Origin of the sequence: Nonomuraea sp. B10E15 (genome assembly GCF_039871615.1) — a bacterium.
Taxonomy (GTDB): domain Bacteria; phylum Actinomycetota; class Actinomycetes; order Streptosporangiales; family Streptosporangiaceae; genus Nonomuraea.
Map to the genome: position 1 here is coordinate 1 of NZ_JBDPMB010000030.1, position 98,324 is coordinate 98,324.

Annotated in this window: 79 protein-coding genes and 3 pseudogenes; 49 read left to right on the forward strand and 33 right to left on the reverse strand. The window is 67.9% G+C overall.

All coding sequences use genetic code 11. The annotated features are described in order from the left end of the window. Window positions 1-425 precede the first annotated feature (425 nt). From ABGB14_RS44760 to ABGB14_RS44820, 13 genes and pseudogenes are all read left to right on the forward strand, one after another. Window positions 426-944: pseudogene (locus tag ABGB14_RS44760) on the forward strand (transposase); the annotation flags it as partial. 78 nt (window positions 945-1,022) lie between these two features. Then, a pseudogene (locus ABGB14_RS44765) lies at window positions 1,023-1,616 on the forward strand (PadR family transcriptional regulator); the annotation flags it as partial. Between the two features lie 182 nt (window positions 1,617-1,798). Beyond that, the gene (locus tag ABGB14_RS44770) at window positions 1,799-2,797 is read left to right on the forward strand and encodes an asparaginase (RefSeq protein WP_347649977.1); all 999 of its coding nucleotides are present in this window, start codon (window positions 1,799-1,801) and stop codon (window positions 2,795-2,797) included. Window positions 2,798-2,808: 11 nt separating this feature from the next. Beyond that, window positions 2,809-3,330 (forward strand): (2Fe-2S)-binding protein, encoded by a 522-nt coding sequence (locus tag ABGB14_RS44775; RefSeq protein WP_347649978.1) that lies wholly within the window; start codon window positions 2,809-2,811, stop codon window positions 3,328-3,330. Continuing rightward, window positions 3,330-4,193, forward strand: coding sequence for a xanthine dehydrogenase family protein subunit M (locus ABGB14_RS44780; protein ID WP_347649979.1), 864 nt, complete (start codon window positions 3,330-3,332; stop codon window positions 4,191-4,193). Before ABGB14_RS44775 ends, ABGB14_RS44780 begins: the two co-directional genes overlap by 1 nt. Beyond that, window positions 4,190-6,418: a xanthine dehydrogenase family protein molybdopterin-binding subunit gene (locus tag ABGB14_RS44785; protein WP_347649980.1), complete on the forward strand. Its 2,229-nt coding sequence runs from the start codon at window positions 4,190-4,192 to the stop codon at window positions 6,416-6,418. Before ABGB14_RS44780 ends, ABGB14_RS44785 begins: the two co-directional genes overlap by 4 nt. Window positions 6,419-6,465: 47 nt before the next feature. Next, window positions 6,466-7,395 carry an MBL fold metallo-hydrolase gene (locus ABGB14_RS44790; protein WP_347649981.1) on the forward strand — a complete coding sequence of 310 codons (930 nt, stop codon included), beginning with the start codon at window positions 6,466-6,468 and terminating at the stop codon, window positions 7,393-7,395. A gap of 6 nt (window positions 7,396-7,401) precedes the next feature. Then, window positions 7,402-8,085, forward strand: a complete 684-nt coding sequence (locus tag ABGB14_RS44795) for an SRPBCC family protein (protein ID WP_347649982.1) — start codon at window positions 7,402-7,404, stop codon at window positions 8,083-8,085. Between the two features lie 31 nt (window positions 8,086-8,116). Further along, window positions 8,117-9,211, forward strand: coding sequence for a mandelate racemase/muconate lactonizing enzyme family protein (locus ABGB14_RS44800; RefSeq protein WP_347649983.1), 1,095 nt, complete (start codon window positions 8,117-8,119; stop codon window positions 9,209-9,211). Continuing rightward, window positions 9,211-10,563, forward strand: a complete 1,353-nt coding sequence (locus ABGB14_RS44805; protein ID WP_347649984.1) for an amidohydrolase family protein — start codon at window positions 9,211-9,213, stop codon at window positions 10,561-10,563. Before ABGB14_RS44800 ends, ABGB14_RS44805 begins: the two co-directional genes overlap by 1 nt. A 436-nt stretch (window positions 10,564-10,999) precedes the next feature. Beyond that, window positions 11,000-12,271: an MFS transporter gene (locus ABGB14_RS44810; RefSeq protein WP_347649985.1), complete on the forward strand. Its 1,272-nt coding sequence runs from the start codon at window positions 11,000-11,002 to the stop codon at window positions 12,269-12,271. Between the two features lie 131 nt (window positions 12,272-12,402). Beyond that, a complete protein-coding gene (locus ABGB14_RS44815) occupies window positions 12,403-13,026 on the forward strand; it encodes a PadR family transcriptional regulator (protein WP_347649986.1) in 624 nt (207 codons plus the stop codon). Between the two features lie 195 nt (window positions 13,027-13,221). Continuing rightward, entirely contained in the window at window positions 13,222-16,515 is a 3,294-nt protein-coding gene (locus tag ABGB14_RS44820) for a BTAD domain-containing putative transcriptional regulator (protein WP_347649987.1), read from the forward strand. A gap of 24 nt (window positions 16,516-16,539) precedes the next feature. On the opposite strand, the gene ABGB14_RS44825 is transcribed toward ABGB14_RS44820, so the two are convergent. Next, window positions 16,540-17,499: an ATP-binding protein gene (locus tag ABGB14_RS44825; RefSeq protein WP_347650051.1), complete on the reverse strand. Its 960-nt coding sequence runs from the start codon at window positions 17,497-17,499 to the stop codon at window positions 16,540-16,542. 93 nt (window positions 17,500-17,592) lie between these two features. On the opposite strand from ABGB14_RS44825, the pseudogene ABGB14_RS44830 reads away from it, so the two are divergent. From ABGB14_RS44830 to ABGB14_RS44860, 7 genes and pseudogenes are all read left to right on the forward strand, one after another. Further along, window positions 17,593-17,865, forward strand: a pseudogene (locus ABGB14_RS44830) (ATP-binding protein); the annotation flags it as partial. A gap of 342 nt (window positions 17,866-18,207) precedes the next feature. Then, a complete protein-coding gene (locus tag ABGB14_RS44835; RefSeq protein ID WP_347650052.1) occupies window positions 18,208-19,479 on the forward strand; it encodes an aspartate aminotransferase family protein in 1,272 nt (423 codons plus the stop codon). Between the two features lie 331 nt (window positions 19,480-19,810). Beyond that, window positions 19,811-20,758, forward strand: a complete 948-nt coding sequence (locus tag ABGB14_RS44840) for an NADP-dependent oxidoreductase (RefSeq protein WP_347649988.1) — start codon at window positions 19,811-19,813, stop codon at window positions 20,756-20,758. 280 nt (window positions 20,759-21,038) lie between these two features. Continuing rightward, window positions 21,039-21,221: a helix-turn-helix transcriptional regulator gene (locus tag ABGB14_RS44845; protein WP_347649989.1), complete on the forward strand. Its 183-nt coding sequence runs from the start codon at window positions 21,039-21,041 to the stop codon at window positions 21,219-21,221. Window positions 21,222-21,327: 106 nt separating this feature from the next. Continuing rightward, entirely contained in the window at window positions 21,328-21,951 is a 624-nt protein-coding gene (locus ABGB14_RS44850) for a TetR/AcrR family transcriptional regulator (RefSeq protein ID WP_347649990.1), read from the forward strand. Next, window positions 21,951-23,432, forward strand: a complete 1,482-nt coding sequence (locus ABGB14_RS44855) for an FAD-dependent monooxygenase (RefSeq protein ID WP_347649991.1) — start codon at window positions 21,951-21,953, stop codon at window positions 23,430-23,432. The genes ABGB14_RS44850 and ABGB14_RS44855 overlap by 1 nt, the downstream gene beginning before the upstream one ends. Continuing rightward, the gene (locus ABGB14_RS44860) at window positions 23,429-24,397 is read left to right on the forward strand and encodes a zinc-binding dehydrogenase (protein WP_347649992.1); all 969 of its coding nucleotides are present in this window, start codon (window positions 23,429-23,431) and stop codon (window positions 24,395-24,397) included. Before ABGB14_RS44855 ends, ABGB14_RS44860 begins: the two co-directional genes overlap by 4 nt. 23 nt (window positions 24,398-24,420) lie before the next feature. Here the strand turns inward: ABGB14_RS44860 and ABGB14_RS44865 are convergent, their stop codons facing one another. Genes ABGB14_RS44865 through ABGB14_RS44880 form a run of 4 tightly spaced genes read right to left on the reverse strand, consistent with a single transcriptional unit; the run spans window position 24,421 to window position 27,742 of the window. Further along, on the reverse strand, window positions 24,421-25,305 hold the full coding sequence (locus ABGB14_RS44865) for a LysR family transcriptional regulator (protein ID WP_347649993.1): 885 nt from the start codon (window positions 25,303-25,305) through the stop codon (window positions 24,421-24,423). Then, on the reverse strand, window positions 25,305-25,427 hold the full coding sequence (locus ABGB14_RS44870) for a hypothetical protein (protein WP_347649994.1): 123 nt from the start codon (window positions 25,425-25,427) through the stop codon (window positions 25,305-25,307). Before ABGB14_RS44870 ends, ABGB14_RS44865 begins: the two co-directional genes overlap by 1 nt. 15 nt (window positions 25,428-25,442) lie before the next feature. Then, window positions 25,443-27,092: an FAD-dependent monooxygenase gene (locus ABGB14_RS44875; protein WP_347649995.1), complete on the reverse strand. Its 1,650-nt coding sequence runs from the start codon at window positions 27,090-27,092 to the stop codon at window positions 25,443-25,445. Continuing rightward, the gene (locus ABGB14_RS44880; RefSeq protein WP_347649996.1) at window positions 27,089-27,742 is read right to left on the reverse strand and encodes a TetR/AcrR family transcriptional regulator; all 654 of its coding nucleotides are present in this window, start codon (window positions 27,740-27,742) and stop codon (window positions 27,089-27,091) included. Before ABGB14_RS44880 ends, ABGB14_RS44875 begins: the two co-directional genes overlap by 4 nt. Before the next feature lie 830 nt (window positions 27,743-28,572). Between ABGB14_RS44880 and ABGB14_RS44885 the strand changes: the two genes are divergently transcribed. From ABGB14_RS44885 to ABGB14_RS44895, 3 genes are all read left to right on the forward strand, one after another. Further along, the gene (locus ABGB14_RS44885; protein ID WP_347649997.1) at window positions 28,573-32,544 is read left to right on the forward strand and encodes a LamG-like jellyroll fold domain-containing protein; all 3,972 of its coding nucleotides are present in this window, start codon (window positions 28,573-28,575) and stop codon (window positions 32,542-32,544) included. Window positions 32,545-34,823: 2,279 nt separating this feature from the next. Continuing rightward, a complete protein-coding gene (locus ABGB14_RS44890) occupies window positions 34,824-39,299 on the forward strand; it encodes a polymorphic toxin-type HINT domain-containing protein (protein ID WP_347650053.1) in 4,476 nt (1,491 codons plus the stop codon). Window positions 39,300-39,323: 24 nt separating this feature from the next. Next, window positions 39,324-39,641 (forward strand): hypothetical protein, encoded by a 318-nt coding sequence (locus ABGB14_RS44895; protein WP_347649998.1) that lies wholly within the window; start codon window positions 39,324-39,326, stop codon window positions 39,639-39,641. A 1,163-nt stretch (window positions 39,642-40,804) separates the two neighbouring features. Here ABGB14_RS44895 and ABGB14_RS44900 read toward each other — a convergent pair. Continuing rightward, window positions 40,805-41,086, reverse strand: coding sequence for a hypothetical protein (locus ABGB14_RS44900; RefSeq protein ID WP_347649999.1), 282 nt, complete (start codon window positions 41,084-41,086; stop codon window positions 40,805-40,807). Window positions 41,087-41,547: 461 nt separating this feature from the next. On the opposite strand from ABGB14_RS44900, the gene ABGB14_RS44905 reads away from it, so the two are divergent. The 4 genes from ABGB14_RS44905 (at window position 41,548) to ABGB14_RS44920 (ending at window position 46,220) form a co-directional block, all read left to right on the forward strand. Continuing rightward, window positions 41,548-42,147 carry a TetR family transcriptional regulator gene (locus ABGB14_RS44905; protein ID WP_347650000.1) on the forward strand — a complete coding sequence of 200 codons (600 nt, stop codon included), beginning with the start codon at window positions 41,548-41,550 and terminating at the stop codon, window positions 42,145-42,147. A 961-nt stretch (window positions 42,148-43,108) separates the two neighbouring features. Beyond that, window positions 43,109-44,746, forward strand: coding sequence for an FAD-dependent monooxygenase (locus ABGB14_RS44910; protein WP_347650001.1), 1,638 nt, complete (start codon window positions 43,109-43,111; stop codon window positions 44,744-44,746). Window positions 44,747-44,995: 249 nt separating this feature from the next. Continuing rightward, complete coding sequence (locus ABGB14_RS44915) at window positions 44,996-45,469, forward strand: isoprenylcysteine carboxylmethyltransferase family protein (protein WP_347650002.1); 474 nt, start codon at window positions 44,996-44,998, stop codon at window positions 45,467-45,469. Window positions 45,470-45,758: 289 nt separating this feature from the next. Further along, window positions 45,759-46,220 carry an ester cyclase gene (locus ABGB14_RS44920; RefSeq protein ID WP_347650003.1) on the forward strand — a complete coding sequence of 154 codons (462 nt, stop codon included), beginning with the start codon at window positions 45,759-45,761 and terminating at the stop codon, window positions 46,218-46,220. 97 nt (window positions 46,221-46,317) lie between these two features. On the opposite strand, the gene ABGB14_RS44925 is transcribed toward ABGB14_RS44920, so the two are convergent. After that, on the reverse strand, window positions 46,318-47,106 hold the full coding sequence (locus tag ABGB14_RS44925) for an SDR family NAD(P)-dependent oxidoreductase (RefSeq protein WP_347650004.1): 789 nt from the start codon (window positions 47,104-47,106) through the stop codon (window positions 46,318-46,320). Window positions 47,107-47,403: 297 nt separating this feature from the next. Here ABGB14_RS44925 and ABGB14_RS44930 point away from each other — a divergent pair, with 297 nt between their 5' ends. Next, window positions 47,404-48,060, forward strand: coding sequence for a hypothetical protein (locus ABGB14_RS44930; protein WP_347650005.1), 657 nt, complete (start codon window positions 47,404-47,406; stop codon window positions 48,058-48,060). On the opposite strand, the gene ABGB14_RS44935 is transcribed toward ABGB14_RS44930, so the two are convergent. Further along, window positions 48,002-48,499: a hypothetical protein gene (locus ABGB14_RS44935; RefSeq protein WP_347650006.1), complete on the reverse strand. Its 498-nt coding sequence runs from the start codon at window positions 48,497-48,499 to the stop codon at window positions 48,002-48,004. The genes ABGB14_RS44930 and ABGB14_RS44935 overlap by 59 nt on opposite strands. Before the next feature lie 174 nt (window positions 48,500-48,673). Here ABGB14_RS44935 and ABGB14_RS44940 point away from each other — a divergent pair, with 174 nt between their 5' ends. Continuing rightward, window positions 48,674-49,198, forward strand: coding sequence for a TetR/AcrR family transcriptional regulator (locus ABGB14_RS44940; protein WP_347650007.1), 525 nt, complete (start codon window positions 48,674-48,676; stop codon window positions 49,196-49,198). A gap of 398 nt (window positions 49,199-49,596) precedes the next feature. On the opposite strand, the gene ABGB14_RS44945 is transcribed toward ABGB14_RS44940, so the two are convergent. From ABGB14_RS44945 to ABGB14_RS44960, 4 genes are all read right to left on the reverse strand, one after another. Next, window positions 49,597-50,181: a TetR family transcriptional regulator gene (locus ABGB14_RS44945; RefSeq protein ID WP_347650008.1), complete on the reverse strand. Its 585-nt coding sequence runs from the start codon at window positions 50,179-50,181 to the stop codon at window positions 49,597-49,599. Further along, a complete protein-coding gene (locus tag ABGB14_RS44950; protein ID WP_347650009.1) occupies window positions 50,165-51,550 on the reverse strand; it encodes a hypothetical protein in 1,386 nt (461 codons plus the stop codon). Before ABGB14_RS44950 ends, ABGB14_RS44945 begins: the two co-directional genes overlap by 17 nt. A gap of 216 nt (window positions 51,551-51,766) precedes the next feature. Further along, window positions 51,767-51,922, reverse strand: coding sequence for a hypothetical protein (locus ABGB14_RS44955; RefSeq protein ID WP_347650010.1), 156 nt, complete (start codon window positions 51,920-51,922; stop codon window positions 51,767-51,769). Further along, entirely contained in the window at window positions 51,919-52,761 is an 843-nt protein-coding gene (locus ABGB14_RS44960; RefSeq protein ID WP_347650011.1) for an NAD(P)H-binding protein, read from the reverse strand. The genes ABGB14_RS44955 and ABGB14_RS44960 overlap by 4 nt, the downstream gene beginning before the upstream one ends. 358 nt (window positions 52,762-53,119) lie before the next feature. On the opposite strand from ABGB14_RS44960, the gene ABGB14_RS44965 reads away from it, so the two are divergent. Further along, window positions 53,120-53,263: a hypothetical protein gene (locus tag ABGB14_RS44965; protein WP_347650012.1), complete on the forward strand. Its 144-nt coding sequence runs from the start codon at window positions 53,120-53,122 to the stop codon at window positions 53,261-53,263. Window positions 53,264-53,371: 108 nt separating this feature from the next. On the opposite strand, the gene ABGB14_RS44970 is transcribed toward ABGB14_RS44965, so the two are convergent. From ABGB14_RS44970 to ABGB14_RS44980, 3 genes are read right to left on the reverse strand one after another with little or no spacing between them, the layout of a single operon-like run. Continuing rightward, window positions 53,372-53,527 (reverse strand): hypothetical protein, encoded by a 156-nt coding sequence (locus ABGB14_RS44970; RefSeq protein WP_347650013.1) that lies wholly within the window; start codon window positions 53,525-53,527, stop codon window positions 53,372-53,374. A gap of 38 nt (window positions 53,528-53,565) precedes the next feature. Continuing rightward, window positions 53,566-54,237 carry a winged helix-turn-helix transcriptional regulator gene (locus ABGB14_RS44975; protein WP_347650014.1) on the reverse strand — a complete coding sequence of 224 codons (672 nt, stop codon included), beginning with the start codon at window positions 54,235-54,237 and terminating at the stop codon, window positions 53,566-53,568. Window positions 54,238-54,253: 16 nt separating this feature from the next. Beyond that, window positions 54,254-54,943, reverse strand: a complete 690-nt coding sequence (locus ABGB14_RS44980; RefSeq protein WP_347650015.1) for an alpha/beta fold hydrolase — start codon at window positions 54,941-54,943, stop codon at window positions 54,254-54,256. A gap of 172 nt (window positions 54,944-55,115) precedes the next feature. Between ABGB14_RS44980 and ABGB14_RS44985 the strand changes: the two genes are divergently transcribed. Next, on the forward strand, window positions 55,116-55,580 hold the full coding sequence (locus ABGB14_RS44985) for an ester cyclase (protein WP_347650016.1): 465 nt from the start codon (window positions 55,116-55,118) through the stop codon (window positions 55,578-55,580). On the opposite strand, the gene ABGB14_RS44990 is transcribed toward ABGB14_RS44985, so the two are convergent. Beyond that, the gene (locus ABGB14_RS44990; RefSeq protein WP_347650017.1) at window positions 55,554-58,295 is read right to left on the reverse strand and encodes an AAA family ATPase; all 2,742 of its coding nucleotides are present in this window, start codon (window positions 58,293-58,295) and stop codon (window positions 55,554-55,556) included. The two genes, ABGB14_RS44985 and ABGB14_RS44990, sit on opposite strands and share 27 nt — an antisense overlap. 669 nt (window positions 58,296-58,964) lie before the next feature. Between ABGB14_RS44990 and ABGB14_RS44995 the strand changes: the two genes are divergently transcribed. Next, entirely contained in the window at window positions 58,965-60,134 is a 1,170-nt protein-coding gene (locus tag ABGB14_RS44995; RefSeq protein ID WP_347650018.1) for an FAD-dependent oxidoreductase, read from the forward strand. A gap of 527 nt (window positions 60,135-60,661) precedes the next feature. Beyond that, window positions 60,662-62,767: a molybdopterin-dependent oxidoreductase gene (locus ABGB14_RS45000; RefSeq protein WP_347650019.1), complete on the forward strand. Its 2,106-nt coding sequence runs from the start codon at window positions 60,662-60,664 to the stop codon at window positions 62,765-62,767. Window positions 62,768-62,925: 158 nt separating this feature from the next. On the opposite strand, the gene ABGB14_RS45005 is transcribed toward ABGB14_RS45000, so the two are convergent. After that, window positions 62,926-63,522, reverse strand: coding sequence for a hypothetical protein (locus ABGB14_RS45005; protein WP_347650020.1), 597 nt, complete (start codon window positions 63,520-63,522; stop codon window positions 62,926-62,928). An 894-nt stretch (window positions 63,523-64,416) separates the two neighbouring features. Next, window positions 64,417-64,998, reverse strand: a complete 582-nt coding sequence (locus ABGB14_RS45010) for a hypothetical protein (protein WP_347650021.1) — start codon at window positions 64,996-64,998, stop codon at window positions 64,417-64,419. A gap of 258 nt (window positions 64,999-65,256) precedes the next feature. Between ABGB14_RS45010 and ABGB14_RS45015 the strand changes: the two genes are divergently transcribed. The 3 genes from ABGB14_RS45015 to ABGB14_RS45025 all read left to right on the forward strand — a co-directional run bounded on the left by ABGB14_RS45015 (window position 65,257) and on the right by ABGB14_RS45025 (window position 68,011). Continuing rightward, window positions 65,257-66,789 (forward strand): MFS transporter, encoded by a 1,533-nt coding sequence (locus ABGB14_RS45015; protein ID WP_347650022.1) that lies wholly within the window; start codon window positions 65,257-65,259, stop codon window positions 66,787-66,789. 28 nt (window positions 66,790-66,817) lie between these two features. Next, window positions 66,818-67,399 carry a TetR family transcriptional regulator gene (locus ABGB14_RS45020; protein WP_347650023.1) on the forward strand — a complete coding sequence of 194 codons (582 nt, stop codon included), beginning with the start codon at window positions 66,818-66,820 and terminating at the stop codon, window positions 67,397-67,399. A 153-nt stretch (window positions 67,400-67,552) separates the two neighbouring features. Further along, complete coding sequence (locus ABGB14_RS45025) at window positions 67,553-68,011, forward strand: MarR family transcriptional regulator (RefSeq protein WP_347650024.1); 459 nt, start codon at window positions 67,553-67,555, stop codon at window positions 68,009-68,011. An 86-nt stretch (window positions 68,012-68,097) separates the two neighbouring features. Here the strand turns inward: ABGB14_RS45025 and ABGB14_RS45030 are convergent, their stop codons facing one another. The 7 genes from ABGB14_RS45030 to ABGB14_RS45060 all read right to left on the reverse strand — a co-directional run bounded on the left by ABGB14_RS45030 (window position 68,098) and on the right by ABGB14_RS45060 (window position 73,422). Next, window positions 68,098-68,613: an NUDIX domain-containing protein gene (locus ABGB14_RS45030; protein ID WP_347650025.1), complete on the reverse strand. Its 516-nt coding sequence runs from the start codon at window positions 68,611-68,613 to the stop codon at window positions 68,098-68,100. Then, complete coding sequence (locus tag ABGB14_RS45035; protein WP_347650026.1) at window positions 68,613-69,119, reverse strand: RidA family protein; 507 nt, start codon at window positions 69,117-69,119, stop codon at window positions 68,613-68,615. Before ABGB14_RS45035 ends, ABGB14_RS45030 begins: the two co-directional genes overlap by 1 nt. After that, window positions 69,113-70,255, reverse strand: coding sequence for a PLP-dependent transferase (locus ABGB14_RS45040; protein WP_347650027.1), 1,143 nt, complete (start codon window positions 70,253-70,255; stop codon window positions 69,113-69,115). Before ABGB14_RS45040 ends, ABGB14_RS45035 begins: the two co-directional genes overlap by 7 nt. Window positions 70,256-70,537: 282 nt before the next feature. Beyond that, window positions 70,538-71,368, reverse strand: coding sequence for a HAMP domain-containing sensor histidine kinase (locus tag ABGB14_RS45045; protein ID WP_347650028.1), 831 nt, complete (start codon window positions 71,366-71,368; stop codon window positions 70,538-70,540). 37 nt (window positions 71,369-71,405) lie between these two features. Beyond that, window positions 71,406-71,831 carry an ATP-binding protein gene (locus tag ABGB14_RS45050; protein ID WP_347650029.1) on the reverse strand — a complete coding sequence of 142 codons (426 nt, stop codon included), beginning with the start codon at window positions 71,829-71,831 and terminating at the stop codon, window positions 71,406-71,408. Between the two features lie 372 nt (window positions 71,832-72,203). Continuing rightward, window positions 72,204-72,749, reverse strand: coding sequence for an Lrp/AsnC family transcriptional regulator (locus tag ABGB14_RS45055; protein WP_347650030.1), 546 nt, complete (start codon window positions 72,747-72,749; stop codon window positions 72,204-72,206). Between the two features lie 91 nt (window positions 72,750-72,840). Beyond that, window positions 72,841-73,422: an XRE family transcriptional regulator gene (locus ABGB14_RS45060; RefSeq protein ID WP_347650054.1), complete on the reverse strand. Its 582-nt coding sequence runs from the start codon at window positions 73,420-73,422 to the stop codon at window positions 72,841-72,843. A gap of 73 nt (window positions 73,423-73,495) precedes the next feature. On the opposite strand from ABGB14_RS45060, the gene ABGB14_RS45065 reads away from it, so the two are divergent. From ABGB14_RS45065 to ABGB14_RS45085, 5 genes are all read left to right on the forward strand, one after another. Continuing rightward, window positions 73,496-74,710: a PLP-dependent transferase gene (locus tag ABGB14_RS45065; RefSeq protein ID WP_347650031.1), complete on the forward strand. Its 1,215-nt coding sequence runs from the start codon at window positions 73,496-73,498 to the stop codon at window positions 74,708-74,710. Between the two features lie 217 nt (window positions 74,711-74,927). Further along, the gene (locus ABGB14_RS45070; RefSeq protein WP_347650032.1) at window positions 74,928-76,112 is read left to right on the forward strand and encodes an MFS transporter; all 1,185 of its coding nucleotides are present in this window, start codon (window positions 74,928-74,930) and stop codon (window positions 76,110-76,112) included. A 3-nt stretch (window positions 76,113-76,115) separates the two neighbouring features. Beyond that, entirely contained in the window at window positions 76,116-76,520 is a 405-nt protein-coding gene (locus tag ABGB14_RS45075; RefSeq protein WP_347650033.1) for a Rid family hydrolase, read from the forward strand. A gap of 145 nt (window positions 76,521-76,665) precedes the next feature. Next, window positions 76,666-77,145 (forward strand): Rrf2 family transcriptional regulator, encoded by a 480-nt coding sequence (locus tag ABGB14_RS45080; RefSeq protein ID WP_347650055.1) that lies wholly within the window; start codon window positions 76,666-76,668, stop codon window positions 77,143-77,145. Window positions 77,146-77,354: 209 nt separating this feature from the next. After that, a complete protein-coding gene (locus ABGB14_RS45085) occupies window positions 77,355-78,308 on the forward strand; it encodes a DJ-1/PfpI family protein (protein WP_347650034.1) in 954 nt (317 codons plus the stop codon). A gap of 156 nt (window positions 78,309-78,464) precedes the next feature. Here ABGB14_RS45085 and ABGB14_RS45090 read toward each other — a convergent pair whose 3' ends face one another. Continuing rightward, entirely contained in the window at window positions 78,465-79,484 is a 1,020-nt protein-coding gene (locus ABGB14_RS45090; RefSeq protein ID WP_347650035.1) for a lipase, read from the reverse strand. Window positions 79,485-80,156: 672 nt separating this feature from the next. Between ABGB14_RS45090 and ABGB14_RS45095 the strand changes: the two genes are divergently transcribed. After that, complete coding sequence (locus ABGB14_RS45095; protein ID WP_347650036.1) at window positions 80,157-81,143, forward strand: hypothetical protein; 987 nt, start codon at window positions 80,157-80,159, stop codon at window positions 81,141-81,143. Between the two features lie 117 nt (window positions 81,144-81,260). On the opposite strand, the gene ABGB14_RS45100 is transcribed toward ABGB14_RS45095, so the two are convergent. The 4 genes from ABGB14_RS45100 to ABGB14_RS45115 form a co-directional block, all read right to left on the reverse strand. Then, a complete protein-coding gene (locus tag ABGB14_RS45100) occupies window positions 81,261-84,101 on the reverse strand; it encodes a BTAD domain-containing putative transcriptional regulator (protein WP_347650037.1) in 2,841 nt (946 codons plus the stop codon). Window positions 84,102-84,196: 95 nt separating this feature from the next. Beyond that, complete coding sequence (locus ABGB14_RS45105) at window positions 84,197-84,712, reverse strand: GNAT family N-acetyltransferase (protein ID WP_347650038.1); 516 nt, start codon at window positions 84,710-84,712, stop codon at window positions 84,197-84,199. A gap of 497 nt (window positions 84,713-85,209) precedes the next feature. Continuing rightward, window positions 85,210-86,658, reverse strand: a complete 1,449-nt coding sequence (locus ABGB14_RS45110) for a DHA2 family efflux MFS transporter permease subunit (RefSeq protein ID WP_347650039.1) — start codon at window positions 86,656-86,658, stop codon at window positions 85,210-85,212. Further along, a complete protein-coding gene (locus ABGB14_RS45115) occupies window positions 86,655-87,236 on the reverse strand; it encodes an NAD(P)H-dependent oxidoreductase (RefSeq protein ID WP_347650040.1) in 582 nt (193 codons plus the stop codon). The genes ABGB14_RS45110 and ABGB14_RS45115 overlap by 4 nt, the downstream gene beginning before the upstream one ends. A 68-nt stretch (window positions 87,237-87,304) precedes the next feature. Here ABGB14_RS45115 and ABGB14_RS45120 point away from each other — a divergent pair, with 68 nt between their 5' ends. After that, window positions 87,305-87,910, forward strand: a complete 606-nt coding sequence (locus ABGB14_RS45120; RefSeq protein ID WP_347650041.1) for a TetR/AcrR family transcriptional regulator — start codon at window positions 87,305-87,307, stop codon at window positions 87,908-87,910. A 260-nt stretch (window positions 87,911-88,170) separates the two neighbouring features. Here the strand turns inward: ABGB14_RS45120 and ABGB14_RS45125 are convergent, their stop codons facing one another. The 3 genes from ABGB14_RS45125 to ABGB14_RS45135 form a co-directional block, all read right to left on the reverse strand. Beyond that, window positions 88,171-88,959, reverse strand: a complete 789-nt coding sequence (locus tag ABGB14_RS45125; RefSeq protein ID WP_347650042.1) for an NAD(P)H-binding protein — start codon at window positions 88,957-88,959, stop codon at window positions 88,171-88,173. Between the two features lie 66 nt (window positions 88,960-89,025). Further along, on the reverse strand, window positions 89,026-89,397 hold the full coding sequence (locus tag ABGB14_RS45130; RefSeq protein ID WP_347650043.1) for a hypothetical protein: 372 nt from the start codon (window positions 89,395-89,397) through the stop codon (window positions 89,026-89,028). Between the two features lie 9 nt (window positions 89,398-89,406). Next, the gene (locus ABGB14_RS45135; RefSeq protein ID WP_347650044.1) at window positions 89,407-90,174 is read right to left on the reverse strand and encodes an SDR family oxidoreductase; all 768 of its coding nucleotides are present in this window, start codon (window positions 90,172-90,174) and stop codon (window positions 89,407-89,409) included. 101 nt (window positions 90,175-90,275) lie between these two features. Between ABGB14_RS45135 and ABGB14_RS45140 the strand changes: the two genes are divergently transcribed. The 6 genes from ABGB14_RS45140 (at window position 90,276) to ABGB14_RS45165 (ending at window position 98,039) form a co-directional block, all read left to right on the forward strand. Continuing rightward, window positions 90,276-91,115, forward strand: a complete 840-nt coding sequence (locus ABGB14_RS45140; RefSeq protein ID WP_347650045.1) for a helix-turn-helix transcriptional regulator — start codon at window positions 90,276-90,278, stop codon at window positions 91,113-91,115. A gap of 206 nt (window positions 91,116-91,321) precedes the next feature. Then, window positions 91,322-91,447 carry a hypothetical protein gene (locus ABGB14_RS45145; RefSeq protein ID WP_347650046.1) on the forward strand — a complete coding sequence of 42 codons (126 nt, stop codon included), beginning with the start codon at window positions 91,322-91,324 and terminating at the stop codon, window positions 91,445-91,447. Between the two features lie 250 nt (window positions 91,448-91,697). Further along, entirely contained in the window at window positions 91,698-92,039 is a 342-nt protein-coding gene (locus ABGB14_RS45150) for a hypothetical protein (protein ID WP_347650047.1), read from the forward strand. 402 nt (window positions 92,040-92,441) lie between these two features. Continuing rightward, the gene (locus ABGB14_RS45155; protein ID WP_347650048.1) at window positions 92,442-93,716 is read left to right on the forward strand and encodes an MFS transporter; all 1,275 of its coding nucleotides are present in this window, start codon (window positions 92,442-92,444) and stop codon (window positions 93,714-93,716) included. A gap of 498 nt (window positions 93,717-94,214) precedes the next feature. Next, the gene (locus ABGB14_RS45160) at window positions 94,215-94,541 is read left to right on the forward strand and encodes a hypothetical protein (protein WP_347650049.1); all 327 of its coding nucleotides are present in this window, start codon (window positions 94,215-94,217) and stop codon (window positions 94,539-94,541) included. 657 nt (window positions 94,542-95,198) lie between these two features. Beyond that, complete coding sequence (locus ABGB14_RS45165) at window positions 95,199-98,039, forward strand: hypothetical protein (protein ID WP_347650050.1); 2,841 nt, start codon at window positions 95,199-95,201, stop codon at window positions 98,037-98,039. Window positions 98,040-98,324 lie beyond the last annotated feature (285 nt).

The window sequence follows — 98,324 nt, forward strand, 5'->3', positions numbered from 1 at the left end:
AGGGCGGTCACGACACCCCCTGCCGACTCTACGGCGTGCGTGAGCAGGCTCACGGCCTTGCCGCCTGCGGGCACCTCGAGGCGCACGGTGATGGAGTACGACACACTGGGGACGGTCGCCACGTCAAACGCTCCTTCGGCCCATCCGACCGGCTCCGGTCTCGCCTTGACGGCCATGGGTGTATAAATTTACGTAAAGTTATACATTAACGCTTCGGCCGGCCACTCGGCCAGGAGGCTTTCAAGGTCGACTGAAAGGTTGTTCGTGCGCGACGTGCTGCCACAGCGCAAACGATGCTTGGGTTTGGGTGCAGGTTCGGGTTGGCGACCGTGGTGAGTACCTTTCGCGGCGCACCCTGGTCGCTGGGTGCGGCGACGGCGACGGAGGTCTGCGCGCCCCTTGGACTGTGATTCATTCGGGGATTGATCGTTAGTTCGTTCAAGGATGGGTTCCTTCGACGGCTTGTGCCAGATGAGTTGTGGGAGTTGTTCCAGCGGGTGGTCCCGCCGGCGCGCCCGCAAGGTGGCGGGCGTCGGCGGGTCGACGATCGGGTGATCCCGGCGGCAAGCGTGTACGTGGCCACCACCGGGTGCGCCTGGTGCGCGATCGACTCCGTCAGCGTGCGGGCGATGAAAGGAGGGTTTGACGGGTCCGGATCCTGTCGATCGCGGCAAGAAGGGGTCGAAGATCCACCTCATCGCCGAGCGGACCGGTCTGCCCCTGGCCGTCGCGATCAGCGCCGCCAACGTCCACGACAGCCTGGCGCTGGAACCGCTGGTGCGATCGATCCCGCTCGTTCGCTCCCGATGTGGCCCGCGACGCCGTCGACCGGGCGAACGTCACGGCGACAAGGGCTACGACCACCCCCATCTGCGGACCTTCCCGCGCGGGCGGGGCGTCGTCCCATCGCCCGCCGCGGTATCGAGTTCAGCCAACTCTTAGGTGGTAGAGAACCCCTGCACACATCATCCACAGATCTACGGAGGCTTCTCATGTCGCTCCGGCACGCCCTGCTGTCCATCCTCACCGTGGAGTCGATGACCGGCTACGACCTGGTGAAATACTTTGACGGCAGCAACGCCTTCGTGTGGAGCGCCCCGCCTAGCCAGATCTATCCCGAGCTGAGGCGGATGGAGCGGGAAGGGCTGGTGCGGGCTCAGGTAGTTCCACGCGGCGACAGGGCCGAGAAACGCGTCTATTCCATCAGTGGTGCCGGCGCCGAAGAGTTGCAGGGCTGGATCGCCATGCTGACGTTGTACCAAGGGGAGCGGGATCCTCACAGGTTGCGGGCGGCGCACTTCGAGATGGCTACCTATGCGGCCGCGCGTCGCCAGCTCCGCGAGCACCTCAAGCATTACTCTCAGGCGCTGCGCGAATGGGAGCAGATGATCGAGGATATCGAGTTCCGCCGGGTGTCCCTGCTGCGAGGGCGGCTGATGGCGCGACCGGCGGCGGAACACGAGGCGATCGTGGCCTTCAGGCAGTTCGCCTTCCGCGGGAAGGCGGCCAGGGCGCGCATGGAGATTGCCTGGGCCGAAGAAGGGCTCGCGTTGCTGGACGAGCTGGAGCGCAAGCACATACAGCTCGCGGAGGAGCGCCCGCCCACCGGGCGCTGAAGGCGGCCTCCCAAGGGTGCGCGGCGGGTCCGGTGGGCCAGGACCTCACCCGCTCTGACCAGTCGGTACGACCAGCTCTGTGCGGGTAGGCAATCGATGTGGAGCGATTCCCGCCAGAAGGGTCTTCCCATTTATGTATCAGTATACGTAAGATGAGATCTAAGTAGCTCTGGGAGGAACGTATGACCGGGAGTGATCGGCGCATTCGGGTGCTGGCACTGGGTGGCACCATCGCCATGGCGGCCACAGGCGCCCGCGGCGGCGTCGTCCCCGTACTGGACGCGGACGCACTCGTCGCCGCAGTACCTGGACTGCCGACGCTGGGCCACATCGAGGCCGAGAGCTTCGCCCGGGTGCCCGGCGCCCATCTGGGCCTCGCCGATCTCGTCAGGCTCAGTCGCAGGATCGCGGATGCGATCAAGGACGGCGTCGATGGCGTCGTCGTGACTCAGGGCACCGACACCATCGAGGAGAGCGCCATGGCGCTCGACCTGCTCCTTGATGTCGACCATCCGGTCGTCGTGACCGGGGCCATGCGTGATCCCGCTCAGCCGGGCGCGGACGGCCCCGCGAACCTGCGCAACGCGGTCCTCATCGCGGCCAGCGACAAGGCCCGGGGCCTGGGCGTGCTCGTGACGATGAACGACGAGATCCACGCGGCGAGGTTTGTCCGCAAGGCGCACACCAGTCGACCGTCCGCCTTCACGTCGGCCAGTGCGGGAGTGCTGGGCTGGACGGCTGAAGAGCGGGTCCGGATCCCGCTGCGGCCCACCCGGCGGGTTCACGTGGACCTATCGGACGCACGAGAGCCCGCCGCGGTCGCGGCGGTGACCGCGACGCTCGGCGACGACGGGCGGCTGGTGCGCTTGCTGCCCGATCTCGGCTACGAGGGCGTGGTCGTGAGCGGGTTCGGCGTGGGACACGTGCCGGCGCGGATGGTCGACGACTTGACCGCCGTCGCGCGAGAGGTGCCGGTTGTCCTCGCCTCACGCGCAGGAGCCGGGGAGACATTCTCGGGCACCTACGGCTTTCCGGGCTCGGAACGAGACCTGCTGGCCAACGGTGTCATTCCGGCAGGAGCGCTCACCCCGCCTCAGGCGCGTGTCCTGCTGTCGCTCGCGCTGAGCGCGGGCTGGCCCGCCGCGCGCATCGCCGAAGCCTACGACGTCCTGTCGGGATGAGGGAAGCAGACATGTCAGACGTTGACCACCGCCCGAGCGGCGGCTGGCTCGAAGCCGAAGAGAGCGTGTGGATCCGGCTCGTCGTCAACGACCGGGAACTGCCGGTCAAGGCACCGCCCCGCTGCACGCTTGCCGACGCACTGCGCGACAACAACCTCAAGGGCACCCGGCTCGGCTGTGAGCAGGGCTCCTGCGGCGCCTGCACCGTCTTGCTCGACGACCAGCCCGTCAGATCCTGCCTGATGCTGGCTGTGCAGGCCGAGGGCGGCCGGGTCGAGACCGTCGAGGGGCTCGCGCAGGGTGCGGAGCTGCACGCGTTGCAGCGGGCCTTTCACGAGTACGGCGCGTTGCAGTGCGGGTTCTGCACCTCAGGATTCCTCATGCTCGCCGCCGGGCTGCTACGCGAAGAGCCGGACGCCGGCCCAGAGAGGATCCGCGAGGTCCTGTCAGCCAACCTGTGCCGCTGCACCGGTGGCGTGCCCATCCTGCGGGCCGTCCTGGCCGCGCAGCGGGAACTGGGCGGTGAGCGCTGATGAAACCACCGCCTTTCGCTTACCACAGGGCGTCGTCATTGGACGAGGCGCTGAGCCTGGCGGAAGAGGCCGGCGAGGACGCCAAGTTCATCGCCGGAGGTCAGAGTCTGATGCCGCTGCTGGCCCTGCGCATGTCGCGGCCGAGCCATCTCGTGGACATCAACCGGCTGCCCGGCCTCGGCGGCGTACGCATTGAGGACGGCGGTCTTCGGGTCGGCGCCCTTGTCCGCCACGCCACCCTCGAACGTTGCCCCGAACTGGACGGCCCTTGGCGCGCACTACGTGAGGCGGCCGGCCTCATCGGCCACTATCCGATCCGGCTGCGCGGGACGTTCGGCGGAAGCCTCGCGCATGCCGACCCGTCGTCCGAGTTGCCCGTGGTCAGCACCGCGCTGCGAGCCACCCTCGTCGCGCGCTCGCTGTCGGGGGAGCGGGAGATCCCGGTCTCCGAGCTCTTCGCCGGCCCGCTCATGACGGTACTCGAACAGGGCGAGTTGCTGGTAGAAGCCCGGTTCCCGGCTCCGGACCCGCAGACGCGCAGCGTCTTCGAAGAGTTCAGCCCGCGGGCCGGGGATTTCGCCTTCGCCTCCGCCGCCGTCGTTCTGGCCACCGACGGTGATGGCCGGGTGCGGCATGCACGCATCGCGCTTGGCGGAGTCGCCGCGGTCCCCGTGCGTGCGCGCGAAGCCGAAGTGGCACTCGAAGGCAAGGCCCTTACCGGCGGCGTGGCGATGGAGGCCGCCAGGATCGCCGCCGCGAGCTGTGACCCGTCGGGCGACGCGCACGCCAGTCCCGCTTATCGCAAGGAACTCGTCGCCGTGCTCGTCGAACGAGCGCTGACGCGGCTGAGGGAGGAACGATGACATCCACCTATATAGGCGTCAGCGTCGAGAGGGACGACGTGGCCTTCTTGATCGGTTCCGCCTGCTACGTCGCCGACATCGACCGAGAAGGCCAGCTCTACGCGAGAATCGTCCGTAGCCCCGTCGCGCACGCCCGCATCCTTGGTGTGGACGTGACCGAGGCCCTCGACCAGCCTGGCGTCGTGGCGGTGATCACGGCGGCCGACGTGCCGGACACCCGAATCCCGATCCGGCTCCCCATGGCCGAGACGCAGTACACGCACCTGTTCCTGCAGCCGCCGCTGGCCCGCGACGTGGTGCGCTATGTGGGTGAGCCGATCGCGGTCGTCGTGGCGAGCGATCCCTACCTCGCCGAGGACGCCGCCGAGCTGGTCGACGTCGACCTCGACGAACTCGACGTCGTGGGCGACGTCCTGTCCGCCGCTTCGGAGGGAACGCCGATCCTCCACGCCTCAGCCGGGACCAACATCGTCACCACTGTCCCGTTGAGCCACGGCGACGTGGCGGCGGCCTTCGCCCGCGCTGACGTCGTGATCAGGGACCGGCTGAGGATGCACCGGCACACCGCCGTTCCGATGGAGACACGCGGCCTGCTCGCCGAGGTCGATCCCGGGACCGGCGTGCTCACTCTGTGGGGCGCGGCCAAGGTGAAGCACTTCACCCGCCGGGCGCTCAGCGACATGCTGGGCATCGGGCCCGAACGCATCCGCCTCGTGGAGAACCACGTCGGTGGCGGGTTCGGCGTGCGCGGCGAGCCGTACCCGGAGGACTTCCTCGTGGCGTTCCTGGCGCTACGGCTCGGCCGCCCCATCAAGTGGATCGAGGACCGCGCCGAGCACTTCGTCGCCACCAACCACGCCCGCGAGCAGGAGCACGACCTGGAGATCGCGGCCACGGCCGACGGGCGGCTGCTGGCCTTCCGTGACCGCGCCTGGTGTGACCAGGGCGCCTACGTACGTTCACAGGGCATCCTGCCGGCGCTGCTACCCGCCCTCCACCTGCCGGGCCCTTACCGGTGGGAGGCCTTCTCCGTCGAGGCCAACGGTGTCCTTACCAATCGCACACCCGTCGGCACCTATCGCGGTCCAGGTATGACGGAGGCAACGTTCGTCCGCGAGCGCTTGCTCGACAGGCTCGCCCACGAGCTCCAGCTCGACCCCGCCGAGCTGCGACGGCGCAACCTGATCGGCCCCGGCGACCTGCCGCACAACTTCGAGCCCACGTCCATCACCTACGAGAGCGGAGACTTCCCGGCAGGCTTCGAACACCTCCTCGACCACGTGGGTTACGACGGCTTGCGAAAGCAGCGTGAGGAACTGCGAGCGAGCGGCGAACACGCCGGCATCGGGTTCGCCGCCTACACCGAGATCGGCGCCATCGGACCCTTCGAGGAAGCCAGGATCGTGCCGAGCCCGGACGGGCGGTTCGTCGCCCATGTCGGTGTCGCCTCGCTCGGTCAGGGCGTGGAGACCGTGCTCGCCCAGATCGCCGCCGAGAAGCTGGGCACCTCGGTAGACGCCGTATCCATCGATCACCACGACACCCAGGAACTGGCCGACGGCTTCGGTGCGTTCGCCAGCCGTTCGACGACCCTGGCGGGGAACGCCGTCGCGCTGGCCGCAGAGGACCTTCGCGCCAAGGCCGCCGCCAGGCTCGACGTGCCCGTCGAAGAGGTCGACTTCATCCAGGGGCAGGCCAGGTCGCGCTCCGGCCGCCAAGTCCCGCTCGCCGAACTGGGGGAGGGCCGGGGCCGCTTCGACAAGCCTCATCCCAGTTTCTCCTTCGGCGCCGCCCTGTCGCTCGTCACCATCGACTCAGGGACGGGTCAGGTGCGGGTGCTGCGTCACGTGGTCCTCCACGACGTCGGACGTGCCGTCAACCCGGAGCTACTGCACCGACAACTGGCAGGCGCCGCCTCACAAGGCATCGGTGCGGCGCTGCTGGAGGAACTGCTGTACGACGAGTACGGCCAACCTCAGTCCACCATCATGTCCGACTACCGCATGCCCACCGTCGAGGAACTGCCCGACATCGAGGTCATCGTGGAGGAGCGCCCGACTACGACCAACCCCCTCGGTGTCAAGGGCGGAGGGGAGTCGGGAATGGTCGGCACCCCCGCCGCGATCGCCAACGCCGTCGCCGACGCGCTCGGCTCCAAAGGCGCCCGGGTGTGGCGCCTCCCTCTCACACCCGACCGTATCCGAGAACTGCTTCGTCACAACTGACTGAGGAGATTGCTGTGTACTGCTGGCCAGCGCCCGTTGTTCCCGAGATGACCGAGCGTCAGAAGGGGTTCTTCGCGCCCAACTTGAGTCCCGTCGGGCTCGAGTTGATCCCGACAGAGTTGGCCAAGGGCGTTTACGGCCTGATGGCCAACCGGCTGCCCAAGGACAACAACGGTTTGATCATCGGAAGCAAGGCCGCTCTTGTCGTGGACGCGGGCATTACGCCCGGCGTCGGAAAGTACCTCCAAGAGGTCGTCAAGAAGATCACCGACAAGCCGGTCCGGTATCTCGCAAACACGACCTTCCACGGTGATCACACCTTCGGCAACGTCGCCTTTCCCGATGACGTCGCCATCATCTCCTCACGGCTCAACAAGGCGTCGATGACCGACCTGGAGCAGGAGAAGGAACTGCGCGGCGAGAGCATGTACGGCGACCCCGGCATGGAGGAGGTCGTCACCTGGCGGGAGCCGGACATCGTCTTCGACCGGTTCTGCGAGATCGACCTTGGCGGGCGGGTCGTGCACCTGTGGCACTTCGGCACCGGCAACGGCTCGGGCGACACGCTGGTCCACGTTCCTGACGCGCGGGTGGTGTGGGCCGGGAACTTCCTGCGGCACGCGGGGATGCCGCCGATGCTGCTCGCCGGAGATCCCATCGGCTACACCCGTTCGATTCGCGCTATGAAGGCCACATTGGAGCTCGATCGTTTCGTCCCCGGCCATGGCCCGCTCAGCGACGCTGAACCGTCCGTCAGCTGGATGCTGGCCTATCTTGAGAACATTGCCGCCAGCGTCGACCGCTACCGAGCCGAGGGCATGGAGCTTGACGCGATGATGGACGCGATCGAGCTCAAGAACCCGATGACCCTTCCGCCGGACGTCCCCGGCGCCGATCGCTTCCCCGCGCTGATGGACTCCCTGCATCGACTGAACGTCCTGTTGACCTACAGGTACCTTCAGGCGACCGGCAGGTGAACCAGTATGCACATCGAGAACAGCTTCACCGTTCCGCTGACCGTCGACCAGGCGTGGAGCACGCTGCTCGACCTCAGCCAGGTAGCCGAATGCATGCCGGGAGCGGTGCTCGACTCAAGCGAAGGTGATGTCTTCGCCGGACGGGTCAAGGTCAAGGTGGGGCCCGTGAGCCTCACTTACAAAGGGCAGGCCGAGATCACCCAGCGGGACGAGGCGTCACACGTGGCAGTGCTGGTCGCCAAGGGACGCGACGCCCGAGGTAACGGCACGGCCGGCGCCAACGTCACCATGCGGCTGGCCGATGACGGCGGGCACACGCGGGTGGACCTGCTCACCGAGCTGGACATCACCGGACGCCCCGCACAGATGGGGCGTGGGGTCATGACCGAGGTCAGCAACAGGCTCATCAATCAGTTCGCTGAGAGCCTCGCGGGAAAGCTGGCCGCCGAGCGCGCCACTGGAGCGGCCACACCGCCCACGCAGGGCGCCCCGGCAGGGTCAACATCCGACCTCACGTCGGGAAATGCCTCGGGGCCCGCCGCAGCTGCGCCGCGTCACGCCGCGTCCGCGCGGCCCGCGACCCGCCCGCCCGCAGAGATCAACGTACTCAGCCTGGCGGGTCGGTCGGCCTTGCACCGCATGTGGGAGGGGTTCACCAGGATTCTCGGCCGCCTGCTGGGCCGCCGCTGATCGATACCGACATCATTCACACAGGAGCATCATGCCTACCGGCACCCGTATCACCGAAGTCCTCACGGACTTCCTGTCGATCCCCCTCGAGCGGCCTCTGGTCACAGCGGCCTTTCCCATTCCAGCCATCGACACTGCGCTGGTGCGGGTGCGCACCAGCGACGGCCACACCGGCGTGGCCTGGAGTTTCGCCTTCGGGCGAGGAAAGGTCGCGGCACTGCTCGGGCTGATCGACGATCTGGCCGACCTCGTGGTCGGCGCCGACGCGCTGGCGACGGAGCAGCTCTGGGCTCGCATGTCCAAGGCGGTAGGCTTCGTCGGCCGGCACGGCCTGGCTGCGCTGGCCATGTCCGCCATCGACACCGCCTGCTGGGATCTCAAGGGCCAAGCGACCGGGCAGCCCGTACACCGGCTGCTCGGGGGCTTCCGCGACAGCGTCGAGGTCTACGCCAGCCAGGGGCTGTGGCTGGACCGATCGCGCGACGAGCTCGCCAAGGAGGCCCGCGATCTGGTCGACCGTGGCTTCCACGCGGTCAAGATGCGCGCGGGGCTGGCCGATGAGAACGAGGATGTGGCCCGCGTCGCCCTCGTTCGCGAAGCCATAGGCCCCGACGTGAAATTGATGGTCGACGCCAACCAGGCCTGGGACCTTAAACAGACCCTGCGCATGGCGGCACGGTTCGCAATCTACGATCTTTTCTGGCTCGAGGAACCTATGCCGTACACGCAGGTCGAGGCGTATGCCGAGGCCCGCCAGGCATTGGACATGCCGTTGTGCACGGGTGAGTCCAACTATCTCAAGGGAGAGCTGCTGACCCTCGCCGGGCAGCGGGGCGCCGACTACGTCATGCCCGACCTCATGCGCATGGGCGGCATGACCGAGCTGGTCAAAGTTGCCCACCTGTGCGAGGGCTTCGAGGTGCCGGTGACTCCGCATCTGTTCATGGAGCACTGCCTGCACTTCGCGGCGGGGCTGCCGAACGTCGTCTGGCAGGAGTACCAGCCCTGGTGGCAGCCCATCATGGAGGAACCTCTCCAGGTGATCGACGGCCGTGTCGAACTCACGGACACGCCCGGCTTCGGCATCGTGCTGTCGAAGGAAGCCGTGGAAAGGTATCGAGTCTGATGGCCGACGTCGATCTGCTCATCACCGGCGGCATGGTGGTGAGCTCGCAAGGCCGCCGCCCGGCCCACGTCGCCGTGTGCGATGGACGCGTCCTGACGCTGGATGGGGCACATCTGTCGGCAGTCCGCAGGATCGACGCCACCGGGCTGCTCCTGTTGCCCGGGGGGGTCGACACGCACGTGCACCTCATGGACCCCGGCAGCACCGACCGGGAGGATTTTCCCAGCGGGACCAGGGCCGCTGCAGTGTCCGGTGTCACCACGATCATCGAACACTCGCACGGCACACCCGTACGCACGGTGGATGACCTTCAGGCGAAAAACACCTACCTCCAAGGACGGTCCAACGTCGACTTCGGGCTGGCAGCGCACGCCTGGCCGGGCGAGACCGGCGCCGTCGCCGCGCTCCGGCAGGCCGGGGCCGCCTTCTTCAAGGTGTTCACGTGCACGACGCACGGGATCCCCGGCCACGACGCGGCCGCCCTGCAAGCGCATCTGCTTGCCTCGGCAGAGGCAGGCGCCGTCAGCCTCATCCACTGTGAGGACGAGTCGCTGACCTCCGCCGCCGAAGCCTTGCTGCGCGTGGCGGGGCGTGACGACCCCGGCGTCATCCCCGAATGGCGCAACCGGGACGCCGAGGTGCTGGCGGCTGCAGTCACCGCGCTGCTGGTCAGGCGTACGGGCGCGCGAGCCGTGGTGGCACACGTCAGCCATCCCGAGGTGGCCGGCTATCTCGCGGCGGAACGCGCCCGCGGTGCGCGCCTGCACGCCGAGACCTGCCCGCAGTACCTGCTGCTGCGTGAGGACGAGGTGCACGTGCGTGGAGCGTTCCGCAAGTTCACGCCGCCCGCTCGGGCCAGGCACGACGCGGATGAGGCCGTGTTGTGGGCGTTGTTGCGCGACGGCGGCCTCACCCACGTCTCCTCCGACCACGCGCCGTCCACCGCCGAGCAGAAGACCTCGGGCAACATCTGGGACGTGCACTTCGGCCTGCCCGGGCTGGACAGCACGATGGCGCTGATGCTGAGCGCCGCGGCGCGCGGGATGCTCGCCTACGAGGACGTCGCCAGGCTGTACAGCGAGGTTCCCGCGCGCATCTATGGCCTCTGGCCGCGCAAGGGGCGCCTCTCTTCGGGGGCCGACGCCGACATTGTGCTCGTCGACCCCACGGCGCGTTGGAAACTGCAGAACGAGAACGTGTTCTCCAAAGCAGGCTGGACGCCATACGACGGCATGGAGATGACCGGACGGGTTGTCGCCACGTATTTGCGCGGCGATCTGATCAGCGAGCACGGCGAGCCGGCCGACCAGCGGACCGGTCGGCTCGTCGCTCCCGGCGGCACGGCCGGCTGACGACGCTTGGGGACGGTGATACGGCTGGGCGTGCGCTGAAGGGGCACGCCCAGCCGGTGCCTCTCCACTCTCACCGCCCCGTGACCGGTCAAGAGGGAGTTCCAGCCTGGCGTTCGCCGCCCCGCCGCGGCCCAGGTCGGTGCGGATTGCCTCGTGCGAGGCGTCCCGGCCCGAGCAGGACATCGACATTCCGGGCACGCGCTTCTGGTACCCGACGCCACGATCGCGCCGACGGTGTCCCTTCCTGAGGCGTCCCGCATCCCGCGGGCCGAATGGCCTGCCTCGTCACGGACGCTGAGGAACACGACAGCACCGGAGCCTCCGAGCACAGCCGCTGGAGCCCGGTGCACGGGTGCACGGCCCTGGCCGTGGAGCCGGACGGTTCCTTCACGCCATCGCCGGCCCCGCACGGCCGGTCTTCCCCATTGAGGAGCACGTGGTCTCGTATCGGAGCCTGTTCGCGATTCGCGAATTTCGTTATCTCTATGCCGGGCTGAGCCTGTCCTACATCGGCGACAAGTTCGCTTCCCTAGCCGTCGCCGTGCTGGTCTTCGACCGCACCGGCTCGGGGCTGCTCACCGGCGTCGCGCAGGCATCCGCGTTCCTTCCCGCGCTCGTCGCAGGTCCGCTGTTCGGCGCCCTCGCCGACCGCTTGCCACGCAGGCGCGTCCTCATCGTGTGCGACATGGCGCGCGCCTTCCTGGTCATGGCATTGCTGGTCCCCGGGGCACCGATGTGGCTGCTGATCGTGCTGCTCTATACCGGCAGCCTGTTCACCCCGCCGTTCGTCGCTGCCCGCGCCGCCCTCATCCCGGAAATCCTCGACGGAGCCGCGTCCATCGCCGGAAACGGCCTGAACAGGATCACCTATCAGCTCTGCCAGGTGGCGGCCTACGGAGCCGGGGGGATGCTCGTCGCCGCAACCGGGCACGAGAGGGCACTCGTCATCAACGCCGCGACGTTCGCCATCTCCGCAGCGCTCACCGCCATCGGAGTACGTTCGCGCCCGCGGGCGCTCCCGCGTGATAGCGCCCGCTCAGTGCTCGGTGACGCGCGCGAGGGCATGCGCTACGTCTTCGCCGATCCGTGGTTGCGCGCCTGCCTGCTGCTGGTGTGGTCGGTCTCCATGTTCGCGCACGCACCAGAGGCGATCGCCCACCCCTACGCCACGCACCTCGGTGCGGAAGCACCTGCGGCGGGACTGCTTCTCTCGGCGACCGCTCTAGGTTTCGCCCTAGGTACGGCGTTCCTCACGCGTCTCGTGCCATCGCTGGTCCTGGACCGTCTCATAGTCCCGTTCGCGGTACTGGCGGGGGGCGCGATGGTGCCCTTGATTCTGAGCCCGCCGCTCCTGGTCGTGCTGGTGTCGCTCTTCGTCTCTGGAGTGGGATGTTCGTTCTCCGCGCCGCTGCTCGCGATGTTCGCACGGCGGGTCGACCTGGAATATCGCGGCAGGGCCGTGGGCGTGGCGATCGCCGGACTCACTGGAGGGCAGGGGATCGGATTTCTCCTCGCGGGGGCCCTGTTCGCCTTGGATGTTGACCCGGCACGAACGTCAGCCGTCTGCGGCGCCGCCGCACTGGTCGCCGCGATCACCGCCGGATTCGCCGTAAGTCGTGCCTCCCGGTGCGTCGCACCCGGATCCAGGCCGGTGGGGTCCAGCCGCAGTCGGCCCGACCGGCGGCGCCGCGGAGCACACCGGCGATGAGACGGACGCGGCAAGAGCACCAGGATCAGCGCGGCCTGTTCCGGCGCCTGTGCGGTCGCTCCATGCCCTGAGAACGGCGCGGCGTCAGGTAGGTTCACCGGTAAGTATCCAGATACTGACAAGGACCACTCATGTCACTTCGGCATGCTCTGCTGGCCACCCTTACCGCGGAGCCGATGACGGGCTACAACTTGATCAAATACTTCGACGGCAGCGTCGCTTTCGTCTGGAATGCCCCACACAGTCAGATCTATCCGGAGCTACGCAGGATGGAGCGCGACGGCCTTGTGGAGGTGCAGGTGGTGCCCCGTGGCGAGCGGGCCGAGAAGCGCATCTACTCGATCACCGAGGCCGGCTTCCAGGAACTGCGGAACTGGCTGACCACTCTGGCTCCCTACCAGGGAGAGCGCGACCCCTATCGATTGCGTGCCGCGCACTTCGAGATGGCATCATACGATTCCGCCAGGCGCCAGTTGCGGGAGCACATCAAGCACTATGAGCGAGCGCTGGGCGAATGGGAGCAGATGATCGAGGACATCGAGTCCCGGCGGGTCTCCCTCCTCCGGCAGCGGCTGGCGCAGCGTCCCGATGCCGAGCACGAGGGCATCGTCGCGTTCCGCCGGTTCGCGTTCCGGGGAGAGGCGGCGAAGGCCCGCATGGAAATCGCCTGGGGAGAGGAAGGATTGGCACTGCTGGACGAGCTCGAGAGAAAGGGCGTTCCGCTCTGGGGTGAGCAGGACATCGCCAGCATCTGAGCAGACGAAAGCCCGAAGCGCGCCTCCTCCAGGGCGGTTGGCTTGCGTCCGAACGCGTTGAAGCGGGAGCGGCGCGCACGACCCCTCCCCGGTTGAGCGCTGTCTGTCGAGACGTGCACGCGCGGGCATGAGCGACTGTGCGCCCGTCGCCATGCCCACACTGTTCGCTGCCGATAGGGGCTATAAGCTGGGACTATGCGCTTTGGAGTGCTGGGCCAGGTGCAGGTGTGGACGGCTGGTGGCGAGCCGGTGCCGGTGCCGGAGACCAAGGTGCGCGCTTTGCTGGCCGATCTGCTCGCTCATCAGAAGCGGTTGTTGTCGATCGACCAGCTGATCGACGATCTATGGGGAGACGAGCTGCCGGCCAACCCCACCAGCGCTCTGCAGTTGAAGGTTTCCCGGCTCCGGCACGCCTTGGAGCAGGCCGAGGCGGGTGGGGGCGAGCTGGTGGTATCTGAGCCGCCTGGATACCTGCTGAAGGGTACCTCGGACGCCGACACGTTCATCGAGCTGACCTCTGAGGCGCAGGGCATCAAGGATCCTCGCGCCAGGGTCGCCATGTTGGCCGAGGCGCTGGACCTGTGGCGAGGGCCCGCGTTCGCCGATTTCGCCGACGAGGACTTCGCCCGCCGGGCGGCTCACCGGTTGGAGGAACAGCGTCTGGCTGCATTGGAGGAGCAGGCCGAGGCTCGGCTGGAGCTGGGCGAGCACACGCTGCTGGCCGCCGAGCTGAGCGATCTGGTGGAGCGTCATCCAGTCCGGGAACGGTTGCGTGCCCTGCAGATGCGCGCCCTTTACCGCGCGGGGCGGCAGAGTGACGCACTGGAGGGCTATGCCCAGCTCCGCGAACACCTGGCCGAAGAGCTGGGTTTGGATCCCTCCCCGGAGCTGGTCGCACTGCATCAGGCGATCCTGGAGCAGGATCCGGCTCTGAGCCCGCCATCTCAGACGGACTCGCCGGCTCGGCCATGGACCAACCTGCCAGCTTCGCTGACCGGCTTGGTGGGCAGAGAAAGGGCGGTCGACGAGGTCCGCTCGCTTATGGGAAACAGGCGGCTGGTGACACTGACCGGTCCCGGCGGGGTGGGTAAGACCCGGTTGGCTCTCGAGATTGCCGGTCGATCGATCGGGCGCTATCCCGACGGGGTGTGGCTTGTCGAGCTGGCGGGGCATTTCCGGGACGCCACGTCACCAGAAGTAACCATGGTGGCCCATAGGGTTGCGGCGATCACCGGTGTCCGTGACGACATGCTGTCGGATCGGGGCCCTGTTTCGTCGTGTGATCTACTTGCCGGTGCGTTGCGCACCAAGCGGCTGTTGCTGATCTTGGACAACTGCGAGCACATCGTGGACCCGGTGGCAAGGCTGGTCGAGCAGCTGATCAGAGCGGGCTCCGAGCTGCGGTTCCTAGCTACCAGCCGCGAACCGCTCGCGTTGACGGGTGAGACGGTCTGGCCCGTGCCGCCACTGACGCTACCCGACCCGTCCACCGACCAGTGCCCAGCCGTCTTGGCGCAGAATTCCGCCGTACAACTGTTCATCGAACGCGTCACCGCCGCGATGCCCAGCTTCACCCTCGACGCAGGCAACTCACCGCATGTCGCCCAACTGTGCCGACGACTGGACGGCATCCCGCTCGCCCTGGAACTGGCTGCGACCCGCACGCCGGCAATCGGTGTGCGGGAACTCGTCAGCCGTCTCGACGACCGGTTCCGGCTGCTTGCCACAGGCCGCCGAGACGCGCCGGAACGCCAGCAGACTCTGCGAGCGCTGATCGACTGGAGCTGGGACCTGCTCACCGAGCCCGAACGGGTCGTGCTGCGCCGACTGGCCATTCACGCCGGTGGCTGCACTCTCACCGCCGCCGAAAGAACCTGCTCCGGTGCTGGGATAGACCACGGGAACGTCGTGGAGATACTGGCTCGCCTCATCGATCGCTCACTGATCATGATGGCCGATACGCCGAACGGTCCCCGATATCGGCTCCTGGAAACGGTCGAAGGCTACTGCCTTCAGCGCCTGCGCGAAGCAGGTGAGTTCGGTGACGTACGGCGACGCTTCCACCGCTACTACCTTTCGCTAGCTCAGAGCGCTGAGCCGCACCTACGCGGCCACGAACAGCGCGAATGGCTGGGCTGCCTGGACCGCGAAACCGCCAACTTGCATAGTGCGCTTGACGGCATGGTGCGCCAGGGAGACGCCGCCGGATCACTCGAACTGGTCAGCGCATTGGTGTGGTACTGGTTCCTGCGTGGACGGCTCAACCATGCCCGTGACTGGCTGGATCGAGCGCTGACTGCGGACGGTGAAGCGCCGACCCATCTGCGAGCCACCGTCAGAGTCTGGCGGGAGTGCATCGAGCTCCTGACCGAGGGGAACGTCGGCCACGAGGCGCGTGTCCGGGCGGCCGAGCAGGCGTTCGAGGAGATCGAGAACCCGCGAGAGAAAGCCCGTGCCCAGTGGTTCCTTGGCCACGCCTTGTACACCGGCATCAGTGACCTGCCCACAAGCGCAGACCTCGTGAGGCGGGCTCTGGCGACCTTCAGCCAGATCGACGATCGCTGGGGAACAGCAGCTGCGCTGAGCACCGCGACACACCATGCCATGGTGCACGGCGATCTCAGAGCGATCGAAGAGTATGGCGAGCAGAGCTCTCAGCTGTTCAGCGAGCTCGGCGACCGCTGGGGGCAGCTGCAGATCGTTGGCCCGCTCGCTTACCACGCCGAGGCTCTGGGCGACTACGAGCGCGCCACGCGGCTGCACAGTGAGGGGCGGCGCATAGCAGAGAATCTGGAGTTGTGGTCCGACGTCTCTGATCGGATCATGCATCTCGGCCGTATCGCTCTATTGAGGCGTGACTTCGTGCAATCGCGCGACCGGCACGAACGAGCCAGAAGCGTGGCCATCGAGCACCGCTACGAGCGCGGGGAGTACCACTACGAGGTCGGCCTGGCCCTCATCGAGCGGAGGGAAGGCCAACTGGAGCTCGCCGAAGAGCGATTGCATCGCCTGCTTCAACGGCAGCAGAACGCAGCCTCGGTGCAAGGTCGCGCGCTGCTCCTGGCCGAACTCGGTTTCATCGCCGAGCAACGCGGTGACGGTGAGACGGCCTTGTCCCGCCACCTCCAGGGTCTCGTGGCCGCTCGTGCAACCGATAACCTCCGAGCTATCGCCCTCGCTCTGGAGGGCCTGGCCGGCGCCCATACCCTGCTCGGCCGTTGTGACGAGACCGCCCGGCTCTTGGGAACAGCTGATGCGGCGAGACGCTCGGCCGGAGTGCCGCTGCCCCCCGCAGAACGCGCCGACGTCGACCGGAGCACCGCACGGGCGCTGGCGGTGTTGGGGGAGGGTGCCTTCGCCGCCGAGTTCCGGCGAGGGGCGTGCCTGGACCTCGACGTGGTGCTTTCCGCCTTCGACGGCGGTCGGCTCTCCGACGGCCTTGCTGCGGCTGGTCGGCGCAGGCGCCGTGACCTATCGGGCACGACCTAGTGCTCTGACCGCAGCCACATGTCCTCAGCGACCTCTGGCTGGCCGGGCCGCCTGCGCGGGTATCCGGAATACGAAGCATGCGCCGCCGAGGGCCGAATTTTCGACTCCGAGTGTTCCACCGTGTGCGAGGGCGATGTTGCGGGCGATTGCCAGGCCGAGTCCAGTTCCGCCGCGGTCGCGGCTACGCGCGGGGTCCAGCCGGACAAACGGCTCGAAGATACGTTCGCGATCGGCTGGCGGGACGCTCGGTCCATCGTCCGCGACGGCCACTACAACCATGCCGCCGTCTCTGCGTACTTGGACCTGGACCGTACGCTTGGCGTGCCGCTGAGCGTTGTCGAGCAGGTTCGTCAACACGCGATTGACATGGGTACGGACGGCGATGACCATCACCTGGTGCCCCAGCCGCAGGTCGATGTCGCCTGGACGCCGGGATACCTCGCTCCGTGCCAGCTCGGCCACGTCCACTGCCTCCCGCTCTGAGGGCACGTTCATCCCCACCCTGGTCAGCAGAAGCAGATCAGTGATGATCGCTTCGAGTCTGCCGACGTCCCGCAGCGCATGGTCAAGCAATTCGGGCAGGTTGGTCTGATCCATGTGGAGCTGGGCCTCCTCCAACTGTGCCCTGAGCCCAGCCAACGGGGTGCGCATCTCATGCGAGGCGTCCGTCGCGAACTGCCTGGTCCGCTCGAACGCGCAGCCATGGTCGCATCCCCCGCGCGGCTCAGTATCGCCCATTCGGTCCGTCGTCGAATACGTCACGGAGCCTGGGGCATGAGCCGAGCTCAGCGGTCGCGAGGCGATGCCGACTGCTGTCGCAGTGGTCGCGGCCTCCTGTGCGTGGTGTCTGTCCATCTCGTGATCCCCCACCTCTCGGCATTTCTCAATCTGCCGGACGGGTCCGTCACTCCGCTGTCGGCTCACTGTCGCCACAGCTCGGCTGACAGGCATCGACAGCAAACCGACAAGCCGGAGTACCAGCATGGGCGATGTAAGGAAACATCGATCAGACTTGCGTAAGGAGGCGATCCCGATGGGACCCTCACTACGAACGCCACGTACGCTTTTCACGCCCGTCCAGAGGAACTCGCGTGCGTACGGCGCTTCGCGCGCCAGGCGGTGGCCGGTCACCCATGCGCCGATGACGTCGTTCTCATGGTTTCGGAGCTGGCCGCCAACGCGATCGAGCACTCCGGGAGCCGGTGCCGGGGCCGGTTCATCGTGCAGGTGACCCACCTCGACGACGCAGTACGCGTCGAAGTGCACGACGCCGGCGGCCCGGATGAGCCCCGGCTGCGCCGCGCCCATCCGGATCCCACCAGGGGGCGTGGTCTGTTCCTCGTCGACAGCCTCGCGCGTGGTCGGGGCGTCGACCGCCGCGAGCGGGCACGGGTGTGTGGTGCGAGATCCACTGCTCCTGCACGGGATGGGCAGGCGGAGACCGGGCTGTGGCCTGATGATCCGGGCCCTTCGTTCTACGACCTCCCGCACGGGCTGGCCGGCTATGGCCAGATCGGCCGATGGGCGCATGGCGTCGACGAACCGGAGCGCATCCGCCGTCGCGGATGGGGCGCGATGGCAAGCGTGCCTCACTGGATGGCCTACACAGCCGCAATGCTTCGGGTTTTTCCCCGCATACTGCTCGAAAACATCCGCTGGACCAGGGGATTCACGCCAGGGCACGATCGTCACATGTCGCATCTGATCCGCTATTCAGGAGAGTTCTCGCCAGACGTGATCGCCCGCGCCTCTGGCTCATGGTTGGAGACGGTGGACGGCCGGCGTCTGCTCGACTTCACCTCAGGGCAGATCTGCGCCACCATCGGGCACAATCATCCGCGCATCGCCGAGGCGATCCGGCGCTCGCTCGAGACCGCGATCCATCTGAACTCCCGGTTCCTGTCGCCTCCCGTGCTGGACCTCGCGGAGCGGCTTGCCGCCCTGCTGCCGCCGGGCCTGGACCGCTCGATGTTCGTCAGCACCGGGGGAGAGGCGAACGAGGCTGCCGTGCGGATCGCCAAGCTGGTCAGTGGCGGCTTCGAGGTGGTCGCGCTGACGAGGAGCTGGCACGGAATGACGGCTGGCAGCCAGTCGTTGACCTTCTCCGCGGGTCGGCGTGGCCATGGTCCGACCGTTCCGGGGGTCTTCACGATCCCGGCTCCATACGCGTATCGGTGCCCGATCCGGCACTGCGCGGGAACATGTGACGCAACCTGCATGGAGGTCGGATTCGAGCTGTTCGACCAGCAGACCACCGGGTCACGCGCCGCCGTGATCGCAGAGCCCGTCCTGTCGTCGGGGGGAGTCCTGGTGCCGCCGCCGGGTTACCTGAACCGGTTGCATGAGCTGGCCCGCGAGCGCGACATGTTGTTCATTCTGGACGAGGCGCAGACCGGGTTCGGCCGTCTCGGCGCAATGTTCGGCACAGAGCTCTTCGGCGTCGTGCCTGACATCGTGACACTGTCAAAGACGCTCGGCGGCGGTCTCCCGATCGGAGCGGTCACCACTACGGCCGCCATCGAGCAGGCCGCCTACGACCGGGGACTGATGTACTACACCTCGCACCAGTCCGATCCGCTCCCGGCGGCTGCCGCCCTCGCCGTGCTCGACCTGGTCATCGAGGACGACCTGGCTGCCCGCGCCGCGAGGCAAGGCGAGCGGCTGGGCGGCCATCTGCGAGACCTGCACGAGCGCCACGAGATCATCGGCGAGGTACGCGGACTCGGTCTCCTGTGGGGCATGGAGCTCGTCGAGGATCGGGAGACCAAGAAGCCGGCGGTCGAGATGGGTGACGCCCTGACTGACGCCTGCCGGAACTGCGGCCTGTCGCTCAACATCACTAAGGGGCGGGCCGCCAAATCCACCGCCTGCCTGCGCATCGCCCCTCCGCTGACGGTGACCGACGACGAGATCGACGCGGCCGCCGAGATCCTGGACGACGCCCTGACCACGCTGACCGGTTGAACCTCAGCCGGACAGCGTGCCGGGCGTCTCCCAGAAGCGCGCAGCCGACCAGCCCGCGCTGACCGCCGGCGATGCACGGCCCTCGACGAGCAAGTCCATCTCACCATCAGTGTGCTCCTCCATTTGAGTTCATGCTTGCCCGAGAGCATGTCCACGTGAGTATGAGGGCTACTGTGGCGGCTGAGCTGAGGAGCCCGAGACCGCGATGAAGCGCGCCGGTTCGTCCGCCGAATCCGTCTGGGCATGGCGATGCGACAAGCCTGGTCGTCTTACAGATGTGCGAGTGTGGACGGCTTCCCTAGCGTCGGATCGCCGACCAGGAGAGGTAGAGATGAGAGCGATCACGCAACGGCAGTGGGGCGGCCCGGAGACCCTCGAACTCGCAGCGGTTTCCATTCCACAGCCCACACCCACAGAGGTGCTGGTAAAGGTCGTGGCGGCGGGTGTGAACCCGGTGGACTTCTACACGAGGATGGGGGTCGCCTACAACAAGGTGCTGAGCCTTCCGTTCATCAACGGCTGGGACGTGGCCGGGATCGTGACCGAGGTGGGATATGGCGTCACCAGGTTCAGCCCCGGCGACCGCGTGTTCGGGATGCCGTGGTTCCCGCGCCAGGCAGGCGCCTACGCCGAATATCTGACGGCGCCCTCGCGGCACCTGGCCCTGATGCCCGAGGGCATGTCGTTCGCCGAGGCGGCCGCGCTGCCGCTGGCTGGATTGACGGCGTGGCAGTGCCTTGTCGACGTCGCGCGAGTAGGCCAGGGGCAACGAGTGCTCGTGTCGGCGGCCGCGGGTGGCGTCGGCCATCTGGCGGTCCAGGTGGCCAAGGCCCGCGGTGCTCACGTCATCGCCACGGCCAGCGCGCCCAAGCACGAATTCGTGCTGGGGCTCGGCGCCGACGAAGCCATCGACTACACCGCCACTGACGTGGCCGCGGCCGTACGAGAAGTGGACGTGGTCTTGCAGATGTTCGGTGGCGAGCACGCCCTGCGAGCGCTGGAGTGCCTGCGCCCCGGTGGGATCATGGTGAACGCGCAGGGGGCGTGGACCCCGAAGATGCACGAAAGGGCCGATGAACTCGCCGTGCGTGCCACAAGCTTCCTGGTCGAGCCCGACCCCTTCGGTCTGGAGCGCCTGGCGGATCTGTACCGGCAGGGGCGCCTCGTCGTGCACATTTCCGAGGAGTTCCCGCTCGCCGAGGCCGCGGCCGCGCACGAGTTGGTCGCGAAAGGGCGCACGTCGGGCAAGGTCGTGTTGACCGTGTCCGAGTCCGAGTGAGCGGCCTGGTCATTTGGCGGATTCAGGTGGCGGGCACGGCGGCCATCCCGTGCGGAAACGAGAACGAGGAAGAATGTCGTGAACGACCCATTTCCCGACACGATGATCGAACAGGTCACCCTGGTCGACTGTTCACGGTTCCGCCTGAGGAAGCGGAGCGCTTCCTGGAGCAATGGAAACCTCGCGCCAGGCTGATGTCCCGGCAGCCGGGGGATCATCCACGCCTCATGTACCGGGCGATGGTTGACGACGTGGAGTTGTGTTTCGTCAACGTGGCCGAATGGGAGAGCAGATCGTCCGGTTGGCGGCGAACGGCATGAGCAACAGGGAGATCGCCGCGCGGCTGTTCACCCGCCCGAGAACCGTCGGATACCACCTTCACAAGGCCGTTCCGGATCTTCGGGTCGCCTCCCGCGGTGAACTGGCCAGACTGGCACTCGGACCACGCTCGTTTCCACCATAGGCCGCAAATCTGTCGTTTGACCAGTCATGACCGCGCCGCTTGCTGGCACGTTTATCCATGGGTAACATCCGAACCGTTCCGTTCGGTTCGGTTGAGGGGAGGTCCCATGAAAGTCCAAGCCCGGGACGACGCAAAAGTGTCGCAGATCCGGCAGGCGGCCAAAATCTTGTTCCTGCGGCATGGGTTCGCGGCCGTGAGCACGGCGGCGCTCGCCAAGGAAGCGGGCGTCTCCAAGGAGACCCTGTACTCCCGCTATCCGAGTAAGGAGGCGGTTCTCGCCGACGTGCTCGAACATCTCATTGCAGCGGGGAAGCTGGGCACCAGCGCGCCTGTCTTGCCCAGGACGCGGAGCGAGCTCGACGGCGCGCTGCGGGCTCTGGCCCGCGAGTTGGGCGGCGAGCTCATGGAGCGCGAGTACATCGAGCTGGCGCGGATCGTGATCGCCGAGACGCCACGGCTGCCCCATGTGGGAGAGATCTTTCGCCGCTCGGTGCCGGAACGAGCGTTCCAGCTCACCATCGAGCTGCTCACGGCCGGTAAGAAGGCACGGCTTATTCGCGACGTCGACATGGTGGCCGCAGCTCGTATGTTCGTCGGTCCGCTGGTGGTGCATGCGCTGACGAACGTGCTGCTCGTCGCGCCTCAGACGGCTGGGGACGCTCCGGTCCCACCGCTTGAGGTGGACGCACATGTCGACCTGTTCCTCGCCGCGGTTCTGAAGGAGGAGTGATGAGTAGCTCGGAAGTCCTGATCGTCGGTGCGGGGCCGACCGGCCTCGCCCTGGCAGTCGAACTGGCCAGGCGAGACGTCCACGTCCGTATCGTGGACGTGGCATCCGCTCCCACCAGCCAGACGCGGGCGCTTGGCGTCCAGCCGAGGACCCTGGAGTTGTTCGAGCGATTGGGCTTGGCGGCAGAAGCCGTCGCGGAGGGCGTGCCCGTCACGGAGTTCAGGCTCTTCAGCGAGAACAAGCAGTTCCTGGATCTCAGCCTGAGCAGGCTGGACACGCCGCACCCGTACTTGCTGATGTTGCCGCAGCCGGCAGTGGAGGAACTGCTCGGCGCCCGGCTCAAGGACTATGGCGTCCTGGTCGAACGCGGCGTCGAGTTGACCATGCTGTCCCAGCAGCCTGGAGAAGTCGAGGCTGTGCTGCGGCATCTCGACGGTACGGTCGAGCGGGTGCGCGTGCCGTGGCTCATCGGCTGTGATGGCGCCCACAGCACGGTACGGCATCAGTTGGGCGTGCCCTTTGTCGGAGGCGCGTTCGAGGAGAACTTCGCCGTGGCGGACGGGCGCGTGGAGTGGCCGCTGCCGTACGACGTGTTCTATTCCTTCCTCTACAAGGGAAACTTCGTTGCCTACTTCCCCATGCCCGGCGGCCTGCACCGCATCACGATCGCCTACCCGCCCGGCCGGGCGCCCGCCGGTGAGGTGTCCTTCGACGAGGTGCGGGAGGCCGTGGCCATGTGCTCGCCACCCGGCACCCGCCTGGCGACGATTGTGGAATCCGGCCGTTTCCGGATCAACCAGCGTAAGGTCGCGCGGCACTCCGTCGATCGTGTCTTCCTCGCGGGCGATGCCGCCCACGTTCACTCGGTGGTCGGCGGGCAGGGCATGAACACCGGTATCCAGGACGCGTTCAACCTCGGCTGGAAGCTCGCCGCGGTCGTTCAGGGCAGGGCACGCCGCGAACTTCTGGACAGCTACGCTGCAGAGCGCTCGCCCGTCGCGCATCGGCTGGTAAAGGGGACGCGCCGCGCGACGCGGATGACGCTGCTGCGCAACCCGATGGCGACCGCGGCGCGCCGCAACATCGCGCCGCATGTCACCGCCCGGCCGGCAGTGCAGCGAATCCTCTCGCGGGCGCTGACCCAGCTCGACGTCTCCTACCGCGACGGGACAGGAGGTAGCAACGACGACCGGCTCGCGGTGGGCGACCGCTTCCCCGACATCGGGCTCCTGCACCCTTCCAAGCACACGCTGCTGGTGCCCGGAGCCGAGCCGCCAGCGCTGCGCGACACGCTCGGTGACCTCGCGGACCTCATCGACGTCCGGCAGGTGCCGGACGGGCGGATCCGTGTCCGGTACGGAATGGACGGCGGCGGGTTGGTCCTCGTCCGCCCCGATGGCTACCTCGCCCTGCTCGGTGGCGACGTTCGCGAACTGAGCAGCTATCTCGACACCACTTACGGTCCACGGAGGAACATATGAAGGCGATCCGCATGCACGCCGTCGGCGGTCCCGAAGTACTGCGCCTGGACGACGTCGACGTGCCCTCGCCAGGCCCGAACCAGGTCCTGGTGAAGGTGGCGGCCGCCGGCATCGCCTACGGCGACGTCATGAAACGCCAGGGCGGCTTCGGCCAGGAACTGCCGCTCCCCGCGGGGCTCGGGCTCCAGGTGGCGGGCACGGTCGCGGCGCTCGGCCGGGAGGTCAGCGCGCCTGAGCCGGGGTCGCGGGTGATGGCCTGGGTCGATCATGGTTATGCCGAGTACGCGCTCGCCGCCGCCCCGGCCGTGGTTCCGCTGCCGGACACCGTCGACTTCCAGAGCGCCGCGACGCTGCCGGTACAGGGTGTGACGGCGTACCAGACCTTGCACGACGCCGGCCGCCTGCGGCAGGGAGAGTCCGTGCTCGTGCACGCCGGGGCGGGAGGTGTGGGCAGCATCGCCGTGCAGCTCGCCCGGCTGCTGGGGGCCGCCGTCGTCATCGGTACGGCGAGCAGGCAAGGGAAGCTCGACCACATCCGGGCTCTGGGCGCCATCGCCGTCGACTACACCGGCGACGACTGGCCGAGTCAGATCATGGAAGCCACTCGGGGGCGAGGCGTGGACCTCGTGCTGGACTCGATCGGCGGCAGCGTGGCCGCTCGAAGTCTGGAGTGCCTCGCGCCATTCGGCCGGATGGTGAGCTTCGGGGCGGCGGGCGGCTCTCCTGCTGAGGTTTCCAGTATGTCCCTGATGCATGGGAATCTGTCACTCGTCGGCTATGCCCTTCCTGGACAGATGCAGCGACAGGACCGCGTCTCGGCCGCCGTCGGGAAGCTGTTGGAGCAGGTCGCCGCAGGCCGCCTCAAGGTCGCGATCGGGCAGACGTTCCCCTTGGAGCGGGCCGATCAGGCCCATCGCGCCATCGGCGAGCGGACCACGACGGGGATGACGGTGCTGATGCCCTGAGCGGGCCGTCCTTCGTGAGCCGGTCAACGAGCCGACCCGGCGGCGGCGCGTAGTGCCGCACGGACGGCGGCCAGAGCGGGGCGGGCAAGACCGTCGTCCCTGACGACGGTGAAGATTCTGCGGCCGACCCCGATGTCGAGGGTTTCCACGGAGCCCTCGCGTTCCGGGCGCGCCAGATCGGGCAGCAGCGTTACGGCCTGGCCGGCGCCCACCAGCGCGAGCAGGACGAGGAGATCGGTCGCGCGGTGTTTGATGTCCGCGTGAAAGCCGCCCTTGGCCGCGCACACGTCTTGGATCAGCCGTTCGTGGCTGGTGCCGCGGTGGCCGCCGGCCCACTGGGCTCCCGCCACGTCGGCCAGCTGCCTGGCTGGATGACCGCGGGGGAGTACGAGGCGGACGCTTTCAGCGTACAGGTCCTCGACGGTCAGCCCGCGCAGCCGCCGTAGGGGGCGGCCGTCGTAGTCGTCGCAGATCGCCAGGTCCGCCTCGCGGCGCAACAGCGCGTCGAGCGCCTGGTCCGACTCCAGTTCGGTGATCTCCCCGCGCAGCGCCTGATGATCGCGCGCCAGCGCGGCCAGCGCCGGGGCCGCCAGATGGACAGCGGCGGTCTGGAAAGCCGCGATCCGCACCACCCCGGCGACGGCCCCGGCTGCGGATGCCATCTCGGCCTCCGCCCGCTCCACGTGGGCCAGCAGCACGTCCGCGTGCCGGGCGAGCACGTGTCCGGCCTCGGTGAGCCGAAGCCGGCGTCCGTCCCGTTCGAGCAGCGTCACTCCGGCCTCGATCTGCAGCTCGCTGAGCTGGTGCGAAACTGTCGATGGGCTGTACGACAGCGCCTCCGCGACGGCGGCGATCGTGCCGCGCCGCCGAAACTCCCGCAGGAGCCGCAACCGATGGAGATCCAGCATCACGTCAGCTTGGCACACGCGACTCCGCTGCCGATCTGCCGGTCGTGGCCGTCGCTCCGGGCCGGGCGGGCGCCGAGCGAGGGCGCCAGCATCATCCCGGCACCGGCCACGATGCACGCCATCTGACCTGCCGGGGTTCAGGCGGAGGCCAACTCCGCCTCGGCCGGCCTCAGCCAGGAGCCGAGCAGGGGCGGCAGGCTGCCCGGGTCGCTGGTGCGGAAGGCGAGGTAGCCGTCCGGCCTGATGAGGAAGACGTCACCCGGTTTGGCCCCGAACCGGTGCAGCAGCTCGCGCCTGGCGTCCAGGAGCGTCGGGACCTCGCCCGAGCCGGGCAGGCCCTCGCCCAGCACCATGAAGCAGCGCAGGGAGCCGGCATAACGGTCCTGCAACCGCGACAGCTCGGCCAGCATGGCCGTCCTCATCGTCTCGGAGGTGTAGGAGGAGGCGTATCCGACGAGCAGATAGCCGGACTCACGCAGCAGGTCGTACAGGCGGACGCCCGGGCCACCGCCGTCGGCGAGGTCGAGGTCCGGCACCCGGTCGCCGGCGTTGATCGCGCCCCTCGCCGGCCTCGGCAGGCGCTGTGCCTTCGACAACGTGGTGTGCCGGTAGTTCACCCCGGTCTGGGTCACCCGGCCGCTCATCAGGTTCTGCACCGGGATCGTGGCCAGGGCCAGGCCCAGCATCTTGCTGCTGACCTTGCGGTACACCGCCGAGCGCGCCTGGTTGATGAACAGCCGGAACAGCATGTCCGACAGCTTACGGGTGCGCTCGCCGATGGTGTGCCGCTCGTCGTTGTAACTGTCGAGCAGCGACTCCGGGGCCCTGCCCCGGCAGACGTAGGCGAGTTTCCAGGCCAGGTTGAAGGCGTCCTGGATGCCGGTGTTCATGCCCTGCGCGGCCACCGGGATGTACAGGTGGGCCGCGTCACCGGCGAAGAAGATCCGGCGGTCCCGGTAGGAGGGGAGCAGCCGGTCCTGGGCGCGGAACCGGGTGATCCACTTCGGCTCCCTGATGCGCAGCGGGTAGGGGACGATCGCGTCCACGGTCTCTTGCACGTCGGCCAGCTCCAGCGGCTCACGATGCGAGATGCCCATCTTGGTCAGGTCGAAGGCGATGACCCGGACGTACTCGTTCTGGAAGGGCAGCAAGGCGAGGCCGCCGCGCTCGTTGGTGTGCAGGCTGACGAACCCGCGCGGCAGGTCGCCCTCGACCAGCACGTCGGCGATGAGCGCGGTGCCGTCGAACAGGGTGCTGTGCTTGGTCGTGCCGTACGCGCCGCTGAGCACGCTGTGCGAGCCGCTGCAGTCGATCAGGTAGCGGGCGCGCAGAGTGCTCTGTTCCCCCGCCGGGCCGGTCACCGTGGCGAACACCGCGTCGCGCTCCTGGGCGGCGGACACGAGCCTCGCCTCGCGGGTGACGCTACCGCCGAGCTCGTGGAGCCGCGCGGTCAGCGTCCGCTCGGTCTCCTCCTGCGACAGCGTGAGCATGAACGGGTAGCGGCTCCCGGAGTGGTACATCTCCACCATCGCGGGTGTGCGGTCGTCGGCGCCGAAGTTGAAGCCGGGCGCCAGATACCCGTCGCGGACGATCGCGTCGCTGAGCCCGTGCAGGTGCAGCAGTTCCAGAGAGCGGGCCTGCAACACCAGGGCTCGCGAATACCGCGCGGGCTCGTCCCGCTCGTCGATCAGCACGCATTCGACGCCGTGCCGCAGTAGCTCGATCGCCGCGGTCAGCCCGGTGGGCCCCGCGCCCACCACGAGCACCTGGGTGTCGTGAACGGTCATGAACCTTCCTCCTTGGTCAGAGTGCAGGTGAGAAAGAAGCCGACATGCGTCTCCACGAGGCGTTCGGCCGTTGCGATGTCGTCGGCGGTGGCGTCGGGGCGCAGGTGCATGAACCAGATGACATCCAGGGGCGCCATCAGCTCCCACACCAGGTGCTCGGCGGGCAGGTCCGCCCGCAGTAGACCGGCGGCCTGCCACGCCTCGAACGGCTGGGCGAGCCGGTGCCTGGCCACCTCGATCGCCTCAACCAGCCCGCGGGCTCCTCCGTGCCCCGCCCCGTTCCGCAGGACGACGCCGGCGAAGCGCCGCCCCCACGGGCTGGACCACACCTCGAGGAGCTGGCCGGCCAGGGCACGGACGGCCGGGCCCGGCTCCATCGCGGCCAGCGCGTCCAGGTCCGGGCACAACGCCTCTAGCAGGGGTGGCCCGAACCGCTCGAACAGGGCGGCGTACATCGCGTCCTTATTCGCGAAGTGGAAGTAGATCGCGCTGCCGTGGACGCCGGCCCGCCCGGCGATCTCCCGCACGCTCGTCGCGGCGTAGCCCTTGACGGCGAACAGCTCCAGCGCCGCGTCGAGCAGGAGCCGGCGCGTGTCTTGCTCCTCGCCCTTACGCGGACGCCCGGGGCGTCGCTTTGTCTCCATCGACATGGCCCCAGCAAATCCGACAACCGCTGAATTTGTTATCCGTCACATGACCAGTCCGCCGGCAGACCTCGCCGGCGTGCCCTGGCCGCGCCCACGAACGGGGCCCCAGTCGGCGCTGCGACCCGAACTCCGACACGACTTGCGCCCGCCCTGGCGCGACCGATGACGAGGCTGACTCGAAAGACCAGCAGCGGTCTCCGTCATCAGACGCATCTCCTTGATCGTTAGATCCGCCGTCAATGAGACACTCCCGCAGCCGGGGTGTATTTTCCATTCCGACCGCGGGTCCAACTACGCAAGTGTGGAGTTCGGGCGGAATCTGGCCCGGTACGGGATCCGTCGATCCGCGGGGCGTGCCCGGGTGTGCTGGGATAGCGCGCTGGCGGAAACGTTCTTCGGTGCGTTGCAGAATGAGTGGCTCAACGGGATGGCATTCTCGAGGCACCTCACCACCGAATGCTGAACGCCTTTGCGACGGTCACCGTCGGCTCTTGGCGCTTCCTCTCCCAGTAAAAGCAAATCCGTCATCCGAGCGGCCTTCCGCACGACCCCACGGGCGACCGGTCCGGCTCACCGGCGGACTGCGACTGGTCATATGACAGATGTGCTGGTTCGATGTGCCACTCATCTTTGGCCATGTGAAGACTTATTCTTGGCGCTTAGGTCTGGCGACATCGTTGGTGGCGGCGACGTTCGCCGCCGGAGCCAATGGGTCGCCAAGCACTTCAGCGGTAGCAGCGGTCGCGCCGCCGACAGCCGCCCCGGCCGAGAGCGGGGCGCTGGCAGAAGAGCAGGCGCTGGCGCAGGCCAGGAGCACACGCAAGCCGGTTGAGGTGGTTCCGCTGCGGGGGGAGAGCAGCGAGGTCTTCGCCACCCCCGACGGCAGGCTGGAGGCCCGCGAGCACCTGCGGCCGGTGCGGGCGCGGGTGGACGGCCAGTGGCGTCCGGTCGACATTACGCTGGCCAAGAGCGGCGACGGCACGGTGGCGCCGAAGGCGGCCACGGTCGGCCTGCGGTTCTCCGGTGGCGGCGACGTACCGATGGTCCGGATGAGCAAGGCCGGCCGTGAACTGGCGCTCTCCTGGCCGGGCAAGCTGCCCGAGCCTCGGCTGGAGGAGGCCACCGCCGTCTACCCTGACGTGCTGCCCGGGGTGGATCTTCGGCTGGGCGCTCAGGTGGACGGGTTCACCCAGTTGCTGGTGGTCAAGACGCCCGACGCAGCCCGGCGAGTCGGCGAGTTCAGGCTCACGATGGCCACCTCAGGTATGAGCGTGCGGAAGACCGACGCCGGCGGGCTCGCGGCTGTGGACGGTGCGGCGGGAGGCACAGTTTTCGAGGCCGCGCCCCCGGTCATGTGGGACTCGAAGAAAGATGCGAACCATGCCCGGGCGGCCGACGACAAGGGGGCGAACCGAGCACACGTCGGCGTCGACCTGGCGAGCGGCGGGCGTGAACTCGTGCTGAAGCCGGACACGAACCTGCTCACCGGGGCGGACACGGTTTACCCGGTGTTCATCGACCCGCAGTGGTACACACCGAAGGCGACCGCGTGGACGATGGCCTCGAAGTACTGGGCGTCAAGCCCACAGTGGAAATTCAATGGGGATCACGACGCGGGCATGGGGTATTGCGGCTGGGAGTACTGCAATCCCTACGACGTCAAGCGGCTGTTCTACCGCATGCCCGTCTCCAGGTTCGCGGGCACCACGGTGCTGTCGGCGGAGTTCGTCGTGCCCAACACGTGGTCGGCCTCCTGTACCGCCATGCCCGTGCAACTCTGGCGCACCAAAGGCATTTCCGAGTCCACGACCTGGAATACCCAGAAAGCGTCCGGATTCTGGATTGACTACTTGAGGACGGAGACGTTCGCTTACGGCTACGACGGCTGCGCCGCCAGGGATGCCGAGTTCGACGTGAAATCGGTGGTGCAACAGGCCGCCGATGGCAAGTGGGCCACGATCACGTTCGGTCTGCGAGCACCTGCTGTCGACGAGAGCGACAGGTACAGCTGGAAGCGCTTCTCTGACGACGCCTACTTGCGGGTCCGCTACAACCGTCCGCCGGCACAGCCTCGGATGTCGCAGCTGACCATGCAGTACGGCGGGGTCTGCAAGCAGCCGGGCGACGCGCCGTGGGTGCGGTCGTTGGGTGTGATCTACGCCAACAACATCACCGATCCCGACGGCGACAACGTGTCGGTGCAGTTCCAGGCCGCGTGGGACGGCGGCATGTGGCAGCCGGCCCGTTCTGCCATGAAGCGGTCGGGGTCGGACTTCTCCATCCAGTTGTCGTCGTCGATCCCGGAGGACAAGGCGGTTCGCTGGTATGTGCGCGTCTACGACGGCGCTCAGTACTCGGCGTGGTCCCACGCGGGAGACCCGACGGCCTGCTACTTCCGCTGGGACACCGACGCTCCGAAGCCGCCGGCCATTTCCTCCGGCGACTACCCGGTGCAGGACCCTGAGGATCCGAACGATCCCTGGTACGACGGGATGGGCAAGTACGGCTCGTTCGTCATCGGGGGCAACGACACCCAGACGACCAAGTACTGGTACGGCATCAACGTTGATCCCTCGTCCGACAACACGGTCACGACGACGAGCGGGGCCGCCCGCACCCTCACCTTCCTGCCGCCACGGGCTGGCGTGAACACCTTGTGGGTTCAGTCGTTCGACGCGGCCGGCAACCGCTCCGCGCCCACCGGGTACCGGTTCCGGGTCAAGGCGGGGCAGCCGGAACGGGCTACTTGGCAGTTCGATGAGAACGCGGGTCAGACGCAGGCGCAGGGCTCCACCCCGCCGCGTCCCCTCACCCTCGCCGGCGGAACCGTCCTCGGCGCGGAGGGCGCGATCGGCACGGCGCTGGCCCTCAACGGCACCGACGCCCACGCCGCCACCGACCTGTCCGTGGTGGACACAACGCAGAGTTTCTCGGTCTCGGCCTGGGTGAAGTTGGACACGCTGCCCGGCCATCCTGCGGTCGTGGCCGCACAGCTCGGCAACGAAACGGCGGGCTACGAGTTGTCCTACTCCAACCTGGACGACCGCTGGGTGTTCGCCAGTTACGCCGCGGACAAGGCCGGGGCAGGCACGGTGCGTGCGATGCCGAGCACCGCCGGCGGAGTCCGGGTGGGTACGTGGACGCATCTGATGGGCTCCTTCGACGCGTCCCTCAACCAGCTGCGGTTGTATGTGGATGGCGTCCTTGCCGGATCGACGGCGCACGACATCGGCTGGAACGCCGCTCGTGGCGTGCGGCTCGGGGCGGGCGCCACCAAGGGCGTGGCGAGGGATTTCTTGCCCGGCTCCCTCGACCAGGTGGAGATCTTCGACCGCGCCCTGGCGGACGGCGAGGTGGCCAAGCTCTCCGCCAAGGAGCCGGTGACCGGAGGGAACCGGCCGGCGAGCGCGGTCTTCCCCCTCGACGAACCGGCGGGCGCGACCGAAGTGATCGGGCATGCTCAGGTGATGCCCGCGGTCTTCCGCGGCGGCGCGTCGGCCGGAGCCGTGGGCGTGCGCGGCAAGGCACTGTCGCTCGACGGGACGGACGACCACGCGGTGGTCAGCACGCCGCACATCAACACCTTCCGCAGCTTCGCCGTGTCGGTCTGGGCGCGACTGGAGGCCAAGCCCGGTCACTCGGCCGTGCTGCTCACCCAGCAAGGCCAGTATCGCAGCGGGGTGGAGCTCTTCTACTCCGCGCACCTGGACCGGTGGGTGCTCAACCAGCACAAGTCCGACGCCCCGGATGCCGGGCAGGTCCTGGCCGTGCAGTCCACGGGCGGCCTGCCGCAGGCGGGCGAGTGGGCGCATCTGGTCGGCGTGCACGACACGGTGGCCGACACGCTGACCCTGTACGTGAACGGCGTGAAGGCGGGCCAGGTCACGCTGGACAGCCCGTGGTACGCGGCGGGCGCGTTCCAGGTCGGCGCCGGCCTGTACAGCGGCGTCCCCGGCAACTTCTTCCCCGGTCAGATCGACGACATCCGCCTGTTCGACCGGGTGCTCTCCGCCGACGAGGTCAAGCAGCTGTTCAAACAGCGGCCGGTGGTCGCCGCCCGCTGGCTCTTCACCGAGTCATCGGGTACACCGCCAGTCACGCCGGACGCCTCGTCGTCCGGCAACGCGATGACCCTGTACGGCGGGGCGCAGGTGGGGCCGGGCGGGATCGACGGCACGGTGACGCTGGACGGCGTCGACGACTACGCCGTCACCGCGAAGAGCCCCTTGGACACTGGAACCAGCTTCACGATCAGCGCGTGGGCTCAGACGGCGGCTGTCCCGGACCGGCAGGTGACGCTGCTCAGTGTCCCGTCCACCCAGCAGAGCGCGCTGGCCGTGAGATACGTGCCCAGTTCCGATCCGACCAAGGATCCGGGCCGCTGGCGCATCGTCACGGCCGACAAGGACACCGCCGACGCGACCCTCACCACCATCGACAACGGCCTGTTCTTCAGCGCGACGGAATGGAACCACGTGGCCCTGGTCTACGACGCGTTCGCCGACGAGTTGATGCTCTACGTGAACGGAGGGCTGCAGGACGCCGTCTGCGCCGACGACGGCGGGGAGGACAGCGCAGGCTGCGTCGACCTGGCCTCCTGGAAGGAGAACGTGATGACGTTCAAGTCGGCCCAGCCCATGCAGCTCGGCCGGGTCAAGACCGGGTCATCCACTTGGGGGGAGCACTGGCCCGGCGCGGTGTCCGACGTGTGGGCCTTCCACGGCGCACTCACCGATTTGCAGATCGATCACCTGTCCATCGGCGCGTCGGGCCTGCCGACCGAAGTCCCCGGGGGAATCGGATGAGGCCTTTCTCACTTTTCAGACGGGCTGCGGCGGCGATGTCGGTGGTCGTGGTGGCGTGCCTGATCCAGGGCGCGGCGCTGCCGTCCGGCGAACAACGTTCGGCCGAGCCCGAACGGAACAGGCCGGTGGCGGGCAAGGTCTTACGGGCCAAGCCGCGGCCGGTGACCAAGGAGCCGGCCACGCCGCGGGAAAGACCGCGAAGCGCCTGGCCGCGGGCGAAGAAGGCGGTGGTCACGCTGCCTGCGGCAGGGGCCAAGGCCGCGGTTGCCGCGGCGGGGACACCGCTGACGCTCACCATGAAAGGTACGGCCGCCGTCGGCGAGGTCGAGGCCGGAGTCCTTTCCCGTAAGGCGGCGTTGAAGGCCGGCGCCGACGGCCCGATGTTCACGTTACGGTCGACGACCGGAGCGGAGGGGTCGGTGGGCGCCAGTCTGGACTACTCGAGCTTCGCCGGCCTGTACGGCGGGGCGTACGCCTCCAGGATGACGCTGGTCGAACTGCCCGCGTGTGCGCTGACCACGCCCGGTGTGCCGGAATGCCGTACCGCGACGCCGCTGAAGACGGTCAACGACGCCGAGCGTCGGACCCTGGCAGTGGATGAGGTGAAGCTGCGTGCCGGCACGCCCACCGTGCTGGCGGCGGTGGCGGGGACATCGAGCGCTTTGGGTGACTACAAGGCGACGTCGCTGTCGCCGTCGTCGGCGTGGCAGGTCAACCTGAACACCGGTGATTTCGCCTGGTCATACGACATCCCGGTGCCCGAGGTGCCAGGGGGCCTGGTGCCGGGGGTGGAGCTGGGGTACTCCTCCGGCGCAGTGGACGGCCGCACTGCCACCACCAACAACCAGTCCTCCTGGATCGGGGACGGGTTCGACCTGTGGCCGGGCTACATCGAGCGCAGTTATAGGTCGTGCGCGGACGAGGGCGTGGAGAACTCCGACGGGATGAAGCCCGGCGACCTGTGCTGGGCTTACGACAACGCGTTCGTCTCCTTCAACGGCAAGGGCGGCGAGCTCGTCCCAGCCGGCGAGAACACCTGGAAGTTCCGGGCGGACGACGGCAGCAAGATCGAGCGGATCGAGGGCAGTGGCGACGACGTCCGGGGAAACGGGGCCAGGCAGGACGAATACTGGCTGATCACCGCTCCCAACGGGGTGAAGTACTACTTCGGTTACAACCGGCTGCCGGGATGGAGCTCGGACGAGGAGACCACCGACTCGGCGTGGACGGTGCCGGTGTTCGGTGACGACGCCAACGATGACTGCCACGGCGACACCTTCGCCGAGTCGTGGTGCCAGCAGGCGTGGCGGTGGAACCTGGACTACGTCGTGGATCCGCGCGGCAACGCGATCGCCTATTTCTACGACAAGGAGACCAACTCCTACGGCCGCAACCTGAAGCCCGCCGACGACACCCGCTATGTGCGCGGAGGCACGCTGGATCGGATCGAGTACGGCCTGAAGAGCGAGGCGATGTACACCACGGCCGCCCTGGCCAAGGTGGACTTCACGAGCGGTGAACGGTGCCTGCCGAACGAGTTGACCACGTGTGCGTCGATCGAAACCGACGCGGCCTACTGGTACGACACCCCCTGGGACCTGAACTGTGACGAAGGCGAGGACTGCGACGAGGGAAGGTTGTCGCCGTCGTTCTTCACCCGTAAGCGGCTGACCTCCATCACGACGTACGCCGGCGGCAGCAAGGTCGACTCCTTCCAACTGGGGCACCGGTGGGGCCAGGCGGATGTCGACTACCAGTTGCTGCTGGATTCGATCCGGCGGACCGGTCATACCGCGAGCACGGCGATCACCCTGCCGGAGGTCTCGCTGGCGTACACGCAGCTGGCCAACCGGCTGGACAAGACCGGTGACGGGTACGCGCCCTTCATCAAGAGCCGGCTGTCGTCGGTGGCCGATGAGTACGGCGGTCAGATCGGCGCGGAGTACTCCGCGCCGGCGTGCGCGTGGGATAAGTTACCGACTCCGCACGCCAACACAACCCGGTGTTTCCCGCAGTTCTTCGGCGGAAGCGTCAGCGACCCTCCCACCCAGCAGTGGTTCAACAAGTACGTGGTCACCGCCGTCACCGCGACCGACCGCACCGGCGGCGCACCGGACCAGGTGCTCAGGTACGACTACCTGGATGGCGCGGCCTGGCACTACGACGACGACAACGGGCTGACCGAGGAGAAGCACAAGACCTGGTCGCAGTGGCGCGGCTATCAGCACGTGCAGGTACTCACCGCGGCATCGCGGACCGATACCTACTTCCTGCGCGGGATGCACGGCGACAAGGCCGCACCCGATGGTGACGCGACGAAATCCGTCAGCGTGTCGCTGGGCGACGGTGAAGGGGACCCGATCGTCGACCACGAGGCGCTGGCCGGAGCCATCTACAAGACCGTCGAATTCTCCGGTCCGGGCGGCGACGTGCTGACCAAGTCGGTGACCAGGCCATGGCGGCACCAGACAGCGGCAGCGACACGGCCGTGGGGAGCGATCACCGCGAACCTGACCGGCGCCGCTCAGAGCAGGACGTGGACCTCGCTGGACGACGGAGCAGGCGTCAAGTGGCGCACCACCACCACCAAGAACACCTACGAGATCGTAGCGGGGCGGATCATCACCATCGACGACCTCGGTGACGACGCGACGGCCGCAGACGACAAGTGCACCCGCACCACCTACGCCACCAACAACGTCGGCGGGAACCTCACGCTGCCCGCGCGGGTGGAGGTCGTGGCCAAGACGTGTGCCACCACCCCCGCACGGCCGGGTGACGTGATCACTGATGTGCGCACCGCCTATGACGGTGGCGCCTACGGAGCGGCTCCCACGACTGGGTCGCCGACCGCGACGGCCACGTTGAAGGAATACGACGGAAGCACTGCCGTCTACCTGGAGTCCGGATCCACCTACGACTCCTACGGGCGGGTGGTGACCAGCACCGATCTGACCGCGACCGTCAAGGTCACCGCGGATGGAACGATCACCAGGACCGCCCGCGCGGACGGTCGTACCACCACCACGCAGCGCGCCCCGGCGACGGGGTTCGTCACCACGACGAAGGTGACCGGTCCGCCGGCCAAACCCGGTGACCCGGCCACCGCGCAGACGGCCACCACCACCCACGACGCCACCCGCGGGCAGGTGCTGTCGATGACGGACACCAACACCAAGGTCACTAACCTGGCCTACGACGCCCTCGGGCGGCTGACCAGGGTCTGGCTGCCTGACCGGCTCTCCGGACAGACCCCCTCCTACGCGTTCAACTACCGGATCACTGGAAACGACCCGGTCGCGGTCGGCTCCACCTCGACCGGCCTCAACGGCACCATCCAGACGTCCTACACCCTGTACGACGGGCTGCTGCGGCCGCGGCAGGTGCAGGAACCGGGTCCGGACGGTGGCCGGCTGATCACGGACACGTTCTACAACGAGCGGGGTCTCGAGGCGATCGAGTTCACCTCCTACTTCGCCACGGGCTCCCCTGCAACCGGGCTGTTCCAGCCGGACGACGCGCTCAGCGTGGAGACGCAGATCCACCACAGCTACGACGGGCTGGGCCGGGAGACCAAGACCGAGCTTGTCGCGGGCAACAGCACCGGCGGCAAGCCGGTGAGCACGACCACCACGATCTACGGCGGTGACCGGGTGACGGTCATCCCTCCTGTCGGCGGCACGGCCACCACGACGGTCGCCGACGCCCGCGGCCAGACCGTGGAGTTGCATCAGCATCATCAGCGCAGCGCGGCTTCGGCCGCTGATATCACCACCTTTACCTACAGCCCGGCCGGGAAGCTGAAGACGATCACTGATCCAGACGGGAACGACTGGGCTTTCGAATACGACTTCCAGGGCCGCCAGGTGGCGGCCGAGGACCCCGACAGAGGCCGCAGTACCAGCGACTACGGCGACAGAGGCCAGCTCACCTCGACCCAGGACGCTCGCGGAGCCGTCCTCCAGTACGTCTACGACGGGCTCGGACGCAAGACCGAAGTGCGCGACACGGCCGGCGCGGTGCTGGCTTCGTGGGAGTACGACACGATCACCGGGGCAAAGGGACAACTGGCCAAATCCATCCGGCATGTGGACGGACAGGCCTACGTGCAGCGGGTGGACACCTACGACCGGCTGTACCGGGTGACCTCCTCCAGTGTGGTCATCCCCGACGTCGAGGGCGCGCTTAAGGGCACCTACACCTTCAAGACCTCCTATGAGGACGCCGGAATGGTCAAGGGCCTCGGGCTTCCGGCAGCAGGGGCACTCCCAGCGGCCACCGTGGCCTTCGCCTATCAGGACAAGACGCTGTGGCCGACGGTCGTCAACGGGTTGGGCGTCACGGCCACCACCGGCTACTTCCACACGGGCGACCGCAGCGAGATCGTGATGTCCCGCGCGGGAGGCAAGGCCACCACCGTGGGTTATAGCTATGAGTGGGGCACCCAGCGGCTGGCAGTCAACAGCGTGGACACCCAGGACGTGCCCGGCACCGACAGGAGCGCAACCTACCGCTACGACGAGGCCGGCAACATCGTCTCGGTGGCGGACGTCTCCCGCGACGGCACCGACACCCAGTGTTTCGCCTACGACTATCTGCGCCGCCTCACCGACGCATGGACCCCGGCCGTCTGCACCGCCACCCCCTCGGGTGCCGCGTTGACGGGGCCGGGCGCCTACTGGCACTCCTACACCTACGACAAGGTGGGCAACCGCCGCACCGAAACCCAGCACGACCCGTCAGGCGACGTCGCCAAGAACATCGCGCGCACCTACGCCTACCCCGATCCCGGAGACGTCCGGCCGCACGCCCTGACCTCGGTCACCACCAAGGGGCCGGCCGGCACGACTACCGACACCTACAACTACGACGACGCCGGCAACACCACCAACCGCCCCGGCCAGGTCCTGGAATGGGACGTGGAAGGCCACCTGGCGAAGGTGACCGAAGGCAGCAAGGTCACGGAGTACCTCTACGACGCCGAAGGCAACCGTCTGATCGGCCGTACACCCACCGACACCACCCTCTACCTGGGTGGCACCGAACTCGTCCTGGCCAAGGATGCCTCCACCCCCAAGGCCACCCGCTACCTGGATCTGGGCGGCGGTCACCAGGCGGTGCAGCAGGACGACGGATCGGTGACGTTCACCATCGCCGATCATCTGGGCACCGGGCAGATCGCGATCGAGGCGGCTACACAGAAGCTCACCCAGCGCCGGATGCTCCCCTTCGGCGGTCCCCGAGGCGCCCAGATCACCGGCTGGCCGGGCACCAGGGGCTTCGTCGGCGGCATCGACGACACCCAGACGACAGGGCTGACCCACCTGGGGGCCCGCGAGTATGACCCGTCCACCGGCCGCTTCATCAGCGTCGACCCCATCCTGGACGTCCAGAACCCGCAGCAATACCAGGGATACGCCTACTCCGGTAATAATCCGATCACCTTCAGCGACCCGACCGGCCTGCTGTTCGACTTCGGATCGTGGTTTGATCGCGTGGTCAAGGGCGCGGCGAGCGCGGCTCGTTCAACCGCCACCACGATCGCCAACCAGAGCGGCTATGTTCCCGGCGGCCGAAAGCCGCACGTCGATCAGGTCAGCGTCCAGGACGCGACCGTCATCGAAGGCGTCCGTATACCCACCAATACGGAACTCGTCTCCATGGCCCCTCATCTTTATGAGGAGGATACTCCAGAATGGGCCAACCAGCGGCTATGGGCCCGTAGGCAGTGCGTGACGTCAGAGCGGGACGGAGGGCTAGGCGGCTCCAGCTTCTGCAGCGTAGTCCTGCACATGCGATGGAACGAGATGCCCCGACCTCAGCACGACCACAACCACTCCCTGTTGAAGGGGCTTGTAAAGGCAATTTGGCCGGTAGATGACATCGCGAGTTGCAAGAATGGGAAAGGGAAAGGCTGCTTAGGGACCCTTGTTTCCATTTCCCCCTGGGGCAAGCTCGCCAAAAGGCTTAAGGTCCTTAAAGGCGGCAAGAAGGCCACGGGTGCAAGATCGGCGACGAACTGCGTCAACAGCTTCGCCCCCGACACCCCCGTCTTGATGGCCGACGGCACCCGCGAGGACATCGAGGACATCGAGGTCGGCGACAAGGTCCTCGCCACCGATCCCGAGACGGGCAAGACAAGCACCGAGAAGGTCACGGCGCTGCACCGCAACCACGACACCGAGCTGGCCGACATCACCATCAGAAATTCTGACGGAAAAGCCCTCTCGATCCGCACCACCCAGCACCACCCGTTCTGGAGCGCCACCTCCAAGAAGTGGGTCGACGCCGCCGACCTACGCGTGGGAGACGCCCTCCGGACACCACGCGGCGACCACGTGAAGATCACCGCCGTACGCGTCTTCGACGGCGCGCGCTACATGCACAACCTGACAGTCGACGACCTTCACACATACTATGTGCTGGCGGGCGAGACATCGGTCCTTGTCCACAACACAGCGCCATGCGATAAGGCCCTCGCCACCGTCTGGACATCTCCCAACAGAAGCCTTGCCGACAGCTTCGCGTATCACTACGAGAAACATGGCAGGCCTCTTGGAAAGACGGAAGAAGAATATCATGCCGATGCCAAGGCATGGCTTGAATCAAATCCCGCCAGAGCGAGAATGAATTCGCGACTGGTAGAGCTGGCCGATGGAACGAGGGCGGCCAAGTATACGAGCCCGAACGGAGGTCCAGGAGGAATCGTCCAGAATGGCAAGCTGGTCAGCTTCTGGTATGATGCTAATCATTAGGAAGGGTTCGGGAAGATGGACTTCATGGATTCCTACAGCCTGTGGAAACAGCTCATGCGCCCCCCAAAGGGAGTGGATGAAGAAACCATAGACCTTAGAACCGACCTGCTGGTATCAGATGAGTATCTGTTGTCGGTGGCAAATCTGGTGGACCACGGAACCTTTGCTCCCCCAATGGTCGACGTATTGTCCTATCTGGACAAGATCATGCTCCATGCAGAGAGAATGATCGCGACGGGTGGTCGCGAGGTTCGGGAATCCGCACGCAACTTGCATGCATATGCAGCGCTTTCCCGACAGTTGTACCAGCAATATCTTGAAGTCGGCTCTCAGGAGAAATGACGATCCCTTGCAGTGGTATTCAGTCACTGCTGAGGACTGAGGCGGCCCCACGGACTTTCCCGTGGGGCCGCCTGCACGTACGGACCCTCGGTGTCGTACTCTGCCATGTTGTCGACGCCGAATCTCGGGTCCGCCTGACAGATTCGGCGGCGGATGAGGTGGTTTATCTTGGGTCCATTCGAGATTGGTCATCTTCGTCAGTCGCAGACGATTCTGGCCGCTCGCCGAGCAGGACCACTCCTGGTGAGACAGCGGCCCATACCGGCGATGGCGGCCCAGCGGATGATCGCTTCGGCGACCTTTGGGTCCCGTTCGCAGTCGCGGGTCGGACGGCGACAAGCGGTCAGCCAGACAAGTGTCTCTTCCACCGCCCAACGTCGCGCGATGACGCTGAGCCCTCGCTGATCAGCGGGCTTACGGACGATCTCCCACGTGGTGCGCAGGGTGTCGCGGACTCAGTTCACCAGCCGACCGGGGAGCCTCTGATCGGCAAACACGTGCCGGATTGGAGTGGTCGGGTACGCCGACAGCAGCGCGGTCTTGGCACCGTCGCGGCCCTGCCAGTTCGCAGCGGAGGACTGCCAGCCGGGCGTACCGTGGGTCACGGCCGATGAGGCATACGGCATGGAGTTCACGTTCCGGCACTTCCTAGAAGCGCCACCTCAGCTATGTGGTCGCGGTGCCCAAGCACCAGTGGATCGGAAAGGGGTGGGGCGGGCAGATCCATGCCAGCACCGCGACCGCCCGGGCCCCGCCTGAGGCATGGAAGCGCCGCTCGGCCGGTAACGGCGCCGCCCACGCGGTCTTTGAGGGCCAGGCCGCCGAGCTTGGCCAGGTGTCGGCGGAGCGAGTCGGCGAATCGCTTTGGGTGTAGCTCTTCCTCAGTGGTGCGACACGAAGTCGCGCATATCGAGCGAACTCGCAGATTGGAGGCCGGCTATGCCGGGTGCGTAGTCCCTGATCAGTGTTCGAGATCGGTCCCCGCCCCGACGTGCGTCCACGGGTCCTGCTCGCTGGGGGTGCGAAGCTCGGGGGAGACGCCCAAGGGCCCCTGGAAGAGGCGGCAAGCGGCGTAGTCGTGGCGGTCCGGGCACAGTGGTTTGAACCCGTCCGGGTTTGATGGACAGCAGGAGCCCCCATCAATGCCGGACGGGTTCACATCTCTACACGCGGGCGACCTTGGCGATCGCCACCTCCCCGGTCACGGTGCCCAGCTCCTCGACCTGAAAGTCGGCCAGCGCCTGGCGGATGCGCTCCGCGCCCGCACCGGCACGGCGAGCGTGCTCCTCGGTCTCGAACAGCGTGACGGTGACCACCGTCCCATCGTCGGCGGCGATGGCGTAGTAGGCGGCGATGCCCTCGGGCACCCTCACTTCCGCCGAACCGTCCTCGCCCGAAAGCTGGCTGGCGAACTGGGTCTCGACCCGGTGCATCAGGTCCTCCATGGTGCCGGCACCCCTGCTGTACCTGCGAATCAAGGCATTCACGAAATAAGTCCCCATCTATTGACCTACAAGTCCTCGTACGAGGATATACCAACCGCTGCTGGAAAGTCATCAACAGGAGACATGCGCGCGACGGCCAGGTGCCACGGGCACGATGTTCCGATGACGTACCCACGAAGTCCGAGGACCGGTTGCCCGATAGATGTGCGCTTCGCACGACAATGCAGGGAGCGCGACGTCTGTCAATGGCCAGGTGTGTGTCGCCGATGCGCCCAGGCCGTCTGGGGCGCCTCGGAAGACGAGGTTGGGGACGGGCGAGGCCGATAGCGTTGTCCAGGCGCGCCGCCGAGCCGTACGGCGATCAGCTCGGCTGCCAGCTCCCGTCATTCGCGATGAAGTCCTTATTGGGGGACTTTTTGGCCACAGCAAGGGGATATACGATAGATCTCGAGGAGGAGACCATGCGTAAGACGGGACGCCGCCCCGGGACATCGACCACCAGGCAGGAGATCGTGGCCGCCGCTGCCGGCTCGTTCAGCTCCAGCGGCTACGACGGCACAAGCGTACGGCAGGTCGCCGCCGACGCCGGCGTCGACCCCGCACTCGTACGCAGGTTCTTCGGCGGCAAGGACCAGCTGTTCAGCGCGGTCGTCGCGGAGGTGTTCCAGCCGGACCGCACGATCGTCATGCTGCTTGACGGTCCGCGCTCCAGCCTGGGGCGCCGGCTGCTCGGCTACGCCTTCGACCTGCTGGGGGACGTCGACTCCCCCGGCCCGCTGCTCGGCGTCATCCGCTCGGCCGCCACCAACGAGCACGCCGCCTCCCAGGTCAGGGACTTCCTGGCCGCCGACCTGCTCGTCAAGCTCATCCGGGCCCTGGGCATGGACCACCCCGACCTGCGCGCGACGCTCACGGCCAGCCAGCTCGTCGGGCTGGCGATCACCCGGTACGCCGTACGGGCCGAGGCACTGGTCACCGCTGATCCCGACGAGCTCGCCGATTGGGTCGCGCCGACGTTGCAGCGCTATCTCACCGGGCGAGCGCCCAGGCGCTCAATCTGAAGCTACTGGCACGCGCCATGAGTACCCGGGGCAGCGTCCCAGCCAGCGCGACACTTCGGCGAAACTGAAAGAACATGCCGGTTAGCCACGTGCCAGGGTTCGCTTCCTGCGCATCTGGCCTGGTCATGCCGGCCGCCACGACGGTGCGGAGGCGCGGGCCAGCCGACGGCACATCACGTCGGTCATCGCCCAGTGCACCCGTGATTCGGGAGCTGGGCGGCACAGCCGCGCCAGCCCTGGGCCATGGCGGTCGCGGAGCGCTGCCGTGCCCTGCTCGCCAAAGGACGGCGACGCCGAGGCGCACTACGCGCGTGCGGTAACACTGCACCGGCACGGTGGCCGCCCCTTCGAGCGAGCCAGGACCCCTAACCGCGCGTGCACCAGTCGCGGAGGCGCGCGGTAACGGCGCCGGCGGGGAGCCGGAGCGCCCTTGGTGGGGCGCCAGCGGCGCTTCCACGGTCGCCGTGAGCATCCCGACACGCGCCGGATCCATCATGTGACGGATCATGTTTGCAGAAACGACGCCGCGATCCCACGCGTTCAAGAGGATGCGCCTTCCGCCGTGTCAGCATTCCCCCTCACATCAGATACTGAACTCCCAGCCATGACCGGTCAGCCGGCAGATGTGGCATGTCAGACCGGCCGACCAACCCTGGCCATGTCAAGGTGCTTCCGCCTGCCGCGCGGGCACGGCAGATCGTGACGCGTTCGTCGTTTCTCCATGGCCCCGAACCTTTGTCACCGCACGTGATTCTGCGTGGCCGCCGGTTGCCTGATCCGCGACATCACCCGGTCCTGCAGTACTACCTCACCGGCGAGCTCGGCGTCGAGGCCTGAGTTCCCGCCCCATCCCGCACGCAGGCGCTGTCGTAACCAGTCATGTGAACAACTGTAGGCCAACACTTGTTGGCCTACAGTTGTTGGCATAAAGTCCGTAGCAGACAGAGCGAAGGAGCGCACGGTGGCCAACGTCGAAGAGGGGATGTGCGAGGTTCTCGTCGTCGGTGCCGGACCGGTCGGTCTCATGGCAGCCGGAGAGCTGGCGCACCGTGGCGTCGCCGTAAGGGTGATCGACCGCGAACGTACGCGGGACTCGTTGTCCAAAGCCCTCGTGGTGCACGCCAGAACGCTGGAGATCATGGATCTCGCCGGGCTCGCCGACGAGTTCGTCAAACGCGGCTATCCGGCGCCCGGACTGGATGTGAGCCTGCAGCGCACCGGCAAACCCGTGTCCGTGAACATGCGTCACCTGGACACGCGGTTCCCCTACATGCTGGTGCTCCCGCAACGCCAGACCGAGGAGATCCTCGCCGGGCGCCTGGAGGATCTCGACGTCCCGATCGAGCGTGGCGTGGAACTCGTCGACCTCTCCCCAGGGCAGGACCACGTGGTGGCGACGCTGCGCGGCGAGGACGGGCGCGAGGAACCGGTGCGGGCCCGGTATCTGGTCGGCGCCGACGGCTCGCACAGCAGCGTTCGTCGGCTGGTCAACCTGCCCTTCGACGGTCGACAACTTGACAGCCTGGTCCTCATCGGCGACGTCAAGGCCGACGTGGACCTCGTACGGTCGCGGATCACGAACCTGACCTCCTCTCGGGGGTTCGTCTCGCTCCTGCCCTTCCTGGGGGAGTATGTCCGCGTTTTCGCCGTGGATTTCGAGCGCCAGAACCACGCCCGCGACGACGTCCTCACGCTGGAAGAACTGCAGGACACCGTGAACGCCATCGCGGGCAGAACGATCGAGCTGCGCGACCCCATGTGGCTCACCCGATATGTGGCGCCCAGCCGGCAGGTGCGGACGATCCGCGCCGGCCGGGTGTTCCTCGCAGGAGACGCCACGCACGCGCACAGCCCGGCTGCGGGCCAAGGCATGAACATGGGCCTCCAGGACGCCGCCAACCTGGGCTGGAAACTCGCGATGGTGCTGCGCGGCCAGGCTCCGGCAAGCCTCCTGGACACCTTCGACAGCGAACGCCATCCGGTACACACCAGCGTGCGCCACGGGACCGATCAGATGTTCCGCCTCTTCACGCTCACCAACCCGGTTCTGCGGCTGGCGCGGAGCATCGTCACCCGGACAGTGGTCAGGCGAGCGCCGGTGCAACGTCGCCTGGCGGGCCGCCTGTCCGGGCTCGCCATGGACTACCGTCATGCCCACAAAGGTGCGGGCGAGGGCAGGATGCGCTCCGGGGACCGCATCCCCGACGTCGACCTGTGGACCGCGCACCGCCCCTCGACCCGGCTGTACGAGGTGCTGCGCGACCCGGGCTACGGGTTGTTCGTCTACGCAGAAGCAGATCATCTCGTCGCGGACCGCGGGCGGATCACGGCTCTCTTCGCCGCCGTGGCCGGTACCTACGGCGTCGCCGTGCGGCCGCACCTCGTGATCGACGAAGGGGTGGTCGATCCCGCCGAGATGGGCGCCCCCGTCTTCGTGGACGTCGCAAGCCAGTTCGCCCGCAAGCTCGGCGCCCGGCACGGCAGCGTCCTGCTCATACGGCCCGACGGCTACCTCGCCGCCCACGACAGAAGCTTCGACATCCGAGCGGTCGCAGCATGGTGCCGGAGCCGGCTGGTCGCCGCCGGTCAGGAGGCGTAACCGAGGAAGTGGTCGTGGAGCATGCGGCCGACCTGCGGGTCGCCTCTCTCGAAGGCGTCGACGATCGGCTCGTGGTCGGCCGCGTTCTCGTGCAAGCGCATCCCGAAAAGCCGGGCGCCGTCGGCAAGCGGAGCACTTCTCCGAACGGTCCCGTCGTTGACCAGCGGCGTTCCCGGGGATAATCTCATCATATGGTGAATTAATGGGGAGGCGGTCATGCGCAGATCGACAGCGGCCACGGTGAGCGCGGTGTTCTTCGCGGTGGGCCCCGGCCTGTTTGTTGTGCTGATCCCCTGGTGGATATCGCGCTGGCAGCTGCGCGAGCCCTTCCCGGCATGGGCGATGGTGCCGCTCAGGGGCGTGGGAGTGGTGCTCCTGAGTGCCGGGCTCGTCATCCTTGCTCAGGCATTCGTCCGGTTCGTGGTCGAGGGATTCGGTACGCCGATCCCCGCAGCGCCTCCGGATCGGCTCGTCGTCGGCGGCCTGTACAGGTATGTGCGCAACCCGATGTACGTGGGGCTCTTCGCGGCCGTTGTCGGTCAGGCCATGGCGTTCGGGAACGGTTGGCTCCTGGTGTACGCGGCCGGTATGGCGATCCCGGTGGTGCTCTTCGTCCGTTTCTACGAGGAGCGAAAACTCCGCCGACGTTTCGGCGCTGACTACGAGAAGTACTGCGCGACCGTGCCCGGGTGGTGGCCGCGGCTCCGCCCATACCGCCCCTGACTCCGAGTGCGCCGCCAGCGTTCCGCGCACCCGACATCGGCACCGTTACTTCGACGAGATGATCAAGCACGTGGATCGTGAGTTCGCGGACCGCATTCCGGAGGAAGCGGCAGCGTGCTGTATGCCGTGGCCAACGCGGGAGAGGGGACTGCATGACGGTCACCCTCTTCCCTGACGCCGAGGCGGCGGCCAGGGCCGAGGTGACCGGTCGAGTGGCAGATGCGTCGCCCGCCCCGGCTTCCTACGGTTTATTCGTCGACGTACAACGAGAAGCGAAAAGGGGGCGGCCATGACGCCGAAAGAGGTGGTGCGGGCGCATTCCACCGCGAAGACCAGCGGTGACGTGCCCGGTTGCCTGGAGCGGTGCCACGAGGACGTCGTGTTCGAGACCGTCGCCTTCCAGTCGGCCTCGCACGGCAAGCGGGAGGCCCAGCAGCAGTTCACCGCGTTCCTGGGGGCGTTTCCCGACTACGCGGTGCAGATGGACGAGTTCGTGGAGATCGACGACCTGGTGATGGCGGTGGGCACGATCACCGGGACGATGCGCGGCCCGCTGGCTGGCATCGAGCCCACCGGCGCCGCGTTCGAGCTGCCGTATGTGTGCCTTTGGTACGTCCGCGACGAGCTGATCGCCACAGAACGCTTCTTCTACGACTTCAACCAGATGTGGGAACAGCTCGGCGTGCCCACGGACGACGCCGCGGCCCGATTCGCCGCCTGGCGCGATCGAGCGAACGCCACGGTGAGCTGACTCTGGTCTCCGCGGCCCGTACATCCGACGCGGACGCTGGCTGTACCCGGTTTTGAGGGATTCGCCGGGTGCAGCCGGGTTTTCGTTGGAGGTCGCGTTACTGGCCGAACATCTGGCCCGGACCAAACATAAGGCCCCGGTCGAACATTGAGTTCAGCGTGCCGAACATCCCTTCCGGGTCGGCCTTAAGCTGCTGGGAGAGACCCACGAGGATCTCTTCGGCGCCCGCTTCGAGGCCGGCGATGGTCTCGGCCACGAATTCGGCGACCCGCATGCCGCCGTGCGTGGCGGTGAGGTCGTCCCGCAGGTCGCTGCCGAGTTCGGTGTCCACCGCTGGTGGTGCGACCTCTACTACCCGGATTCCGAGTTTCTTCAGCTGCTCGCGCATAGAGATCGTCAGGGAGTGTATGGCGGCCTTGGTGGCGCTGTAGAAGGCGACCGTGACCAGCGGTGCAAACGCCAGTGCCGACGTGATGTTGACGACGGTGGCACCCGGCTTCCCGGCCAGCTGCCCGGCGAGCAGTGAAGTGAGGTGGGTGGGTGCGATCACGTTGACGTCGGTCTCCGCCCGCAGCCGCGCTGGGTCGATCGGCCGGGAAACGTCGGACCCCAGCTGGATCCCGGCGTTGTTGACCACCATGTCAAGGCTCGGGAACTCCTTTGCCAGCTGGTCGGCCAACTGCTGCCGCTGGCCGTCGAGGGCCAGATCACACTGATGTACGGCTATGCCCGGATGCCGCTCGCGCAGCTCCGTCAGCCGATCCGTGCGCCGGCCGCAGACGACCACGGTGTTGCCACGCCGGTCGAGTTCCTCGGCCAGTGCCCGCCCGATGCCGCTGGTGCCGCCGGTGATCAGAACCGTTCTTCCCCGCAATTCCGTCCTCATGATGCTCAACGAAACGCCGCCGGCTCAGTGTGGCGCATCTGTCATCCGACGGGAGCCGCCCAGGCTCTGGTGATGATGGGGGCGCTGATCGTCTGCACAGCGCTGTGGGCGCTGGCGCAAGCCTCGTCGGCGGTCAGCCATCGGTGAGTCCGAGCGCAGGTGGGGCGACCGCGGCTGAATCGGTCGGTTGACCGGTCCGTCGAATGGCGTTTATATCCTCATGCAATGACTTGAAAGTCGCTAGACGGGGACATAGCATCGCCGGGCAAGTAATGCCGAGACGGAAAGGACGATGACATGGCAAAGCTGCCCAGTGGTCCGCTGGCCGACGTGGACGCCGAGTTCGAGCGGATGGCTTTGGAGACGGGCGGTGCCACGTTCGGCCTGTCGGGCACGAGCGCGCGGGAGAAGCTGCTCCAGGTCACCGCGCACGACATCTGCCTGGCCAACGTCGGGCTCGCGTTCAAGATGCACATCCAGGCGATGAACATGCACGGCGTCTCCTATGGCGACATGCTCGCGCTGATCCGCTTCGTGGCCCCGTACGCCGGCTATCCGGCTGCGGCCAGCTCGCTGGAGGCATTGCGGCGATACGGCGCCGAGCTGGGGCTCAAGGTCGCCGCCGACGTCGACCCGGAACGGAGCGGCGAGGAGCGGGCCGAAGCCGTGGTGCCGGTGGCCGACCAGTGGCTGGGGGAGTTTCTCGCCTCTCGCCTCGGCCGGGCCTGGACCGAGGATCGGCTGTCCGCGCGCGAGCGCGCGTTCGTCGCGCTGACCGCGCATGTCACGCTCGGCGAGCTGGGCCCGTCGTTCCGCCGGCACGTCAAGCTGGCGCTGGCCGCCGCGAGCGTGGACGAGGTCCGCGACGCGGTGCGCTTCACCGGTGAGATGGGCGTCACCAGGGCAGTCGCCGCGCTGGAGGCTCTGGAAGCCGTCCTCGCCGCTCAGGGCTGACGGCCGGGCGCTGGGTCGCTCCGGGGTGATGGCCCGGGCGCCGGGCGGGAGCCTCGGTTCCCGCCCGAGCCGACGCCGGCCTAGCGGCTCGGTGGCTGCCGGCTTGGGCCCGACCGGTGAGATAGCGCTGCAGGGTCGGGGCGACCCAGCCGGCGAGCTGGTCGGGGCCGGCGGCGACGAGGAGCTCGGCGCGTACGGCGTAGCCGAGCAGGCTGGTGACGTAGGTGAGCAGTCGTCGGCCGAGGGTGCCGCGCGGGCCGTCCAGCAGGGTGACGACCGCGCGGTCCGTTGGGAACACCTCGGCGACGACCGCGCTGAACAGCTGCTCCATGCCGCCGAAGAACCGGCGCACCAGCGCCGGGTTCGCACCCCCGTCCGCGGCGGCCACGATCTCCTGCCTGGTAGTGGATGACCCCTGTCCACGTCCAGTCTTACGCATTGCCTGCCTCCTCGGTCGCCATGATGTCCCGTTCCTGAGACTTAAGAGTCATCAGTAAGAGACTTAATCGAGTGACGAGGAGACCCGATAGAGGGCCTCTATTCCATGACTGACGACTTTCGCCGAAAGCCGCGCCGCCGAGGCGAGGAACTTCACATCTCCATTATCCAGGCGGTGCTCGCCGAACTGGCCGAACACGGGTACGCGCGACTCACCGTCGAAGGTGTCGCGGTGCGCGCGCGGACCGGGAAGGCGTCGATCTACCGGCGCTGGCCTGCGCGCGCGGACCTGGTGCGCGAGGCGATCGCGTTCGTGCTGGACTCCGCCATCGAGCCGCCGGACACCGGCGGCTTCCGCGATGACGTGCTGCGGCTCTGCCTCGACGTGGCCGAACTGCTGGCCGGCGTGACGGGTGAGGTGATGCGTGGCCTGGTTGGCGACGGGCGCCGTGATCTCGACCGCACGGACGAGGTGCGCCGGCTCGTCCTGGGCCTGGGCATGAACGCGATGCGCGACGTCACCGGCCGGGCCGTCGCGCGCGGCGAGATCGGCAGCGAGTCGATCACGCCGAACCGGCTCAGCGCCGGACCGACACTGATCTACGCCCACTTCCTGTTCGGCGCCAAAGCCCCGGCCGAGGAACTGGTCACCCAGCTCGTGGACGAGGTCATAATCCCGCTCTTCCGAGCGGGGTCGTGAGCGCGCCGGTCAGGACTCGCCCGCCGGGTCGAGCGTCACCGGCACGCCGTTGAGCACGGGGGTGCCGCCGAGCCTGTCGATGATCATCGGGTCGGTCAGATCATTGGCGCACGCGCCGCCGCGTCCGCGCCGTGCTCGTCCCTGATCTCGGCGGGTCGGTCCGCGACCAGATCCAGCGCCTCATCCTAGGAGATCTCCGCCCAGCCGGAGGACGTGCGCCGCACCGGGCTCCTGAGCCGGTCCCGATCGTTGCGGACATCCTGCCCGGCTGACTGTGTCCGGCGCGTTGTCGTTTGCGCCGTCGACCTCTCCGGGGCTTTCCAAGGGCATGGTGGAAACGCGACATGCCCGCAGGCTCGCAGGAGGGCCCGGAGCGTCTAACCCGCCACACGACCGGTTCACGCTCGCAACTGGGCGAGCGCGGCGTCCAGTACGGCCGGGGCGTCCAGCTCCGGATCGTCCGCCCAGTCGAGCCAGACGGACAGCAGGATGCCGAACACCGCGCCCGCGGCGGCTCTGACCCGGGCGTCGTCCGGCGGACGGGCGAGCCGGGAGGCGACGAGATCGGTGAGGGTCTGCTTGGTCCTGGTGACGTTGGCGAGGCTGGCCGCCCACAGCGCGGGGACGCTGAGCACCAGGGCCTGCCGTTCCCGCTTGGCGGTCACGTCGGCGTCGGTCAGGTCGGTGAACATCGCGCGAAAGGCGTTGCGCAGCGCCTGAACCGGCCCGAGCTCCGCCGGTTGCGCCGCCATGGCCGTGGTGAGGAGGGCGTCGTAGTCGTCGAGGATGACCAGGGATTCCTTGGTCGGGAAGTAGCGGAACACGGTCCGGTGCGAGACGTCGGCCGCCTCGGCGATCTGCTCGACGCTGGTCGCGTCGTAGCCCTGCTCACTGAACAGGCGCAGCGCGTGCCGCTGGATGGACGCCCGGGTGTCCGCCTTCTTGCGCTCGCGTAGTCCGGGGCGATCAGGGTCTGGCGTCATGGGGATCCTTCAGCGGGACGACCGTGCGGTATTTGCCGCCGTGGGACTGCTCCGGCGGTTCCGCGGTACGTTCCAGGATGACATGATCGAGGCCGTGCTCGGCGAGCAGGCCGGCGATCCCGTCGCGCACCTCGCGCCACACCGTGCCGGGGTCCGCTCCCGGCGTGACGCGCAGCCGTACACGCAGGGTCGTGGGCTTTGTCTGGACGATCTGATAGAGCTGGACCCCCGGCGTGCGGTCGACCAGCGTGTTGAGCATCAGCGGCGCGATCACCGCGGAGCCGCCGCCGGCCCCGCTCCCGAAAGTGAGCACGTTGGCCACGCGTCCTCGCACGCGCAGGGCGGGCAGCGGGTTGCCGCACGGGCACGGGTCCGGCCGCTGCAGCACGCTGTCGCCGAGGTCGTAGCGCAGGATCGGCTGCACCCGGTTGGCGAGGTTGGTCACCAGGACGGTGTGCGACTGCTCGCCGGGAGGGGTTGGTGAGTAGTCGGCTTCGACCGGTTCGGCCAGGACCCAGTTTCCGTTGACGTGATACCAGCCGTGCGCGCAGCCCTCGGTGAGGAAGGGGCACTCGCTGGCACCGTAAGTGTCGCGCACCTTGGCGCCGAACGCGCGGCCCAGCAGCGCGTAGTCGTCCTCGGTCAGGGTTTCGCCGGCCGGCTCCACCAGGACCGGCGCGACGCGCAGCCGGCCAGCCTCCTGCTCCGCGGCGAGCATACGCAGCACGCTGCCGTATCCCAGCAGCAGGGCAGGACGGAACGCGTTGAGCTCGGCGACCAGCTCGGCCAGCGGGGCGTGCACGGAGAACAGCCGGATCGCCTTGCGCTGCAGCCGGTGCGCGCGCATGCGGGCGGCGCCGGCGGAGACCATGAAATGCCCGTTCCGCGCGGCCACGATGGCCATCCGCCCGCCGCCGGCCAGGATGCGGGTGATGTCGCGGGCGTTGAGCCAGGAGCCCATCATCCGGGCGCTCATGGCGTAGTTGACCGCGATGTCTCTCTCGTCCTTGACGAAGATCGCCGGATTTCCGGTAGTCCCCGACGTGGTCACCACCAGGTAGCGGCCGAGGAAGCGGGCGCCGATCAGCTCGGGATCCGCCACGAAGGCGCGAGCGCGCTCCAGTGTCACCTCTCGGTCACTGGCCCACCGGTCGTAGTCGGCCATCAGCGCCTTCTTGTCGGTGACCGGCAGTGCAGCCGGGTCGTCGACTCCGTCCGGCAGCCCTCGGTAGAGGTCGCGGTAGTAGGGCGAGTGGGCGCGGGCGTGGGCGACGCTCTCGCGCAGCCGCCGCCGCTGGACCGCGACCCACGCGCGATTCCTTCTGGTACGGCCGGCGTCGAGCAGCAGCCGTGGCATGGTCTCCATCATACCGCTATTATGTCACATCGATGTCAAATGTCATTTGAATGACTGTTTTTGCTCTCGCCCGAGTTGCGACTGGAGGAGCGAGGCGACCCACTCGCCGCCAGCCTGGTGACTGGCCACATCGAGCCTGCTCCAGGCGTTCCCCGGCCGCCCGCAGGGCGCGCGTGTGCATGTCAACGCCCAGACCGCAGCCGTTGATCTGGCTGGCGCGTACGTTGATCATCTCCAGCGTGGTTCGAGGCACCCCCGGCGGGCCTGGTCGAGCAGCGGTTCGAGGGTGCCCCCGCCGACGAGGATGTGGTCGCGGGTCGGCAGCAGATTGCCGACATGGAGGCGGGTGCTGTGTCTACCACTGGCCTCGGGGAGCTCGGTCATGAGGTCACTGTGGGAGCGAATGCCGCCCGATGCCGGGAGACCCATTCGGCATAGGTGGACGCACGCCGTCCGGTGACCTCCTCGACCGTGGGCAGTGTCGCAGCGGGCTCGCCGACTCTTGCCGCGAGCCCGTCGAGGAGTTCGTCGGCGGCCGGCGCCGGCATGCCGTGCTGGACCATCTGCTGCCTGACCGTGTCCCGGGGCAGTTCCTCGAACCGGATCAGCCGGCCGATCGTTTCCCCGATGATCCGCACCCGGTCGAGGTGGGTGAGCGACTGCGGTCCCGTGACGGTGTACGTATCGCCGACGCGCTCCTTGAGAAAGGCGTGGACGGCGACCGCGGCGATGTCGCCCGGGTCGACAGGGGCCAGCGCGGCCTCGCCGTACGCGCCGCGAACGACTCCGCCGACGGCGATCTGGGGCGCCCAGGCGAGATCGTTGGTCATGAACGCGTCCGGCCGCACGAAGGTCCAGGGCAGCCCGGAGGAGGCCACGGCCTGCTCGGCGCGCAGGTGCTGTTCGCCGATCCAGCCGCGCGAGGGAAAGCCGGCAGCGGCGGAGGACAGCAGGACGACGTGCCGCAGCCCTGCCTGCCGCCCCGCGCGGAGAAAGCCGGCGATCGCGTCGAAGACGGGGAACAGGAATACCCGCTCGATCCCGGCCAGCGCGGCGGGCAGGGTTTCCGGCTGGCTCAGGTCGCCCCGCACGATCTCGGCCTCGCCAGGAAGCGAGTGCTCGCCCGGGGCGCGGGTGAGGACGCGGACCTGCTCGCCCGCGTCAAGCAACTGGCGGACGATATTGGCGCCGACATTGCCGGTGCCGCCGGTGACAAGGATCATGGGTCGGGTCTCCTTCGCGTTCGTCGGTCATCCTGCCTCCGGACGCTACGAGCGCGCGGCCCGCACACGAATCCGTCACACGACCGGCTCACGCCATGGGGCGGTTACAGCAAACAGTCATTTGCATACGTTCGTTTACATCCAGGATTACCTGTGCTACTCGGCGTCTCACGGCGGAGAACAGGACGAGATGTCCGACCTGATGAGACACCTTCTCAATCGCGAGATCAGGGAACGACCGGCTGGATACTTCGGCCCGAACCGCGGCCCCGCCGGTCCTGAGCTTCCGCTATCTCGCCAACACGGCCTACCACGGCGACCACACGTTCGGGAACATCTCCTTCCCTGACGACGTAGCGTGATCACGTCACGGAGCGCCCGCGACAAGATGGACGATCTCGCGTACGGAAAGGAAATGCGCTCGAACAACATGTACGGCGCCGAGGCCGAGTGCGACTCCTTCGCAACCTGGAGGCTCCCGGACATCGTCTTCGAGTCCTAGGCCGAGATCGACCTCGGCGGCCAGATCGTCGAGTTGTACCGTTCATCGCCTCGTTCTCGCCGCGGTTCCATGGCTCCAGCGCGGCCGACCTCCTGACGCGGACGCGCGTCAGGTCCAGGGACGGATCGTCCGCCGCGTCGGCGCCGACCGCTCCTCGAAGCGCACCACCGGCGCCGCCGACCGGATCATCGACGGCACCGGCCTGCTCGCCGTGCCCGGCCTGATCAACGCCCACCAGCACCTGTTCCAGGCGTCGCTGCGCACCCTTGAACAATCCGCATGCAGGACCACAGGGCAGGCGGTCAACCGTTGCGTGGCACAGGTGAGGGCTGGCGGAACAGGCGGGGGAGCTTGCGCAGCAGCCAGGGGGCGCCGACGGTCGTGGCGGTGCCGGCGCTCAGGGCGTCGGCGAGCGTGGTGTGGCCTTCGGCGATCGAGAGGAAGGTGGCGCCGTCGATGGTGACGGTGGCGTCCGGGGCCTGTGCGGGCGTGTGGACCATGTCGACGGTGCCGTCGTGGACGCGGGCGTGAAAGGTCTCCTCGTCGATGCGGAACTCGATGACGGCGCGCAGGCCGGCGGCGGCGTCCGGGCTGAAGCAGGCTTGCAGTCCGAGCATCGCCCATCCGGAGCGGAAGGTCTCCGCCGGCCGCCGGTTGTCCATTGCCCACTTCATCCCCCAGCGGGCCATGGCGAGGACCGTGGGGCCGAGTTCCCGCCCGGCCTCGGTGAGGTCGTAGGCGGGCGTGCGAGCGGGCGGCGGAAGCGTGGTCCTACGGATGAGGCCCTCGCCTTCGAGGTGCTTCAGCCGGGCGGCCAGCAGGCCCGTGCCGAGCCCGGGCAGGTTGGCCAGCAGATCCCTGAAGCGTTTGGGGCCGGTGAGCAGCTCGCGCACCAGGAGGAGGGTCCAACGCTCGCCGATCAGGTCAAGGGTGCGCGCGGTCGCGCAGTACTGGTTGTAGGTCCGCTGCTCCACTTCGTCATTCTAGTCTTCACGCTTCCGTTTCTTGAAGCGTCACCGCGTCGAGCAGCAGCCGGGCCAGTGGTTCGGGGTGGGTGACCATGATGTCGTGCGGGCCGTCGCAGGCGACCGTGCGATATCCGATCGCCCTGGCCAGGGCTTCGAACGCCTGGGACGGCGGGCGGCAGCAGACGGCCGTGCCGCTGATCGTGTCGACCGCGCCGGTGAGCCGGCTGGGTTCGCTGAAGGACCGCAGCGCCTGGGGCCGCAGGCGCGTGGACAGCCAGCGGGCGTCCTCCTCGCCGGTGACGCCGTAGCGGGCCGGCGCGGGGGCGGGGATCACGGGTCCGCCCTCGTGCGGCCGGGCCGCGCCACGCAGCGCGGCGACGAACGGCTCGGGTGCCAGGTCGAACAGACTGGCGCCGTCCGGGCCCGCCCAGCCGTCCACCAGGATGATGTGCCGCACGCGCCGCGGCCGCTGGTCGGCGGCCTGCCGTACCACGAGGCCCGCGTAGCTGTGCCCGACGAGGACCAGGTCCGACGCCGCCCGAGCGGCCTGGTCGAGCACGGCGACGATCTGCTCGGCGTGCTCTGCCAGTCCGGCGTCGGGGTCGAGGTCCGGCGTGATCGTGTGGTGGCCCGCTTCGTGCAGGTACGGGACGAGCCGGTCCCAGGCCGAGGGGTCGTGCCAGGAACCGTGTACGAGAACGAAGGTGGTCATTCGCATGTCCTTTTGGTGAGGAGTTTAACTAAGCACTTCCTGTTATTGAAGCATGAGAATTCACTTCTGAAAGCCTCTTGTGGAGGGTCAGGTCATGTGACGGATGCAGGGGAAGTACGAGTCGCCTTAAGTTCTCCGCAGAACCCACGACAACTCGACGAACGAGGTTGCCATGCGAAGAGGGTCGCAGCCGGATGAGGTGGTCCGCGGCTACGCCGCCGCGCAGAGCGCGGGCGACCTGGTCGCCGTGGTGAACGCCTGCCATCCGGACGTGGTCCGGGAGTCGATCCCGTTCGGGCTGCTGTCGCGCGGTCGGCACCGGGTGCGGGAAGCGGTCGCCGCGCTGCTCCGCACCTTTCCCGACTACGACCTGCGGCTCGGCGAGTTGCGCCTGAAGGAGAAGCTGGTCGTGGGGATGGGGCTGATCAGCGCGACCATGGAGGCGCCGCTGGCGGGCCTGCCGGCCACCGGCCGCCGGTTCACGCTGTCGTTCGCGAGTCTCTGGAAGGTGCACGACGGGTTGATCCATCGCGAACTGCTCTTCTTCGACCTGAATCACATGTGCGAGCAGCTCGGCCTGAGCACCTGCGAGCTGGCCGCGCATCTTCGCTCATGGCGTCTCGGCCTCCGGGGATAGCGCGAGCTGCGCCAGCTCGCCCCGGCTCGCAACCTGGAGCTTGGGAAAGGCCTTGTGCAGGTGGTAGCCGATGGTCCGCGGGCTCAGGAACAGCTGGGCCGCGATCTCCCTGTTGCTCATGCCCGAGGCCGCCAGCCGGACGATCTGCAGCTCCTGGGCGGTGAGCTGGTCGATCAGGCCGGTGGGCGCGTTCGCTGCCAGGTGTCGCTTGCCGGCGGCGCGCAGCTCGCCCTGCGTCCGATCGGCCCAGGGGCGCGCCTCGAGCCGCTGGAAGATCTCCAGGGCCGACTCGAGCGGTTGCCGGGACTCGAGCTTGCGGCGGTTCCTGCGCAGCCATTCGCCGTACAGCAGTTCGGTGCGCGCCCGTTCAAGCGGCCGGCCGCTCTGCTGGTGGAGCCGCACCGCCTGCTCGAAGTGGTCGCCCGCCTCCTCCGCCGGAGCCAGCAGCGCTCGACATCGAAGGGCCACGGCCCAGGCCCAGGGCTGCCCGGTCGCCGTCGCGGACGCCTGCACGCGCGCCGCGGCGGCACGAGCGAGGTCGGTTCGGTCCAGCCGGACCGCGGCCTCCACCACGTCCTGGGTGCGGTGCAGGACCATCATCGTGCGCGCCGCGGGGGAGTGCCGGTCGAACTCCAGTGCCCGGCGGATGATCGCCTCGTGTCTGCCGCCCGCGAGATCGAGCAGGTTGAGCGCGGCGCAACGCATGCCGCTGGTCGCCCCGTCGGTCACGTCCGCGATCTCGGCGGCGTGGGCCTGGCAGCGCTCCTCGTCACCCTGGGCCGCCGCCACGTAGGTCATGATGCCGGTCAGCAGGGCCTGGTGATGGTGCTGGCCGATGTCCCTGGCGATGCGGTAGCCCTCCTGCGCGCTGGACAGAGAGTCGCGATACCGGCCCATGAACATCTGCGCGCGGGCCAGCAGGACGAGCGCCATCGGCAACACGCCAACCGCACCTGACGTGCGTGACTCGCGTTCAATGGCCACGGCCCGGTGGTAGGCGGCGGTGTCGTCGCCGATGAGGAGGTCCCAGAGGGCCAGGGCAGCGCGGCGGTGGAGATCGGCCGGCCGGTCCGACCGGGCCAGCCCTTCGATCACCTCGCGCATGGACGACAGCGCGACGGGCGGCTCCTCGGCGGCCATCCGGCCGAGTCCGGAGGCAGCCCGCAGCAGCGGGTGCGCCCGCCGGATTCCGGTGGCACGGGTAGCAGTGCGGGTGACCGCGGCGAAGTCGCAGGCCAGCCAGGCGGCGGTGATCGCGTCGAAGTACATCTCGGCGGCCAGGTCGTCCACACCCTGCTCGCGGACCGCGTCCGCGGCGCCGGCGAGAGTGGTGTGCGCGGTGTCGAGGTCGCCTTGGGCGGTGGCTACGGCGGCGCGGACCTGCGCCAGCCGGGCTGACTCGAGTGGCTCGCTCAGGTCGGGCGCCGCCCGGTCGGCGAGCGCTCCGGCGCGGTGATACTGGCCCAGCTCGGCGGCGGAGCGCGCGGCGGCGGCCAGACGCCGGCCGCGCTCGGCCGGGTCGGGCGTGAGCTGGGCGGCCCGCTCGTAGGCGGCGGAAGCGCCGGCGTGGCCGCCCTTGCCCTCGGCCTGTTCCGCGCCGCGTTCCAGCGCTGCGGCCACGGCCTCGTCTGACCCGGTGGTGGCCAGGGCCAGATGCCAGGCCATCCGGCCGATTGCGTCCGGATGGCCGTCCAGCGACTTGGCCAGCGCGCGGTGTGCCGCCTGCCGGGCCGCGGCTGGCGCGTGCTGGTAGGCCGCGGTTCTGACCAGCGGGTGGCGGAAGACGATCCGGCCGTCGGCGATCCGGACGAGCCCGGCGGCCTCGGCGGGCTCGGCGTCGTACAGGCTGCCGCCGAGGTGCTTGATCGCGTCGAGCACCAGGTCAAGGGTGCCGTCGTCGCAGGCCGCGACCAGCAGCAGCGTTCTGGCATCGGCAGGCAGTGCGGCGATGCGCTCGTGGAAGCCGCGCAGGATCCGGCTGGGCACCGGGCTCATGCCGACGGCGTGCAGTGGCACCTCGCCGGACCGTTGTGCGCCGGTCAGCGTGGCGGGCAGCTCGATCAGCGCCAGCGGGTTGCCCTGGGCCTCCGTGAGCAGGCCGCGGCGCACCTCCGGTGCGAGATCCGGGGCGTGTGAGTCGAGCAACTGTTCCGCCGCGGTGGCTTCGAGCGCGCGGAGCCGGAGCTCGCGCACCCCGGGAGCATCGAACAGCCCCTCGTCGTCGCGCGCGGCGAAGACCAGCACCACGCCCTCGGCGTCCAGCCGGCGCGCGGCGAACAGCAGCGCCTCCGCGGACGCCTGGTCGAGCCAGTGAGCGTCGTCGATCAGGCAGACCAGCGGGCGCTCGTCCGCGGTGTTGGCGAGGAGGGTCAGCACCGCCAATCCGACCAGGAACCGGTCGCTGGCGGCGAATCGCTCCAGACCGAGAGCACCGCGCAGCGCGCGTGCCTGCTCCGTCGGTAGCGCGTCGATCCCGTCGAGCACCGAGTGCAGCAGCAGGTGCAATCCGGCGAAGGGCAGCTCCATCTCCGGCTGGATGCCGGCCCCGCGCAGCACCAGCATCCGATCGCCGGCCAGCACCGCCGCCTGGTCGAGCAGGGCGGACTTGCCCACCCCTGTCGCACCCCGCACGATGAGCGCACCGCTCAGGCCGTTGCCCGCGTCGCCGAGCAGTCGCGTGATCACGGTCTGCTCCTCACCTCGTCCGTAGAGCATCGCCGTCCGCCTCCGTCGGTTCGTCCTCAAGTCTTCGCATGGAGACTCGAAAGTCTCCTCCATGAGACATAATGCGCGAGCCGCGACTCGGGAGGAACGGCGGGGTGCCGTATGGAGGGATCGCGCCGTACACCCGGTCATCTGCCGGATTCGGCCAGGCGCCCCGGGGTCCCAGCGTGCTCATCACACCTGCACCAGAAGGACCCGCCCGAGCCGCATGGAGACCCGCTGACGATCGCAAGAGACCGGCGCCGGGGCCCGTCGACGACGCGGGCGAGGATCGTTGACGCGGCTCGACGCACGGCTACGACCTGGTGCCGATGCGTTCGATCGCCCGTGCGGCGGGGGTCGACAGCCGGATGATGAGCTACCACTTCCGAGGTGGCCGGCGGACCGGTTCCTGCGCCTCCTCGACGATCCGGCCACGGCCGAACTGCTTGCCGTACTGGCGCGCAGCCCTGCCACCCCCGTGGCGGTCGGTCTTGGTGGGGGAGTGGCACCTGCTGCCGGCCGGGCAACTGGCCGCCGGGGACCGCGGCGAGGTGGTCGACCAGGTCGGCCCGGCGCTCCAGCGCTACCTGTGTCCTTGGCCAGCTCGGCGGTCGGCGACTCGTCGCCTGGTCAAATGGCGGATTCGCGCTCCGGGGCCGTGGCATAACGTGAGACGGCGTGACGAAGAAGATTACCGTAATCGGTGGCGGCCTGGCTGGCTTGACCGCGGCCATCACCTGCGCGGAGGCGGGCGCCGACGTGACTCTGCACGAGGCGCACCGCACGTTGGGCGGACGAGGCCGCGCCACGCCCGCGCCATACGTCGCCCACGAGGGCGCGCACGTCTTCTACGCCGACGGCCCGCACTGGAACTGGATGGTCGAGCGTGGACTGACCGGCCCGCTCGGCCGGCCACCCGTGCGCGACGCCGCCAAGATCTCGTTCCTGGTGGACGGTCGGCTGCGCCGGCTGCCGCCCGCGGGCTTCGTCCGGATGATGTTCCTGGACCGGAGCCGGGTGGCGCCCGTCGACGTGGACTTCTTCACCTGGGCTTCCAGCCGGTACGGCGAGCGGATCGCGCGCGTCGCGGCCAACGCCATCAGCGTGGTCACCTTCGACGCCGACACCGGACGGCTGTCGGCGGCCTTCGTGTGGAACCTGCTCCGCCGCGTCTTCGCACCCGGGCCACCCGCGGTCCGCTGGGCGATCGGCGGTTGGCAGGCGGTCATCGACCGGATGGCCGCCCGCGCACACGAGCTGGGCGTGCGCATCGAACTCGGCTCCCGGGTCACCGAACTGCCCGGCGAGCTGACGATCGTCGCGACCGAGCTGGCGTCGGCCCGGCAGTTGCTCGGCGACGACACGCTGCACTGGGAGTGCGGCGAGTGCGTGATGTTCGACCTGGCGGTACGCAGCAGCCGGCGCGACCGGTTCATCTGCTGGGACCTCGACGCCGGCGGCTTCCACGAGAGCTACTCCATGCAGGACCCCACGATCGCGCCCGCGAGCGAATCGCTCTTTCAAATCGACCTGCCGGTTCGCGTTGGGGAGGGCAAGGCGGCCGCGCGGGAGCGGGTGCAGGCGTTCGCCGACCAAACCGTGCCCGGCTGGCGCGATCGGGTGACCTGGCAGCGCGTCGGCACGGCCAAAGGGCGGACGGGCGCGCTGGACCTGCCCGGGCGCACCTGGCGCGACCGCCCCGCGATCGATCGGGGCGACGGCGTGTTCCTGGCCGGCGACATGGTCGCGGCCCCCGGGATGCGCGGTGAGATCTCCGTCAACAGCGCGATCCGCGCCTCCGAGTCTGCTTTGACCGCGCTGCACCTGGATCTACCGCGCACGGCCTGATCTGCCGTACACGAGGATTCAGCGGGCATTGCGCGAGTTGATGTCCCTTTTGCTCTCCCCGCCGCCCCGCGCCCGGCGGCCACCTGTGAAAGACGCGTGGATGACGAGCCGCATGGCAGATTCCGCGCCCGCCACCGCCCGGTTAGCGTTTCGCCCCGGATGTGGATGACCTGAGGAGTGGGAATGCGCGCGATCCGGCAGCGGGACCGGAGCGGGACCGAGCCGTTCGAGCTGGTCGATCTGCCGGTGCCGAAGCCGGCGCCGACCGAGGTGATGTTCAGACCCGATCACCAGAGGAAGCATGAGAGAACAGTTCGTCTTCGCCCTGCCGGCCGCTGCGGACATCTCTGTCGTGGAGGCCGGAGGGGGCGCGGCACAGGCGGGCCCGTCTTCGCCGAAGACGCAATGCGGCTCTCCGCGGTTGGGCCCGCCGTCGATCCTGTCGCCTTTCGGCCTGCCGCTTACGGTGGGCAGGCGGCTGGGCAGCACAGCGTCTCCACCGACGTGGCAGCGGTAGGTTCCAGGACATGGCGGCAAGGATGACGGCAAGCGAGCGGCACAGCGTGTGCAACCTGTGCGAAGCGGTCTGTGGCCTGCGGGTACGGGTCCAGGGCGAGCACGTGGTGTCGATCAAAGGGCTGGAGGAGGACCCACTCTCCCATGGGCACATCTGCCCCAAGGGCGTAGCACTGGCCGACCTGCACCATGATCCCGATCGCCTGCGGCGTCCGGTCCGCAGGGTCGGCGACGAATGGCACGAGGTCGGCTGGGACGAGGCGTTCGATTTGGTCGCCGGCGAGCTGTCGCGTATCAGAGCCGAACATGGGCCCGACGCCGTGGGCGCGTACCTGGGCAATCCGGTCACTCACAGCCTCGGCGCGATGACCCATGCACCGGCGTTCGTCGACCTGCTGCGTACCAGCAACAAATACTCTGCCGGCTCGGCGGACACCTGGCCGGCCCAGTTGGTAGCGCTGCTGATGTACGGTCACCAGTGGTTGCTCCCGATTCCCGACGTGGACCGCACCCACTACCTGCTCGTGTTCGGCGCCAACCCGATCGCCTCCAACGGAAGCCTCATGACCGCGCCTGGCTTCCCGCGCAGGCTGCGTGAGATGCGCGGACGCGGCGGCAAGCTCGTGGTGTTCGATCCGCGCAGGACCGAGACCGCCAAGGTCGCCGACGAGCACCACTTCATCAGGCCAAGCGCTGACGCGGCTGTCCTGCTGGCGATGGTCAACGTGGTTCTGGAGGAGGGCCTGGCCACCCTGCCGGCTTACGCAGACGGTCTCGACGAGGTACGGCGGGGCATCGCCGACCTCACCCCGGCCCTGGCGGCGCGATGGTCAGGGGTCGACGAAGCCGTGATCAGGCGGGTGGCCCGAGAGTTCGCCATGGCGAAGTCTGCCACGTGCTACTCGAGAACGGGTCTAAGCACCCAGCGGTACGGCGCGCTCGCCCACTGGGCGGTTCAGCTGCTCAATATCGTCACCGGCAACCTGGACCGGCCAGGCGGCCTGATGTTCACCAGGCCGGCGGTGGACGGTATCGACAGCGGCACGCTCGCACCCGGACATGTCGGCTCGCACCGATCGCGTGTGCGTGGGCTGCCTGACTTCAGCGGCGAGTTCACCGTCGCCACGCTGGCCGACGAGATCGAGACGCCCGGCCCCGGCCAGATCCGGGCCTTGCTGACCGTGGCGGGCAACCCGGTGTTGTCCTCACCTGGCGGTCATCGGCTGAACCACGCGCTGGCGGGGCTGGAGTTCATGGCGGCGATCGACTTCTACGTCAACGAGACCACCAGGCATGCCCACGTCATCCTCCCACCGACCGGGCATTTTGAGCGCGACCACTATGACGTGCTCTTCAACGCGCTGGCTGTGCGCAATACCGCGCGCTTCAGCCCCGCGCTGTTCCCCCGCTCCGCTGACGCAAGGCACGAGTGGGAGATCTTCCAGGAACTGGCCAGGCGATATCGACCGCGCGGCACGATGAAGGAGCGGCTGATGCTTTCGCTCAGCCCCAACCGCATGATCGACCTCGGACTGCGGCTCGGGCCGTACCGGCTTTCACTGCGCAAGCTGCGCCGCAACCCGGCAGGGATCGATCTCGGTTCGCTACGTCCCGCGCTGCCCGAACGGCTACACACCCCGGACAAGCGCATCGACCTGGCGCCACGCGAGCTGCTCGACGACCTGCCGCGACTGCGCGACTCCGCGCCAGAGGACGGCGAGTTGCTGCTCATCGGCCGGCGCCATCTGCGGGACAACAACTCTTGGATGCACAACAGCGGGCGCCTGATCAAGGGAGCACCTCGGCATCATCTGCTGGTCAACCCCGCAGATCTGGCCGTGTTCGGGTTGAACGACGGCGACACGGCATACGTACGGTCGCGCTCCGGTCGGGTGATGGTCGAGGTCAAGGCCACTGATGAGGTGATGCGCGGCGTGGTCAGTCTGCCGCACGGCTACGGTCACCAGCGTCCGGGCACCCGGATGGCCATCGCCTCCGCAGTACCCGGCGCCAGCGCCAACGACGTCACCGACCCCGGGGTGCTCGACGACGCCAGCGCTACAGCGGTGCTCAACGGTGTCCCGGTTCGGATCGAACCCGTGCGAACCACGGCGTGAGCGACGCGATGTCGAACTTCATGCGGGCCAACGCCGGGCATTGCTGATATTGAGGGCGGTCACCACAGTGAAACCGCGCGGCGAAGACCTGGCGTGCCGTGCACAGACGTTCTGGCTTGCGGTGGTCGGCGTCCTGCACCCTTCGCTGGACGGCCGCTTCACAGGGTGACCCGGGATACTCCGCGACGCCGGTAGAGCCACCAGGCCACTGGCAACCACAGCACTCCCGCCACACAGCACGCGACTGCCATGAGTGGTCCTTGGACGGTGAGCCATCGCAAGACGTACTCGATCACCTGGGGTTGGGGCCCGCTCTGATCCCATGCCTGCGCTACCAGGCCGAACGGTATTCCCGCGGCCATGGCGAGCAGCAGCAGACTGACGACACCAGGTTGCCAGTACGGGCGGCCCACCACGTACGCGCAGGCCAGTGAGACGCCAAGCGACATGCCGAACCCAGTGGCGAGCGTCAGCAGCAAGATCACGCCGGCAGGCAGCAGATCGTCAGTGAGCGGCAGAGCCAGGCTCGCCCCGGCGGACAGAACAGGTAGGGCGCAGCCGAGCAGTACGGCGGCCGGCGTCCCTCGGGCGATGGCAGGGAAGTAGACGAACTCCCAGCCGAACCTTCCGTTGGCGTCTGCACGGGTCGCCGCGGCGTTGGCGCCGAGCGGATACAGCTTCGTGGATCTGCGACGCCAGTCGCGCGGGCCGCGCAGCAGGTCCGTCAGCCCGCCCCGGTCCTTGGCGACGCTCACCAGCGCTCGCCCGGGGTGAGGCGGAAAGAGCGGGAGGCCGCGTCAGGACCTGCTGCACGCCTGCACGGGGACGTGCGGGAGAGCGCCAGTGTCATGTGCTCACCGAGATTCTGCAGCTCCTTCTGCGCCGCCACGTGCTGCCTGAAGGACTCGCCAAGCCCCTTGCCGACGCTCTGGCCACCCGGGCCGGTTCGGGAGCCGTGTGCAGCCCGAACTCCTGTGCCAGCTCGGCCAGGCGGGCGAGGACGCCTGGCCGATGGACAGCGGAGTACGGCGCGATGAACCGGATCAGCGCAAGCATGTTGGCGTAGGGAACGCCTTGCATGTCCAGGGCGATGCGGTGCACCTTGAACGGCAGGCTGAAACTCGCGCGGCTGATGCCGTGCGCAGCGGCTTGTATGGGCTCCTCCCGTACGCTGGTGCCAGGCAACTCGAAGGTGTGCCCTGCGCACATGGTCGGGCTGGCCATCGCCCGTCACGCGGTTCGGGTTCGAGCGCTCGTGACTGCCGAACCGGGCGAGGTGCATCGCCTAGATCACCCCCACCTTCCAGCGCTACCTCACCGGCTGCTGAGGCCATACGCTGCCAATCGCCTGCCCAGTGTGCCCCGAGGAGCGTTCAGCATCATGGCAACGGCATGCTCCGGCCGAGACACGGAGTACACGACGACGCTGAACAGCTGTGGTTTGCCCCCTGGCATCTTTGCTCCTCAATGATCACGCTATATCCTCACTCAAGGACTTTCAAGTCTTCGCATGTGGCTTATGGTCGAATGTCGCCGCATACACGAATGCGCTACCAGGAGCCGCGCTTCGCCGACCATCTCGTCGTGCCTGTGCATCGTCACTACAGACTCGTGGCACTTCAGACGGACTCCCGGCAGGGTCTGTACGGTCACTGGCTCTGGCCCGCTTTCGGTGGTGACGGAACGTGATAGTCCGTGTCGGTGAACGATCCGCTCGCCGTGCTGTGCCACCGTGACGCCGGTGTGACGACAGCCGTGTGCGAGCGGCAGACGTTCCGGGAGCCGTTGCCGGCGAACCGGCGACGATGAGCAGTGGCTGCAAGCTGGGTGATCAAGGTGCCCAGGAGAACTTTTGTCAGCTTCTCGGCCGTGAACAGTGAACGCCCGGGGTTCCACACCAGATCACGCTGAAATACGGATCGAAGATCGGCGCCAGGACCTGAGCAATCGCCTGCTGGATCAACCTGTCCAGCACAGAGGGCACCCCCAACGCCGCGTTCCCCGCCCCCGGGTCTGGGGATCACCGCCCGGCGGACCGGCAACGGCCGATACGTGCCCGCGTCCAACGCCTCCCGGACACCCGCCCAGTGCTCACGGATCCACGGCCGTAACTCCCGCGTGGTCATCCCGTCCACACCCGGCGCGCCCCGGTTGGCCTGCACGATGTGCCGGCCGGCGACGTTGGATGAGCCGAAGAAGAGCGCTTCTCGCTGGGTTTTCCGGATCTCCATCGCCACTGTACGGCTCACGCCTCGACCCCCGAGTCAAGTTCGTGTAACGAACCATATTAGTTCGGTACACGAACTTCAAGTACGTGCGTCGGGAAGATGTTCGTGAATCTGCCCACACATGAGCACCATAAGGTTCGTCACGCGAACTTTCTGGCGTGGCCGGCCCGCCGCGGGTGCCGGACACCCTGCTCCGCGGCCGGGGCGCGGCGAGCTCGTCCACATTTTGAACGAACGTACTACTTGTACTATGGTTCAAGTATGTCGATGGAGAAGGACGTCGTGACGCATGCGGGGACGCCACGTGCCGGAGTGCGGGAGTGGTGCGGGCTGGGGCTGCTGGCGCTGCCGACCGTGCTGTTGGGGCTGGACGTCACGGTTCTCTACCTGGTGTCGCCGAGCATAGCCGCGGAGCTGGATCCCACCGCCGCACAGACGTTGTGGATCATGGACGCCTACGGCTTCTTCATCGCCGGCTTTCTCATCACGATGGGAACGCTGGGAGATCGGATCGGCAGGCGGCGCCTGCTGATGATCGGCGTGGCAGTGTTCGCAGCCGTTTCGGTCGTCGCCGCGTTCGCCCCGAACGCCGGCCTGCTGATCCTGGCGCGAGCGCTGCTCGGCATCGCCGGCGCCACGCTCATGCCCTCAACGCTGTCGCTGATCAGCAACATGTTCACCGACGTCCGCCAGCGGGCCGTGGCCATCGGCGTGTGGGCCACCATGTTCGCCCTCGGCATGGCCGCCGGTCCGATCGTGGGCGGCGTCCTGGTCGACCGATTCTGGTGGGGGGCGGCCTTCCTGCTCGCGGTGCCGGTGGCGATGATCGTTCTGGCCGGTGCGCGTACGCTCCTGCCCGAGTACGCGGCGCCCGGCAAGGGACGGCTCGACCTCATCAGCGTCACCCTGTCGTTGGTCGCCATCCTGCCGGTGGTCTACGCCGTGAAGCACTTCGCCACGCACGGGGTCGACGTGCTGACGCTGCTGCTCGTACTGATCGGCGCGGCGGCCGGGTTCGCCTTCGTCCGCAGGCAACTCCGGCTCGCCTCCCCGCTGCTGGACGTGACGTTGTTCGCCGACCGTGCCTTCTCCGCCGCCTTGGCGGTTCTGCTGATCGGGCTCGTCAGCGTGGGCGGCACGATGTACCTGGTCACCCAATTCCTGCAGTTGGTCGAAGGGCTCTCCCCGGCTGTGGCCGGCCTGTGGATGGGCCCGCCGGCGCTGGCGATGTTCGCCGCCGCCATCGGCGCCCCCATCGTGGCCAGGAGCATCCGGCCGGGGACGGTCATGGCGGCGACCCAAGGGCTCTCCCTGATCGGATACGCACTCTTCGCGACGGCGAACACCGACAGCGCGGTGAGCATCGTGGTCGGATTCGCGTTCGTCTATTTCGGCTTGGGGGCCATCGCCGCGCTGGGCACCGACATCGTCGTCGGGGCCGCTCCGGCCGCGAAGTCAGGGTCGGCGGCGGCGATGTCCGAAACCGTGCAGGAACTCGGGCTCGCCGTCGGGGTCGCCCTGCTGGGCAGCCTCACCACGGCGGTCTACCGTTCCCAGGCCCAGCCGCCGTCGCAGGTGGCGCCCGAGATCGCCGCCCGCGCCACCGCCAGCCTGGACGGCGCCGTGGCGGTCTCCGACAGGCTCCCGCCAGACACCGTCCAAGGCGCGCAGGAAGCGTTCACCACCGGGCTGAACATCGCCTCCCTCACAGCAGGAGCCGCGATTGTGGTCGTGACCGCGCTGTGCCTGCTCATGCTCAGGCACATCCGCCCCATCGGGGAAACCCAGCCGTGATCGTCTAATCTGATGCTCAGGAGGGGGCATGGGCGACGACGACAGATCCACGGATGCACGCAGAGCCAGAGGGCAGAAGCGCCGAGCTGAGATCATCGAGGCCACCCTGGCCGTCGTCCAGCGTGACGGCGCGGCCGGTGTCACCCACCGCACCGTCGCCAAGGAAGCCGGCATACCCGTCAGCCTGAGCACCTATTACTTCGCCACCATCGACGACCTGCTGATCGCTGCCCTGACCAGCATCGTCGAGGCCTACACCGCGCGCATCCGCCACATCATCGACAACCGCGACGACAAGATTCGCGGCCTCGCCGAGCTCATCGCCGAATCCGCAGGCCCCGGACGGGACCGCGCCCTGGCCGAACGCGAACTGTCGACGCTCGCCGCCCGAAGACCCGCCCTACGCCCCATCGCCCGCCGCTGGCGCGAGAGCGTCGCCGAACTCGCCCAGCACTGCACCAACGCCCCCGATGCCGTAACTGCACTCGTCGCGACCTCTGACGGCCTCTGTGCCGCCATCCTGATCGACAACGCACCCGCCGACACCGACTACGTGCATGCCGTTCTGCGGCAAGCGCTCGGCTCCCAGCCCGAGACCACCAAGCAGTGACCGAACCTCAACCCGAAGTCATGGGTTCGCGGCCCGACCTCCCGAGACGGCTTCCAGCAACAGCTCCCTGAAGCCGCCCCGGCCCAGGGACCCTCGGCGCGGGCAGGCCGTGCGGGGACGTAGTTCGTCCCGCGAATTTGTTACCCTTGGGTAGTGAGCAAGCAGGTTGACGGTCCGCTCGGAGTGGTGGCCGCATTGGTGCGGTCCACATTTCTGGTGAACGCCGTGTACACGGAATGCGCCCGCGAGTACGGACTCACCCAGCAGCAGGGCCAGCTGTTGTGTGTCCTGATGGCGCAGCCGTACGGCATGAGCGAACTGGGCGCGATGCTGGGGCTGGCCAAGTCGAGCCTGACCGGCCTGGTGGACCGGAGCGAGCGCAATGGCCTGGTCCAGCGTGGATCTGATCCGCGCGACCTCCGTGCGGTGCGGGTGGCCCTCACCAGGCGGGGGGCCAAGCTCGCCGACGAGTTCTACGCCGAGGCCTGCCGTCGCATCGAGGAACTTGCTGCCGGGTTCGCTCCCGTCGAGCGCGACACGCTCGGTGTCCTGCTCGGCCGCATCGTGGAGGACAACAAGGTGCCCACCGTCTTCATGGAACCGAACCATTGACGCCGGCGGAGGGTAGGCCGCCGTACGAACCAATCGAGTTCGTCGTCTGAACGGCAATCCTGTTGTCGTTGGGGTGTTGATCTCCGTCACGACCAGAACTCGAAGTCCTCGTCGATCTCCTCGCCCGCCAGGAACGGTGCCAGCAGTCTGGGCAGGAGGCGTGGGTAGAACCGTTCTTCACTGGCCACGGCCTCGGCGACGGGCCACCAGCGGAAGTTGAAGTAGTCCTCCTTCTCGTCCTCGTGCCGGCCGGACTCGTCCACCGCTGGACCGCAAGCCTCCAGCCGGACCTCGACGACGACCTCGTTCTGCAGAAAACGCACGTTTCTGTGGCGGAAGCAGGCCTGGCGCCGCCACGTGGGTAGTCCCACCTGCTCCGGCCTCACGACAAAGCCGGTCTCTTCGCGGAGCTCCCTGATGGCGGTGTCCAGGTAGGTCTCACCCTCGCCGATGCCTCCGCCGGGGAGTTCCCACCAGATGCCCAGTTCGGGCGCGGAGGACTCGCGGGTGTGGAAGAGCAGTATCCGGCCGTCAACGTCGCGCACCACGAGCCGGACGACATCACGTTCGACGATGGGAAGGTCTCGGGGAAGATCGAGCATCAGGGTCTGGCGCCCTCTTGACTGCGGCGGTCGCGCTCACGAGCCACGACGATCAGCTCGCATTCGACGGAGACGCCCTCGGGGAGCGCGGTGACGCCGATCGTGGTGCGGGCATGGCGTCCCGCGTCTCCGAACATGTCGATGAGCATGCGTGAGGCGCCGTCGGTCACGCTGGGCAACTCGTGGAAATCGGCTACGCACCGTACGTATGCGTTCATCTTCACGATGCGCTCGACAAGGTCGAGGTCACCCAGCGCGGCCTCCAGGGATGCCAGGCAGCCGAGCACCGCGAGCCGAGCCGCTCGCCTGCCGTCCTCGAGGGAGAGTTCCGCGCCCACCCGTCCCTTGTGACGGAAGCCGCCGTCTCTGTAGGGGGCGTGTCCGGAAACGAAGATCATGTCCGCGTGCCGGATCGCGGGGACGAATTCGTGTGTCGGAGCCAGGTCCGGCCATCGCAGTCCGAGCGTCCGCAACGTGTCCTGGATCCGTGGTGCCCGTCTCAGCATGAGTTCAGGGCCTGGTCGAGATCGTCGATCAGATCCTCTGCGTGCTCGAGCCCGACGGACAGACGCAGGAGGTCATCGGGGAGCGAAGTGCCGGCGCCGTGCGTCGGGGAGGATGCCTGGTGCTGGATGAGGCTGTCCACCGCTCCGAGACTGGTCGCACGCCGGAAGAGCGTCACAGCTCCCGCGACCTGCAGAGCCCTCCGCTGCCCGCCCGCCACCCGGAAGGAGACGACGCCTCCGTAGCCGCTGAGAAGAGACGCGGCATCTGTACGGCTCGGCGATCCCGCCAGGCCGGGATGGTACACCTCGATCACATGCGGGTGGGTGGCGAGGAATTCGGCGATTCGTACGGCATTGGCGGCATGCGCACGCATACGGCATGGCAGGGTCTTCAGCCCGCGGTGGGTGAGCCAGCAGTCGAAAGGCGAAGGGACGGCGCCGTCGATCCATTGGAGCTCGCGCAGTCGTTCGGCAAGCGGGGCCGAATCGCTGAATATCACGCTGCCGCCCACCACGTCACCGTGGCCTGACAGGTATTTGGTGGAGGAGTGCACCACGTAATTCGCCCCGAAAGCCAAGGGCTGGTGAAACATCGGGGTAGCGAAGGTGTTGTCGACCACGTGGACCGCGTCCCGCTGGTGGGCCAGCGACGCGATCGCGCCGATGTCTGCCACTTTCAACAGCGGGTTCGACAGCGTCTCGGTCCACACCAGGGCGGTGTTCGGCTTGAAGGCGCGCCCGAGCGTCTCCATGCTGGTCATGTCGACCGCATCATGCTCGACTCCCCATTCGGAGAGGCGTTTGAGCAGGCGGGCGGTGCCCTGGAACACGTCTTCGGGCAGGAGCACGTGAGCGCCAGGGGAAAGAACCGCGCGCAGGACGGCGCTGATCGCGGCGGAGCCGCTGGAGAAAGCCAGTGCCTCGCCTCCACCCTCGAGGGCGGCCAGTGCACGCTCCAGAGCGGAGCGATTGGGGTTTCCCGCCGCCCCATAGTGATAGCCGCGAGAATGGCTGCCGTCGGCGTCCCGCTCAAAAGAGACCGACATGGTGATCGGCTCTGTGATCGCTCCGGTGCCGGGATCCACATCATGCCCGGCGCGAACGGCGACCGTGTCGATTCTGGTCGATGCCCTCATCGTCCTCGTTCCCTCCGTTCGCTCGGGACGCGGCGAACTTGGCCCGAACACCGCCGGACGCGATCGCCGACGGTCAGCGCCCATGGTCCGCACGCAGCGCTCTGCAATCCAGCTCAACCTTCAGCATCGGCTGAATCGGGGGAAGCTGCTTTCGCCACGCCCGTTCGTGGCGGCGATGACCTCGCGAGCGGAAAGTCAGTCAGTCGCCGGTGCCGAGAGCAGGCGGCGCAGCAAACGTCTGGTGATCTGGAGGAGCGGACGCGGCGCCGAGATGGAGGTCGATCAATGCGTGGCGATGTTGCGGGGCAGCCGGAGCACGAATCGGGTGCCGCCCAGGGGTGAGTCCTCCGCGTGAAGGCTTCCCCGATGTGCTCGCGCTATGACGCGGGCGATCGGCAGGCCCAGGCCGCTTCCGCCCTGGTCACGGCTCCGCGCGGCATCCAGCCGGGCGAACTGGCCGAAGACGGTTTCGCGGTCGGCCTCCGGGATCCCCGGCCCGTCATCGGCCACGGCCAGTTCGACGGTGTCGCCATCTCGGCGAATTTCGATCAGTATCGAATGCCGCGCGTGCCGCTGGGCGTTGTCGAGCAGGTTGCCCAGCAACCGGTTGATGTCGGTGCGGACGGCCTGGATCGTTGCCTCACCGTCGTAGCGCAGGTCGATGTCAACGGTGTCCGGCCTCCAGGAGAGCTCGGCCCGCACAAGTTCGGCCAGATCCACCGTTTCCCGCTCGACGGATGTGTTCGCTTGCACGCGTGCCAGCAGGAGCAGGTCGCTGACGACGGCCTCAAGCCTGCCCAGGTCCCGCAGAGAGTGCGCGACGAGCACGGCGAGATCGGTCTGGTCGGGATGTAGCCGGGCCTCCTCCAGCTGCACACGCAGGCCGGCCAGCGGGGTCAGCATCTCGTGTGCGGCGTCCGCGGCGAACTGCCGCGTCAGCTCCGTTCCGTCAAGCGCGGGCTCCGCGATCGGCCACAGCGTGTGACCGCGGGCCGGATGTCCTGCCATGAGTGAGCCGCCGCTCGCAGGCGAAAGCGCCTGGCCGGACACGCAGACCTTCGTGGAAGGGCGGGAAACGCCGCCCCTTGCCGGGCTTGCTTGGTGCTTGGCCATGTCGTAGCCCTCCCTCTGGAGCAGAACGGCGGCATCGTCAGGCGGCGACGCGCTCCCGGATGGCGGGCGAATGGATGCAGTCGATCTCGCACCACACGCTGATCTGTGCCGGGCTCTGAACGACACCCCAGCGGCGGGAGAGACTGTCGACGATGAACAATCCACGCCCGGCTGTGGCGTCCGGGTCATTGCGGCCGAGTTCCGGCCGGTCTTCCCCGCCGGCGTTGGTGACCTCGATGCGTACAGCACCGTGGACGTGCGCCACCCGGAGCATGAAGTCGGCGCCGCCGGAGGCGGAGTGCTGGACGGCGTTCGCGGCGAGCTCGGAGACTGCCGTGACCACGTCGTCCACGGACGGATGGCCGGCCATGAGGTCGCCGACGAAGTGCCTCACGCGCCGGACTTCGGACGGTCGTGCACCGAACCGGTGGAGCTGGACCGCCTCTGCCTCGCACACATTCATGATCGATTTCCTTCCGCGGCCAGCGGGCTGCCGTGCTGTCCTTGCGTCCCTGGCCTGATCTTCCGTGGGCCGCTCGGGAAGCCTCCCGGTTCGGCCCTCGGAAGCCACACTGCCAAAGCGCGACGTCGATGCGTTGTCGGTCTCGAGCGTGCCGCTGTCGGTTCGCTGTCGAGACGGCGATGGCGCCCGCGCGCAGAAGGCCGGCTATCCCACTGATTCGACCATTCCCGATGGCGAGGAGCCGGTCTCCCCGGGCCGTCGCCGTCGGACGAACAGCATCTCAGGGGCTCGGTCCGGTGAGGATCGGCCTGCACCGGCTGCGCAGGTGCTTGTCGAAGAACGCGGGAACGCGCCAGGAACCCCGCGGTCCTGTCACGGCTCAGGCGTGACGGACGGCTTTCCGCGGACGAGTGGCTGGAGGCCCTGGTCGGGCACGATCGTGGACAGGATGATCGATGTGGTGATCCGCCCCAGCCGGGTGAACCGGTCGATGACCCGTTCGAGGTGCGCGACGTCCGTCACCGCGACCTTCATGATGAAGCACTCGTGTCCGGTGCCGCGATGGCATTCGATGACCTCGGGCGTCTGGTTCACGAGGGCGGCGACTTCGTCCCTGATCGCTCCCACCGCGCCGATGCGAAGGTAGGCCGCCAGCGGGCGCCCGACGGCGGACGGGTCGACACGTGCCCCGTAGCCGGTGATGACGCCGGAGCGCTCCATCCGCCGGACGCGCTCGGTCACGGCGGGACCTGACATGTGCACGCGCCGGGCCAGCTCCGCCATGGACAACCGGGCGTCGGCCTGCAGTTCGGTGAGAATGGCCCAGTCCACCTGGTCCAGGGGCGACGCCGCCTGATGTGCCTGCTTCTGCGGATCGCCGCGGTAGCCGCCGTTGGTAGTCGTTGTGACCCTGCTCACCACATCACCTGTTCATGTGCCTCGGCAGGCAGGCTATGCCCATATCGGCCGTTCCCCCAAGCCCTCGCCTCTCACGTGTAGTCTCGCTCGATCAGTCGAGGCCCACCCCTGGCTGCTGGATCGCCAGAGTGAAGCGGGCCTTCGCGGTCGTGGCGGGATTGCGGTAATGGTGGTCACGGTCACCGCGGAAGACCGCGGAGTCCCCCGCGGACAGCAGCGCCACCTCCTCCGCGACCTTCACCTCCACCTGGCCCTCCATGACCAGCAGGAGCTCGCTGGTCCCGGCAGCGTGTGCGTCGCTGCCGTACGATTCGCCGGGCTGCAGAGTCCATTCCCACAGCTCGACGACGTTCGGCGGTTTCGTGCCGGCCACCAGCTTGGCCTCACCGCCGACGGGTCCCCGCCACAGGACGGCGGCATCCTCCGCCCTGGTCACCGTCAGCGCGGGGGTGTGGTCGACCGCGACGAGCGCGGGCAGCCCGATCCCGAGGGTGTCGGACAGGCGGAGCAGGGTCGCGATGCTCGGATTGGTCCGGCCCTGTTCGATGCTGACGAGCATGCGCCGGCTCATGCTCGATCGGCTGGCGAGTTCGTCCAGCGTCCAGCCGCGTTCCAGCCGGCTCGCGCGCACCCGGCCCGCGATGGCGGCGGCGACCTCGCCCAGCTCCCGCATGTACACGTCCCATCATCTGGTGCACTATTGAATGCATTATAGTGCACTCAATGATGGAAAGGGGAGGGTTGTGGTGGACAGGAATGATGGGCCGGACGACGATCTGCAACGGTTGCGGCTCCAGACGGTGTCGGTGGCGGCCGGCCGGCCGCCACGCCGGCCGGGCGAGCCGCTGAACGTGCCGCTGGTGATGGCGTCGAACTTTCACGCGGCCGGACCGGGGCAGGCGGCGGCAGAGTATTCGCGCGATGACGGCACCCCGACCTGGGCGGCGCTCGAGACGGCTGTCGGAGCGCTGGAAGGCGGGGGCGCCGTCGCGTTCGCCTCGGGCATGGCGGCCGTGTCGGCGATCGTCGAGCTTCTCCCGGTCGGAGCCCGGGCCGTCGTGGCGAGCGACAGCTATTCGGCCGTGCGCACGCTGCTCGCGGCCGGTTCCCCTCCTGGTCGCTGGGAGCTCGACCACGTCGACGTCACCGACACCGGCGCGGTGCTGGCCGCCGCGAGGGGTGCGGACCTGCTGTGGCTGGAGTCTCCCACCAACCCGCTGATGGACGTGGCCGACCTGCCGGAGTTGTGCGCGGGGGCGCGTGCCGCGGGCGCGCTCGTCGCGGTCGACAACACGTTCGCCACGCCGATCCTCCAGCGTCCGCTGGCGATGGGCGCCGACATCGTGATGCACAGCGGGACGAAGTTCATCGGTGGTCACTCCGACCTGCTGATCGGTCTCGCCGTGACGGCCGACCAGGATCTGTACGAACGGTTGCGTGCCCGACGGGAACTGGCCGGCGCCACGCCGGGAGGATTGGAGGCCTTCCTCGCCCTGCGCGGGCTGCGGACCATGGCCGTACGTGTCGCGGCGGGGCAGCGGGCCGCCGGTGAACTCGCCGAACGCCTGCACGCCCATCCCGCGATCGACCGGGTGCGCTATCCGGGATTGGCCGGCGATCCCGGCCACGCGCGGGCGGCCGCGCAGATGGACGGGTTCGGAGCGGTCCTGTCTTTCGAGGTGCGTGGGGGAGCGCGGGCCGCCGATGCGGTGTGCGCGGCCGTCCGCCTGATCCACTCCGCCACCAGCCTCGGCGGGGTGGAGAGCACGATCGAACGCCGGGCGAAACTGCCGGGGCAGGAACACGTGCCCTCCGGCCTGCTGCGCCTGAGCGTCGGCTGCGAGCACGTCGAGGATCTCTGGGACGACCTGGATCAGGCGCTGGTCAGCGCTGCCGAAGCTGGACGGCAGCACCCTCTCGGGCTCCGTCATCGAGGCTCCTCCACCGGGCGGTTGCGGTGATAAATCTGGATATGTAATATCCAGATTCAGGCGGCGATGGAGTGGTCACCGCGTACCGCACACATGAGCGCGGCCCTCAGCCGGGAACGGGTAGGGCCTCCCGGTCGGGTTCAGAGCACTCCGGCGGTTTCGGGCCAGGGCCGCCGGAGGTGCCTGTGAGGGCTGTGGAGCTCGAACGTCCCCTCTTCACGGCTGCATCCTTGGGAGAAAATTCTAGATGTTTCCTATCCAGATAAAAGCAAAGTCGGGAGGGTGGCTCGCGGTTCTCGCGGTAACCTTGGGGATCTTCTCCTTGATGACGTCGGAGTTACTGCCCGTCGGCCTGCTCACCCCGGTCGGCGACGAGCTGGGAGTCTCCGCCGGCATGGCCGGCCTGATGGTCACCGTGCCAGGGCTCGTAGCCGGGCTGGCCGCTCCCCTCCTCACTGTGCGGGCCGGAGCGATCGACCGGAAACTGATGCTGGCCGGGCTGGTCGGGCTGATGGCCGTGGCCAACCTGGCCTGCGCGCTGGCTCCGCACTTCGCCGTCGTGCTGGTGGCGCGCTTCGCCGTCGGAGTGAGCGTCGGAGGCTTCTGGGCGATCGCCGGCGGGCTCGCCGCCCGGTTGGTGCCACCCTCCCAAACCGGCACCGCGACCGCCGTCATCTTCGCCGGCGTCTCCACGGCCTCCGTGCTCGGCGTCCCTGCTGGGACCTTGATCGGAGACATCGCGGGATGGCGGGGTGGATTCGCCGCCGTCGGCGGCCTGGGGCTGGTCGCGCTGGTCTGCCTGCTCCTCCTCATGCCCAGCCTGCCGTCACAGCGCGCGATCGGCTTCGCCGACCTGCTCGCCCTGCTCCGGAAGAACTCCGGCGTGCGGATCGGTCTGGCCGTCGCCGTCCTCCTCATCGTCGGGCACTTCGCCGGCTACACCTTCGTTCGTCCCCTTCTTCAGGGCCTCGCCGACATCGACGACAGCATGATCAGCACGCTGCTCATGGTGTACGGCGTGGCCGGCATCGCCGGCAACTTCGCCGCCGGCCACTGGGTGTCCAAGCACCTGCGCGGAACGCTCGTACTGATCGCCTTCGCCCTGGCGGTGGTCACGGCGCTGTTCGCCGTGACCGCTGCGGGCCCGCTCACGGCGACCATCCTGTTGATCATGTGGGGCCTGGCCTACGGCGGCGTCTCCGTGACGCTGCAAACCTGGATGCTCAAGGCCGCACCCGAATTGACCGAGTCCGCGTCGTCGCTCTTCGTCGCCGCGTTCAACCTGTCCATAGCCTTCGGCGCCCTGCTCGGCGGGCTCGCCGCCGACGGGATCGCCACCGTCGCCGTGCTGTGGGTGGCTTCGGGGCTGACTCTGGCCTCCGCTTTGACCATCGTCTCCAGAAACACGAACACCAGCTCGAAAGGCATCTAGACCATGACACACGCCATCATCAACCCCGAGTCCCTGCACAATCCGGTCGGCTTCGGCTACAGCCACATCGCGCGGGCGTCCGGTGACCTCGTCTTCATCGCCGGCCAGTACGCCTCCGACGGCGACGGCCACGTCACCAGCGGGGACTTCGCCGAACAGGTCAGGCAGTCTTTCGCGAACCTGGGGGCGGCACTCGCCGCGGCCGGTCTCGACTATGGGGACGTCGTGCAGATCCGTACCCACATCGTCGACCACGACATCGCCAAGCTGGGGATCATCGCTCAGGCTGTGCAGGACATCTGGCACGATGTGCCGCCCACGCAGACGCTGACCGGGGTGGCCGCGCTCGCTCTGCCGGACATGCTGTTCGAGGTCGACGCTGTCGCCGTGGCGGGCAGCGCCGGCTGAGCCCGCCATCGGAGGGTGCGGGCCCGGGGCGCCGGCGGGAGCCGGTTGGAGCAGGTGTGACCCTGCCGGCGGCCGACCCCTGCTCACCACGGGTGCCCACGTTTGTGGCCCAACTATTTAGATATGTATTATCCAGATTGTGAGGATGAGTGAAGGCGTGGAGTGGGCGCTGCACACCTGCCTGAACCTGGCATGGGTCGAGGACGGCCAATGTGTGCCGACCGCCGTTCTCGCCGACTACTTCCAGTTGCCTCCCGCCTATCTCAACAAGCAGATGCAGGCTCTGGCGCGATCGGGGATCGTGTCGTCGGTCACGGGCCCGCGAGGCGGATTCCAGCTCGCTCGCCGGCTGCAGGACATCACGGTGCTGGACGTGGTGGTGGCGATCGAAGGCACCGAAGAGGCGTTCCAGTGCACCGAGATCCTCAGTCACGCCCCGGAAGCGCAGCAGGAAGCCGACTATCGCACGACCTGCGTGATCTCGCAGGTCATGCGCAAGGCAGAGCTGTCCTGGCGCAGAGAACTGGCCGGACAGACGCTGGCCGACGTGAAGGCCACGGTGGAGGCCAGATTTCCCGTGGTGCCGGCGCAGACTCGTCGCGGGCTCCAGAGGCGGCGATCCTGATCCACGCTCGGGCGAGCCGGCAGCGACGAAAGTAGGGGGTCGCGGTCGACGATCGTCAGGTCCCGCTTCACGGGGACCATGGCCACGATGGGCGCACCCGGCCGGCCAGGTCCGGCGACAGTTGCTGAACGGCAAGGTAGAGGTCCTGTCATATGCCACCCCCTGATCACGGCGAGCCGATCAAGACGCCTCCTGAGCACCAGGTGCTCATGGCGGTCTATGACGGGGTTCAGCTGTTGGACACGGCAGGGCCGTTGGAGGTGTTCTCCGGGGCCACGCATCTCATGGGGCATGGTTATCGCGTACGCCTGGCCTCGGTCGGCGGGTGCGACGTGGTCACGCAGTGGGGCGTCCGGCTCGGCGTCGACCTGGACCTCGCGCGCGTGAGCGGCTTCGGGGGAACACTGCTCGTGCCCGGCGGGCTTGGTTTCCAGGACGCGCTGCGGGACGCGGGGCTCCTCTCCGAGGTCGGCAGGCTGGCCCCGTTCGCCCGGCGCGTCGCATCCGTGTGCACGGGCGCGTTCATCCTGGCCGAGGCCGGGCTCCTCGACGGCCGGCGGGCCACCACGCACTGGGGTTACTGCTCGGACCTGGCTGAGGCCTACCCCTCGGTAGCGGTGGAGCCCGATGCGATTTTCGTGCGCGACTCGCCGATCATCACCTCTGCGGGTGTTACGGCGGGTGTGGATATGGCGCTCTCTCTGGTAGAGGAAGACTACGGCGTGGCAATGGCCCGCAGGCTGGCCAAGTGGCTGGTGGTGTTCATGCAGCGGCCGGGAGGTCAGTCGCAGTTCAGCATCTGGCAGCGGAGCCGCCCCGTGCGCAACGAGGCGCTGCGCCATCTGCTGAGTGACATCGTGGCCGCGCCGGAATCGGACTTCTCCATTCCCGCCATGGCGGAGCAGCTGTCGATGAGCGTCCGTCACTTCGGCCGGCTGTTCACCCGCGAGGTAGGCATCAGTCCCGGCCAGTACGTGGAACGAGTGCGTGTCGAAGCCGCCCGGACGTTGCTGGAGACGACAGAGGAAGGGCTGGACACTGTGGGACGCCGATGTGGGTTCCGCAGCGCGGAGATCATGCGGCGCGCCTTCATCCGGCAGCTGGGCATCTCCCCCAGAGCGTGCAGGGAACGTTTCCGCAGCACTGGCGTGATCGGGGTGTGAGTCTCAGCCTCGCGATCGTTCTTCCATGAAACAGGCGCCCGATCGGCAGCGCGGAAAGTACGCCGTTGTGCCGGCGCGTCGCCGTTCCGCCGGAGTGCGGGCGCATGTCTCCTGGTGCGGCCGGCGAGTCGCCCGCCGCGGTCTGCCGTGCAGGTGTCATCGAATGAATTTGACGTCCGGGTGTCGTCGTGACGGTCCGTTGAGGATCGGTTTGGGCAGATCGCGCAGGTGCCTGTCGAAGAACGCCGGGACGTAGGCGCGCTGGGAGGAGATGATCCGTTTCGGATCGACCGTACCGATGTTGGCGGTGCGGAACTGCGGCGAGATATCCAGCTCGTCGTCGAGGGACGGTAGGAACGCCTGCACGTCGGTGAACGTGTAGTGGCGCCCCTTGGGGACGTTCAGGTCCCGCTTCCAGCCGGTGGACTTCTCCCAGAAAGACTTCCACGAAGGAGTCGTCACGTGTGTCTGGGTGTTGGCACCCATGAGCATGAAGGGCCGCTTCAGCCCTTCCAGCGCGACGGGCATCAGGTCATCGGTGGCGTACTGCATGGTGCCGTCCATGTCGATGCCCGCGTCGATGCGCCGGTCCTCTCGCATGGTCATGGCGGACTGGATCCCGCCCGCGGAGTGGCCGAACATCCCGATCTTCGTCAGGTCCAGGATCGTTCCCAGATCCGCGGGAAGCTCGCGCTGGCCGGCGTCGGGGTTGTGTCCTTGACGCAGAGCGGCGAGCTGATCGAGGACGAACCTGGTGTCCTCCACCCGGGTGCGCATCACCTTCTTACGCACCTCGGTGCTCGAGGCAGGCAGTTTCATGCCTTCGACTCGCCCGCCGGGGAATTCCACGGGAGCCGTCTCATAGGTGTGGTCCATGGTGACCACGACGTAGCCACGGCTGGCCAGCTCTTCCACCAGAACGCTGCCCAGGGCGCGCGGGACCCCGAGCCCTGGCGAGTAGAGCACGACGGGCAGGCGACGTCCGGACCGTACCGGCGCCCCCTCCACGGCGTGGGTGGAGATGGCCCGCCAATCGACCTCTCCGGGCTTGGTGCCGAAGCTTCCCGCCTTGTCGATATGCGCCGCTGCGTTGGGGCGCAGGTATGGCGCAAACTGCAGGGAGCGGCTCCCCCTCTTCGAGACCTCTTCCGCCGTCGGATACCAGACGCTGATCATCAGCTCCCGCGGACTGTCCGGCACCCAGGGGTCCGGCCTGCCGCGATCGACCAGGTGCAACTCGGTAGTGCCGATGGAACGGGCGCCGCCGGGTTCGGGCAGATCGAAGGTGATGGGCGTGGTTCCCGTGGACGCCGCGTCATATCGCTGGGACGTGTTCGCTGAGGCGGGCGAAGTGGCGCAGGTTGCCATGAACGCCAACGTGGTGGCGATGCCGACAGCGGTGCGCCGTCGAGGAGATTTCCCTGTGGACATGGCTTCACGGTGGCGGTTACGACCGCATTCCGGAGCCGACGAAAGTGATTCGGCGCCCCCATACTTTCGTCGTGGTCGAGCTGGCGGACGAACACGTCCGTGTCAGCGTCGCCCGTATTTTTGTGGACGTTCGTCAGCGCCCGGGACCTGTTTCACCCCCTACGAAAGTAGTGACAGGCGGTGGCTCTGATCGGCGCACCGGGATGACGGTCCGTGCGCGAAGCCCGGGTTGCGGCCCGGGGATAACTACGCCAAGATCCTCGGCAACCCCGCCGACGGCCGAAGCATATTTCCGTCCCGTCCTGGTGCATTTTTCTTACTAGACAACTCGCATGGGAAAGCAGCGATATGACTGAAGATTTCATGCTGGACTCTCACGGATCAGCCCTTCCACTTCCCCCCGACCCCCTGAGCCCGGTGCCAGATGAGGTCGAACGTGCGCTGGCGATGTACAGGGCGGGCGATGTGCCGCAAGCGCGGGCGGTGCTTACCTCGATCGCCGGCACGGGACGTACCGCCGCGTCCGGCCATGCGGCCATGGCGCTGGCGGGCATCTCACTCGATGAGAACGGTCTCGGCGGCTCCTGCCGCAAACGGCTGGAGCAGGTGGCCGCGGGGGAGGACCCCTGGCTCGGCCCCTTGGCCGCCGTGATGCTCACACCGGAATTCGCATCGTTCACGTCCTCGGGCTCTGGCCGGCTGCTCCTGCGCAGCCTGGCCGCCCAGCTCAGAGGCGACCTGGATGCGGCACGGAACGGATTCGAGCAGGCCGCCGACGCTCACAAGGGCGCTGAGCTCGGGGACCTCGCCGCCATCCTCCTCGGCAACCTCTTGCTCCAGACCGCTGACCAGGTCGCAGCTCTCGAACCGCTGACGTACGCACGAGAGATGTGCGACGGCCCGCTCGCCGGCTACGCGGCTTACCTCGAAAGTCACGTACTGATAGGGCAGGATGAGAAAGACAGGGCGGGGAGCGTGCTCCAGTACGCTCACCGGGAGTCCCACCCCGCCAAGGGCGGGAGTGAAGGGCTGCATCCCTGGGTCGCCCTCCGGTACGGGGAACTCCTGGCAGGCGACCCGTACCTCGACGTCGTCCACGACCAGATGGAGAACAGCGCCGTCAGTGAGGGCGAAGTGGTGCGGGAGCCCTTCGAGTCCGCCCGCCACCACGGACAGGTCAGCCGTCCCGCGCTCGTCGATGTCGGCTTCTATCTCTTCCCCGCGGACTTCGGGCCGGTGCACGCAGGGCTGGAGCGTCTGAAGACCTGGAGCGACGAACGGTACGAACGCGGCCGCAGGCTGGTGCTCGCGCTCTACACCCACGTCGAGGACGGCCGCGACGAACCACGTACACAAGGGTTGGCGCAGCTGTGGGACAGGCTCGACCTTCCCCGCCCTCGCTGAGGAGACCACGGGCGAGATGCGAGAGGCCGGCGGTCCCAGCCGGTCACGGTCCACGGTAGAGAGCCCTACGGGAACCCCATCGGTTGTCCTGGAACTGCCGGCGACGTTCGTGGCTGCCTACTCGACCGCCTCCCCCAGCGCGAGTTCGATCAATGGATCCATGCGCAGTTCAACCCCACAGCGCATCGCGGCTTCGAAGCGTGTGTCGCCCAGGTGGGCACGCGTGATCTCCTCGCACTGCCGGTGATATCCGGTCAGGTATCCGGAGAGAGAGCCGCCCAGCGATTGCCAGAGCTCGCCTGCGGCGCCGAGCAGCATGGCGGCGCGTTCACCGTCACGCTCGTGCGCGGCGATCCAGGCCAGCACGTCCACGCACATCGCCAGCCCCAGGCGGTCACGGAACGGCCGCTTCAGCCGGATGGCCTCGCGCACCAGCTCGCGCGCGCCTGCCATGTCCCCTGTCCGCCAAGCGCTTATGCCCGACATGCAGAGGGCGTACGACCTCAACCACACTTCGTCGTGCGCCTCGCATGTCGACACAGCGTCCGAGAACAGCGAGGAGGCCTCTTCATGATGGTCGAGATGGGCATGGGCGGTGGCGAGATACATCTGCGACAGCGCGGCGTGGATCGGGTCGTCCATGTCGAGATACCGCTGTCGAGCCCGACCGAACAGCACCACGGCTCCTGGCAGATCCTGACGAGACAACGCGCGGAGGCCGCTCACGTGTGTGAACATGGCGAGACTTTGCCCTTCCCCAAGACGCCGGGCCAGCGACTGACCTTCGTGCAGCATCGGTTCCGCGGCGGCGAAGTCGTTCTGCAGGCTGGCCAGTCGTGCGTTCACGCTCATGGCTCTCGCGCGTGCCACGGTCGGCGTGTCGTCCAGGGCGAGGGCTAGTTCGAGCCAGCGCCGGCCTTCACGCAGGGCGCCCGCGGCAATCCAATAGCAGCAGAGATCGGCGGCCATCCCCAGGCCGACCTGGGCACCGCCGGGCTCTGTGACGCAGTGGTCGAGCGCGGCGCGGATGTTGCCCTGTTCGCCGCGCAGCCGGGCGAACAACTCGGCCTGGCCAGGCCCGAGCCATTGGCGTTCACCTCGACGGACCAGGCTCCGGTACCAGTCGCGGTGCCGGGAACGGAATCGAGTGTCCGTGCCGGACTCCAGCAGCCGGTCACGCCCGTACTCGCGCAAGGTTTCCAGCAGCCGGTAGCGTGCCTCCTCGGTGCGCTCTTCCCTGATCAGAATGGATTTGTCGACCAGGCCGGTCACCAGATCGATGACCTCCGCAGGCTCGATGCCGTCTCCCGAGCAGACCGACTCCGCCGCCTTCAGATCCATGCCGTCGACGAACACCGAGGCGCGTGCCCACAACAACCGCTCCAGTTCGGTGCAGAGGCCATAGCTCCAGTCGATCATGGACCGCAGCGTCTGCTGCCGAGACGGCGCCATCCGCATCCCGTTGCTCAGCAGCCGGAACCGATCATCCAACCGCTCCAGCAACTGCTCCGCGGACAGCACCTTGATGCGCGCCGCCGCCAGCTCTATCGCCAAAGGTATGCCGTCCAACCGCCGGCAGATCCGTTCCAGCATGGGACGGCTCGCGTCGCTCACCGCGTATCCCGGCGACGTCGCCGACGCACGTTCGGCGAACAACTGCACCGCCTCGCTCTGCCCGATCTCGCCGTCGCCCTCTTCCCCGACCGTGAGGGCGGGCACGGCCAGGACCTGCTCGCCTTCGATACGCAACGCCTGCCTGCTGGTGGCGAGAACGACCAGGTCAGGCAGGCAACGTACGAGCGACTCGGTCAGCCGGGCGCACTCGTTGATCAGGTGCTCGCAGTTGTCCAGCAGCAACAGCAGGTGCTTGCCGTGCAAGAAGTCGACCAGTACCTCCACAGGAGGGCGGGACGAGCGGTCCTGAATGTCGAGCGCCTCGCTGACCTTGTGCACCAACAGTTCGGGGTTCTCCACCGCGGCCAGCTCGACCAGCCACGCACCGGCCGGAAAATCGTTGCGCACCTCGGCCGCCACTCGCAGCGCCAGCCGCGTCTTGCCGACCCCGCCTGTACCGGTCAGCGTCACGATCCGGGCGTTGGACAGCTGGCGCTTGACCCGGGCTATCTCGCCTCCGCGCCCGACAAAGCTGGTCACCTCCGCGGGCAGGCGGCCGACGGGATGCTCGCAGGAGACGTTCGTAGCCGTGCCGGCCAGCAAAGCCGGGTCCTGCTCAAGGATCGCCTGGTGGAGAGCGATCAGTTCTGGGTCGGGGTCCAGGCCCAGGTCCTCGGCCAGACGGTTGCGTAGGTCCTCGTAGCTGGCCAGTGCGTCGGCTTGTCGCCCGGCCCGATACAGGGCGCGTATGTGGACCGCCCGCAGCCGCCCCCGCAGCGGATGCTGTTCCACGAGGTCGATCAGGTCACCGGTGAGCAGGGCGTGCTCGCCGGTCTCCAGCCGGGCCTCGGCCTGTACCTCCAACGCGGCCAGCCGCTGCTCCTCCAGCCGATGGGCTGCGGTCCGGGCGAAGCCGCTGTCGGCGAAATCGGCGAACGCCGGCCCTCGCCACAACGCCAGCGCCTCGTTGAGCAGTGTCACCCGGGTCCGGGGATCCGTCGCGTCCTGAGCCCGCAGCGACAGCTCGGCGAACCGTCCGGCGTCCGTCGCGTTGGGACCGACGTCGAGCACGTATCCGGGCGGCTGGGAAGCCACCAGTCGACCGCCACCCGGCTCCTGATCGAGCGCGTGCCGCAGCCTGGAGATCTTCAGTTGCAGTGCGCCGGTGGGATTGGCCGGCAGATCGTCCTCCCATAGATCTTCGATAAGCCGGTCCGTCCCCACAACCTGGCCCTGATGGGCGAGCAGGTCGGCCAGGAGGGCACGCACTTTGGTCTCGGGCACCGGCACCGGCTCACCTTCAGCCGTCCACACCTGCACCCGCCCAAGCACCCCGAAGCGCATAATCCCAGGTTAACGCCACATATAAGCCCATCCTGCCCGTGAAAGGGCTGGTGGTAGCGAAGGGGCTCCCCATCGCGCATCGCCGGTGACGTGGCTCATGGGATCGAGTGCTTCTCCGCAACTGCGGGCTCAACCGGCCGTCGCACCATGTAGACGTCGATCGGGTCCTGGGCCTCCACGGTGAACCCGTGACGCTCGTACAGTCGCTGGGCGGCGCTGCCCTGCAGAACGTTCAGACGAACGAGGGCGCCGTCGGCATCGATCCTCTTGAGCAGGGTCCGTAGGACGGCCGATCCGAGCCCTCTGCCTTGGAACTCCGGGGCGAGATAGAAGTGCTCCAGCCATCGCCCCTCATCGGCCGGGCGCACGGCGACGGAGCCCGCGAAGGCGCCGGCGGCCACGATGACCGAGGTGTGCTCCGGCGAGAAGGAGTCCCGCAGCCGCTGCCGGACCCGATGTTCGTCGAACCGTCCCAGTCGCTCGAGGTCCGGCCGCATCACTGTCGCCCGCAACTCCACGATCGCCTCGAGATCGGTGGGATCCGCGGAACGCAGCACCCATTCCAGCAGATGGTCCGGCGGGGTTCGGACCGTCTTCGTCTTCTTATTCATGGTCGGGGTATCCCAAGTGTGTGCGGCTGTGTATGCGGCTGTGTATGCGGCGATGTCCAGCGGCGCATATCCGTGGCGAGGGAGGTGCTGAAAATGCCATCCGCCCGGCGACGGACGAATCGTACAACAGCCTGGACAGCCGTCCTGCACGGCCTTTCCAGGTGCTGCGAGTAGGTGGCGGAAAGAGGGGGAAGTTCGTCCTTGCCTTCGGATGGGACAAGGCTAAGACTTGATCGCGTCGTGTATTCATATGTGTGTTGCTGCAGCTCTGTTCAACCGAGGCTGGTGGGCTGGACGAAAGCGCTCCCGCACTTCTTGCAGTTATTGATCCATTTTCGTTTCCCCCTCGGTGCCCCTGACCCTCGTCCAACGCGAACGCGGCGCGAGACGACCCCGCCCGCGACGACCGACCCCAGGCAAGCCCAACAAGACGAAACCCCCGAACCCGTAGGTTCGAGGGTTTCCGATGTCCTGAGACATCACAAGAACCGACGAGCTCACGATTCGGACCTGCGGGCGCCCGCCGTCGCCTCCTCGGAACGGCGGGGCAGGAAGAGGGCGGGCACGAGCGACAGCAGCATGATGGCGCAGCCCCAGAGGTAGCTGTCCTGGAAGGCCGCGGCCAGGGCGGGGGCGGCCGAGGTCGGCAGGCCGAACGCCTGGTCGAGGCCGTCGGTGCCCGGCAGCCGGGTGGCGAGGGAGTGGCCGAGCGCGGCGGTGACGATCGCGGTGCCGGTGGCCGAGCCGACCTGCTGGATGATCACCAGACCGGTGCTGGCCGCCGGGGCCTCCGCATGGGACAGGCCGCGGGTGCCCGCCGCGGTGGCGGGCATCATGGTCATGCCCACTCCCGTGCCGGTCACCACCGTGGCGGCGATGATCATCCAGTACGGCGTGTCTGCGGCCAGCTGCCAGGCGAGTAGGAAGAAGCCCGACGGCGCCAGCACCGTGCCGAGGACGACGATCCGGCCGGGCGGGATCCGATCCACGAGGCGGGTGGCGACCTGCATGGTGACGCCCGTGGCCAGCACCTGCGGGATGCCGAGCAGGCCGGCCACGGCCGGGTCCTGGCCGCGTACGAGCTGGTAGTAGAGCGGGAGCAGCAACATCGAGCCGAAGTAGGCCCCGGCGAACAACACCAGCGTCCCCGCGGACGCCGCGAGCCGCCGCCTGGCGAACAGGCGGAGCTGAAGCAGCGGCTCGGCCGCCGTCAGCGCGCGCAACACGAATCCGGCGATCAGCAGGGCCCCGAGCGCCATGCCCAGGAGGTGCTCGGCGGTCAGACCGTACACGAGCAGGACCAGGCCGGGGGACAGGAGCGCAAGCCCGGGCCAGTCGAGCCGGCGGGCGGCGCGTTCCTGGTCGGCGGGCAGCGACCGGGCGGCGAACAGCAGCCCGGCCAGCCCGAGCGGCAGGTTGACGAGAAAGATCCACCGCCACGACAGCTCCGCCACGAGGAGCCCGCCGAGCACCGGTCCGACGATCGGGCCGATGAGCGGCGGGATGCCGAGCATGCTCATCAGCCGGCCGTTCGCGCCGCCGCCCGCCGAACGCAGCACGATCGTCATGCCCACCGGCATCAGCAGCCCACCGCCGAGCCCCTGCAGCACCCGGAACCCTGCCAGCGACCAGGTGTCCCAGGCCAGGCTGCACAGGAGGGAGCCGATGGTGAACACCGCGATCGCGGCCAGGTAGACCCGTTTGGCGCCGAGCTTGCCGATGGACCAGGCGGTGATCGGGATGACCGTGGCCAGCGCGAGCACGTAGCCCGTCACCACCCACTGGATCGTGCCGACGGAGGCGCGGAAGTCGCGGGCGAGCGCGCCCAGCGCGATGTTGACGACGGTCGTGTCGAGCACGACCAGCAGGGACACGAGAACGACCACCCAGGCGACCGTCATCGCGCGGAGCGGGACGGGGGAGCCCCGCTCCAGCTGGGCCGTCATGTCGGGACCCGTAGTGAGCGCAGGGCTCCCGACCACGCGACAACCTCGTCCAGCATGCGGGTCAGCGCCTCCTGCTGGTGCGGTGACGGGCTGACCGATCCTGGTGCGGGCGAGTCCTCGCCGGCGAAGTCGGTGACGACGGACAGGGCGGTCTGGCTGCGCACGGTGGCGACCTTCACCTCGGCCAGCACGAGCCGCAGCTGCTCGGCGGCGCGGACACCCTGCTGGAGGCCGTAGCTGACGATGGCGGCGGCCTTGTCGTTCCATTCGCGGAACAGGAAGTCGATCGCGTTCTTCAGCGCGGCAGGGAAGGAGTGGTTGTACTCGGGCGTGACGAAGACGAACCCGTCGTGGGAGTCGATCGCGGTGGCCCAGCGCACGGTGTGCGGATGCTCGTACGACCCGAAGATCGCGGCGTTGGTCTCGTCCAGCAGGGGCAGGCCGAAGTCGGCCACGTCGAGGATGTCGAAGGTGGCCCCGGCGTCGTGCCGCTGGGCGCTTTCGTGCACCCACTGGGCGACGGCCATGGCCCGGCGGCCTGGACGGGTGCTTCCGACGATGATGGCGATGCGCGTCATGAGCGATAAAGTACATCGAGCAATGTAATTAATGCAATGATCATTGTAATTTCTCTGGAGGAGCGCAGGTGGCAGGCAGACCACGGGGCGGGACCGCGGAGAAGCGGCAGGCGATCCTGAACGGCGCGAGCACGGTGTTCGCCAGGGACGGCTACGTCCGCGCCGGCATCGAGTCCATAGCCAAAGAGGCCGGCGTCTCGACACGTACGATCTACAACCACTTCACCGACAAGGCTTCCCTGTTCCAGGCGGTCATCCAGGAGAGCGCCGCCCGGGTTCAGGCCCGGCACAGCGAGCTGATCGACCGTCACCTGCGCAAGGTCACCGACATCGAGGCCGATCTGGTGGACTTCGCCCTGGCCTTCGTCGCCGGGAACGACCAGGACGCGGGACACTTCGCCCTGATCCGCCAGATCCGCGCCGAGACCGAGCACATCCCGCGCCCCGCCGTCGAGGCGTGGCTGCGGGCAGGGCCGCTGCGCGTCCGCAGCGAGCTGGCCGCCCGGCTCGCCTCCCTGCCAGGGCTGCGCCTGGACGACGCCGAGGTGGCCGCGCTGCACCTCATGGCCCTGATCGCCGAGGACCCCGTGGTCCTTGACCCGCCGTCTCCCGAGCAGGCCCGCGCGCACGCCGTGGCGGCTGTACGCGCCTTCCTGCGCGGCTACGCCGCCTGAGAATCCGTACGCGCGGCACTGGCTGGACACCCCCTTTCAGCCCGGAACTCGGCTGCCGCCCACCGCGACGGCGGCGGTTCCGTGATGGGCACCGGCATCGGCGCCAGGCGTACCCAGCGGTCGCGCGCCGTGTCGTAATCGCTGGCCGTACGGCCAACTCGCGTGGAGACACGGCGTACGGCGACGGGCTCGTCCGGAGGCACGCGAGGTCGAGCCCGCGACGGCAGCACCGGCGACAACTGGGCAATCGCGGACGGCTGTCAGGTGAGGTCGGGGACGGACCGGGAGCCCTTGACGGCCTGGACGATCTGGTCTTGGACGGGGCGGGGCTTGGTCGGCAGGAGGTCGGTCAGATCGGTGTCGTGGGCATGCAGGTATCCGGCGCTCAGGTTGGAGAACAGCGAGAGGGTGTGAGTGATCTGGTAGGGCTCCTGTCCACTGCCGGCCAGTGCCTCGCGCATGGCTGACAGGGAGATCGGCTGGTAGCCGACCGGGCGGTCCAGCGCATCGCTCAGCGCCTCGGCGATGTCCCTGCCGCCGATCGCCTCGACGCCTTCCAGTTCGTAGGTCTTGCCCGCGTGGTGGCTGCGGCGGCCTGCGACGAGGCCGTGCTGGATCTCCGCCGCGACCCGGACCGCCACGTCGGCCAGGTCCGCCTTCGCCACGACGGACGCCCTTCCCGCGCCGAGCGCGGCCGCGAAGACGCCGGTCTCGACGGCCGACGCTGCGGCGGCCACGGCCACCCCCACCGGGATCTCGGCATAGAGCCCGTTGCGCAGAATCGTCATCTCGAACGAGGCCTCGGCGAGGCACGCTTCGGTCCAGCGGTGCGGCAGCGCGATCGTCATCAGATCGCCCGAACCCGCCAGGCTGGTGCAGACGACATGACGGACGCCCGCGGTCTCGGCCGCGTCCACCACGGCGCCATGGCGGGCGAGCACCACGTCGTCCTCGGCGTATCCGGCCGAGACGAACACCAGAACGTCCACGCCTCGCAAGCCGCCGGCAAGCGATGCCGGGTCGTCGAAGTCGATCCGGCGTGCGCTCACCCCATCCCCCGAGCGGGTGCCGCCGACCAGGTCGAGGCCGTCCTCTCCAGACAGAGTGCGGGCAGGCTACGTCCAGCGGCGGATCGCGTCGAGCGTGGTCTCCGGCGAGGTGTTGAAGCAGAACCGGATGCCGGGTGCCGCCGCCACCAGTACGTTGATCAGCCGCTCGAAGAGCACGGTGTGCTCCGGCAGCACACGCACCCCGGCCCCGATCATGGCCAGGCCGAAGGGACCGTCGGCGGACAGCCGCTCGCGTACGGTCTCCTCGGCCGCGTCCGGATCGGGGCCGATGAGGCACGCTACGGTGTCCAGCCCTGCCGCATGCGGCGCTGCCTCACCCTGTTCGATACGGGCAGCCAGAGTCGCCTCGTCCATGCCGGGATGATCGGAGAAGTCGATCGCGCTCGGATGCAGGCCGATCGTCAAGATCTTGGTCATGTGGAGCTCCTACCAGGGGACGGGTCCGTTGCGGTCGAAGAAGCCGCCCGTCGGCCCTTCACGGTCCAGCGTGGCCAGCCGGATCACCGACTCGGCGGCCTCCGCGACGGTGTGCATGCCCGTGTGCTGGTTCATGTCGGTCGCAGGGTTGCCCGGATCGGCGGCGTTGACCTTGAAACCGGGCAGCGCACGGGCGTACTGGGAGACGATCATGTTGAGTGCGGCCTTGGAGGAGGCGTAGTCCAGGCTCAGGAAGCCGGACTCGGGACGTGCGGGGTCGCCGGCGTAGGTCAGTGACGCAAGTGCGCTGGAGACCATGACGATCCTGGGATGCTCCGACTTGCGCAGGAGCGGCAGGAACGCGTGGGTGACCCGTACCGGGCCGAACACGTTGGCTTCGTACATGACCTGCAGCAGGTCCGCGCCCATGTCGGCGGGATCCATCCGTGGGCCGCCGATTCCGGCGTTGTTGACCAGCACGTCAAGACGGCCGGCCCTCATGGCCACCGTCTCGGCCGCCGCGGCGACGGAGTCGTCCGAGGTCACGTCGAGCTGGACGAACTCGACGCCGAGCGCGTCCGCCGCCTGCGTACCACGTTCGCGATCACGGGCGGTCAGGAACACCCGCCAGTCCCGCTCCGACAGGCGGCGTACCGTCTCCCTGCCCAGCCCCTTGTTCGCTCCGGTGACCAGCGCCACCGTCTTCGTGTCCGCTGCCGTGAGCTGTGCCGGTGCATCGGCCGGCCCTGGCTCGTCGCCTTTGGTATGGGTTGTCATGGATTGATGGTCCGAGTACGGGCCAGCTGTCACCAGGACCGCTTCGGCCTGGTACTGGCCGTACCACCCGGCGTGGGCCATGGGTGCGGCAGGATCGAAGGGTGAACCGCGCCGAGCTCGCCGCAGTACTCCGCCAGGCCCGCTCACGCCTGCGACCGCAGGACGTCGGCCTGCCGTCGGGCACCCGCCGCCAGGTGCCCGGCCTGCGCCGCGAGGAGGTGGCCATGCTCGCGGGGCTGAGCGTCGAGTACGTCGTCCGGCTGGAGCAGGGGCGAGGCGCGCGGCCGTCCGCCCAGGTCGTCGCGTCACTGGCGCAGGCCTTGCGGCTCGACGACGACGACGACCGCGAGCTGGTGTTCCGCCTGGCCGGTCACGAGCCGCCACAGCCAGGACGTGTCGAAATGGTCGTACGGCCGAGCGTGTTGCGGCTGCTGGACCGCATGGCGGATCTGCCGGTGCTGGTGCTGTCGGCCAAGGGCGACGTGCTGGCCTGGAACCCGCTGGCGGCGGCGCTGCAGGGCGACATGTCCGCCTGGCCCCGGCACCGGCGCAACCTCATCTGGCAGCGCTTCCTCGGCAGTAGCCGCTGCCAGGTCGCCGCGGACCCGGGCGAGGACGAGGCCACCACCCGCGCCGCCGTCGGCACGCTCCGCGCCGCCCAAGCCCGTTACCCCCGTGACGCCGACCTCGCCCGCATGATCAGCGAGCTGCGCCGTGGCAGTCCCCGGTTCGAGGAGCTCTGGCAGGAGGGACGTTCCGCGGCCTGGCGTGCGGCGACCAAGAGCATTCGCCATCCCCAGCTCGGCACGATCACGCTCGACTGCGACACCCTCGTGCTCCCCGACACCGACCAGACCGTACTCGTCTACTCCGCCGAACCGGGAAGCCCCGAAGCCACGGCGCTCGACATGCTCAGGGTGACCGGGCTGCAGCAGCTGTGAGGTCTCCTGCCTGAGGAGGCGGCCGCTCGTTCGCGCGCGGTGCGCCACCTGGCAAGGAAGGCGGCCATGCCCGGTTCGCTGACCTGGGCGGCGACCGACCGGCGCAGGGCTTGAACGCGCGCTTCCTGCTCGACCTGCGTGACGTGGCAGCGGCACACCCGTGCCGTGGCGTGCGAACGCCGACCGTCGCCGTGAAGCCTCGGACTGTGATCATGCGGGCGACGCCCCAGATCGGCGCCGCCATCGTCACACCGCTGCCGGCCACCGGCATGCTCGCGCCGGCCGCCCTGGTCATGACCTCATCGCGGCCGGGCCCGCCGTCGCCCTGCTGAGCATGACCGACTGAGATGTACGCGCCGCGTCACACAGGCGCCCTCACCTGCGTGGCCGCTGGAAGCTTTCGCCGACTGGGGGGTGCGCGCGAAGGCCGCACCCCGTCTACTACACTCACCTCTATGCGTTCCGTCATCCAGAACTGGCATTCCATCCGCCTCCGGTCGGCGTTCTGACCGCGGTGCCGGCCGTCGCCGGCACTGGGTCCTCCGTTCACCGTTCGCCTTTTGGATGACGAGGATTTTTCTCATGCGCGCAACCTCGCGCCCCACTTTCGTGTTCGTTCACGGCGGCTCCAGCAACTCCCGGGCCTGGGGACCTCTGCAGAACGAACTGGCCCTGCTCGGGCATCGTCCGCACGCCGTCGACCTGCCTGGCCCCGGTGTGGCCCGACTGAACTGGCGCAGTGCCCACGCCGATGCGGAACTGTTCACCGACCGCATCACCCCGGCCGTCCAGGACTACATGATCCGCCAAGCGGACGCGCTGACCCCGTACAGCCCCTTCCAGGCGCACACGCTGGCGACCTCGCACGTCGGCTGCTTCAGCCGACCGCACGTCTTCGCGGAACTCCTGGCGAACCTCAACTGAGGCGTTCCGGCGCCCTCGCCGCCGGCCTCGGCGGCGAGGGCGCCGGGGTCGGCGGCTGGCGGGGCTGACCCTGGGCGATGTGCACCCACGGCACCAATACCGCCCTCGGGCCGGCGCCGAGCTGATGGAACAGCGGTCAGGACCAGACAACTGCGACAGGCCGATCCGGGTTCCTGACCCTGGCCTTCATGGAGCCGACCCGTGGCCATCTCTGCCGACAGAGGGGGCCACGCCAACGCACAACGCCCGGCTGATCCCCGGACAGCAGGCGCCGTCAAGACATCGCCGATCTCTTCCTGCACGGCGCGGCTCCCGACCTGCCCGCCACCTGACCACGACAACCCCAGTCCCTGCCCACCCCCGCGGGGAGAACCATGCCCATTGCGAGCGGAGAAAGACCAGATGACCACCACCCACTGGCGGCGTAACGTCGCCCTGTTCCTTACCGGCCAGACCATGTCGTTGTTCGGCTCGATGATCGCGCAGTACGCGGTGATGTGGTGGGTGACGCTGCAGACCCGCTCCGGGCTGGCGGTGGCCCTCTACGCGGTGGCCGCGTTCCTGCCCCAGGGCCTGATGTCGATCTTCGGCGGCGTACTCGCCGACAGGATGAACCGCCGGGTCCTGGTGATGATCGCCGACGGCGCCATCGCCGCGGCGACGCTGGCGCTCGCGCTGCTGATGGCCAGCGGCGCGAACGACCTGTGGATCGTCCTGCTGGCCGTGGCCGTCAGGTCGCTGGGCGCGGGGGTACAGACCCCCGCCGTGCAGGCGATGATCCCGCAGATCGTGCCGGGTGAGCACTTGATGCGCGTCAACGGAATCTTCCAGACCATCCAGTCGGCGATGATGCTGATCGCTCCCGCCGCCGCCGGTGCGATCTTCGCCGCCTTCGGCCTCGTCCCCGTCTTCTTCCTGGACGCGGTCACGGCGGTGATCGGGATCGGGCTGCTGGCCCTGGTCACCGTCCCGACCCTGGAGCGGGCGGCCGAGGCCAGCGCCTCCTACCGGCAGGACCTGACGGAGGGGATGCGCTACATCCGCACCCAGCCGATCGTGCGCTGGCTGCTCGTCGTGTACGCGGTCATCTTCCTGCTCACCGTGGCGCCCTCGTTCGTCACGCCGCTGATGGTCGCGCGCACGTTCGGCAGCGAGGAGTGGATGCTGGCGGTGCTGGAGATCGCCTTCGGCCTGGGCATGCTGCTCGGCGGCGTCCTGGTGTCCACGGTGCTGGCCAAGCGCAGCCGGATCGGGCTGATCCTCGTCGCCGTCTACGGCTTCGGGCTGGTGACTGTGGCGCTCGGGCTGAGCGGCAACCTGTGGGTCTTCTACGGCTTCATGTTCATGTTCGGACTGCTGGTGCCGCTGTTCTCGACGCCGTTCATGACGCTGATCCAGGAGACCGTCGAACCTGCCATGCACGGGCGCGTGTTCAGTTACGTCGGCATCGTGATGGCGCTGGCCACCCCGATCGGCATGATCGTGTTCGGGCCACTGGCCGACGTGGTCAGCGTGCAGGTCCTGCTCATGGGTGCCGGGCTGGCCGCCATCGTCGTGATCGCGATTGCGGCCCGTGTGCCCTCCGGCCGGGCCACCATCGCCGCCGCCCGTGCCCACAGCACGCCCCGCCCCGATGCCGACACTCTCCCTGGGGATGAGACCGTCAGCCGCCGGTGAACACCGATCGAGCCGGCCCACGCGGTGCCGCCGCGAGGGCCGGCCATCGGGCTCGGCGGTCGAGGCGCAGCGTTCCCACGCATAGCCAAAAACCGCCAGGCAATATTTTCCGACAGGCCAGGCATGACTGGCCTGTCGGGAATGGTGGGGAAAGAAGGCAGGATCGGTCAGCGTGTAGGCGACGGCAGACGGCCGTATGCCGCTCGTCGCGGTGCGGTTTGGCTGCGGTAGTCACGCAGGGAACGCAGAAGGCCGGCTCCGAAGATCGGAACCGGCCTCTAAGCTGGTACTACTCTGTCGGGGTGGCGGGATTTGAACCCACGACCTCTTCGTCCCGAAGGAAAGCCGGGAAGTCTGAGAATGTCGATCTGAGTCGATCGGGGTGCCTCTCACCTTAGAGAACACTCCGGGGAGGACGCGGGAAGTCTGGGAGAGCCGTAAGGCGCTGGCTCCCAAAAGTGGCTCCCGTGGCTCTTCCCCGGAGTGGGAGAGGAACCCATGAACAACGAGTACCTCCCTGACGACAATGACGGGCGTTTCCCCGAAGACAGTCCCGTCCTCGTCAGGTATCCCCTACGCGATGACCAGAACGACGACCGCGACTCGTGGCCCTGGCTACCAGGCACCGTCCTGGCTCAATGCGGTCCCGACGAGTGGCAGATCGTCGTCGAGGTGTCGGCACTGGCCATACCTGACCCCAGCGTTCCCAACGGGGACGCCCCAGAGAACCTGCTCTACCCGGTTTGTTTTCGCGGCGCGACCGAGATTCGAGCCGCCGACATGCAGGTGTGGCGGCAGGTACGGAACGAGGTAGAGCACGGCTGACCTCAACTAACAGGGGAGCGAGGGGGGACGCATGGTGATGCGGGCAGGAAGGTCGGGACGCTACTCCGAGACAGTTGCAGCTGCTCAAGCGGTGTAGCACACGTCAGTGCCAGTAGCTCTGCTCGTTCCTTCTCAGTTCCCTGTGATGAGAGTCATGTGTTGGCGCCAGATGAAGATCGGCCAAGATGATCAGCAACCCTTCGTGGCGACGCTGGAGGTCGCCTCGGAGGGTTGCGTAGCAGCTCTACAAACGAGTGTTGGGCGTTGCCCGGCGGCGCTTGATTCGCCGTAGTTTGCTCTCCTGCCGGAGTCGCACTCGTTGCGATCGAATGAACTGTCGAACCGCTACCAGTGAGGTGGCAAGATTCAGCGCCGCAACCGCGAGGGTGATCCACTGCGAGAGGTCATACATCGTGCCAGCTTTCCGTCGTCTGGGGTCTGTATTGGACCGACCCGGTCAGGGCTATGGCACGTGATGGCGGTGTTGTCCGGCAGCACGTCCGGACAACACCGGGCAATCCGTGGAAGTCGATGACGGCTTGCGGCAGGCTGAGCAGCAGCAGGAGAGAAGGCTGGCGAATCGGATCTCTAGCGCATCCGGTTGTCCGGCGACCTCGACCGAACCGTGGACCACGCAACCGAGGAGCACACCGCTGCATGTCGTCTCTCGAATCGCAGACAGGCGAGGACGTTGGTCGCGAGCCCGAGCCGGTTGACCGTTCGCAGGTGCACACGCCTGCGGAGCTTGGCGCGGCGCTGAGGAAGCTAGCAGGAGATAGCAATCTTTCTGTTCGCGCCATTGAGCGCCGACTGAACTGTGAGCTGAGCAATGCAGGATGTCCGGAGAAGTTGAGCAAATCGACCCTTGACGACATGTTTCGTAAGGGACGTTCAAGACCAGAGACCTTAGATCTGTTTCTCCGCGCCTGTGGTGTGCCTGTCGACCAACGTGGTGAATGGCGAGCTGCTCGGGAGCGTGCCCTCTCGCAGAGGCCTCCCGGCCTCGGAGAGCTGGTTCGAGTGGAGGCCGCCAACCTGCGGGAGCTTGGTGTCCGTGCCGCTATTGACGTTCCTGGAGCCTTCGGCGACCTACCTGGTTACGTCAAGAGAGAAGTCGACGGGGAGATTTGCGAATCGCTGAAGCGAGCGGTCGTCGAAGGCGGGTTTGTTCTGCTTGCTGGCGGATCTGCGGTGGGTAAGACACGCACTGCCATAGAAGCGCTGCGGGAAGTGGCTCCTCAATACTGGCTTCTGCATCCGGCGGATGCTGCCCATGTACGGCAAGTCGCCCAGCAGCGACCCGCGCGCTTGGTCGTGTGGCTGGATGAACTGCATCGATACCTCGCGGAACCAGACGGGCTTTCCGCCGCAACGGTTCGTGCGCTACGTCAAAGCGGAGCAATCCTGCTCGCCACGTTGCATCACGATCACCCTTATTGGAAAAGTTTTGGTACGGATCACGTTGCTGGTGGCGCAGATCTGCACGAGCGAGCTCACGCAGTGCTGGCCCTGGCCGACGTGAAGTACGTCGACGCCAACTTCAGCGACGTCGAAATCCGGCAAGCACGAAGCGTCGCCGAGACAGGTGATGTACGGATAGGACTCGCCTTGCGCGTGACTGAGTACGGACTAGTCCAGACCATCGCTGCTGCACCTCAGCTGATCAAGTACTGGAAGGGCGCGGGTCCGTACGCTGCGGCGCTACTGAAGGCCGCCGCGGACGCCAAACGTCTTGGAGCGTGGGGTCCGCTTCCCACAAAGCTCCTGAAAGAGGCAGCGTATGACTATCTCACTCCTCGTGAACGGGCCGAGGTCATCGACGACGATTGGTTCAAAGCTGCCCTGGAGTATTGCACCAGAGTCCTGATGGGGGCGGCGTCCGCGCTGGTCCCAGTAGCTCCGCCGGGCGTCATGGGCAAAACCATGGGCTATCGGCTCGATGGTTACCTGCAAGAATACGGTGCGGCAGAACGCAGAAAGGTTCAACCGCCCGCCTCGTGCTGGCAGGCCCTCGTCGATCACCTCCATGATCCAAGTGACCAGACAAATGTGGCTTGGTGCGCGCGGGAGCGTTTGCTGTATTGCTACGCCGAGCCGCTCCTGCGGAAAGCTGCTGATGTTTCTTCGGATGCAGCGGGCGACTTGGGAAGCCTTCTGGCCAGCCAAGGCCGAGACAGCGAAGCCATCGAGATCTTTCACGGCCTTGCGGACACTGGAGATAAGCTTTCGAGACTAAGACTCGCCCAACTAGAGGCCGAACGGGACGCTCGGGCTCGCGCCGCCAAGGGTGATCAAGAAGCGGCATACGCCCTTGCAGATCACGCCATCCAACGTGGCAGGGAAGCCGATGCAATCATGATCTATCGCGCTTTGGAAAGTGCAGGGGACAGCGAGGCGGCTTCTAATCTGAATTGCCTGCTGCACCAATGTGGACGAGCAGATGATCTGAGGGAGCGTGCCAACGCTGGTGATCGGCAGGCAGCGAGGTACTTGGCTGGCCTTCTCGCACGCAAGGGCTCAGAGAGCGAGATGTGGGTACGCGCGAGCGCTGGCGACCAGGAGTCCGCCAGAGGACTCGCTTCGTTCCTCGTTGAACGCGGCAGGCTAGCCGAAGCAACCCATGTGCTCCGTTCCGTGGAGGACGCAGGCGATGTGGAGGCTTCCTGGAGTCTGTCGGAACTCCTCTTCCGCCTTAACCATGCGGAAGAGCTGCGAATACGAGCCCAGGCCGGCGACCAAGACGCTGCACTCCGGCTCACCTGTTTGGCATCGATAGCCGAGCTGCGCGGACGTGTCGACAACGGGGACCCAGACGCAGGTTGGCCGCTCGCTAAGCTCCTGGAAGACCAAGGCAACCAGGCAGAGGCTCTACGGTTCTATCGCCAATTGACAGACACCGGCCACAAGCAGGCGCCGTGGCATCTGGCCCGACTCCTCGCCGAGCGAGGAGAATTCGAGGAACTGCAGATCCGAGCCAACGCGGGAGATAAGGACGCTGAGCGGCATCTGGTCCCCGTTATGGCCACGCTAGGGCTAGAAGAAGAACTCAGGAAACGTGTCCAAGCCGGTGACAGCAAGGCCCTACACTATCTCATTGACCTACTGGCTCGGCTCGGCAGAGAGGAAGAGGCGGCTCGCCTCCATATCGGACAGGCCTCAACTCAAGACAACCCTCCTGGGTACACACCCCCGCCGCAGGAGGCCAACAACGATATCTCCTGGCACAGCGCACGATTCATGGCAAGGCATGATCGAGAAGAAAAGCTTCGCGAACGGGCAGACGCAGGAGACGAGAGCGCAGCCAGGTGGCTGGCACGCCTTCTCGCGTCCCGACAGGATCGAGAAGGCCTTCGCGTGCGAGGCGCGGCAGGGGACCTCGATGCCAGCTACTGGCTGATCAAATTGGCGCGCCGATTCGGGACAGACGAAGACATTCGACTCCTGCGGTATGGCCTCGCCGTGGGCGGTGCCTGGCCAGACGAGCCCACGAATGGGTGAGCTAAGTTCTCGGCCTTGTCAGATCAATCGCAAACATTCAGCCTGAAGCGCCCCGACTTTGATGGAGACCTCAACGGTTGATTCCGGCGGGTTCGTTGGGCTGGTGTTGAGCGTAGTAAAGAGCTTCGAACTCCTCTGGTGGCAGGTGCCCGATCGCTTACAGAGGCTGAAAGTCTGAGGTGTCACCTCGCGGTTGCATGCGTACGGCGGGATTCGGGAGTATGCCGGTGGGATGCGTTATCCGGATGGTGGTGGTCTGACCCCGGCGGCGCGAGCCAAGCGTGA

What these genes read in the sequence shown, in the direction of transcription:
- ABGB14_RS44770 (WP_347649977.1), top strand. Translation starts at nt 1,799, where the DNA reads ATGACCGGGAGTGATCGGCGCATTCGGGTGCTGGCACTGGGTGGCACC.
- ABGB14_RS44775 (WP_347649978.1), top strand. Translation starts at nt 2,809, where the DNA reads ATGTCAGACGTTGACCACCGCCCGAGCGGCGGCTGGCTCGAAGCCGAA.
- ABGB14_RS44780 (WP_347649979.1), top strand. Translation starts at nt 3,330, where the DNA reads ATGAAACCACCGCCTTTCGCTTACCACAGGGCGTCGTCATTGGACGAG.
- ABGB14_RS44785 (WP_347649980.1), top strand. Translation starts at nt 4,190, where the DNA reads ATGACATCCACCTATATAGGCGTCAGCGTCGAGAGGGACGACGTGGCC.
- ABGB14_RS44790 (WP_347649981.1), top strand. Translation starts at nt 6,466, where the DNA reads ATGACCGAGCGTCAGAAGGGGTTCTTCGCGCCCAACTTGAGTCCCGTC.
- ABGB14_RS44795 (WP_347649982.1), top strand. Translation starts at nt 7,402, where the DNA reads ATGCACATCGAGAACAGCTTCACCGTTCCGCTGACCGTCGACCAGGCG.
- ABGB14_RS44800 (WP_347649983.1), top strand. Translation starts at nt 8,117, where the DNA reads ATGCCTACCGGCACCCGTATCACCGAAGTCCTCACGGACTTCCTGTCG.
- ABGB14_RS44805 (WP_347649984.1), top strand. Translation starts at nt 9,211, where the DNA reads ATGGCCGACGTCGATCTGCTCATCACCGGCGGCATGGTGGTGAGCTCG.
- ABGB14_RS44815 (WP_347649986.1), top strand. Translation starts at nt 12,403, where the DNA reads ATGTCACTTCGGCATGCTCTGCTGGCCACCCTTACCGCGGAGCCGATG.
- ABGB14_RS44820 (WP_347649987.1), top strand. Translation starts at nt 13,222, where the DNA reads ATGCGCTTTGGAGTGCTGGGCCAGGTGCAGGTGTGGACGGCTGGTGGC.
- ABGB14_RS44825 (WP_347650051.1), bottom strand. Translation starts at nt 17,499, where the DNA reads ATGCTGGTACTCCGGCTTGTCGGTTTGCTGTCGATGCCTGTCAGCCGA.
- ABGB14_RS44835 (WP_347650052.1), top strand. Translation starts at nt 18,208, where the DNA reads ATGTCGCATCTGATCCGCTATTCAGGAGAGTTCTCGCCAGACGTGATC.
- ABGB14_RS44840 (WP_347649988.1), top strand. Translation starts at nt 19,811, where the DNA reads ATGAGAGCGATCACGCAACGGCAGTGGGGCGGCCCGGAGACCCTCGAA.
- ABGB14_RS44845 (WP_347649989.1), top strand. Translation starts at nt 21,039, where the DNA reads ATGGGAGAGCAGATCGTCCGGTTGGCGGCGAACGGCATGAGCAACAGG.
- ABGB14_RS44850 (WP_347649990.1), top strand. Translation starts at nt 21,328, where the DNA reads ATGAAAGTCCAAGCCCGGGACGACGCAAAAGTGTCGCAGATCCGGCAG.
- ABGB14_RS44855 (WP_347649991.1), top strand. Translation starts at nt 21,951, where the DNA reads ATGAGTAGCTCGGAAGTCCTGATCGTCGGTGCGGGGCCGACCGGCCTC.
- ABGB14_RS44860 (WP_347649992.1), top strand. Translation starts at nt 23,429, where the DNA reads ATGAAGGCGATCCGCATGCACGCCGTCGGCGGTCCCGAAGTACTGCGC.
- ABGB14_RS44865 (WP_347649993.1), bottom strand. Translation starts at nt 25,305, where the DNA reads ATGCTGGATCTCCATCGGTTGCGGCTCCTGCGGGAGTTTCGGCGGCGC.
- ABGB14_RS44870 (WP_347649994.1), bottom strand. Translation starts at nt 25,427, where the DNA reads ATGGCGTGCATCGTGGCCGGTGCCGGGATGATGCTGGCGCCCTCGCTC.
- ABGB14_RS44875 (WP_347649995.1), bottom strand. Translation starts at nt 27,092, where the DNA reads ATGACCGTTCACGACACCCAGGTGCTCGTGGTGGGCGCGGGGCCCACC.
- ABGB14_RS44880 (WP_347649996.1), bottom strand. Translation starts at nt 27,742, where the DNA reads ATGTCGATGGAGACAAAGCGACGCCCCGGGCGTCCGCGTAAGGGCGAG.
- ABGB14_RS44890 (WP_347650053.1), top strand. Translation starts at nt 34,824, where the DNA reads ATGCACGGCGACAAGGCCGCACCCGATGGTGACGCGACGAAATCCGTC.
- ABGB14_RS44895 (WP_347649998.1), top strand. Translation starts at nt 39,324, where the DNA reads ATGGATTCCTACAGCCTGTGGAAACAGCTCATGCGCCCCCCAAAGGGA.
- ABGB14_RS44900 (WP_347649999.1), bottom strand. Translation starts at nt 41,086, where the DNA reads ATGGAGGACCTGATGCACCGGGTCGAGACCCAGTTCGCCAGCCAGCTT.
- ABGB14_RS44905 (WP_347650000.1), top strand. Translation starts at nt 41,548, where the DNA reads ATGCGTAAGACGGGACGCCGCCCCGGGACATCGACCACCAGGCAGGAG.
- ABGB14_RS44920 (WP_347650003.1), top strand. Translation starts at nt 45,759, where the DNA reads ATGACGCCGAAAGAGGTGGTGCGGGCGCATTCCACCGCGAAGACCAGC.
- ABGB14_RS44925 (WP_347650004.1), bottom strand. Translation starts at nt 47,106, where the DNA reads ATGAGGACGGAATTGCGGGGAAGAACGGTTCTGATCACCGGCGGCACC.
- ABGB14_RS44930 (WP_347650005.1), top strand. Translation starts at nt 47,404, where the DNA reads ATGGCAAAGCTGCCCAGTGGTCCGCTGGCCGACGTGGACGCCGAGTTC.
- ABGB14_RS44935 (WP_347650006.1), bottom strand. Translation starts at nt 48,499, where the DNA reads ATGCGTAAGACTGGACGTGGACAGGGGTCATCCACTACCAGGCAGGAG.
- ABGB14_RS44945 (WP_347650008.1), bottom strand. Translation starts at nt 50,181, where the DNA reads ATGACGCCAGACCCTGATCGCCCCGGACTACGCGAGCGCAAGAAGGCG.
- ABGB14_RS44950 (WP_347650009.1), bottom strand. Translation starts at nt 51,550, where the DNA reads ATGATGGAGACCATGCCACGGCTGCTGCTCGACGCCGGCCGTACCAGA.
- ABGB14_RS44955 (WP_347650010.1), bottom strand. Translation starts at nt 51,922, where the DNA reads ATGACCGAGCTCCCCGAGGCCAGTGGTAGACACAGCACCCGCCTCCAT.
- ABGB14_RS44960 (WP_347650011.1), bottom strand. Translation starts at nt 52,761, where the DNA reads ATGATCCTTGTCACCGGCGGCACCGGCAATGTCGGCGCCAATATCGTC.
- ABGB14_RS44980 (WP_347650015.1), bottom strand. Translation starts at nt 54,943, where the DNA reads ATGACCACCTTCGTTCTCGTACACGGTTCCTGGCACGACCCCTCGGCC.
- ABGB14_RS44985 (WP_347650016.1), top strand. Translation starts at nt 55,116, where the DNA reads ATGCGAAGAGGGTCGCAGCCGGATGAGGTGGTCCGCGGCTACGCCGCC.
- ABGB14_RS44990 (WP_347650017.1), bottom strand. Translation starts at nt 58,295, where the DNA reads ATGCTCTACGGACGAGGTGAGGAGCAGACCGTGATCACGCGACTGCTC.
- ABGB14_RS45000 (WP_347650019.1), top strand. Translation starts at nt 60,662, where the DNA reads ATGGCGGCAAGGATGACGGCAAGCGAGCGGCACAGCGTGTGCAACCTG.
- ABGB14_RS45010 (WP_347650021.1), bottom strand. Translation starts at nt 64,998, where the DNA reads ATGGAGATCCGGAAAACCCAGCGAGAAGCGCTCTTCTTCGGCTCATCC.
- ABGB14_RS45015 (WP_347650022.1), top strand. Translation starts at nt 65,257, where the DNA reads ATGTCGATGGAGAAGGACGTCGTGACGCATGCGGGGACGCCACGTGCC.
- ABGB14_RS45020 (WP_347650023.1), top strand. Translation starts at nt 66,818, where the DNA reads ATGGGCGACGACGACAGATCCACGGATGCACGCAGAGCCAGAGGGCAG.
- ABGB14_RS45030 (WP_347650025.1), bottom strand. Translation starts at nt 68,613, where the DNA reads ATGCTCGATCTTCCCCGAGACCTTCCCATCGTCGAACGTGATGTCGTC.
- ABGB14_RS45035 (WP_347650026.1), bottom strand. Translation starts at nt 69,119, where the DNA reads ATGCTGAGACGGGCACCACGGATCCAGGACACGTTGCGGACGCTCGGA.
- ABGB14_RS45040 (WP_347650027.1), bottom strand. Translation starts at nt 70,255, where the DNA reads ATGAGGGCATCGACCAGAATCGACACGGTCGCCGTTCGCGCCGGGCAT.
- ABGB14_RS45045 (WP_347650028.1), bottom strand. Translation starts at nt 71,368, where the DNA reads ATGGCCAAGCACCAAGCAAGCCCGGCAAGGGGCGGCGTTTCCCGCCCT.
- ABGB14_RS45050 (WP_347650029.1), bottom strand. Translation starts at nt 71,831, where the DNA reads ATGAATGTGTGCGAGGCAGAGGCGGTCCAGCTCCACCGGTTCGGTGCA.
- ABGB14_RS45060 (WP_347650054.1), bottom strand. Translation starts at nt 73,422, where the DNA reads ATGCGGGAGCTGGGCGAGGTCGCCGCCGCCATCGCGGGCCGGGTGCGC.
- ABGB14_RS45070 (WP_347650032.1), top strand. Translation starts at nt 74,928, where the DNA reads ATGTTTCCTATCCAGATAAAAGCAAAGTCGGGAGGGTGGCTCGCGGTT.
- ABGB14_RS45075 (WP_347650033.1), top strand. Translation starts at nt 76,116, where the DNA reads ATGACACACGCCATCATCAACCCCGAGTCCCTGCACAATCCGGTCGGC.
- ABGB14_RS45080 (WP_347650055.1), top strand. Translation starts at nt 76,666, where the DNA reads ATGAGTGAAGGCGTGGAGTGGGCGCTGCACACCTGCCTGAACCTGGCA.
- ABGB14_RS45085 (WP_347650034.1), top strand. Translation starts at nt 77,355, where the DNA reads ATGGCGGTCTATGACGGGGTTCAGCTGTTGGACACGGCAGGGCCGTTG.
- ABGB14_RS45090 (WP_347650035.1), bottom strand. Translation starts at nt 79,484, where the DNA reads ATGATCAGCGTCTGGTATCCGACGGCGGAAGAGGTCTCGAAGAGGGGG.
- ABGB14_RS45100 (WP_347650037.1), bottom strand. Translation starts at nt 84,101, where the DNA reads ATGCGCTTCGGGGTGCTTGGGCGGGTGCAGGTGTGGACGGCTGAAGGT.
- ABGB14_RS45105 (WP_347650038.1), bottom strand. Translation starts at nt 84,712, where the DNA reads ATGAATAAGAAGACGAAGACGGTCCGAACCCCGCCGGACCATCTGCTG.
- ABGB14_RS45110 (WP_347650039.1), bottom strand. Translation starts at nt 86,658, where the DNA reads ATGACGGCCCAGCTGGAGCGGGGCTCCCCCGTCCCGCTCCGCGCGATG.
- ABGB14_RS45115 (WP_347650040.1), bottom strand. Translation starts at nt 87,236, where the DNA reads ATGACGCGCATCGCCATCATCGTCGGAAGCACCCGTCCAGGCCGCCGG.
- ABGB14_RS45130 (WP_347650043.1), bottom strand. Translation starts at nt 89,397, where the DNA reads ATGACCAAGATCTTGACGATCGGCCTGCATCCGAGCGCGATCGACTTC.
- ABGB14_RS45135 (WP_347650044.1), bottom strand. Translation starts at nt 90,174, where the DNA reads ATGACAACCCATACCAAAGGCGACGAGCCAGGGCCGGCCGATGCACCG.
- ABGB14_RS45150 (WP_347650047.1), top strand. Translation starts at nt 91,698, where the DNA reads ATGCGCGCAACCTCGCGCCCCACTTTCGTGTTCGTTCACGGCGGCTCC.
- ABGB14_RS45155 (WP_347650048.1), top strand. Translation starts at nt 92,442, where the DNA reads ATGACCACCACCCACTGGCGGCGTAACGTCGCCCTGTTCCTTACCGGC.
- ABGB14_RS45160 (WP_347650049.1), top strand. Translation starts at nt 94,215, where the DNA reads ATGAACAACGAGTACCTCCCTGACGACAATGACGGGCGTTTCCCCGAA.
- ABGB14_RS45165 (WP_347650050.1), top strand. Translation starts at nt 95,199, where the DNA reads ATGTCGTCTCTCGAATCGCAGACAGGCGAGGACGTTGGTCGCGAGCCC.